Source organism: Microbacterium imperiale (assembly GCF_017876655.1).
GTDB classification, from domain to species: domain Bacteria; phylum Actinomycetota; class Actinomycetes; order Actinomycetales; family Microbacteriaceae; genus Microbacterium; species Microbacterium imperiale.
The window spans coordinates 2,435,146-2,550,488 of record NZ_JAGIOK010000001.1; the positions used below are offsets into that span (position 1 = coordinate 2,435,146).

Below are 115,343 nucleotides of genomic sequence, written 5' to 3' on the forward strand. Positions count from 1 at the left end.
CCCGGTCTCGCCCCGCTCCCAGGCGGTCAGGTGCTCGGGCCGAAGCGGCGGCCACGGGAAGGCGTCGAAGCCCTTCCGCCAGTTCTTCGTCGCCAGGTCGGGGAAGTGGAAGAGCGTGTGCCACGCGAATTCTCGCCAACCCAGCTCGGACAGGAACCGTGAGGCGGATGTCGCTCCGGCGCCGGCGCCGCCGCCGGTCTCGACCCCCGCGTGCCAGACCGTGTGCGGGCTGAGCTCGCCCCACCGCAGCCGCGGCGACAGCAGTGATGTCGCACCGGCGCTGGGCTCGTCGCGGGCGGCGTCGTACGACCCGAGGTCGTCGTCGAGGAACGTGCGCAGCCGGGCGCGTGCCGCGGCTTCGCCCGGCTCCCACCGCTCGCGCAGGCCGCCGGCCCAGTCGGGCTTCGTCGGCAGCAGCTCCCAGTCGGCGAGGTCGTCACCGGTGGGAGGCGACGGCATGCCGGGGATCTCCGCCGGCGCCGGAAGCGGCTCACGCGGGGCGGGCAGGTTGCGCGCTGCGCGCCAGAACGGCGTGAACACCGAGAACGGCGTGCCGCTGCCGGTCGTGACCGTCCACGGCTCGAACAGCAGCGAGGCGGCGAACGAGCGCACCTCGAGCCCGTCGGCGCGCAGGCCCTCCTTGAGCTCGGCGTCGATCGCACGCTCGGCCCCGCCGTAGCGGCGGTTCCAGAAGACCCCGCCGGCGCCGGCATCCGTCACGACGGAACGGACGACGGATGCCGCAGGCCCGCGCCGCAGCACCAGGTGCGACCCCCGCTCGCGCAGGTCGGCCGAGAGCGCCGTCAGCGAATGGTGCAGCCACCACCGTGCCGCACCCCCGAGCGGGCGGATGCCGTCGGACTCGTCGTCGAGGACGTAGAGCCCCACGACCGGTTCGCCGCGGTCGATCGCCGCGAGCAGTGCGGGGTGATCGGCCAGGCGCAGGTCGTCGCGGAACCAGACGATCGACGGGGAGCTCATCCCGTCATCCTGGCTCGCGCGCCGTTCCGGCCGGGACCGGTTGACACCCGTGGGCGGACGTGCCCCGCGGACGTGCCCCGCGGTCGCGTCGCGCCAACTCCTCAGAACCGGAGCCCCGCCCGCTGCCGCACGCCGCCGCTCCCCGCCGCCGCGGGTGAGGTGGTCGGCAGCGCTCGCGGATCTGAGGAGTTGTGGCAGCGCGGCGCCGGTCAGTCCTCCGGCAGGGTGTGTCCCTCGGGGACGGCGATGATCAGGCCGCCGGCCTCGACCCGGGTGCTGACGTGCGTCGCTTCGCCGAACTCGTCGCCGTCGAGCTGGACGGGGTGCGGGTCCTGCGGGGCGAGCTCGACGCCGGGTCCGCGGGAGTAGACGACGGCGTTGTCCTTGGTGCGCAGCGACAGCATGCGCCGGCCGGCGCGGAACTTCCGCAGGAAGCTGTTGTCCCAGGCCACGCGCCGCCACACCAGCAGCCAGCCGAAGAACCCCTTCGGCTGCATGATCACGACGTCGAGCTCGCCGTCGGTGATCGATGCCTCGGGGATCAGCTCGAGTCCCGCTTGCAGCGAGCCGCAGTTGGCGAACAGCACGCTCTGCACGCGGGCGGCGTGCATGCGGTGACCCTCGAGCTGGTAGACGACGCGGAACGGCTTGGCCTTGACGAGCGAGCGCGTGGCCCCGTCGACGTAGGCGACCCAGCCGACGGACTTCTTCAGCTGCGGGTTGGTGTTGGCGATCATCGCGGCGTCGAGGCCCATGCCGCCCATGACGACGAACGCGTGCTCCTCGATCTCGCCGTCGGTGCGGGTCAGGCGCGCGAAGCCGACGTCGATCGCCGTGCGGTCACCCGAGAAGGCGGCCTCGATCATCGCCTCGGGCTCGGTGAGCGGAAGGCCGAGGTTACGGGCGAGCAGGTTGCCGGTGCCGCTGGGGACGATCGCGAGGGGCACGCCGCTGCCGCTCATCTCTCCCGACACGGCGCGCACGGTGCCGTCGCCGCCGGCGACGAGAACGACGTTCGCGCCCGCCTCGAGGGCCTGTCGGGTGACGTCGTCGCCGAGGTCGTCGACCGTCGTCTCGTAGAAGAGGGGTTCCTCCCAGCCGGCGGCCTCGGCGGCGCGCAGCACCTGGTCGCGCAGCTCGTCGCCGTCGACCTTCACGGGGTTGTAGACGAGCGCGGCCTTCGGGCTGGGCTTCTCGTCGCCCCCGGCCATCGGCTCGGTCTCGCCCTCCGGGCCGACGCGGCGGGCCTCGCCGGTCTCGCCGTCGGTGGTGTCGGGGGCGACATCCTCGGGCTCGCGGATGACGTCGTCGGGTGCGGCCGCCGCTACGGGGTCGGGCTTGTCCGAGGGGCGCTGGTCGCGGGTGTCGCCCGCGGGATCGTCGGAGCGCTCTCGCGGGGAGGTGTCGTCGGATTCGGTCGCCATGGCTACACCCTAGGGCCGTCGTCGTCGGGCGGCGGTGCCCCTTGCGCATCGCCGCGCGGCGGGTCGCTTCCCGTCGGGCACCGGCGGTCTCGCCCCTCGCGACCCTAGACTTGACGGGTGATCGACCTCGCCCTTCTCCGTGAACAGCCCGACCTGGTCCGACGCTCACAGGTGAAGCGCGGCGAGTCGGCCGACACCGTCGACGCCGCCCTCGCTGCCGACCGCGACCGCCGCGAGGCGCTCACCGCCTTCGAGCGGCTGCGCGCCGAGCAGAACGCGCACGGCAAGAAGGTCGCGCAGGCGCCGAAGGACGAGAAGGCCGCGCTCGTGGCGGAGGCCAAGCAGCTCAGCGAGCAGGTCAAGCAGGCTCAGCATGCCGTGACCGCCGCCGAGGAGGCCGCCGAGGCCGCACTCGCGCGCATCGAGAACATCGTCATCGACGACGTGCCCGCCGGTGGCGAGGCGGACTTCGTCACCCTCCGCACCCACGGCGAACCGCCGACGTTCGACTTCGAGCCGCTCGACCACCTCGCCCTCGGCGAGAAGCTCGGCGCGATCGACATGGAGCGCGGCACTAAGGTGTCGGGCAGCCGGTTCTACTTCCTCAGCGGCATCGGCGCGCGCCTCGAGATCGCGCTCATGATGCTCGGCCTCGACCGGGCGCTCGCCGCCGGGTTCACGCCGCTGATCCCGCCGACGCTCGTGCGCCCCGAGGTCATGCGCGGCACGGGCTTCCTCGGGCAGCACGCCGCCGAGGTGTACCACCTCGAAGAGGACGACGCGTACCTCGTCGGCACCAGCGAGGTTCCCCTCGCCGGCTACCACATGGACGAGATCCTCGACCTCGAGCGCGGCGCGAAGCGCTACGCCGGATGGTCGACGTGCTACCGCCGCGAGGCCGGGTCGTACGGCAAAGACACCCGCGGCATCATCCGGGTGCACCAGTTCAACAAGCTCGAGATGTTCGTCTACACGACGCCCGGTGACGCCGAGGCCGAGCACCTGCGCCTCGTCGAGATGCAGGAGCGGATGCTGCAGGACCTCGGGCTGTCGTATCGCGTCATCGACGTCGCGGCCGGCGACCTCGGCTCGAGCGCGGCACGCAAGTACGACATCGAGGCCTGGGTGCCGACCCAGGGCGCCTACCGCGAGCTGACCTCCACCTCGAACTGCACGACGTACCAGGCCCGTCGCCTCGACATCCGTCACCGTCCGGACGGTGGCAAGACCGAGCCGGTCGCGACGCTGAACGGAACGCTCGCCACGACGCGCTGGATCGTCGCTCTGCTCGAGACGCATCAGCGCGCGGACGGCTCGGTCGTCATCCCCGAGGCGTTGCGGCCCTACCTCGGCGGCCTCGAGATCGCGGAGCCGGTCGCATGACCGCGGGTGCGGACGGCGGCGCGACAGGCGCATCGGATGCCGTGACGGAACAGGCCCCCGACGCCCTGCCCGATGCCGGGGGCATCGAGGTCGTCGAGCAGGCGGATGCCGCCGAGATCGTCGAGGACGTCGCCGAGGGCATGCCGGCCGACGCGGGCGCGACGCGTCTGCTGATCGTGCTCGACATCGACGGCACCGTGCTGCTCGAGGACGAGACCCTCAGCCCCGGTGTGGTCGAGGCGGTCGCCGATGCGCACGCCGCGGGCCACGAGGTCATGCTCGCGACGGGACGCTCCTGGGAGGGCACCCACGGCATCCTCGAGTCCCTGGCACTCGCGCCCGACTACGTCGTGTGCTCGAACGGCGCCGTCATCCTCAAGCGCACCGACGATGCGTTCGCCGACGCGCTCGCGTACGAGCGCTTCTACATCGAGACCTTCGATCCCACCGAGGTGCTGACGCTGCTGCGCGAGCACCTGCCCGACGCGCGATACATGGTCGAGCTGCCCGACGGCGGCCGGCTCTACACCGAAGAGCTGCACGACTGGAACCTTCACGACGCCGACAAGGTGCCCTTCGAGCAGCTGTCGGCGCAGGAGGTGTGCCGCGTCGTCGTCGTCTCGCCGGACGAGACCGACGCGGACTTCGTCGAGCTCGTCGAGCGGATCGGGCTCAACGAAGTGTCGTACGCGGTGGGCTGGTCGGCCTGGCTCGACATCGCGCCCCAGGGCGTCGACAAGTCGACCGCGCTCGAGCGGGTGCGCAGCTGGCTGGGCATCGCTCCGGCCGATGTGCTCGTGATGGGCGACGGGCGCAACGACGTCGGCATGTTCCGCTGGGCGCGCGAGCACGGCGGGCGTGCCATCGCGATGGCGCAGGGTCCGGCCGAGGTGCTCGCCGAGGCATCCGAGACCACCGTGTCGGTGCAGGAGGGCGGCGTCGCCGCCATCCTCCGCGCGCTCTGACGCGCCGCCCCGGCAGCTAGGATCGAAGCTCAGCGGTTCACGCCGCTGGGAGGGTTGTCCGAGCGGCCGAAGGATCCAGTCTTGAAAACTGGTGGGCAGCAATGTCCCGTGGGTTCGAATCCCACACCCTCCGCCAGATCCGTCACAGCAGTCCCCGTGCGGCGAGTTCGGCGCGCAGGGCGGGCGCGATGTGCTCGGCGTAGGCGACCGTGAGGTGCGTGCGGTCGTAGCGGGTCGGGATGTCGCCGGCGAAGGCCGGGCACACGAGCTCCCAGCAGGTGAAGGGCAGCGAGCTGACGGCGTGGTTGCCCGAGGCGGCGGCGATGCGCTCGGCGGCGGCCTCCATCTGCCCCCACGTGCTCGAGACGGTGGAGGCGCACCCGTACGGTGAGCCCGCCGGCGAGTAGCAGCGGCCCAGGTCGGCCCCCTCGGGTGGGGGAGCGAGGTGGACGATGCGTCCGGGCAGGCCGTAGGTGTCGGCCTCGGCCTCCTGTGCCGTCAGCAGGGCATCCGCCGACAGGTCGGTGCCGTCGGGGGTGTGGCCCAGCGTGTACGCGTTCGACATCACGACCAGGGTCGGTGCGTCGGCGAGGATCATCGCCCGGACGTCCGCCTTGCGCTGCGGACACGCCGCCATGATGCCGGCGCCGTCGTTCTGGACGGCGACGTCGGTGAAGCGGCATCCGTACAGTCCGACGGTGGTGACGCGGATGCCGCCGGCACTGGCATCGGCGAGGGCGCGGAACGCCGGGGCGTAGGCCATGGCCGTGGAGTCTCCGACGAGGTAGATGTGCACGGGGGCGTCGGCGCTGCCCGCGCTGCATCCCGCGGCGGTGGGCGTGGCTTCGGGGGAGAAGCAGTCGCGCACCGGGTTGCTCGCGGACGAGCGGGTCATGACCTCGTCGAGGGTGGGATGCAGGTCGGGCCACTGGGTTGCGCTCGCCGCGAGCGCAAGCTCGTTCTGCAGCGCGGCGATCGGGTCGTCGTCGGAGCCGTCCACGGCGGGCGCTGCGTCGGGCGGGTTGAGGGCGACCGGGGGAGCGGTGAGGCTGCCGAACGACGTCTGCACGACGAGCACCGTCACGAGCGCCGCCATGCCCAGGGCCGAGGCGGCCAGGAGGGCGGGCGGGCCGAACCGAGCCCGCCAGGCCGACCACGGTGACGCGGCGTCTGCGGGGGTGGGCTCGGTGTCCGGGGAGGGTTCGGGCGGCGCCGGCGGCGGGGGAGCGATGCGGGGGGGCGCGTCGAGGGCCGGCGCAGCGGCATCCGTCGTCGTGGCCGACGCCTGTTGCGGGCGCGGCATGCCGGGGTAGTACCGCGTTCCGGGCGTCCACCCGGCGGGGCGGCTGCTCAGCGCGGCGGATCGGGTCGGAGACGGTGTAGGTGTCGGTGCGGGCGCCGGCGCCGGTGACGCCGGAGCTGCGGGCGCCGGCGCAGCTGCGGGCGATGCCGCGGGTCGGCTCGTCCGTCCGAGTGGCAGGTGCCGGAACGGCTGCTCGACGAGGTGGTACGAGGCGACGGCGAGGATGCCGGTGATGCCGAGCACGAGCCAGGTCGCCACGTCGCCGGCGGGAAGCAGCACGGCCGCGAAGACGATCACCGGAAAGTGCCAGAGGTAGAGCGAGAACGACACATCGCCGACGGCGACGCTCACCGGGTTGGTCAACGGGAACAGGTGCCGGTGGCGCGGGTCGCCCGGAACACCGCCCGCGAGGACGAGGGCCGTCGCCGCGACGGGCCAGGCAGCCCACGGCGCCGGGAAGCCCGCGGCCTCGGGATCGATGACGGCCAGAGCGGAGATCAGGCCGGCGAGGCCGAGCCAGCTCATCGCCGCGCCGAGCCCGACCGGCAGACGGCGCAGCGCCGGCACCGCGACCGCGATGGCGGCGCCGGCGGCGAGCTCCCACGCTCGGGTGAACGTCGAGAAGTAGGCGGGCACCGGCGCGGCGTCGCTCTGCAGCATCGCCCAGCCGAACGAGCCCGCCAGCACGGTGATGGCCGCGGCCCCGACGACCACCGCCGTCCGTGCGGAACGCCGGGCAGTCGGGGGCATCACCGCGATGGCGATGAGCAGCAGCACCGGCCAAACCAGGTAGAACTGCTCCTCGACGGCCAGCGACCAGAAGTGCTGCAGCGGTGAGACCGCGTCGTCGGCGTGGAAGTAGTCGGTGCCGATCGCGGCGAAGTGCCAGTTCGCCGCGAATCCCGCAGACCACAGGGCGTCGACGAGGGTCTGCTCGGCCCGGGCACGGGGGAACACGGCGAAGGCTGTCGCTGCGGTGATCACGAGCACGACGAGGGCAGCGGGCAGGATGCGGCGCGCCCGCCGACCGAAGAAGGCGCCGAGACCGATGCCGCCGGTCGTGCGGATCTCGCGCAGCAGCGCGCCCGTGATCAGAAAGCCCGAGACGACGAAGAACACGTCGACGCCGACGAAACCACCGCGGGGCCACCCGATCGCGTGCGCGCCGACGACCGCGAGGACGGCGAGGGCGCGCAGTCCCTGGATGTCGTGTCGCGGCAGCGGATGAGGCGAGGTTGAGGTGTTCACATACCGATCCGGAAGGCCGTCCCCGAGTGTAGTGGGAGCGATCTCATCGCCGCGAGCCGCCCCGAGACCGTCGTCGCTGCGAACGCAACCCCCGTGCGCCCGCGCCGTCGACGCGTTTGGGTCGAGCCATGAAGTCCCTCCATCCCGCGCCCGTCGCCGCCGTCATCGGTTCGGGCCTGCGCGCGATCTTCGGCGCGATGCTGCTCGTGCGACGTCCGCGACCGATCCATCCCCGCGGACGGATGCTGGCGGGCACGGTGCGCTGGGTCGGCGAGCGGCGTCGCACCGGCATCGACTGGATCGATTCGCCGCCGCCCTCGGGCGAGATGCCCGTGACCGCTCGCGTTTCACGCTCGATCGGCCTGCCCGACGCCCTGCCCGACATCCTCGGTCTCGCTCTGCGCGTGCAGATCGACGGCGGCGCAGCAGGCGGTGCCGCGGACGGCACCGCCGACATCGAGTTCGCGTCGACGGGGCGGGCCTTCCCGCTGCGCTTCGCGCTGCTGCCGGTGCGGCGGGCCGAGCGCGCGCGGTACGGCATCCTGCTTCCGTATCGCGGCCGCCGCGGACCGGTGCTGCTGTCGGCGAAGACCCTCGACGGCAGCCCGACGGACGCCGCCTGGCGGCTGGTGCTCGCCGCGGCGACGCCGCTCGGCCGGTGGCAGCCCTTCGCGCTGGTCCGACTGCAGCCGCTGCCCGAGCAGACCCCGCAGCCGCGGTTCGACGCCGGAACCCGCGTGCTGCCGGGGGCCCGCATGTACCCGTGGGTGCGTGCTCTGCGCCAACCCTCGTACGACGTGGTGCAGCGCGAGTCGGCCGTCGCGTCGGCCACGACCCCGCCGCCTTCTCGGTGACTGCGCTCCGCGTCCCGGTGCTCCTGCTCCCTTCCACAACGGCGACGCCGTCGCAAGCGGCATGCGCCGAGCGGCGGGGCGAGGTGGACTGAGACCGTGCAGCCAGATGACATCGCCCGCGTCGCCCGTGACGCCTTCGGCATCGAGGAACTCCGCCCCCAGCAGCTCGACGCGATCGAGGCGGCGATCGCCGGCCGCGACGTGCTCGTGGTGTGGGCGACCGGCGCCGGCAAGTCGGCGGTGTACCAGGTGACCGCGGCGATGCGCCCGGGGCTGACCGCGATCGTCTCGCCGCTCATCGCCCTGCAGGAGGACCAGCTCGCCCGCATCGACGAGGCCCCCGACGCTCCCGAGGGTGTCGTGCTCAACTCGTCGCGCGGCGCGCGGGAGCAGCGCGAGGGCTGGGATGCGATCCGGTCGGGCGAGGCCTCGTACGTCCTGCTGGCGCCCGAGCAGCTGGCCAAGGATGACGTCGTCGAACAGCTCGTCGAGGTCGGCGTCTCGCTGCTGGTCATCGACGAAGCGCACTGCATCGCCGCGTGGGGTCACGACTTCCGACCCGACTACCTGCTGCTCGGCGAAGTGGCCGAACGGCTCGGGCGACCGCCCATCATGGCGCTGACGGCGACCGCCACGAGCCCCGTGCGCACCGAGATCATCGAGCGCCTCGGCATGAGCGACCCCGCGATCCTCGTCGGCGACGTCGACCGCCCGAACATCGAGCTGGGCGTCCGGCGCCACACGGACGAGGCCGAGAAGCGCGACGCCGTCATCGCGCAGGTCGCCGAGCTGCCGCATCCGGGGCTGCTCTACACCGCGACCCGACGAGCGACCGAGCAGTACGCCGAGGCGCTCGCCGATCGCGGGCTGCGCGCCGTGGCCTACCACGCCGGGCTGCCGAGCAAGGACCGGACGCGCGTGCACGAGGCGTTCCACGACGGTGACGTCGACGTCGTGGTCGCGACCTCCGCCTTCGGGATGGGCATCGACAAGGCCGACGTCCGGTTCGTCGTGCACGCCGACGTGCCCGACTCGATCGATGCGTACTACCAGGAGCTCGGGCGCGCCGGACGCGACGGCGAGCCCGCGACCGCGACGCTGCACTACCGGCCCGAAGATCTGTCGCTGCGCCGGTTCTTCGCGGCATCCGCCCCGAAACGAGGCGAGCTGAAGCGCCTCGTGTCGGCGGTGACCGGCGGCACCCGCCGCCGCGCCGACCTCGCCGAGGCCGCCGATCTGTCGCCGCGCCGGGTCACCGCCCTGCTCACGGTGCTCGTCGACGCGGGAGCGATCCGGACGGGCCGCACCGGGGTCGCGCTGCGGCGGGGGATGACCGTCGAGCGCGCCGTCGACGCGGCGCTGGAGCGAACGGAAGAGCGCGAGCGCATCGACCACTCGCGCATCGAGATGCTCCGCAACTACGCCGAGACCCGGCGGTGCCGCCGCGCGACGCTGCTCGGCTACTTCGGTCAGGACTACGTCGAGCCGTGCGGCAACTGCGACACGTGCGCCGCGAGGGCCGGCGACGCCGGCGACGCGGATGAATCGGATGCCGCCGCCGCCGACTCCCCGTTCACCGTCGACGAGGTCGTGCGGCACCAGGAGTGGGGAGAGGGCACCGTCATGGCGGTCGAGCCCGACCGCATCACCGTGTTCTTCGAGAGCCAGGGCTACAAGGTCCTGTCGACCGATCTCGTCGCCGAGCGGGGGCTGCTCGCCCCCGCCTGACCCGGACGCTGGCCGCGCTCACGGAGTTTCCAGCCATCCGTCCCTATGATGAGTCGGTCACTGGGGAGTGCGCTGTCGGCGGCCGGTGGTCGTGGCGACATCCGCGTGCACTTCCCGCCGGCCCGTCGAGAGGACACCCGTGAGCGCACGTTCCGATGCGAAGGCTCCGCGCCGTCGTCGTCCTGTCGCGCGGCACGGAGAACTGCGCTCGCCGAATCCGCTCGTGCAGCTGCTCGCCATCCTCGGCGTCGCCGTGGCCGTCGTGGCCATCAGCGGTGTCGCGGTCGGCGCCTTCGCGGTGTGGGATGCCGCGCGCTCGGTCTCAGACAACAGCGTCGCCCTCGAGGGCGATGACGCCGGGCAGCTCCCGCCCACCATCGGCGAGATCGAGGGCGGCGTGAACATGCTCGTCGTCGGCACCGACTCGTGCGAGGGTCAGGACCTCGAGCTCTTCCCCCGGTGCGGCATCGACGACGACGGGCTCGAGCGCAACGACGTGACGATGCTCGTGCACATCAGCGACGAGCCGCGGCGCGTCACCGTCGTGTCGTTCCCGCGCGACATGATCGTGCCGATCCCGTCCTGCCCGGACGGCGAGGGCGGACGTCACGCGGCGATGAGTGCGCAGATGATCAACGTCTCGTACGGCTACGGCGGCCTGCCGTGCAGCGTGCTCACGGTCGAAGAGCTCACGGGCATCGACATCCAGTTCGCCGCCGCCATCCGCTGGACGGGTGTGATCAACATGTCCGACGCCATCGGCGGAGTCGACGTCTGCATCTCGGAAGACATCAGCGACCGGCACACCGCGCTGAGCCTCACCGCCGGCAACCACACTCTCCAGGGTGCCGAGGCACTGCAGTTCCTGCGCATCCGCCACGGCATCGGCGACGGGTCCGACCTTGCGCGCATCTCGAACCAGCAGCAGTTCATGAGCTCGATGGTGCGCAAGCTGCAGTCGGATGCCGTCCTGGCCAACCCCCAGGCACTGTTCAGCATCGCCACCACCGCGGTGCAGCAGGTCAACAATCAGCAGCTGGTGCTCAGCGAGTCGCTGGCGAACCCGACGCGGATGGTGCAGATCGCGATGGCCGTCAAGGACGTGCCGTTCTCGGACATCAACTTCCTGCAGTACCCGACCTCCTACGCGTCGGACGGCCTGCGGGTGCTGCCCAACACGGCATCCGCCGACATGCTCTTCGAGGCGCTCGCCGAGAACCGGCCGATCCAGCTGACAGGAGACGCGAGCCAGGGCTACGGCGTCGAGGTCGTCGGCGAGGCCGAGCAGCCCGCCGCGCCCGCGCCGTCCGACACGGCCGCCCCCGCTCCCGAGGGCGAGGCGCCCGACCCCGCCGCGACGCAGCCGCCCGCGACGCCGTCGGAGGCCGTCGAGCTGCCGAGCGACATCGCCGGCTCGAGCGCCGCACAGGTCACCTGCACCGTCGCGGAGCGGTGAGCGCGCGCCTCTCGATTGGGAGCCGACGGGCCAGCGGGTTATGATTGCCGGGTGCATCCGCGCCGTCTCGCGTCGGATGCCGTGGAGACGTCGCATAGTCAGGCCTAGTGCACCACCCTGCTAAGGTGGAGTCCCCTTATGGGGACCGAGGGTTCAAATCCCTCCGTCTCCGCTCTCAGATCTAGGCTCTAAACCCGCGGAATTCCGCGGGTTTTCTGCTCTCCGGCCGAGGTGCCGAAACAGCTTCTGCCACGTTTCTGCCACGAAACGTGACCGATGTCCTGAGACGTGACATTGAGACGAGCCACATACGTCCGGCTTCAATCAGTTACCTACGGCGTGGAATCTGTGCTGGCCCGCGAACCATAGCCCCGTGCTGCGTGAACGACGATAGGTGCCAACAAAGCCGATCGGCTTCACGTACACGTCTATCCGCCAACTGCGTTCGCCGGGGATCTTCGGGAGCTGCTCTCCGGCCAGCACAAGATTCGCGTACCAACCATTGATGGTCTCGTTGACGTAAGTGCCGCTGCGGGACTTGAGGTCGAGATTGGACACTCCGGGGAGCTGAGTCCGTGCGCCTGGTCGGTCCGACAGTGACGGCGCGGCGATGTGATATCCGGTGCCGAGGTGGAACGGATCACTTCCCCCGGTCCAGGGCTCATGCTTCCCGGCGGCGTCCAGTCGACGGACCCACTCAGACTCAAGACGCAGTGGGGACCCGTCCAACCGCCGAGCCCAAGGCGCAAGCGTGTTCGAAGACAACAGGTCCGCCGGCATGCTTGATAGCCACGCGAGGAACCCGAGGAGAGTTCCGTCCCGCTCCCAGGTGTCGCGAATCAGCAGTAGTCGATCGTCCTCAACCGGTAGCCCGTGCGTATACCACCACAGCAGACCCTTGTCCGGTCTCGTCCACCCGAACGAATAGGTGAGGAACGAGAACAGCGAGGCGTAGTAACCAATCTGATGTTCAAACCGGCCCTCGTCGTCCGGCACTGTGTCCGGTGCCGCGGGCATTGGAGCCCCCGACCAACTCGCAGTCAGTGCCCGGTAAGGCAGTGGGACGGCCCAGACCCAGGCGTGCTGTCCCCCTTCGTGCTCCACCAGGTCGAGCGATGGGTTCGGAATGCGCACGCGGTGCACACGTCGGTGCGGGGTCTCCAAGTCATTCCTCGTTTCGGGGAGTCGCAGGGTACTTCAGTCTCCATGCCCGATCATCTATCGGTTGCCACTTTGGTGCGGACACTCGCGTCGTGAGGTCAATGGCTAGGCGGTCCATGATCCAGCCGAACTCGAGGCGGCTAATGAGCGAAGGAGGGAGCGACTCGTAGCCGTGGGTTGCTCCCGCGAAGGCAAGGGCGACCGACGCTACAGACCGCCCGTTCGCCGCGGGAGAGCAGAAGTCGAGTATGCCTTCCGCGCCATCATGGTCGTCGAACGATGTGGCGACATATATGCCGCCAACCAACGCGCCGAGGGCATCGCCGTCTCTCGCCAGGTGCGTGAGGTTGCTGCGGCTCCGCGGAGCCCTCGATCCGCGATCGATCGCGTCTCCGATTGCCGCACGTGGAAAGTTGCTCGTGCTGGTGAGGCCCCAAATCGAGTCGGCTTATCTCGCGGCGTGGTGAAGAGTTGAAGACAGTGGTGCATTGGATCGGAGCAAGTGGGCGATGAGGAACGTCGAAACGGTCGCGCTCCCCGTAACCCACGGGTGTGAATGCGTCTGCCCGGCGAACATCCCTGCGTACGCGGCTACCTTGTCCGGTCCGCTGCGTACGAAGCCGCTGGCTCCGGCTAGTGCTGCGTACGGCAGCCCCTTGATCAGTCCTCGCGAGCTGGGCTCCCGAGTCGAATTGCCCGTGGTCGACGCCATCATCATTGAGGGCGAAGATCCGTGAGCGGTACGGATCTCAGGCGTGTCCATGAGCCAGCCGCGAGCGGGGCGACCGTCGACGATCGGCAAGGGCTCCCACCCCGCCTCCCCGGAACGTGCACCCCTGAGCAGCGCCCATCGCTGGTATGCGCGCATCACCTCTTCGTTCTGAGATTGAATTGCCCAGTCGTAGGCAGTGAAGTTTCGTAGCAGGCCCTCGACGGTCCATGCGGCAAGCTCCGTTGCAGCCCCAGCGCGGAGTTGGCTGCCGTTGTCTCGAACTCCGCCGCCACTACTCATCGAGTCTCCCAGTGCGATGCCGAGCATCAGGCCTCGAACTTTGCTCACCCAGGTTGGTAGCGATACCTCGCCGTCGCCGGGAGGCGATACCTGGGGTACTCGGTTAGTTGCGGTCGCCGGTACTTCAACCGGTCTTTCTGCCGGAAGTCGCCGACGTTGTCCGGCAGGCTGCGGCGGCCTTGGTGCAACGGCGTTGCTGACCAGTTGTTCGACCGTCGCAGTCGTGTCCGGGAGGCTTAGTTGACCGCTGCTCGTGTGAAGAACTCCGGATTCATCGACGAGCACGAGTGGCTGTCCGTGCTTCAAGCCCACCCACATTGGTTCATGCCAGTACTCGGGCCGATTGGTCGCGACGCCTTCGTCGTACTGTGCCTCAAGGAGCGCCAGGTACTCGATCATCGACTGTTGCGCTGTGCCGAACCGACGCTCGATCGACGTCACTGAGAGTGGATCGTCGTCATCCCCGACGAATCGCGCCGGACGGACCAGCCAGTCCTTCCCGAGGCCTACCAGCACCGCGAGAGCATGATACGCCGCGCTCTTGGGGGTGAGTGCTTCTCTGCTGTCGACCGGGCCCCAGATCGTGGACCAATCCCCGTTGGGCGCGAAGGCTTCATCCCAGCTCACGGGAGTTATGCCCTTAGGGCTGACGAAGGTTGCCCCATCAGGGCTGTCGAAGTGGAGCGCGGGACCCGTCGGCCCGTCGTGCACAACGAGGTGGGGTGTTTGGTGGGGGTAAGTGACCCAACTGATGGTCAGCCATGGTCGGGAGCGGACGTGATGCGCGCCGCACACCCATGATCGTCGGTATGCATCATGTTCGTCGGGTTCATCGTTCAGCATGCGGTCCTCTGCGAGCGATAGGTGGGCAGGGGCTGGGGAAGGTGGGTGGCACTTCGGACAAGCGCCGACTCTGTACCACCACTTGCGCTCGGGGTGTTGCGTCCATTCCCAGCCACAGCGGTCGTGGGTGTCGTCGAGAAGTTCCCTGCGCACGCAACTGACAATGTGGGCGGTATACGGTGGGTCGGATTCGGCGAACGCATCCAGGTCCTTCGGCGCGACAGTGACGTAGTCGCCCGTGACTGCATCTTCGAGAACGAGGCTCCCGCTCTCAAGAATCGTGACGAACTCCTGAGCGATCACATCGATTTGGATCAGGTAGGTGCGGCCCCGCGGCGCGCTCATCGGGCGTTCGCCAGACTCTTGTGCTCGTGGAGAACATCATTGGGGTCGCGCCGGACGGCCGCGATCACTGCGTACCTCACGTGTCCCAGACCCATGGCCGTCCCATCTCTACGCGTAGAGCCTAGAAGGGGCCAACGACAGTTGCCTCTCGCCTCGCTCGAGCCGATGGACTCGGCAGTGATACGTCTGGCAGGACTCGCGAGTCCGGTCTAGCGGCGACGTCGGGCGATCTCGGTCCGTGACGGACTCGGATCAACTCATGAGCTCGCGAATGTTCTGCTCATATCGAGCCGCGTCTGCGAGGTGTTCGTCCGTGACGGAGATCATGACGGGAGTGTCGTCTCTTGACAGCGGCGCGACGGTGGGGCTGGACGATCCTCGGGTCGTCAGGGAGGCGAGCGTCGTCACTGTCACATAGTCGTCGTCGAGTTTGACGACAAGCGCATGTTTCATGCCCGGCGGCACGGCCGCAGGGAGCGTGCCCCGGACCCAGTGCGTCTGCTGCAGTTGTGCGGCCACGCGACCACTGTATGGCTACGCCAGGCCACGGTCAGACCCCATCGATCTGGTCGAGTAGCCGATCCAGCCCATCGTCAAAGAGGTCCGCGTACCGGTCGAGCGTCATCGCGGCGGACGCGTGGCCGAGCATCCGCTGCACGGACTTCACGTTGCCGCCGGCGTTCACCGCGATCGACGCAGCGGTGTGGCGCAGGTCGTGCAGCACCATCGTCTCGACACCCGCGGTCTTGAGTGCCGTCTTCCACCAGGACTTCGAGCCCGCCGACGAGCGCACGCGTCGCATGTACTCGCCAGTCGGCCCCGGGAACACGAGATCGCTCTTGCGGCGTCCCGTCATCTCCGCACGCAGCGCCTCGACCACGATCGCGGGCAGCGGGACGAGGCGGGTGCTGGCGTCCGTCTTCGGCGTGCTCAGGTGGATCTCGCCATGCACTTCGACGGCCGACCGGTGCACGGTGATCCGTCGCTTCTCGAGGTCAACGTCGGCGACCTTCAGCGCTACAGCCTCGCCCCAGCGCAGTCCGCAGTACCCCAGCGTCAGCACGAGCGGCCGATGCGAGCCACTGGCATCAGCCACACGCCGCAGCTCTTCCTGCGTCAAGTAGCGGCGGATGCGTCGGGTTCGGCGGCGTGGCAGCGAGTCGACGCCGGTGGCAGGGTTTCGGCCGAGTCGCCCGTCCTTGACTGCCTGCTTCAGGATGCCGTTGAGCACCCCGTACGCGCGGTGCACGATCGACGGAGAACGGTCGATCTCGCTCAACCACGCGGCGATATCACCGTTGACCACGCGGCGCAGCGGCACGCGCTCCCAGCGCGGAGCGACGTGGAGTCGCCAGCTCGTCTCGAGCGGCTTGTACGCCGACGGCTTGAGCGTGCGCTTCTTGATATCGAGCCACGCCGGCGCCAAGGAGCCGACGGTAACCGTCGACTTGCGGGGGTCGGTCCAGTCGCCGGTTATCAGCTTCGACTTCTCCGTCGTCAGCCACGCCTCGGCCTCTGCCTTCGTCAGGAAACCGCGCTTCTCGACGATGCGATTGCTGGGCGAGACGTACCGGGCACGCCAGAGCGTGCCGTGTTTGACCGAGTCGTAGGAGTAGACGTTTCGGGTCGTGCGCTTAGGCATCGTCCGTTCGACGCGGGCGGCCCTGCGTATAGTTCATGCCCTTGAGCCGGCCGGCGGCGCGCGCCTTCGCGATCCAGTCGGATGCCGTGCGGTGCGGCACATCGAGTTCCACCTGCACCGCCTTCGTCGGCGGCAGGTCCGCGAGCGCTGCGGCGCCGTAGAGGATCTCGATCACCTCCATGCGCTCGTCCTTCATCCCGCGCTTGACGACAGCGGATGCCATCCACTGCGGGATGATCCGGCCCTCGCCGGCGGTCAGGTCTGCGACCGTCGTCCACTCGCCGCCGTCCGAGCCATCCATGCGCACCGCGATGCAATGCGGGACGGCGGCTTGCACGATCGCCTGCGCGGCGATGTGACGCAGCGCGCGTCGATCGAAGTCCGGCCGTATCGCCCGGCTGACGAGCGTCATGACGACGTACTGACCTTCGTCGGGCGAGTAGTGCGCCTCGAGGGTCGTTTCGATCCCGGTTTCGTCGTTCGTCGTGGTTGCAACGAACGCGCGAGCAATGCGCAACGCCGACCCGACGGGTTCCGTCGCGGCATCCGCTGACATGGGTGTGCCATCGAGAGTGGTCACGTCGATTCTCACCTCCTCATTTTGCATTACCTCGAACGCACATCGCAGAACCTCTTGACAGAGCATACTCCTTAGTTGTGTACTCATGTCAAACACGGTTCCAACAACGCAGCGGAGGTGCGCCGTGGCAATGAAGATCGAAACGACTCCCGTCGACCTGAAACACAAGTACCTGAGCCCGCAGATGCTGGCCGACCAGCTGCCGGGCATCTCGACCGGCACGCTCGCGATGTGGCGACATGAGGGCAAGGGCCCGCGCTATCGCAAGCTCGGCCGCATTGTGCTCTACGCCGTCGACGAGGTCGACGAGTGGGTCGAAGCCGCCATGCGCGAAGGCACGATCGATGGCTACTGATCTGATGCCGGATGCCGCGCCGCGGGCCGTCACTGTGTACACGACCGGCCCCGCGTGCGTGCAGTGCATGCTCACGGAGAGCCTCTTGGCGGACCTCGACATCCCGTTCGTCGAATGCGACATCACCCGCAACGAGAACAGCGCCGCCCGCGACTATGTTGTCGGCGACCTCGGATACACCCGCGCGCCGGTCGTGGTCGTCGACGAGCACGACCACTGGTCAGGGTTCCAGCCGGACGAGTTGAAGAGGATCGCGGCCAGGTTCGCGAGCAGGTCATGAACGCGAGACCTGATCCGAGTGCAGGGGAGAGTCTCGGGGAAGCGGGGGAGCGCATTCGGTCCGCCGCTCCGATCCTTGGCGACCGCGCAACCGACGATGACTGCCGCATCCGACGAGCGATGATCGACGAGGCTCTGGCCGTCCGCGGCATCCATCCCGGTGCGCACGAGTGGCACACTGCCCTACTCGTCGACGGGCATGTGGCCGGCGTCTGGGTGAACTCGGTCGAGGAGGCTGAGCTCGAGCTCACGGTCTGGTGGGGCACGCGATGCCATTGGGTCACCGTCGATCCGCAGTGCCTGCTCTTCCACGAGTACTTCCCGAAGGGCAAGCGGTCCGCGGCCGAAGCCGAGCGGCGCTTCCCGCTCGCGCCGCCTCGCGCGTTGCGCGACCGCTTCGCTCCCGCTGATTCGCTGCTCGACGGCATTTGGCCCCCATCGGCATCCACGACGTCGGTCGCGAGGTGATCACCTTGATCGACGACGATGCTGAGCGGCTCCAGCGAGCGAACGAGGACCTTCGCCTTCAGATCGCGCATGCTCGCGCTGCGGTCTACGAGAGGGAGAAGCAACGTAAGGAAAGGCGTCGTGAGTACGCGCGCGAATACTACGCGGCACATCGCGACGAGTACCTCGACTATCAGCGGCAGTACCGCGCGGAGCAACGCGAGAAGGACCCTGAGGCGTATCGGGCGGGTAAGCGTGAGCGTAACCAGCGCTGGCGTGATTCGCACAAGGACCAGGTCAACGCGCGACTGCGCGACAAGTACCGCGACAACGCCGAGAAGCACCGGGAGCGGCGACGTGAGTACTACGCGGCGCATGCCGAGGAACAGCGTGCGCGCCGCCGCGAGTACTACGCCCGCAACAAGGAGAAGCAGAAGGCCTCCCACCGCGCGTGGCGCGACCGCGAAAAACGGCGCCGAGCAGTCGGCCTGCCGACGCAGCGTCTCCATCGCGTACCTCGCGACGAGCGCAAAGCGAACCGCGTCGCGGCCCACGCCTTCTTCTCACGAACCTGGACCGAGGAGGAACTCATGACCATGATGGAGATCTTCGCGACGCCGCCGGAACTGCTGGCGGCGTGGAAGAGAGACTGTCTCAAAGCGCGCGCGACCTACGCGCTGGCTGAGCAGCAAGAGGAGCTCGCGCGCCTGCAGAAGGAACTGAGCCGTGTGGCACCCGGCCCTAAGCCGAAGCCGCGCATGACGCCGCAGGAAATCGAAGAGGCGCGAATGGATGCCATCGCGAAGCAGATCAGCGAGCGCCTCCGCCACCACGAAGAACCGCGCCGAGTCCATCATCTGGACCCCGCAGCCCCGCATCCGATGCTGCGTCACCCCGACACGAGAGAACTGAACCGATGAGCGTCATCGACAGGAGCCGCGCCGAGAAGGTGCTCTACCGCACCGCCATCAGCGCGTTCATGTACTACCCCGACAAGGCTGACAACGAGCCCGGTTACGACGTCGAGGAGGACGTTGCGTGGTGCGCCGCGCCACTGGAGCGTCGGCTGCCGTCGCCGGATGTCGAGATGTTCCGTGGGATCATCCGGATGCTGATCACCGAGCCGCTCGCAGACCGCCGACCTCTGATTCAGAAGCTCGCCGAGCTATCGGGGGAGTAGGTGGCGGATCCGTCCTGGCGGCCGATCGTAGCGACCTCCGGCGCGCTCCGTTCCGGCCCTGCGGCATATCCTCCCTCGCTGCGCTCAGTCCGGTAATCCTCGGACTCGGCACTGCGCGCGCCTCCGGTCGCGTTGTGAGCCACTACCAGGACGGTCTGAGAAGAGCGGGCGATGCGCCCTGATGTGAGTCAGCGCGAGACGCCGCCGCGCTCGGGGCCGACAGGAACGACGACCGGTGCGGCGAGATCAACGACCTCCTCGAGCGGTTGCGAACGCTGCAGGTCGCCCAGTCTCGCTACCGTCTTCTGCTCGATCGCGCTGATGAACTTGCCGTCGCTGGGCGCGTACAGCTCGGGGATAACCTCGCGGAGAGCGACGTCGTGCAGCTCGACGAGGAGCTCAGTGACAGCGCGGGGGAGGTCTCGGCGCGTCATCGCGAAGTCGGTCGCGTGGTGAAGCTCGCTGAGCCACTGCGTTGCGTCGAACCGACTCAGACGGGCGGACTGCGCGCCTTCGAGGGCTGCCGCGGCACCGCGGAACACCTCGTCACCGTCAGCTCGGCGCGCGTCGAACACCACGTCGCCGTTGCGGCCGATCACCGTCAACTGGTCGACGGCCGACGAGCCTTCTGCCTCTACCGCGAGATCGCGGGTCGCCTCGAACGCGCGGTCATGAGCTTCTCGGCTGACGAGCCGCGCAAGGTTGCCGGCACGGACGTTGCTCAAGTAGAGGGATGCCACGGAGAGAAGGCTCTCGGCTCTCCGCGATGCGACGATCGCGACGCGCGTCTGAAACCCCGCGGCCGCGAACCGCGCAGCCGTTCCTACAGCGGCTGTTGGATTTTGAAACGCTCCCTCGAGCAGCAGTGAACGCTGATTCTCGCGGGCGTAACGGATGCAGTCGCGCATCCATGCCGCTGTTGCTCGGGTGACGGCGTCGAGTGACTCAGGTGCGCTGGCGACGGAAAGCGCAGCGAACCGCGGGTGAAATGCGCGCAGATCATCGGCGCCCACAACGGCTGGCGCTTGACCGTGTTCTACGATCAGCGTCCGGATCGCCCTCTGACGTGCGGTCCCAGGCTGGCCAGCCAGCAGGGTGAGAGATGGTGACTCTTCAGCGTGAGTCGAGCTCTGAAAAACCAGAGGAAGGACGTCGCGCGCCAGTATCGCGTCGCGCTCACTCGGTTCGAGCTCCCAGCTGGTCAAGGCGTCAGCTCCGTAATTCGAACGGCGATTCGGTCAGCGAGCGAATTCACGGCCGCGCGGTCGTGTCCATCCACGTCGAGGATGTCTCGCTGGAGCTGCTGAAGCTCGGACAACGCAGCTGCCGAGGGCCCAGAGCGTTCGATGGAGGACTGCAGAAGAAGGCTCGTCAGCAACGTCGCGGACTCGCGCATCGCTTCGTAAGCGACAGCGTCATTGACGCGCCATGCCGATATCCGAGCCACGCGGCCTCCCTCCCTCATCGTATCTGCGAGGGTGTCCGCGGCGGGGCACGTAACAGCTGGCGCCGACGGCATAGCCGCGTCGGGCTGCGCGGATATGGTGGAGTCACTGGGTTCTGGAGGGTACTGCGGAGATGCGGACTGATTCGCCACTGTGGCGTGTCATGGGCGACGCTGCCCAGGCGCAGGAAGCCGAGGCACTCGACAAGATCCGCCAGCTTCTGCCCGACGATGGAATCGCCCGCGGATGGGCGAACATCACCTTCACCGACAACCACGGGCGGCTCAACGAGGTCGATGCTCTCCTGCTGACTCGCAACGGTCTCTTCGTCGTTGAACTCAAGGGGTGGCACGGCGAGATCACCGGCGATCAGCGCATGTGGCGCCTCGGGAACCGCACCGAGAAAAACCCTCGGCTGCTGGCTAACGACAAGGCGAAGCGCCTCCGCTCTGTCCTATCCGACCTGGCTCGCACCGCAAACCTCCCCAGCAACGTAGTGCCGTACGTCGACGAGGCGGTCGTGATGCACGGGCGTCGATCAAAGATCCGGCTCGACCGGTTCGGCGCTGAATCGGTCTGGGCATTGGACGGATCCGAGGTCCAGGGACTTGCTCCCGACCGCGCATTCTCGTCGTTGCTCGCGCAACAGCCCACCCGCGAACCAATCGATCTCCCACGCGCCAGACAGATCGACGCGCTGATGGATGCCGCGGGGCTGATGCCGCGACCCCGCCAGCGCATGATCGGACATTACCCTCTCGACTCGAGCGAGCCGCTCGGTGAGGGGCCAGGCTGGCAGGACTTCCTCGTCAACCATCCCGACGGTGTCACGAAGCGGCGCATCCGCCTCTTCCCTTACCCGAAGGGCGCGGATCGCGAGACCCGCGCCGCGGTCGACCTGCGGGCACGCCGCGAGTTCCGCCTCACCGACGGCATCGTGCATTCCGGGATCATCGCCCCGCTCGACCTCCTTACGCCCGAGGAGGGCCCAGCGCTCCTCTTCCCCTACGATCCCGACGAACTGAGCCTCGAGGACTACCTCTCGCAGCACGTCGATGACCTCACCTTCGAGGCGCGCGAGCGCATCGTGCAAGACCTGACCGAACTCGTCCGTTTCGCGCACGGCCAGCGGCTCACTCATCGGGCCCTGTCGCCCGTGAGCGTGCGGGTTACCGACACGGGTGACGACTCGGTCACTGTGCGGATCCGGGATTGGGATCTCGCGCGGCGTCGAGACTCGGAGACCTCCACGGCGACTGTTGTGTCGAGGGGGATCACCGATCTCGTCGGCGTCGTGGATTCCGAGGCGCTCCTCTACCTCGCGCCTGAAACGCTTCGGAACGCGACCCCCGCGTCGGCGCAGACGCTCGACGTGTACGGCACCGGAGCTGTCGCCTTCACGGTGCTGACCGGAAAGCCGCCTGCGGCGAACCTGCCTGCGCTCGAATCACTCGTAGCTTCGGACGCGACAGGGCTCGATCCCCGGTCAGTGATGCCGGAGATCTCGGACCGTCTCGCTGGCGTCATTGCGCAAGCCACCGCGTTCGACGAGATGGAACGCACCCTGGACATCGCAGATTTCCAGGTGGCGTTCGAGGACGCGCGTCGCGAGACGCACGACGATGAGCCGATCGTCGCGCAGACGGATCCACTCGACGCATCGGTGGGGGAGATCATCGGTGGCCGCTTCGAAATCGCGCGCCGCCGCGGTTCGGGGTCAACGGGCGTGGCTCTCGAAGTGCTCGATTACGAGGCTGGTCGTGAGGGCGACATCCTCAAGCTCGCGAAAGACGACGCAGCCGCCGCACGCCTGCAAATCGAAGCATCGGTGCTGGATCGGCTGGACCACCCCCGCATCGTGAAGCGCTTGGACGGGCCTCTGCCCGTCGGCACGCGCCAGGGCCTCCTGATGACGGATGCCGGCACCGAGACGCTGTCGGACCGCATCCGTCTCGAGGGTCGCGCCACGATCGAGCAGCTCGAGCGTTACGGTGCAGACCTCTTCGAGGCGGTGGCGCATCTCGAGCAGCGAGGGGTGTTCCATCGCGATATCAAGCCGTCGAACCTCGCCGTCAAGCCCGACCCCGGCACCCGCAAGCCGCGCTTGACTCTGTTCGATTTTTCCCTCGCGGAAGAGCCGCTCGCGAACATCAAGTCGGGATCGCGGCCTTACCTCGATCCGTACCTCGGCGTGAGTGTGCGGCGGCAGTTCGACTCGGCCGCTGAACGCTTCGCGGTTGCGGTGACGCTCTTCGAACTCGCCACCGGAGACCCGGTTTGGTGGCCGTCCGGGGATGCGCCTGCGAACGCGACGGATGCGCCGGTCGTGCAGCCGAGCATGTTCGACACGGGTGTCACTGAAGGCCTCGTCGCGTTCTTCCGCACAGCGCTCGCGCCGGACGCTACCGAGCGGCATCCATCGCTCGACGCCATGCGCGCGGCGTGGGCAGCCGCTCTCGCCGGGGCGACCATTGACGACGCCATCGCAGAGGCGAACGATGCGAAGGCGGATGCCGCGTCCGTCGACACCCCGCTGACCGACGCCGGCCTCAGCGCACGTGCGCTCTCGGTTGTGGCTCGGGTCAACGCGACAACCGTCGGCGAGCTACTCGGCGTACCGCCGATGGTCATCAATCAGATCCGCGGCAGTGGCGAGCAGGTCCGTCGCGAGATCAGCGCGCGTATCCGACAGTGGCGTGAGCGTCTCGCGCACACGACCACGACGACCGAGGTTCCCGCGACAGGTGGACGCCGTGCCGTCGAGAACTTCCTCAGCGGCATCTCGCCCAAACCCGGGGAGTCGCCCGAGGAGCGCTTCAGACGGTTGCGCAAGGGTGGAACGCTCAAGACGGCGGCCGACGATGTGTCCCGGTGGCTGCGGGACTTCGAGAGCATCGCGACTGTCGAAGAGCTCTCGGCCAAGCTCCTACGCGAGTATGGGTCGTCCATTGACGATGAGCAGCAGCGGACGAAGGTTGCGACCGCCGTTGTGCAGGCGATCCTCGAACTCGATGCTCGGTACCGCGATCCGAAGTTCGTTTTCCAGCGGGCGGCTGACCGCACCCGAATCATCGTCGCCTACGCCCCTGAAGATGGCTCGGGCATGACGTTCGACGACGCAGAGGCGCACCTCGAGGCAATCCTTCACCGGGCATCGATCATCGATGAGCTCCTCGATGCGGATGACGTCGTACCTGCTGCACGCGTCCGTGAGGCGCTGCGGACCGACGAGGAGAAGCCGCTGAGGTTGAGCGATGCTCGCATCGCGCAGCTCGCGATCGGTCTCTCCGCACGAGGTCGGCAGTCGTCGATGGGTGAGGCGTATCGAGTGGACTTGTCGCCCGCGAGGGCGGTGGAGCATGCCCTCCGTTCAGCCGCGACGCGCGAGGTGGCAGAGGTCACCATCGAACAGCGTGTGCGCGCTCGGTTCCCCGCCGTTGACAGCATCCCATCGCGACCTGCGCTCGACGTCGCGGTGAGAGCCGCGATGCCGTATCTCGAATGGCGCAGCGATCTCCGCAAGTACGCGATGCGCGCTGCGGACACGAACTCGGCGACCGCGACCGCGTCCTCGACGACGTGGGGACGCGCCACCGGGGACGACGCTGTGGTGGCTCGACTGCAGGCGTCGCTGCGAGAACGAAGTGCACTGGCTCTTGTGTTGACTCGGCGGAGACCGACGTCGCTCGTGACGACGATGCTCGCCCACGCCTACGACACGCGTGTCATCGATCTTGCAGACCTTGCATTGGATGCACTGCGTGAGACCGCCGCCGACAAGAACATCCAGTGGAATGTCGTGCTTGATGCAGATCGGCCGGATGCCGGCGGCACCGCCCAGCGAAACCTGCAGCAGCTGGCTCGCCTCGCGATCGTTCCTCGATGGAATGAGCTGATGGAATCGCCACAGCCGCTTGTGCTCACCAACGCGGCGGTGTTCGGTCGGCTTGGCCTCGTCGATCTGATCGCGTCGGTGATGGACATGTCGACCTCGCGCGCCGCGGCCCGTTGGTTCGTCCTTCCGCGTCCACTCACGGGTAGCACCCCCGATCTGGACGGCGTGCCGATGCCGTTCGGTGCGGATGGTTGGCTGGAGCTTGCCGTCGATGCCCTGCAGTTGGGCGACAGCGAGTCGGCGGCTCCCCTCTCAGCTGCGACCACCGCTCTCACCAGAAAGGCCAGCGTCTCGTGATCGACTCCGCTGCTCTGCTCGCTGACCTCAAGCGCGAACTCAAGACGTTGGAGGCGGACCTGCGGGTGCGCGCAGAAGATCCTGAATCCCCTTGGGGTTCGCGGCTCAGGGATGAATACGGGCGTGCTCAGGCGCGGGAGCGAACGGGGCTCGCGTGGATCGATTGGCGCGACGGGCAAGTGGCGCAGGCGGGTGTCGCATGGATCATTGCGACGGTGTTCATCCGTTTCTGCGAAGACAACGGATTGCTTGCCGGGGCGACGCGTGACGGGCGCTCGGTGGCTCAGCCTTGGATCGCTGGGCCTGGCGATGGGCTGGAGCGCGCGGTGGAGAACGAGGCCGCCTTTTACGCGGCGGCGCCAACCATGACCTCGCGAGACTGGCTGCAGCAAGCGTTCGGCACACTCGCCGACCTGCCGGCTGGCGCCCCGCTCGTCGACCGGAAACACTCGGCCGTCTGGCACGCCGAGATCTCGGCGACCGCAGCAGATGGGCTGCGCGACTTCTTCCGCCGCACGACACCCGGTGGGGAGCTGGTGCACGACTTCAGCGACCCGCAGCTGGGCACGCGATTCCTCGGCGACCTATACCAGGACCTCTCCGATTACGCGAAGAAGACATTCGCCCTGCTGCAGACGCCAGACTTCGTCGAGGAGTTCATCCTCGATCTCACGCTCACACCTGCAATTCAGGAGTTCGGTCTCACCGGTCTCAAGGTGATTGACCCCGCGTGCGGCTCAGGACACTTCTTGCTCGGTGCGTTTGAACGGCTGATGGCGGACTGGAGCGCATCCGCGCCAGGCCTGGACCGGGGAGACCGCGCTCAGCGCGCGCTTGACTCGATCCACGGGGTCGACCTCAACCCGTTTGCCATCGCGATCGCGCGCTTCCGCCTCACGGTCGCGGCGATCAAGGCGGCGGGGATCACCACTCTGGTCGCCGCGCCCGCGTTCCGCTATCACCTCGCCATCGGTGACTCCCTGCTCGGTGGACAGAGCCCGGAAGCGAAGCTCGACATGGGCGACGGCGAGTACTTCGCCTATCAGGCCGAAGACCTCCAGGAGCACGCGAACATCCTCGCGCCGGGGCAGTACCACGTGGTCGTCGCGAACCCGCCGTATATCCAGCCGCCGGACGCGCGGCTGCGCGACACGTATCGTGCTCTCTACAGCACCTGCCACGGAAAGTACGCGCTCTCAGTTCCGTTCATGGAGCTGCTCTTCCGCCTCGCGAAGCAACCAGATGCGGCCAGCGGCGCCGGACATGTCGGGCAGATCACGTCGAACTCGTTCATGAAGCGAGAGTTCGGCAAGAAGCTCATCGAGCAGTTCCTGTCGGGCAAATACACCGGCACGACTCGCCCCTCCTATGTCGACCTCAGTCATATCATCGACACTTCAGGCGCCTACATTCCAGGTCACGGGACGCCGACTGTCATTCTCGTGGGCCGGCCGCGCAGGCCGCAAACCGACAAGGTTAGTGCAGTGCTCGGTGTGCGTGGAGAGCCGGGGCAGCCTGCGGTGCCGTCGCAGGGCTTGGTATGGACGGACATTGTCGCTCACGTGGATCAGCCGGGATACAACGGCCAATATGTCACCGTGTTGGACGCTCCGCGAGCGACGTATGCGAGCTTTCCTTGGTCGCTGTCCGGAGGTGGGGCCGGCGAACTTAGGGCACAGCTCGAGGCAGCGGGCGCGACGCGCCTTGGGACAATCCCATTCCGGATCGGTGTTTTCGGGGTGCTTGGTGCGGACGAGGCATTTATTACACGATCGGATGAGGTGCGTCGCGTTGGCGAGCCGAATTCGTTCCGCCCGCTGGTAGTGGGCGACGCGGTGCGAGACTGGTCAATTGGACAGACGGAGCCGACATTCTTTCCCTACAACGCGCAGCACATACTGCAGCCTCTGGAGGACTTTCCCAAACAGGCGAGGTCGATGTGGAGAGTGCGAACTGAGCTGGGCAACCGCGCTACATTCACGCGAGGAACATACTTCTCGGACGGTCGCCCGTGGTACGAGTGGCACCAGATTCCCCAGGACATAGGTGCATCTGGCTGGACCATCACTTTCGCGTTCGTCGCGACGCACAACCACTTCATCTTGGACCGAGGTGGCAAAGTCTTCAACCGTTCAGCGCCGGTGATCAAGCTTCCAGCGGACGCCACCGAGGACGATCACTTCGACCTGCTCGGCGTGCTGAACTCCTCTACCGCCTGCTTCTGGCTCAAGCAGGTCAGTTATCCCAAGGGCGGAGATCCGATGGGCACGGGCGGAGCGCGCGTCAGCCTTGAGCCCTGGAGTGATCGCTACGAGTTCACGGCCACCAAGCTTGAGGAGTTTCCGCTTCCGCCGGTCTCAACGCGGGAGATCGCTAAGCGATTGGACACACAGGCGAGCCAACAACGGGCTGACTCTCCGCGAGCGACTCTCGCGGGCAGCGCGCGGGACATTCGCCGGGCGCTTGATGAAGCACGGACTCGCTGGGGCGAGGCTCAGCGGGCGCTAGTGTCGCTTCAGGAGGAGCTTGATTGGCAAACCTATGTCGCCTACGGTCTCGCCGATCAGGCGCTGGCTCCGGCATTTGATCAACTGGTGCCGATTGATGCGAACGAGCGCGTGATGGAGGTTGGACTAGCACGAGAGGTTGTTCCAGGGTGGGAGAACACTAAGTGGTTCCAACGTCACGGTCGCGCCGCCAATCTTGCTGGGCCGAATTCGGAGTGGCCACCTGCTTATCGCGAACTATGGTTCAGTCGTTACTCGGCGATTCAGAGCAACCCCTCACTTCGAATGCTGGAGCGCCCTGAGTACAAACGGCGATGGGCCGGACCCTCGTGGGATGAACTTCAGGCGAGTGCGGTGAAGGACGCGCTACTGGATCGGTTGGAGTCGCCCGAGCTGTGGCGCGACGGCGCGGGCCGACCGCTGGCAAGGTCCGCAGCTCAAGTCGCCGACGACCTCCGCCGCGACGAGCGAGTACGCGAGCTGCTGACGATTCACACCGGCTCACCCGACTTCGATCTGACGGCCGAGATTGGCAAGCTCCTTTCGAACGAGGCAGTCCCGCCGTTCGCGCCCCTGCGCTACAAGCCCGCGGGGATTGAGAAGTTTCGAGCATGGGAACGCACGTGGGATCTGCAGCGCGCAGAAGACCGGGGCGAGCGGGTCGACGTTCCGGTGCCTCCCAAGTACGGCCAGGCTGACTTCCTGAAGTCGACATACTGGACGGCACGAGGAAAGCTCGACGTGCCGAAGGAGCGGTTCCTCTCGTTCCCTGGGGCTCGACTTCCAGATGACGCAACCGAGCTCTACGGGTGGGCAGGGTGGGACCACTCAGAGCGAGGGCAGGCCATTGCACGTCTCGCCAATGAGTTGTCGCGTGCGGGCGCGCCGGAAGACCAGGTGGTTCCGCTCCTCGGCGGGTTGATCGAACTGCAGCCGTGGCTCGACCAGTGGTACAGCGGCATCGACGAGCGGTCGGGCGTCAGCCCGGCATCCGCCGTGTCGGCTGCCACCACCGCCCTGCTTGGACGCCTCGGTATTGGGGTCGACACCGTTCTCGCCTGGCGCCCGGCGCCCGCGACTCGTGGAAGGAAGAAGGCATGACCTTCACCCTCAACTCGCCGCTCCGTGACCTCATCGACCTGCCAGAACGAGTCGAGGCGGCGGACTTCGTCATCAAGCTGGACGAAGGCGTTGCACGGCACGAGCAAACGATTCGTGACTACGTCGTGACCAACGCGATCGCTGACGCCGTCGGTGAAGGGCTCGACCTCGTCGCTGGCTCACTCAGCCGACAGTCGTCGCGGGGGGCGTTCCTCGATGGATCGTTCGGTGCGGGTAAGTCGCACTACATGGCGGTTCTGCATCTGCTGTTGTCGGGGCACATTCCGGCGCGGCAGATCCCGGGGCTAGAGGCTGTTGTTGCGGCGCGGCAGGACATCCTTGAGCGGCGCCTGCTCGTTGTGGATTACAACCTTCTCGGAGCAAAGTCCTTCGAAGACGCTCTGTTCGGTGGGTACCTTGCGGCGATCGCATCGAAGCACCCCGAAGCGGCCTCTCCGATCCTGCACGTGAGCGACGGACTGCTCGCCGATGCGCACACCCTGCGCGAACGCATGGGGGACGACGCGTTCTTCGGCGGACTCGGCGGCGGGGATGCGGCATGGGGTGACCTCGGTACCGCGTGGGATGCCGTGAGCTTCGAGGCCGCAGCTAACGCCGGACCCGGCAATGACGACCGCGACCGCCTCGTTGGAGATCTCGTCTCGGCCTACTTCTCGGCATCCGTCCGTTCCGGCGAGTGGCTTCCGATGTCGGACGGGCTACAGGCCCTGACCGCGCACGCCAAGAGCCTTGGATATCAGGGACTCGTCTTCCTCATCGACGAGATCGTGCTCTGGCTCGGTCAGCACCTCGCCGACCAAGCGTGGGTTCAGAACGAGATCGAAAAGGTCGTGCAGCTCGCCGAGAATGCTGCGGCTAACCTGCCGATTCCGATCACCTCCTTCCTCGCTCGGCAGCGCGACCTGCGTGACTTCCTCGGGACGCACGTCGCTGGGGCTCAGCGCGTCGCTCAAGGGCAACTCTTCGCTTACTGGGAAGACCGCTTCGACAAGATTCGATTGCAGGCGGCTGACCTCCCCAAGATTGTCAAGCAGCGTCTGCTGCGACCTGTCGATCGTGAGGCCGAGCTCACCCTCGGCACAGCTCTCGCCGAAGTTCGACGGGACTACGCGGCCTGGGGATACCTGCTCTCCGACGACGCGAACTCCGACGAGAAGGACTTCGCTGACGTCTATCCGTTCAGCCCCGCGCTGGTCGACACGATGGTTGCCCTGTCGACGCTGATGCAGCGCGAGCGCACCGCGCTGAAGCTGATGGCCGAGTTGCTCGCTGAAGGTCGCGACGACCTTCGGGTGCGTGATGTGATCCCGGTCGGTGACCTGTATGCACCCATCGTGTTGGGCGGGTCACAGCCTCTCAGCGAGGAGATGAAGCGCCACTTCGCCGTCTCCGCGAAGTTCTATCGAGAGAAGATGCGCCCGTACCTCTTGCGCAAGCATTCCCTCAGCGAAGCGCAGGCGGCAGATCTCGATCGCGACCACCCGTTCGCGACCGAGGACAGGCTGGCGAAGACGGTGCTCATCGCAGCTCTCGCACCGCAAGCGAAGTCTCTGTCGAACCTCACGGCCGCGAAGTTGGCGGCGCTCAACTGGGGCACGATCTCCGCCTTCATCCCCGGCGACGAGGCGGGCCAGGTGCTGGCGACCGTGCGACAGTGGGCGACCGAGTTCGGTGAGATCAGCATCGGCGACGGCCACGACCCCATCATCACCGCCACGCTGAGCGGCGTTGATTATGACTCGATCCTGGAACGCGTGAGCACGGAAGACAATCTCCAGACGAGGCGAGAGCTGGTGCGCCGTCTCATTACCGACGAGTTGGGGCTGCCCGCGGCATCCGTCAGCCTCGTCGGACTGCCCCTCAACCACGTCTGGCGTGGCCAGAAGCGCGCTGTGACGGTCAAGTTCGGCAACGTCCGCGACGAAGCCGAGGTGCTAGATAGTGATCTGATCCATAGCGACGAGCAGTGGCGAGTGGTCATCGACTTCCCCTACGACAGCGGAAACTACTCGCCTGCCTACGATGTCGTCCGACTGCAGAAACTGCGCGATCAGGGGCGGACCGCGAACACAATCGCATGGATCCCGAACTTCCTCTCCGAAGTACGCCAGGACGACCTGGGCAAGCTCGTGCTCCTTGACTACCTGCTCACCGGCACCAGGTTCGATGCCAACTCTGACCACCTCCCGCTCGCCGACCGCGGCCCGGCGAGACAGACGCTGGAGACAAGGCAGCGCACCCTTCGTGACGGGCTGACGACAGCTTTGCGTCAGGCATACGGGGTCAATACGCCCGACGAGGGCAATGTCGACGCCGAACTCGCCGGCAACCAGATCTTCTCGCCGCTTGTCGAGGGGCTCACCATCGCACCGCCGCCCACGGGCACGCTCCTCACCGGGCTGAAGCATGCGCTCGACACCGCCTGGAAGCATGAGTTCCCGAACCACCCCGACCTCGGCATCGAAGAGGTCACGCTTCGCCGCCTGAGTGACGCGATGGACCTCGTGACGGGAACGATCGAGGCCGGCGGTCGTCGTCAAGGACTCGGTGCCGCTGAACAGAAGCTCGCGCGAGACATCGTCGCGCCGCTACGCCTCGGCGCGTTGAACGAGAACGTCATGGTGGTCGATGCCGCGCACTTCGGGTGGAACTCGGACTTCGCCCGTTGGGAGGGCGAGCTGGGGACAGGGATCACCGTCGGATCGCTGCGTGCGAAGCTCAGCGACTGGGGAATGACCGCGGCGATGGAGAACGCCGTACTGCTCACCTGGGCTGCACTGGGGAACTGGGAGTTCGTCGGTGTAGGACAGCCGTCATTGCAGTCTCTGCCTGACGGTGCCGCAGTGCGTAAGGCGAATCTCCCCGACAGCGGTGACTGGGAACTCGCGAAGACTCGAGCCGGTCGAATCTTCGGCGTTGCTCCCGAGACAAATCTGACGCCGCGCGCGGTCGCTCGATTCGGCGGCGCCATCAAGGCCGCCCTCGAGACGAGTGCAGTCGCCGACCTCGTTGCCCAGCTCGACGAGCATGGCGACGTGCTGGGCATTGAAGCATCTGTAGAAGTCGGCCGTGCAGCGACCGCCCGACGTCTCAACGATCTGGTGGCAACCACGCGGCAAGCGGCGAACGACAAGTCACGCATCGAGGCGCTCGCTACATTCGACCTGCCAGACGAGCTCAGCGCTTTCGGGCGCACGTATGCAACGGCGGAACGGCTGGCGCGCGAGCTTCGCACACTCGACTGGCCGATCATCGCTGCGGCGCAGACGCGCGCCGACACCTCATTCGATGCTGCGCTCGCGGAGTTGCGTAGCGCAGCGGCCGTCGATGAGTCGGTCGTTCCGCTCGAGCCGCGCTTGAAGGACGTCGCGATGCGCGCGCGAGCCCTTGTGGTGCAGCCGATGCCCGGTCCCACTGCGCCCCCGGTGGTCACGCCGACGCCGGTTAAGCCGGTGCCCATCGACACGGACCCTGGTGTCTCCACTGCAAGCGAGACCTCGGGGACACGCCACGCGCCGCTGACAGACCTCGACAGGGTTCTGGCTGAGCTCCGAGCGGAAATCGGCGACAAGGCGGGGCCCGGTGCCGAAGTGACCATCACCTGGCGAATCGACTGATCCGTGGGCGCTCCGACCGTCTCAGAAGCAGCTCTGCGCCAGCACGTTGACGCCTGGCTGTCGTCCGCACGTCGCCAATCGCGGACGCTGGTTGTGCGTGCCCAACCGACCTGGTCGGGGCCGCCCACGATGACGGTGCGCGACACGTCGGTGAAAGTCGTTGAAGGGGTCTCGGGTCTTGCGGCTTTGGACTCGATGCGCGCCGCCGCCCCGGACGAGGTCGTCGTGATTCTGACGGCGCTCACCGAGCGCGAGCTCGGGTCTGCAGTGATGCTCGACGCGCATCGTCAACGGGTGAGTGAGCTCGACGAGTGGAGCATGGTTCCCGGGCTGTTCAGTGTGCGGGATCAGGTTGTGCCCCGCCATGTCAGCGACCTCGGATTATGGATGCCGAGCCTGCTGCTGTCTGTTCGTCCCGAACGCGGGTACCCTCCCGCTCCCGGCGCCACGCTGACGCCAGACCACGCGGTGAAGTCCCTCATTATGGCGATCCTCGGACTCGGGCGTCTCGACGACCTCGACCTCGTCACCTGTCTGGCTCCGCTCGACGATCTCGGCGTGCGTGCACGCCTCCGGGCCCTCGATCCGGAAGTGAGGGACTCGCTCGTACTCGCCGTGTTCACGCACATCGGCCCGGACTTCGCGCTGGCGCTTCGCGCGGCGCTCGCCGGGGGGCACGTGTCGGTCGCAGCTATCGGGCTGGTCTGCGGTGAGTTGTGGGCGTCTGGCACTAAGACGCGGGACCCATCGACGATTGCGGCGCGCGCGCGAATCGAGTCCTACATCGGAACCGGGGCCTCGCCTGACGCGGCGCAAAGGTTCGGCGACGCCTCACGCAGACTAATGCGCCGGCTCATCGACGATGTTCATGGGCGCGAGATCCTCGATCAGGCGGAAGCCCTGTGTGTCGAGATCGACTGGGCCGATGGAGCCGCGGCATCCGACTACCTTCTCTCGGGTCTGCGCGCTCGCGTCGTCGCCCTCGGTCAGGCGATCGAGATGGCCGTGGACGTTCAGGGGACCGGCGAAGCAGCGAGCGTCGAGCACGCATTCGCAGCAGTCAAGATGCACCACGCCGCTTCGACCATCTCCCGTCCGCTGCAGACGGCGGCGATGGCGGTGCGCCTCGTGAGGTGGCTGAGCACGCAGCGTTCGGCTCCCGCGAACTTCCTTGATGCCCTGATTCGCTACTCGTCAGATGGTGCATGGGTCGAGCGCGCGCTGGGCGACATCTGGGATGGTGACAACGATGCGAGGCTCGCGCACGCGTACGGGCGACTCGCGAATGCGGTGCAGAGTGCGCGACAAGCGCAGGACCAGGATGCAGCCCGGTTGCTTACGGGAGGCATCGCCGTAGATTCGTCCGTGCCCGGTGCGGAGTCGCTTCTCACGCATACGGTCGTGCCGCTGAGCGGACTGGCTCCGGTGCTCCTGATCGTGCTCGACGGGATGAGTTTCGCGACCGCGACCGAGCTGGCAGACGAGTTCGCCGATCGTGGCTGGACGGAACTCGTCCGACGCGACACTCTGCGACGCGGATCGGCGGTTGCGGTGTTGCCGACGATCACCGAGTACTCCCGCACGTCGTTGTTCGCGGGGGAGCTGCTCGCAGGAAACCAGCAGACCGAGAAGGCCCGATTCTCGGCTAAGGTCGGCGGAGTCGCGTTCCACAAGGACGACCTTCGGTCTGACGCAGGTCACGCGCTCCCATCCGCAGTCACGACCGCGATCGCGGATCTCGACCGCAGGATCGTCGGTGTCGTCCTCAACACCATCGACGACGCACTCGCGACCGCCGAGGTCGACGCACTCCGGTGGCACGTGAACCAGATATCGAACTTGCCGGCGCTGCTTGACGTGGCACGCGAGGCGGGCCGGGTCATCATCCTCACCTCCGACCATGGACACGTGGTCGAGCGGGGGAGCGCACTGCGCAGTGCGCCCGGTGCCGCAGCCCGCTTCCGCGATCCTTCGACGGGTCCGGCGCAGTCCGACGAGGTGTTCGTGAGCGGTCCTCGCGTACTTGCGCCCGGGGGTGCAATGGTCCTCGCGGTTTCCGATGGCGTGCGGTTCGCAGCGAAGCGCGCGGGGTATCACGGGGGCGCGGCACTCGCAGAGATCGCTATCCCGGTCATCGTCGCTCAGCCCAGGGGAGCTACAGCGCCGGATGGCTGGGTGGAGGCGCCTCCGCAGGAACCCGTGTGGTGGAACGAGCCCGTGCGTGCCGACCCCGACACGCCGGTTGTGGCCGCGGCGCCGGCGAAGCGGCGGGTTCGCGCAGTTGTAGCAGACACGCCAGCTTTGTTCGAGGACATCCCGGCCGAGACTCCGATTGCCGCGCCGGTCGTGCCAGTCGATGAGCAACTCGTGCGGAGCGAGACGTACCGCGAACGGCAGGCGCGGGCGAGTCGCCATCCGATCGACGACCAGACGGTTCGCGCGATCGTGGCATCCCTCGTCGCGGGCGCAGGGCGTGCGCACCGTGACACCGTTGCAGTCGCGGCCGGCGTTGCAGCGTCCTCGCTCCCCGGGGTGCTCGCCTCGTTGAGGCGATTGCTCAATGTTGATGGGTATGCGGTGGTCGATCTCGACCCGGACCAGGTCACGGTGACCCTCGACGAGACCTTGCTCCGCGAGCAGTTCGAGCTCGGAGGTCGGCCGTGAGTGGGGTGAGCGCGCGGCGGCGGCGCGAGATCATCGATGCGCTGCGGCGGGGGACGGTGCCTCAGCGAGGTCTGGACGTGATGGCAGTGGGGCTCTATCGCTTCGAATCCGCTCTTGTCGACGAGCTGGATGGGGTCGGCGAGGGCGGTGCCGTGTTCAAGGCAGTGCGCGGTGAATACGGCGCCGGAAAGACGTTCTTCGCCCGATGGTTGATCGAGACCGCCAAGCAGCGAGGGTTCGCCACGGCCGAAGTGCAGATCTCGGAGACCGAGACGCCCCTGCACAAGCTCGAGACCATCTTTCGGCGAGTCACGGAGAACCTCGCGACGGAGTCGACCGCGCCGAGCGCTTTCCGCGAGGTGATCGATGAGTGGTTGCGCGTTCTCGAAGAGGACGCCGTCGACGCCGGAGCGAACGCCGCCGATCGCGATGCGCTTGCCGAGCGGACGCAGCAATTGCTGGAACAGCGTCTGTCGGTCGTCTCGCGGACAGCGCCGGCCTTCGCTGCTGCTCTTCGCGCGTACCACGCGGCTACTGTTCGAGGAGATGTCGAGACGGCTGACGGACTGATCGCGTGGCTCGGTGGACAGCCCCACGTGTCGGCCGCCATCCGTCGCGGAGCCGGCATCCGCGGGGACCTCGACCACTTCGGTGCGTTCGGCTTCATGCAAGGCCTGCTGGCCGTGCTGCGTGACGCCGACTATCGAGGGCTCGTTCTCGTCCTCGACGAAGTCGAGACGCTGCAGCGCGTGCGCAGTGACATGCGAGAGAAGTCGCTCAATGCGCTGCGGCAACTCCTCGACGAGGTGGACGCCGGCCGATTCCCGGGTCTCTACGTTCTGATCACTGGAACGCCGGCGTTCTTCGACGGCACGCAGGGAGTGCAGCGGCTACCTCCTCTGGCGGCTCGGATCGGTGTCGACTTCAGCGGGGACCCTCGATGGGACAATCCCCGGGCGCCCCAGGTGCGGTTGCTCGGATTCCAGCGCGAGAGCCTCATGGAGCTCGGAGACCGGGTTCGGGATATCTATGCGAGTGGCAGTCCAGCCGTCGACCGGATCGATGACCTGGTGACCGACGAGTACCTGGCGGGGCTCGCGGACACCATCGCCGGGCGTCTCGGCGGCAAGGTCGGCGTCGCGCCTCGGCTCTACCTGCGAAAACTGGTGGACACCCTGGACAAGGTCGAGCAGTTCCCCGACTTTGTACCGCCCGCGGCGGCGGGGGTCGTCGTTGCCGACGGTGAGCTCAATGCGGATGAGCGGGCCGCGGTCGGTGGGATCGACAGCATCCACCTCGATGTCTGAGAACGCAGAACTCACGGGAGCGCTCGAGTACCACGTTGCGAACACACTCGGGTGGTATGACCTTCGACCTTTGCAGAAGGCATCGATCGAGCCTGTGCGATCGGGCGCGGACTGCCTGCTCATCGCGCCCACGGCAGGCGGGAAAACCGAAGCGGCGACCTTCCCCGTCCTGTCGAGGATGGTTGACGAGGAGTGGCAGGGGCTCAGTGTCATCTACTTCGCGCCGCTCAAGGCTCTGCTGAATAACCTGCTGCCTCGACTCGAGCAGTACACCGCTTGGCTCGGGCGACGAGTGGCGCTCTGGCACGGGGACGTGGGTGACGGCGAGCGTCGTCGGATTCTGAGCGATCCACCCGACATCCTGCTCACAACACCGGAGTCGCTCGAGGCGATGCTCGTCTCGCGGCGCGTGGAGCACCACCTATTCTTCCGCTCCGTGCGCGCGCTCATCGCCGATGAGGTGCATGCTTTCGCAGCATCCGACCGCGGATGGCACCTTGTCGCGGTGCTCGAGCGACTCCAACGCCTGTGCGGACAGCGCATTCAACGGATCGGGCTCTCGGCGACCCTAGGAAATCCGGACGACGTGCTTCGGTGGTTGCAGGGATCGAACGTGGATGCGGGAGCGCCGGCTCGCGTGGTGGTCGGTGAAGGCGGCCTGCCAGTCGAGCCCGACGTCACGCTCGACTTCGTGGGCTCGGTGGACAATGCGGCCACTGTGCTGTCGCAGATGTTCCTCGGGGAGAAGCGACTCGTGTTCTGTGAGTCACGCTCGCAGGCTGAGGAACTCGCGTTCGCGTTGCGGAGCAACAGTGTCGAGACCTACGTATCGCACTCGTCATTGTCAGTCGACGAACGCCGTCGCAGCGAGCGTGCGTTCGCGGAGGGCCGAGACTGTGTGATCGTTGCGACCTCGACCCTTGAACTCGGCATCGACATCGGCGACCTCGACCGGATGATCCAGCTGGACTCGCCAAGGTCGGTTTCGTCCTTCCTCCAGCGGCTCGGGCGAACCGGGCGGCGTGCCGGGTCGGTACGGAATGCGCTCTTCCTCGCGACCGACAACGACACGCTCCTCCGCGCGGCCGGGATGCTGCACCTGTGGGGGACTGGGTTCGTCGAGCCGGTCGTGCCTCCGCCGTCCCCTCGGCACATCGCCGCTCAGCAACTGTTGGCGCTCGCACTACAAGAGGGGCGGTTTGCGCGGGCGTCGTGGCACGAGTGGTGGGCGGGGTCGCACGTCATGGACGGTGCCGACGAAGTGCTCGACTACCTCGTCGAGCAAGAGTTTCTCGCGGCAGATGGACCGTGGCTGTTCATCGGTCCGCGTGCCGAGAAGGAGTTCGGGCGACGACACTTCCTCGAACTCCTGTCGACGTTCATCGCAGACCTTGAGATGAAAGTGATCGAAGGACGCCGCGAGATCGGATCGATCGCGCCGCTGTCTCTCACCACGCAGGTGATCGAAGGCAGGAAGCCGCTGCTGCTCGCTGGTCGAGCCTGGATCGTCGAATCCATCGACTGGGACCGTCACGTGATCGTTGTGCGGGAGGACCTCACGAAGGGCCGCGTGCGGTGGGGATCTGAGCCGATGCCCGAGTCGTTCGAGATGGTTCGTGCGCGTCGCGATGTGCTGCTGGGGGCGGATCCTTCAGTACGTCTGTCACAGCGCGCTGTGGCGCGGCTCGCAGAGATTCGGACGCTTCGGCGGGATCAGGTCGTCGACGACGGGCTGGTGCTGGAACGCGGTGACAAGTCAACGGTGCTCTGGGCGTTCGGTGGCTTGAAGGCACACGCGACGCTACTCGCCGCGCTTCCGGGGGAGGTGGCGGATTCGGCAACCGCGGACAACGAGACGATCAGGTTCAACTTCCCGTTGAAAGTCGATCTCCTCGATGGGCTGAGTATCGACGGCGTGCTGCCCGAAATCGCTCCGCGAGCCGTCGATGGGCTGAATTTCTCGGTCGCGCTGCCGGATGAGATTGCCATGTCAACTGTCGCATCAAGATATGTGGACGATACGGGAGCGCTAACGACCACTCAGTCGGTGATCGTCGAGCGCCGACGAGATTAGCGCGCTTCAACTGGGTCGTAGTCCGGCAGTGCTACGTTGAGACGCCAACGTGCCGCTCTGGGGAGATGGGGATGAAACTCAAGAAGCTGAATCGCAGCCTTGCGAAGGCGCTGGTTCGCGATGAGAGTGACTACTCAATCGCAAAGATGGTTGAGCCGCTGATAAGCAACAAGGCACTGCTCGCATTCTTCGTGCCTGTCGCGCTGATTACGGTCCTCCAGATCCTGCAGCCCTTCCTCGTCGACGAAAGCGCTAGGGAGATCGGATTCGCGATCATCGGCTGGGCGTTCGCGCTGTGGTACGTCCTTGCCTTTCTCGTTGTAACCGGACTCGTGGCTCGGTGGTTTTTTCTTCACCGGGCTGCGGCGAAAGAGATCGTCGTCCTCGCGGAAGTTTCGCGTCGTCTAGGGTCAGCGCTCGTTCGAAGCCACCGCAGTGACCCCTCGTACTTCGAGATCGTTAGCTGGGACGAAAACATCAAGGTCGACAAGCGCGGAAATGCTGTGATCGACAGGATTGTGTGTGTGAAGGCCGGCGCGCGTCCTGTGAGCATCCTGTGGTCTGCCTGCATCTCCTTTGGACCGCAAGTGCTCCCCGAGCAAGTCGGAATCCAGGCATTCCGCAAGACAAGTCGCGGTGAGAGTCCCTTGAGCTTCGACCCTACGTGGGATGACACGGGCGGGAAGCTGCGCAGCGACATCCACATTTACCCCACCGATGATCTGCAGTCGGGCGAAGAGCTCACGATTCGGCTCCAGTGGAAGTGGCCACTCTACGCGTCTCAAACGCTCGCGAAAGGCGAACTGGAGCCCTTCCGATATGACTTCAACCGTCCTTGCCACGCATTCAGAGTGCGGGTGGCGGTGCCGTCCGCCCGGCGACTTGAAGCGATATTCAAGGAAGGCGGAGGGCAATCAGTGGACGTGACATATGGCAAGTCCACCGTTGAGATAAGCGTCAGCGGATCGGGGCCGATCAAGAGCCTGAGTGGCCACGTGGCTCCAGTAAAGAAGTGAGGGGCGGGGTGCAGTGCACTCCGCCCCTCCTGAGTCGTAGGTCTTACATGTCGCCGCCGCCGAGAGTCATCTCGCTCCCCTCCCTCATGCGAAGCGTCTTGCGTCGAATCCCCGATCCTACCAGACTCGGTTGTCGGACAGTCTATGGTCGGCGGGCCCGACTCCGAGGATTGCGCGTCGTGTCTCATCCACTTGGGGAGCGTAGGAGAGTCTCGACAACCACACCGCTTCGGGCGACTTGAACTGGAAGCAGATGGGTGACCCGGTTGTCTCTCGCGCGAGTCCCTACATTTCGATGATGTCGCGACTGAACCTATGAAAAACCACAAGCTCAATACAAGCTCAATGCACGCAGGCACTTTCTGTGGAACTAGTACCGAGTTATACATATTGCGGCTAGACTCAGCCCATGCGCGGCGGCCTGGAGCGCTGGAAACGGGGTGTCGGATCGCAAGGGGTTCGACAGGCGCTGGCCTACGCGTTCCAAGGATCGTGTGACTCTCACCTTCGGTCTACCGTCGGCGCTGAGGCGCTCGCCGCCTATAGCGCGGCTGGCGCCGCGGGTGTTGTGCGCTTCACAGTCGAGGGCGGCAACATCACTGCCGACACGCTTGACGAACTGCGGCTCCGTCGTTGGGTCGATGGTCGCGACCCCGAGACGGACGAACGTCGCGGACGCGATCTGACATCCCCCGACGCAGACCTGATTCTCGACGGCACGATCAACGCCCCGAAGTCGTACAGCATCGCGGCCATGCTTAACGCAGACCTCGCAACCGAGTTTGAGGCGCTCCAAGATCGACTCCGCGACCGCATCATCACGACGTGGCAGCGCGAACTGAACGCGCGCCGGGGTGCGGGTGGGCGCATCCGAGAATCGCTCAGTCGCGTTGAGGTCGTCGAACTCCAACACCGCCGATCGCGTGCGCTCGATCCCCACATCCATCGTCACCTGTGGCTCAACGTGAAGGTCCTCGGCGAAGACAGCAAGTGGTCGAACGTTGACTCCCGAGTGGCCATGAAGATGCAGACCGTCATCAACGCCGAGGGGGAGCTCGCTGCGCGCACCGATCCCCAGTGGATCGACGCGCTGGCCCGGCACGGCTTCACCCTTGACGTCGGCGGGGAGATCGCGGAGCTCGCGCACGCCGTCCGCCCGCTCTCCCGTCGTTCGACGCAGATTGAGGCGAACCGTGCGGTGCTCCTTGCCTCCTGGCGCAGCGACCACCCCGGCATCGAGCCGAGCCCCGACGAGTTGCGTCGCATCGACCGCCTGGCGTGGGCAAGAGCACGGCCGAACAAGCCGGGCGACGTCGACGAAGCAGCCTGGGAGCAACTCATCGCCGACGAGCTTGCGGCGATCGACCCCGGCATGCTGCGCGACCGGGACGCCGTGTCGGCGGAGAGGATGCCGATCGACGAGCTCGACCGGGATCTGCTGGCCGCTCAAGCCGTCGTGGAAGCGGACGCCCGTTCAGCCTGCTGCGGCGGACGGTTCAGTCTGCTCGATGTCAGAGCCGGCGCGACGCGGGCTGTCGCGGCATCCGGCGTCGTCGCTCCGCGAGAGCAGCTGCAACCGGTCATCGACGACGTCATCGTTCGCGCGCTCGCGCAGACGGTTGACCTGCTCGAGGACGAGCTCGATCGACCTGCGCATATCAAGGGGTACATGGCCGCGAGCACCGCGGCGGCGAAGATCGAGCTCGCTGCTCGTTTCGATGAGCTCGCCATCGGTGGCGCTTCGGCGGGTCAGGCGGAGGTCTTGACCGCCGCCTATGCGGTCCTGCAGAACGGAATCCAGCTCGAGCGGCGCCAGGTCGAGGCTGCGGCAGCGATCGCCGGCACCGACCGGTTGGTCTCGATCACAGGGCCCGCGGGAGCGGGCAAGACGACGATGCTGCGGGTAGCGAAGGCGGCGCTCGCTCATCGCGGACGCCGTATGGTCGTCGTCGCTCCCACCAAGAAGGCGGCGTCCGTTGCCGGCCGCGAGATCGGCACATCGGCATCCAGCCTGCACGCGCTGCTCGGCGACCACGGGTTCAGGTGGGGGCGTGACCTCGCGGGTGCGGAGATCTGGACGCGGCTGACGATTGGAGAGATCGACTCCGCAACCGGCGTCGCCTACGCGGGGCCCTCGCGGTACCGGCTCGTTCCCGGCGATCGAGTGGTCGTCGACGAGGCCGGCATGGTCGACCTCCACGCAGCGAATGCTCTCGCGACAATCGCCGCAGAATCGGGCGCCGGCATCGCGATGGTCGGAGATCACATGCAAGCGCGTCCCGTCGGGCATTCGGGGGCGATGGCCACGATGACGCGGCGTGCGACGGCCGTGGTGGAGCTGACAGCAGTCCACCGCTTCACGGATCCCGATTACGCCGCGCTCACACTCCGGATGCGAGAGCCTGCGTCGAAGGATGCCGCGGTTGCCGTGGCGACCGAGCTCGCCGAACGAGGGCTCATTCACCGCGTAGTCGACCACGTCCAAGCGCGCGACGTGATGGTGGAGTCCTACTTCCGTTGGGCGTCCGGCCAGCGGCGCATGGCTCTCGTAACCAGCACGAACGAAGAGGCGGATGCCATCAACGAGGCCATCCAGCAACGGCGAGTTGATCGCGGCGACCTGACCCTTGATCGGATCGCGGTCGGCCAGGACGAGCAGCGGCTGCTCGAAGGTGACGTCGTCCAGACTCGTCGCAACGACCGTGCGACCGGTGTGGAGAACCGCGCGGTCTGGACTGTTCACCGCATCACCCCAGCGGGCCTTGAGCTACGCAGCGTCAACGATGCGATCGTTACCCACGTCGTGAGTCACGAGTACGCGGCCGAGCACGTGCATCTCGCGTATGCGTCGACCGTGCACGGCATCCAGGGTGAGACGACGGACGCCTCCATCGTCGGGCCGGGCGTCGACGCATCCGGGCTGTACGTCGGGATGACCCGCGGACACGCGCACAACGAGGCGATCGCCATCGCGCGAACGGATGCCGTGGCCAAGGAGCAGATCGCGGAGAGCCTGATGCGCGGCATCCCCGAGGTCAGCATCGACGACTCGGTCCGCGCGGCGCGGAGCGAGCTCGGCAGGGCGGCACGTCCGCCCGCAGACGTCGTCACTGAAGAGCTTGCCGAGCTTAACGATTGGATGCGGCGGACGAGAGGGAAGCTCCTCGAGCTAGACAGAGACATCAGCGCGGCGGATGCCGAAACGCACGGACGCCCGTCGCTGATGCGCGACGGCTCACTGCTCGTGGACAAGCGCGTGGCCCTCAACGCCGAGTATGGCCGCGCGTCCGATCGATACGAGAATCTCTCACGTCAGTATCGAGCGCCGGCGCCCCGGACTGGCCGCCGGAACGCGGCAGACGAAGCCGCACCGCTCGTGCACCCCGAGGCGACCGGCCATCTCCGGATGCGCTAGTACGGCAACGTCGGTGCCCACCGATATGGTCCAGTCATGGTGTCCTACGCAGACCTGACCGACCCGAGAGCTGTCGAAGCCGCGCTCGAAGAGTTCGATCGACTCGGGCGATGGACATTCCTGGAGAAGTACGGCTTCGGCGAAGCGAGAGACTACTTCCTCGTCACGGACACTGGCCGTTACGACTCCAAGGCGATCTTCGCCGCCGCGTACGAGGCGCAGCACGGTGTACCGGTGTCCAACAGCGATATCAGCGGCGGCAAGAACGGCGCGGCGAAGCGCCTTCAAGAGCTGGGGTTCGTCGTGGAGGGTCTTGACGACGAACGAGGCCGGCGGACCTTCACTACTTTCGACGCGGCTCTTCGTGAGTTTCGGATCCCGATGGAGAATCTCCCTCGCATCCGAGAGCACCTCGCACGGTTTGAGTTCCGTGAGGCCTATATCCCTCGAAGCGGCAGCTACATCGCGATGGTCCCTGCAGGTGGCGGCCTCGTTCACTACGTCAACCGTGGTTCGATCTACTTCCGGCATGAGGACGGGAGAGGGGAGCTGATCGAGTTGCCCATCAATCAGCTCGGCCGTAGCGGGTTTTCGCGCAACGCGGCAGCTCGCAAACCCGCTGAAGTCTGCACCGAATGCTGGCTGGAACTCCCGGCGAGCGGCGTCTGTCCCAACCACTGATCGCCGGCGGGCGCCCCTCCGAGGCGCCTCAGGGTGCTCCACGGATAGGATCGCGACAAGCTCAGATGATTGCGGAGAGTGCAAGTGATCAAGTCCCTCAGCAACGACGCTGTCCACGCGTTGCTCAGCCCCGAGAACAACGTCGTCTACACCGTTCCGAAGTATCAGAGGGAGTATTCCTGGGGCCGGGATCAGTGGGATGAGCTCGTCGACGACCTCCTCGATCATGCCGATGTCGATGGACACTTTCTCGGCACCATAATCTGCGTCAACAACACGGCGAACACAACCAGCGAGTCGGTCCTCGAGGTCATTGATGGGCAGCAGCGGCTCACAACGATCTCGCTGATGCTCGCTGCGGTTCACTCGCTGCTTCAGGAATACCGTGGCGACCTCAGCGACGACGACGCAGTCGATCTGGTCAATCTCCGCCGGATGCTGATCTTGCGTGAGCCGGTGCGTGCGCGACTGCGCCCGCAAACGCAGAACGACAATGCCGAGGATTTCCTTCACGTTCTCGCCGAAGCGGGCCTCGGGGTTGCGGACCCTAAGCCTCGATGGGCCGGCGTTCGGCGTGTCAAGAAGGCCTACGCACACTTCCGCTCACGGATCACTTCACGTGCGGCCGAGACACAGTCATCTATCGCTGCGACCGCGCTCGATCTGCTCGGACGGGTCAAGCGTGCGAACATCGTGAAGCTCGAGGTTGCTACCCACGCGGATGCCTTCACTCTCTTCGAGTCGCTGAACAACCGCGGCATGCCGCTGACTCCGATCGACCTCATCAAGAACACGCTGCTGGGTCGAGCGGATCACCGCAGCGACGTTTCGCTTGATGGCGCCTATGCGCGCTGGCGCGAGTGGCTCGCGATTCTCGGGGACGATTACGGGACTCAGGAGCGGTTCTTCCGCTACTTTTACAACGCAATGAAGGACGAGTTCGACATCGGGTTGCAGGGCGTCCCCGTGGCCACTCGCACGAACCTCATCAAGATTTACGAGACGCTTATCGACCGTGACGTCGTCAAGCTCCTCGACGACGTCACGGTGGGGGTCGAGGCCTTCGGGCAGCTGATCGGATCCGGGGCGCCGGACGGACGAACGAGACTGGCACGCGCCTTCCAACGACTGCGCCGAGCGCAGGGCGTGCCGGCGCACGTCTTGCTTCTCTACCTCGTCATTCAGAGGAAGGAGATCAACCTCGGAGAGGACGAACTCGTCGACATCGTTGATCTCCTCACGGCGTTCTTCGTCCGACGCAACCTGACGGGGACGCCGGCGACGTACGGTTTAGTCCGTCTGTTCATGGACCTGGTCGGACGGTTGCGCGCGAGCCCGACGCAAGACCGCAAGCAACTGATCTTGGACGCACTCACCGCGGTGTCGGAGAGCGACGAGGGGTTCCACCGAGTTCTCTCAGGACCCGTTTACGAGGTCAACGCCGACGTCGTGCGCTTTATCCTCGCCTCACTCGCAGAACGACGCATGACTGCCGAGACCGAACAAGATCTGTGGCATCGCATCGAGACTAAGGGCAAGCCCGTCTACCGGTGGTCAATCGAGCACATCCTGCCGCAGGGAGAAAACCTGCCGCCCGGTTGGGTCTCCATGCTGGGCGGGCCCGCGGCCGCCACCGAGGCGCGCGAACGGTTTGCACACCATCTCGGCAACTTGACCATTACCGGGTTCAATAGCTCCCTCGGTAACCGTAGCTTCATCGAGAAGCGTGATCGGGTGGACTCGAACGGCAACCCGATCGGATATCGGAACGGCTTGAGCCTCAATGCTGATCTCGCCGTTCGCGACTCCTGGGGAGTCGACGCGATCTCCGCGCGCACTGAGCAGCTCGCCGGTGAAGCGATGGCGGCATTCCCGCTTGCCTACCGGAGGTAATTGACTCGATCGGGGTGTCCAGCACGCGAGAGCGGCGCGGGAGTACGATGACTCTCACGCCGCTCTCCTGTTGCGATGGGTCAGCGAGCAACCCCGACGCCGGTGGTCGAGACCGGCTGGGCTACTGGCCCCGTGGCGGATCTGTCCGCGGCGGGGCCGTTAGCTTTTGGGGCGCGGTCGACGGAGACGGTCGCGAACTTGAGCGACGCTCCGATGTTGTCGGCGACGATGTCGCGCGTCTCTCGGGTGTTGCCCGTCTCCTTGTCGGTGTAGGTGCCGAACCGCAGGTCGCCGGCGACGATCACGCTGTCGCCCTTGCGCAGCGAGTTCGCGACGTTCCGCGACTGCTGGTTGAACACGACGACGCGGTGGAACACCGTGCCGGCGTCCTCCCATCGGTTCGTCGTCTCGTTGAGGCGGCGATCGTTGACGGCGATCGTGAAGCGGGCATACTCGTTGCCCGACTCGCTCGCGCCGTGCTCGGGGTCACCGGTGAGGTTGCCCTCGATGGTGACCGGGATTCTGGTGGTCATGCTTTCTCCTTCCGATCAGAGACGCCGAGGCGCCTCACTCGGCGTGGGCCCGGCTGGTCCACGCCTCCCATTCCTGCTCGTCGACGACGTCCGTCCACGAGCGAGGCTTGTAGCGGCTGTGTCCACGCGAGCACCCGCCGGCGTACGCCCGACGCAGGCGAGGCAACGCGAGGGTGAGACGCTCGTGCCAGCCGATCGGGCCGAATCCCGAATCGGACGGGTGGAACGCCACCGTGTGCGCGGTGTGGAGCGCGGAGAGCTCCTCGACGAGGTCGCCGTGCTTGAACCAGCACGCCGGCACCACCGACTCCGAGATCTGGTACCGCACCGTGAACCACTCGACCCAGTCGCGCAGCACGATCCATGCCGTCCGTGCGTCGGCATCCGTCAGCGAGCGCCACTTCACGATGTGTGCGCCGATGGGAGCGGACGACCCGGACCTGTCGGGCGGATTGAGTTCGGTCAGGTCGGCCGCGAGAGCATCGTCGAGATCCTCCGGCTCTTGTTCGTACGTCACGTCCCTGCTCCTTTCGCGTGAGTGAGTGTGCGACGCAGGGCGTCGAGGGCGAGCTCGGATGCCACGCGCCGGGTCCGATGCCGTGACAGCACGGCATCCCGGTCGATGAGTCGATGAAGTAGCTCATGGCAGTACGGATGCAGGGGGATGAGATCGCCGTCCAGCTCATGGGCGACCCAGCGGCCGTCTTCGAGCCGCTGGACGCCGGCGTAGTCGAGATGGTGCAGCTCGAGGTCTCGCTTGTTCGCTGGAATGCCACATGCCGCGCACGCGAGCGGGTGCGGTTTCATCGCCGCGTGGGTGAACCACGCGTCGCGTCGCGCGAACCATGCCCGCGAACGGAGAAAGGTCGACCGATAGGCGTTCGCGTGGAGCGGGGTGCGGCGATTGCTCACTCCTCGCTCACCGCCTCTGCGGACTTGACGGGTGCTGCGGCTGGCTCGGGTGCCGCCGGTGCTCGGTGCGCATCCTCGAAGGTGCTCCGCTGCTCCTGCTCCGTCTCGCGCTTGCCGAGTTGGATTGCGCGGGCGTCGCGACGTTCGTCCCATCCGGCGAGGTCGAGGAGCACGCTCCGGCGGTTGCGGTACGCGAGCAGGCCGGCGGTCGGTGGCAGTCGGCGGATCTCGTCGACCGACATGAGGGGTCGCCGCTCGTGCTGCTCGCTGGTCGAGTGGCCGGCGTCGCGCGTCGACCACGACCGTTGTTCGCGACGGGTGTCGCGGGTGCCGAGGAGCGACTCGATGTCGCGCAGGTGGTCGACGTGGCTCGCTCCGCCGAGCAGCACCTTGGCCGTCGCGGCGGCCCAGATCGTGTCGGCCTCCGCCCGCGACCATGATGTCTCGGCTTGCGAGAGAGCCTGCAGCACGATGAACGTGCAGATGCCGCGACCGCCGCCATCGGCCATGATCCGTGGCAGGCTGCCCCACCGGAACATGTTGGCGATCTCGTCGAGGATCAGTCCGAGCGGATGCGTGAGCCGTGCACCTGGCAGGGCGAGTGCGCGCTTGCGGGCGACCTCAACGATGTCGTCGAGGACGGCGCCGAGCCATCCACCCATCGCGGCCGCGCCGGACGACGAACCGATCAGGTAGAGCGTGTTCGCCGCGTCGAGGAAGCTCATCGGGTCGAGCGCCGGGTCCCCCGGGCGGGGAGAGAGCGCGTCGCGGATCTGGGGCACGGCGAGTGGAGCGACGGCACCGCTGACCCCGAACCAGATGGACGAGACGAGCTTCTCGTCGCCGGCGATGGTGGCATCGAGGCTGTCGCCCCAGCCCGGCGCGCCGTCGGCTTTGAGGATCTCGACCGCGTCCCGCGTCTGCGCCGGGCTCGTGCCCCAGTCGTAGAGCTCTGCGATGGACATGCCGCCGACGGCGGCCGCGTGGAGGAGTCGTCCGAGGACGACGCCGGACGCTTGTGCCCATTCGCCGTTCGTCGTCGAGGAGCCGAGCGCGGTGCCGGTGATGATCGCGCTGCCGCGCTGCATCGCGACCAGCGGGTCTTCGCATCCGGCGATCGGCGAGATGCGGAGCGGATGCCGGACGCCGGACAGTCCCTGCGGGTCGAACACATGGACGTCGCCGCGGGCCTGCCGCATCCGCATGGTCGCCGTGAGGTTGTCGTTCGTCGTCGAGGTCGTGATGAGAGGACCCGACCAGTCGAGGATCGCCGAGATCAGGATCCGGTAGCCCTTGCCCGAGCGGGGCGGGCCTTCGAGCGCGACGGAGTCTTCGATGGAGACGTACACGTCGCGTCCGCGTGCCGTGCCGACTCTCCACCCGACGTCTGTCGCCTGCGGGCGAGCGAGATCAGGGCGCAGCTGCGCCGCTCGACGCAGCACGGCCTTAGCGGAGAGATGGTCGCGGATCTCACTCGAGGTCGCGAATCCCGGCCTGGTGCGCAGGTCGGCAAGGAAGGCGCGGTCGGACTCCCGGTAGCGACGCACGGCGACCAGAATCCAGACGGCCGCGGCGACGATCAGGACGACGGCTGCGGCATCCACGATGCGGATCGCCGCGACCGGCATCGCGCATTGCGCTGGTGCCGCGTACGCAGAGGCATCGCCGGTGATCGCGAGGCCGAGCCCGGCGAACAGGTGCTCGGGAATCGGTCGCGCGCCGCAGGCGATCTGAGTGACGAGCTCGGCGAGGAAGCCGAACGCGAACGACAGGATCACCGCAGCCGCGATGAGGATCGCGATCGCCTTGCCGAGCATCCCCTGGTTCATGATCGGTACCTACAGCGCTTCGGCAACGGCTGCGGCGGTTGCGAGCCAGGCGTCGCGCGTACGTCTCCGCAACGCGTCGAATCGGAGCGGTCCGGCCTTGAGGGCGGGATCGAACGGAATCATCTGCACAGCGCGCACGTGATCCCGGAATCCGTCCGCGATGCGGAACGCGGCAGCGGCTGAGGGCTCCGACTGGGTCACGACGACGACCGCCCGGTCGGCGAGGAGGCTGGATCGCTCGTCGCGTCCGCGGAGTGCGTCGAGCAGTAAGGCGGCGGACTCTGCGGACTCGGGTGTCGCGAGCGTCGGAATGACGAGCTGGTACGAGTTGTCGACCATGCGCAGCCAGCGCTCGGCCGATTCGTCGTTCCCCGAATCGAAGAGGACGAGGCGGTAGAACCGTGCCGCGACCTGCATCAGCAGGTCGAACTCGGCCGATGCGATGCGCTGATCGGTCGCGAGCAGCTCCGGGTTCGAGCGAAGCACGTCGTAGCGGTCCGAGGCTTGGTGGTGCACGAAGCGAGTGATGTCGGAGATCCCGGCGCCGAGTGCGAGCAGGCGGGATGCCTCGGGCAGCAGGTCGCGCAACGTTGTGTCGTAGAGGCCTTGCTCGGTGCGCCACCCGAGCGTTCCACGGGTGTCGTTGTTGTCCCACGCGAGCACATTGCCGCCGCCCTCGCGGGCGTAGACCGCCGAGAGCATCGCGGTGGTCATGGTCTTGCCGACGCCGCCTTTGCCGTTTGCGATCGCAATCGTGCGGCATCCGGCCCACTGCCTCGACACGACGGACGTCCACTCTGTGCGCTGACGCTCGGCCGCCGAGGGCTTGATTGTGATCCCCAACCGCTGCGCGAATCGTCGCCAACCACCCGCGCCTGTGGTGAGACCGGATGCCGGTGCGAGGAAGGAGGGGCGAGCGGGCGGCTCCGCAGCCGCCGTGTCGGGGGTGTCCGGCGCGGTCGGCTGCGGAGCTTCTTCGCTCACCTCCTCTCCATACGTCGTTGTCGGGGTGGTCGCGGTGGCGACCGGTTCCGCGGGCTCGAGGGGTGTGAGGTGCCCGTCCGGCGCGACGAGTAGGCGGTGGTCGCCTCGATCGCCCGAGGTGATCAGTTCGACGGTCGCTCCCGTGCGCTTGGCTTCGTCAGTCGCGCGTCTGACGATCGCGTGCCGCACGTCTTCGTCGGGGGCTGCGGGGATCGACTCCGCATGACCGTCCAGCGTGACGAAAGTCACGTGTGCGCCGCTCACCGTCGCGTACGCGCGGGGGTAGGTGATGATCGTGCTCATGCTCACTGCTCCTCGGTGTTCTCGCGAGGTCCGGCAGTGAGCCAGCCCTCGATCCCGGTGTCGATCTCACGTGTTTCCGGCCACAGCGTGTCGAGCGTCGCCGCGTCGATCGCGCGGACGTCGGTCTCTTCGCGGTCCGCCGGGGCCAACGCATCGTCGGTTGCGAACAACTCGTACTCCCACTCGGTCGACGTCGCGAAGCAGTCGACGAGGTAGGAGTATTGACCGACGTACGCGAGGAATTCGCCCTTGCGCAGATGCCGAGCCATCTCGACGTGCGGCGCCGGCAGGTTGAGTCGCGCGCGAAGCGCCGCTTGCTCCTGGCTGTTCACACGGAAGATGAACTTGTTCTCGATGTCGCCGACGATCGAGTACGCGAGTGACCGCTCGAGCGATCCTTCGTCGCCGACGGCGTCGAGGTCGCCCATCTTGTGCAGGATGACGATGTTGCTGATGCCGTAGTGGCGCGAAAGCTTCAGCCACTGCTGGAACATCTGCAGCGACGAGAGCGACGTCATGTCGCGCCAGCCCTCCTCGCGGACGACGTAGCGCGTGCGATGCGCGGCGCGGTCGGAGATCACGGCCTGGATCCACGCCGTCGAGCACACCTGCGTGAGCTGCGCGGCAAGATCGCCGCGCGCGAAGAGCTCGGACGTGTCGGTGACGACGATCGGCGCTTCCTGGTCGAACTCCACGGTGGACTCGTCTTCGAAGAGGCCTGACAGGTCTCCCTCGACAAGCCGGCGCAGCACGAACCGCGGCTGAATCGCGCCCTCGGCGGCGTGGAACGCGGCATCCGTCTCACCCGCGATCTCGCCGAGCTCCTCGAACACTCCGCGCAACGTCGGGTGGTCGTCCGTGCGGAGAATGCAGCGGTCAAGCGCATCGAGTAGGGCTGCGTGCTCGACCGCCGACAGACGTGCGCCGAGAGTCATCTCGATGAGCGCGATCAGCGTGCCGATGCGCCGCTGCTTCACCATCTGCTCGTGCTGCTCGTCCGTCGCGCCCGTTCGTCGCGGACCGCGGTCGAGCGGGTTCAGCCGCGTGCCTGTGCCTCCGCCGAGTCGGATCACCCGACCGCCGGGAATCGCCTCGGCCACCGCCACCCACTCGCCCTTGGGATCGGAGGGGACAACCACCTGATGCCCGAACGCGATCGACCTCGTCACGAGCGTCTTCACGGTCGCGGACTTGCCACCGCGGTACGCACCCAACACGAGGATGTTCGTCGAGAAGGTGCCTCGCTCGGACGAGTCGACGTACGCCTCCCACGGCGAGAAGTGCCACAACGCGTCGGCGTTGAGGTCGACGCCGAGGATCGGCCCGCGATGACCGAGCCCAGAATCGGCGACGAACGGGTAGATGCCCGCGATGTGCTGCGACGTCGCCTGGTGCGGTGGGATCCACGCCTTCGCGAGGTTCCAGTAGCCGCCGCGCACCAGCCCCGGCCCAAACGGCCCCGGAACAGCGGCTTCAGGTAGCCCGCGATCGCGTCGGGACGTCCGCGTGGGCTTCTGGTCCTGTCGAGTGCGGTTGATCTCGCGCTGCAGATCGCGCTTCTCGCGCCGACTGAGCTCGACGGGAGTGAAGGATGCCGCGTGCCTGACCATCACTTCATTCCCATCCCGATCGGCAGCGCGTTGACCATGAGCGCCTCGGCCTGCTGGCAGTAGAGAACCTGCGCCTCCATGCCCGCGCGCGAGAGCGCGTTGCGCATCCCGGCGATGGCCTGGTCGAGGCGTTCCTCATCGGGCGCGGTGACGGTGAGGTAGGCGCCGTACTGGAACTCGCCGTGGCCGCGTGCGATCTCCTGCTCGCGCTGCTCGAGGGCGCGCCAGTCCGCGGCATCCGCGGCCGATCCGTCGGCGCCGCGCTTCGCCCGCAGCGACTCGTTGCCCCGCCACACCTTCTTCTCATCGCGGATGCGCTTGAGCGCCTTCCCTACGGGCACCGGGGTGAGGACGATCGAGAAGATGTGCGTGATCGCTTCGCCGGTGTGCGGATGCCGCGCGAACACGACAGGGGAGAGGAACCCGACGGGTGAGTCGGACCGTGGCCACTCGTGCACCCACATCGTCGTGTGCACGCCCGAATCGGTGACGACGATGCCGTTGCGCCCCTTCGGTTCCTCGAGGTACATCGGCCCGACGGCCACGGGATCGACGCCGGCGACGGCCTCCGGCCGGTTCTGGACAGTGGAAGCGAACTCCGGATCGAAGGCGAGCCGCCCGAGCGCGGCGACGTCTCGTGGGGAGAGCCAGCGACGGACCGTGATCTTCGCGGACGTCAGGGCGTCCGCGAGATTCCCCGCTTCGATCTGCGCGAGCGTGACGATCGCCTCCTTCCCGCCGCCGAGCGCTTTGAGCTGGCCGCCGAGAACGACGAGGTCGAGGGTGAGGACGATGTAGTTGCGGTGGGCGACTTCGAACCGTTCGGACAGGTCCATCACGTCCTGGTAATTGTGCGCGACGGGGGAGTCGGCGCTCAGGTTCTGGACTCGGTGTACGGTGTCGTAGTGCTCTCGGGCGGCGCGGATCGTCGTCGGCAGTGTGCGCTCTTGCAGCGTGACCCGCTTCACGCCCGGGCGTTGCGTAAACGGGCCGAGCACGCGGTCGAACTGCTCCGCGAGGTCGAACCGTTCCGGCAGGTCGTGCATGAGGAACCCCTGCACTTCGAGCTCCGCGATCACGGATACCGATCGGTCTTGCGGGTTGTAGGCTGCCGCGACGTTGTTGACGTCCCAGAGTTGGATCGAGGCGCGCGTGCCGGGCAGGTTGAGCGTGCCGGTCAGCCGTGGTCGCTCAGGGCGGAACTTCTCCGTCGTGGCGCCGGTCGCGTGGCGGACCTGCTTCATGAGCCACAGTCCCGCCATCCTCGGCGTCGACATCCCGCGGATCGTCGTCAGCGCGGTGATGCCGAACGCGAGGTAGATCGGAGCGCCGTAGAGGAGCCCCAGCGGGCCGAAGCGGTTCACGAAGATGAGCAGCGCGACTGCGGCGGTCGTGATGAACGTGAGCTGCCACGGATCCATGCCCATGACGACGCCCTGTCGCGAGCGGCGAGGCAGGCGGACGGGACGCGCGTACTCGGTGGACTCGGTCATGAAGAACTCCGATCAGGCTTGGCGACGGATGTGGATTGGGGAGAGCGGGGTGGGGATGCCGCGGGCTGTGGCGTCGGCGTCTGGGCGGTGCCGGGCGTCGTGGGCGGGTGGGGAGCGGTCGGTTGCGGGGAGCGCGTGGTGGCGGCTTGCGCTCGAGCCGGTGCCGAGCCACCTCGCGCTGCCACGCCTGTCGTTTCGGGGGCCGTGGCCGGCTTCGAGGTCGGTGACGTCGAGCCGGGACGAGAGTTCGAGGAGTGCATGCACGAGGGGAGCGATCCGAGCCGTGTCGGGATCCGCGCGGCCGAGCGCGCCGCGCCCGCGGCCATGCGTCCGCCGTGCGAGCCAAGTCGCGAACCGATGCCGTCTGCGGCGACGGCCCCCGCGAAGCTGAACAGCCCGAAGATCGCGAAGGGCGCAAACGCGACGAGCACGAGCCCGACGATGAGGGGCCACGACTGCGGGTTCCAGATCGTCTTCACGGATGCCAGGCCGTTGATGATCAGCGTGACGAAGCCGATCGTGAGCGGGCCGGTCAGCAGTAGCACGAAGATCGCGGACACGTAGCGGACCACCCACTGGGGTCCGATCCCGCGCACGGGGAACAGCATCCAGGCGACCGGACCCACCATGATGAGGGCGGCGAGCACGATGTTGCGGAAGGCGAAGACGAGCATCAGCAGCAGCATTCCGAGCATGAGCAGGAGGTGGATGAGGAAGGCGAAGAAGTAGTTCGCTTGGCCGCCGGCCCACATCACCGACTGCAACGTCGAGTACAGGCCGTCGCGGCCGTCCTGCGCCATGATGTACCAGGTCATGTCGTCGACGGCGTTGAGTAGGTGCCCGGTGAACCACAGCGAGATCGGCACCGCGGGGACCGCTATGAACGATCGCACGAGCGCACCGACGAGTTCTTCTCTGTCGCCGGACACGACGGCCGCGGCGATCGCCCACACCATCGCGCCGAAGGTGACCACGAGGATCGCCCACTGCCAGAAGGACCACTGGTCGACGGCGGCCGTCCACAGCAACGTGGACGTGTCGAAGCGCATGTTGTCGGCGACGAGGAACATCATGCCGGTGGCGGCGAGGGCCATGCCCCGCCCGGCATTCTCGAACGTGACGCACACGGCGTCGCCCAAGCTGCAGCCGTACTTGACGATGAGAGCGCGACCGCCGTCAGCCTGAATTGCCTGCACGTGGCCTTCGTAGGTCGTGCAGACGGTCGTCCGCGCTCCGTCGATCGAGACGCCCACAAAGCACTGCTGTGCGGTGACGTTGTTCGGGTCGTTCGGCGTGCAGGTGACCTGATCGCTTGCGCGTTGACAGTCGACGTCGAAGGCCGGCGCCGACCACGGCTCGCCGCTCACGGCATCCATCGGGACGATCCGCGCGGCGTCCGTTTCGACGGCGTGCGCGCCGGAGCCCGACCCGAGGATGAGCAGCAGCCCGACCACGAAGCCGATCCGGAGAGCGCGCGTGATGTTCATCAGAATCCGAAGTCGAAGTTCACGAACCACGCGAAGAGGCCGGATGCCGCACCGAGCACGGCCGCGGCGATGAAGATCCAGAGGATGTTCTCGCCGGCCCACGTGCGCACGCGATCGGACGCGAGGCCGCGGAACGCGAGCGCTGCGCCGGCGATGATGAGCATGATCAGCACGACGAGCATCGCCCCCGCGAGGATGTACGACGCGATGACTTGGAAGCCCTGGAAGAACGGGGCGGAGAAGTCCGGTTGGATGTCGGGAACATCGACATCCGTCGGCACGGTGTGAATGGACATGATCGTTCTCCTTCGTTGACTACTTCAGGGGGAGGCCGAGGTTGGCCATGAATGGTTCGGGGTCGATGCGCACGCCGGAGTCGCGGACCTCGAAGTGCAGGTGACAGCCGCTCGACCGGCCGGTCGAGCCTTCGGCGCCGAGTGGCGTGCCGGCGGACACCTCGTCGCCGACGCCTACGCGGAGCGACTCCCACTGCATGTGTCCGTAGATGGTGAGCAGGCCGCCGCGGTGGTCGATGACGACGGCGTTGCCGTAGTCGAAGTACGCGCCGGCGACCGTCACGCGGCCCGGTCCGGCTGCGAAGACGGTCGCACCGCAGGGCTGGTCCATGTCGTAACCGCGGTGGTCAGACTTGCAGTAGCTGCACCCCTCAACTGGGTGATAACCGAACCCGCGTCCCTTCGAATAGTCACCCGCGAGCGGGTAGCCCCACTCTCCGCTGACCGCAGGAAGCTCCGTATCCTTCACGGGTTCGTTCGCCGTCGCGCTGGCGCCGGAGATCGCGAACGGGATTGCGATGAGCGGCGTGAGGATGAACCCCGTGCCGAGCAGGAAGACGAGGAGCGCCCCTACCAGGATCTTCCGACCAGTCCTCGTGTTGAGGGCTGCGGCGGCGATCACCGGGGCTTCCATGTCAGGGCTCCAACGGCTCCGTGAAGTAGCGGACGACCTTGCAGTCTCCTGACCGCTGGTCGGTGTCGGGGGTGGGTACCGATGCCGCGCCGCACAGCACCTGCACGCTCACGCGCACGTGGTCGTCGTACGAGGTCTCGCCGCCGGATCCGTCGGACCGGGTGAAGCTCAGCGTGACATCGGCGGTGCCGATGGACATGTCGCCGGACTCGTCGTCTGTCACCGGGACGTCGGTGACGTCACTGGTGACGACGGCGACAACGCGGCCGTCTTCGCCCGCGAGCGAGTCCCATTCGTCTTGCGGGAAAACGACGCCTTGCCGCAGCTCGGTCTGCGAGTCGGTCATCGCGGCGATCTGGTCAGCCTCGTTGGTGAACCGGGTATCGGGCGTGAACCACGTGTCGAGGTAGTCGAGCCACTCCTCGCGCGTGCTCTTGGTCGTGTCGAAGGTGGATGCCGCCGCAAGCGCCGCGCGAATGTATGTGTCGGCATCAGTGGTGATCGGTTCGGGCGTCCATCCGCGGTCGGCGGCGGTCGGGTCGACGACCGTGCCAGTGGGTTCGGGATCCGGCGCGACAGGCGGCGTGGGGTCCGCGGAGGCAGTGCCTCCGATGGCCTCCGATGGTGTCGGCGTCGGCCGCGCGATCAGCGCGCTCACGATGATCGCGACGATTCCGGCGAGTAGCACGAGGCCGCCGATGATCGCCCACGCGACTCCGCGGCGTCCCGAACTCTGGCTCATCATCACCGGTCAGGCCTCCTGATCTTTCAGGACGGCCACCGGGCACGGGTGGAAGGGCTCGCGCGTCGGTCGCCGTGTCGGCATCCTAAGCACGTCGACGGGCGCGCGATAGCGCCTTTTGTCGAGGATGTGGATAACCGACGAGGAATCGATGCACGTGGAGGAGGGGATGGTTTGGGGTCGCACTGAGGTGCCGTTGACGCCGTTGATCCGGTCGCGACCCGCGCGCCGCGCGAACTGCGCCGTGCCGCGCATGGTGCGCTTCGTGGCTGCGGAAGTTCGCCGACTGGACATGCCCACACGGTATAGCAGTGTGCGCGAAAAGTAAACAACTAAATTGTGTGCTTTGCTGGACTTCGAGTTGAGCGTTGCGCGAGACTTAGAGCATGCCTCGTCTCGCGCAACCAGCGGGCTCGGAAGATGCCCAGGATCCGATCGGTCTTCTCGGCAACCTCGTCAAGGCGGCGATCCTCCGTTACCTGCGCTCGAACCCCGACGTCACGGTCGGTCCGATCTGCGATGCGCTGGATCTTGGCCCGACGACGGTGCAGCCGCGGCTGAACGAGCTCGAGGCTGCCGGCCTCGTCATCGCCGACCCGCCGATGGTGCCGGGGGAGTCGCGGAAGGGTGTTTGGGTCAAATACAGCGCGGACAACGAGGCGATCACTGACCTGTACCTGCGCCTGGGGCTGGCGATCGGGGAGTTCTGATCAGTCGCGTGTCTGACGCCCGGAGTATGCCTGAGGCATACGCAAGGGGGTGGTCGCAGTGGACGGTTGGATGTGGGCGGTGCTCGTCATCGCGACGGCATCGATGGTCGGCCTCGTGTGGTGGAAGCGGCGCGCTCGCCACGTGTATGTGATCGACCACGTGAAGCTCGAGATGCACCCGGCGTATGCCGTCGAGGACCGCGTGGTCGAGCAGGTCTGGCGTGCGGCGATCTCGATGACGAACACGTCGCGGCTGCCGCGGTCGCTGCCGGTGCTCGCGGAGCGGGCGACAGCGCGGGCGGGCAGATGCGTCTTCCTCGCCAACGTGTACCTCGATGCGGACGTCCGCGAACTGAATCCGCGAGCTGTTGCCCTCGCGTGGATTGAGTTCGTGCTCCCTGGGGGTGTGTCGCCGCGCGCTATCGATACCGAGATCCTTGCTGGCGACCGGCGTCCTCGCCCGCTCCGCTTGCTGGCACGCCTGACACGGCAGCGTGCGCAAATGGTCGGAACGTTGCGGTCTCCGCTTACGCTCCTCGAGCACCGATAACGAGGATGGGAGCGTGTCGCGAGGGGGCCAGCATGTCTGGACCCGCGGGTAGCTTGAGCGCGTGATTGAAGACCTCGCCTCGCCGCCCAACTTTGCGCGCCGCCCATCTGCGGGGGTGTCTCGGTGATGCCCCCGGACGCGCGAAATGGATGGATCCCGTTGCCGCCTGGTTGGGTCTACCGTGCCCCCAGGGTCGTCACGCGTGGCGCGCACGACGACGGTTTCGCTTGGTTCCCGGTTCCCGATCCGAATGGATACGACGGGATCGGGTTGGCTCTGATGGACAAGATCGAGGGTGCGCGCGAGTTCTGGATGTGGACAGATGACTCAGAGGAGAGGGCAGCGCGCGTCGTTCGACTCGGCTACCGGCGATATGTCGTAGAACTCCACGGCACGGATGGTTGCTTCGTCGTCGAGGAAGTGGCGCGCACGAAGGACGAGCAGGTGGTGACCGACGAAGAACGGGATGTGCTCGGTCAGACCGCGGTGTCCCCAGCGAGAACACTCACGTCATCAGTTGTGGCGGAGAGCTGCGCGCGCATGTGGATCAACCACGGCCTCGTGCACGACGGATACGTCCTTGGTCGATGGTCGGAAGAGTGCCCGCCTCAGGGCTGATAAAGCCGACACATCAGGAGAGCGATCTCTCGGCCGCTTGGCCGCGTGCACTGTGAAGGGCGGCGGCGTCAATGATTCAAGGCCAGATTTGGGCGGCTTCGCATCACGCTGTGGCGCCTGGCGATATCGTGATCTCACTCCCCAAAGTGGAGAGTGCCGCTCTGCGACGAGGAGAACACCCCATGGCCGCATCGCCTCCGGCAGGCTGGTACCCGCAGGTAGATGGGACGCAGCGGTACTGGGACGGCCTCGCATGGACGCACCACGTGAGCCCGTCCGCGGGTGGCGCGGAAACGCGTACCGACGCCGCACCCGCCAACCGGGAGCAGGCGAGCCGGCGGATGCCGACCATGAGTCGAGAGCAGATCGCGCACGACTTGGCAATCGCCTACCTGAATAATCGGTACGGCCCGGAGGTCACTGGGGAGTTCTCTGTCACTGCCGATCAGGATTGGTCTGGCGACTCTCCTCGCGTGACCGACGTGACGGGATCAGGTGAGGTACGGACCGAGAACCTTCCTCGGGTCGACAAGATCCGCATGGACCGCGTCGAGGTTAGGACCGGCGAGCGAGGGTTCTTCGGACTCGGCCCTGAGAAGGTGAGCACAGTCGAAGTCGATTCGGGTGAGTTCGAGGTCGACCCCGTCTTCAAGAACATGATCAGGGACTACTTCGAGGCCTACTTCCGGTTCGTGGAGCTCCTGGAGCGCTCGGCGTAGCCGCCCGACCGCGGCGGCAGTTCCAACGATCGTGGCGTGGCCCGCGAATAGGACGGGCTTGGACAGATCACGCGGCCGCCGCGGGGAACACCATGAGCGAACCATCGCGATGGCGTTCGATCTCGATAGCCACGTCGGCGGGAACTGTTGGCATGTCGACGTCGGCTCCAAGCGCCCGGAGGCGATATGCGGCACCGAGGAGTTTGTCGACCTCGCGCGGTGTGAAGGCAGGGATGCGGAAGCCCCCGTGGCGCTTCAGCTCGAGTGTCGCTAGGCGCACGAGGACCGACTTGATGTCGTATTCGAGTTCGTCCACTCGCCGCTCGTCCGCTTGAAGCGTCCCGAGGAAGCTTCGGAATGGATTCGTGGAGCCCTCAAGTTGGGCGTGTTCGACGGCCTGTAGAACGAGTACGCGGCGCTTCAGTGCAATCGCGAGTCGCGCGAGTCCGAGGTGCGCACGAAACAACCCACCGACGTCGGTGATGCCTGGGAAGACCTTCTCCAAGTCCGGGAGTTCGACCGGTCCATCGGGGAGCTTTTCCATCCCCTCCTGCCACTTGGCGAGTCGCCGCTTCGTGCGCTCGACGGCAGTGCTGATTGCATACGACGCCGAGTCGAGTCCCAGCGACAGGCCGATCTTGCCTTGATCGAGGAGGATCGACGTCGCCTTGTCGATCGCGTCGCGGCAACCGTCGAGGTCGCTGCGTTCCTTCTCCAATGCGTCCTCGTGCAGTTGTTCCAGCAACTCGGTGATGTTCTCGATTGCCTGCTGGCGTTGGTGATCGGCATATGCGCTTACGCCGACTGCAACTGCCATCAGGACGAGCGGCGCGGCAACGGTCAGCGCGCTTGCGCTGGCAACCGCAGCGCCGGCCGTCGCCGCCGATCCGGTGGTGGCGCCCGCTGTAGTCGCGGCCTTCCCTGCAACCGGAACGAAGGTCGCCTTGGCAACGATGCCGCTGGAGTCGCGCAACGCGCTGTAGATCCCGTCTGTAGCCGCCTTGGAGGCCATCGGCTTCACAAGGCCCTGCCCGAACTGGGCTGCGACCTTGGCTGGAACAACCATTCGGTACAGCACTTCCCCAGACGTACCCACGTCGACACTCTTCGGCAGCGACTTCGCGGTCTGGGCAACAAACTGCGAGAGCTGCTGAGCGAGAGGGCTGGCCGCGTGAAGCGAGATGCCTCCGGTCGGATCGCGTCGCACGGCGAGCGGGTGTGCTTCCAGCGTCGCGATCGGTGCATCCGCAAGCGCTGCTAGGGCTGTGCGAAGCTCCCCAAGCCTCGCCGGCGTCATGCCGTCAGGATCGAGAAGATCCGGTACTCGCACGTCCTCGGTTCCAATCGCCCAAATTGGCACGACCTGGTTGTCGTCAGCAGTCACGTTCGGATCCTCCCAATCCCCAACAGTATGCGCCGCTCGTGACATGGGAGATGTTTGCCTCCAATCCTCGTGGTCACTCGCGACTCCGTCGTGAGCGCTCAGTATGCTCGCCTCATGTCCAAAGCCTCTCCACTCCGAACCGACGTCCTCGCGACTAGCGAGGTGTTCAACCCGGGCCAGTTCCCTCGTCACACATATAGTCCGCGGGCGACCGAAGAGAGTGCAGTCAACAGCTGGTGGGTTGACCGTGGCAAGATCCTCGTCGTCAACGGCCCCTCGAAAACCGGCAAGACGGTGCTGGTGCAGAAGCTGCTTGGGCAACACAATCCGATATGGATTGATGGTCACGGGCTCACCTCCACCAGCGTGATGTGGGCGCGCATCGCTGACCAGCTGGGTCTCTTCACCGGTGTGGAGCGATCCACGGCCCAGGCCGAACAGATTGGCGCGACTGTCGCCTCGCAGGTGGGGCTGTCCGGGACGAATGTGTCTGCTGGCGCGACAGTCGAAGAGTCCTCGGCACACGACGTTAGGTTTACCGTCGAGCGGCCGATCGAACTCGTCGTGCGCGAAGCTCTACTGGGCACCGAACGACCCCTGGTTATCGATGACATCCACTTCGTCGCGCGCGATACGCAGGAGGAGATCATCAAGGCCCTGAAGCCGCTCGTGTTCGGTTCTCAAACGGCGGCGGGTCGTCGAGTCGTCTTCATCTCGATTGGGAACCGCGTCATCAACGTGCTCACCAGCCTGGATGACATGCGCGGCCGGATGCTTCCGCTAGCTGTTGACTACTGGAATACAGACGAGCTGACGCGCATTGCGCGTGACGGGTTCGTGAAGCTGCGCGTCGTTGATGCAGACAACACCCTCGCGACGAGGCTTGCAGAGCAGAGCTTCGGTAGTCCTCAATTAATGCAGCAACTGTGTAGAGAACTCGTCTCCGGGCCCCCGAACGATATCTCGAGTGAGCTCGCCGAAGTGAGAGAGCTCGACGCGCCCAGTGATTGGAAGGAGTTCTTCGAAGGGCAGTTGCTTGATGACATCAAAGGCTGGGTTACGAAGCTCGCCAAGGGTCCCGAGACGCGTGGAAGCGACCGAAAGCTCGTCCCGCTTAAGTCGGGACAATCTGTTGATGGGTACCAACTGATTCTTCGCGCCGTAGCTAGTACCGGGCCCAAGCTCGAGTTGACGAAGGACGAGCTTCGCTCCGCGATAGGTTCGATCGTCGCGATCGACCCACCTCCGAAGACCGTCCCAACCGCGACTATCAAGAACATGTCCCTCATCGCTGCTACCAAGCTATTGGAGAAGCTTCCGTCGCTCCAGGCACTGCAAGCGGAGATCGAAGCGGGAATGGACCCGTACGCTCGCGCAGATCTTCAACCTGTACTTGAGTACAGAGACTCGGGCGCTACCTCGGTGTTCACGATCACGGATCCGTTCTTTGCCTACTATCTGGCCTGGGGGATCGAGGGGTTGCTCGCCGAGATCAACGCGCCCACGCCGACGGCGACCACGAGAAGCGCTGAGGAGGCAAAGGTAGAAGCAGAAGAGTGGGGCGACCTTGGCTAGCGTCCGAGCCGCGAATCGGGGAGCGACGCAGGAGTACAGTGACTCCCACGCCGCTCCCCTGTTGCGATGGATTACCGAGTGATCCCGACGCCGGTGGACGCCGAGGCGAACAGTCTCACGCCTATGCAGGCCCGCGTGCTCGGGCTACTCAGCCACGGGCCGGTGCGCGTGGCCGACCTCGACATCGAGAAGATGGCCCTCACCGGTCTCGTCGACCGCGCCGAGGCCAAGGGCCCTCATGGCTCGCGAAGCCGTCCCCGGCAACCGGCGCTCCATCAATGTGATCGCGACCGAAGCTGGACAATTGGCATCCGCCGCGTTCTGCGCTCAGCCATATGCGGCGCTGGAGGCCGTGGTGGAGGCCGTGCCAGCCTCTGAGCCCGGCGCTGTCCGCGCTGGTTTAGTCGCGCGGGTTAGCGCCAGCGCGAGAGGGTCCGCCCTCAGCTGAGCCCTAGTGCAGTGCGAAATCGCTGCCACGTTTCTGCCACGAATCGAACCGAACCGACCTGATCGAAGCGGTAGTCTGCGACATCAGAACCCGCGGAATCACGCGGTTTCAGTTGACCTCGATTGTCATCGGCGCGATTTCAAATCCCTCCGTCTCCGCCACCGCGAAGCCCCCGGTCCGCCGGGGGCTTTCGTGCTTCTCGCCCGGCGTCACGGGCGGCCGCAGGCGCCGGGTGACTAGCGTGAGGGCATGGACACCCCCTACGTGCGGATCGACGCCGGCGTGCTCGCGCGCAACATCGACCGGATGGCCGCTGCCACCCGCGAGCGCGGTCTCGCGCTGCGTCCGCACGCGAAGACGCACAAGATTCCGCGCATCGCCCAGATGCAGCTCGACGCCGGCGCGGTCGGACTCACCGTCGCCACGATCGGCGAGGCCGAGGTGTTCGTCGCACACGGCGCGACCGACGTCTTCACCGCGTATCCGCTGTGGCTGACCCCGGATCGCGCCGCTCGGCTCGAGCGGCTCGCGCGGTCGGCGCGCGTGTCGTTCGGCGTCGACTCCGTCGAGGGCGCCGCCCACGCGGCCCGGACGCTCGGCGCGGCGGCGCCTCGGCTCGAGGTCCTCGTCGAGGTCGACAGCGGGCACCACCGCAGCGGAGCGGCGCCGGAGGATGCGGCATCCGTCGCCGAGGCGGCGCGGGCGGGCGGGCTGCGCGTGGCCGGGGTCTTCACGTTCCCGGGGCACAGTTACGCGCCGGGGGCTCCCGAGCAGGCGGCGATCCAGGAGCGCGAGGCGCTGCGCACCGCAGCGGCGGGGCTCGAGGCCGCCGGCTTCACGGTGGAGCGCCGCAGCGGAGGATCGACCCCGAGCGTGCTGGCGACCGCTGCGGATGGCGCGACCGAGGTGCGGCCGGGTGTCTACGTGTTCGGCGACGCCCAACAGCTCGCGCTGGGGCGGTGCGACCCGGACGACATCGCGCTCGCTCACCGTCGTCGCGACCGTCGTCAGCCGGCACGCCGGTCCGGATGGCGCGACGCACCTCGTCCTCGACGCGGGCAGCAAGGTGCTCGGCAGCGACCGGCCCGCCTGGGCCCCGGGCTACGGGCGCATCGCGGGGCAGCCCGAGGCGGTCATCGTGGCGCTGTCGGAGCACCACGCGACGGTGTCATGGCCCGCCGATGAGCCGGTGCCCGCGCTGGGGAGCCTGCTCGACGTCATCCCGAACCACGTGTGTCTCGTGCTCAACCTCGTCGACGAGGTCGTCGCGGTCACGGCATCCGGCAGCGAGCGGTGGCCCGTCGCCGCGCGCGGCAAGAACGGCTGACGCCGGGGCGGATGCCGGTCAGCGGCCGGCCGGCGCGGCGGTCGAGGACCGGACGATCAGCTGCGAGTTGAGCGTCACGGTCTCGGGAGCGGCCCCGCCCGTCAGGGCCTGCAGCAGCAGGTCGACCGCGAGCGCACCGCACCGGTCGATGGGCATGCGGACGGTCGTGAGGCCCGGCGTCACCGCCCCCGCGAGGTCGATGTCGTCGATCCCCACGATGCTGACGTCGTCGGGGCACGCGATCCCCATCTCGGACATGCCCGCCTCGACACCGAGGGCGACGAGGTCGTTGTACGCGATGACGGCTGTCGCGCCGCTCGCGGAGGCCGGCGCGGCTGCGGCCCGGCCGCCCTGAATGGACGCGGCATGGTGACTGAGGCGCGTGAGACGGATGCCGTGGCGTTCGCACGCCCGGGCGATGGCGTCGGCACGGCGGACGTCGGCCCACGACCCGCGGGGGCCGGAGGCGTACGCGATGTGGTCGTGGCCGAGGGCGGCGAGGTGCTCGACGGCCTGGGTGGGTCCGTGCTCGGTGTCCATGAGCACGCTCGGCAGCGGTTCGATGAGGCGGTTCACGACGACGCAGGGCGTGCTGCCGACCAGCTGGAGGACGTCGTCGTCGGGCAGACGCGGCGAGCACAGCAGCATGCCGTCGAGCTCGCGAGCCCGCTCGATCTGCTCGCGTTCGCGGCGCGGGTCCTCGTCGGCGTCGAACACGACGGTGCGGTGCCGGCCGTGCCACGCCTGGCCCTGGATCGCCTTGAGCGTCGTCGCATAGACCGGGTTGGCGACGTCGGGGAAGACGACGCCGATCGTGCGGCGCGCCGTGCCCGCCTGAGGGTTGGCGTACCCGAGTTCGCCGGCCGCGACGAGCACGCGCTCACGGGTCGCGGCGGCGAGACGATCGGGTTCGCCGAACGCGCGCGACGCCGTCGCCACGGACACTCCGGCCCGTCGTGCCACGTCGGTCAAAGTCGCTGCCACGCTCGCCCCGTCCTTCCTCGCCCTCCCATGATCCTGCATCTCGGCGATGTAAGAGGTTGACAACGTTGTACAAACCCCGCACCATTGTTTCCATGACGATCATCGCCGATCTCCCGCCGCAGTGCGCCGCCGCCGAGAGCACCCGCACATGACCGGCGGCACCGCCCGGCTCGGTCGCAGCCGGCACGGCGACATCGCCGTCCGTCCGGCGCCTCGTGCCGCCGGCATCCTGCACCTCGGGCTCGGCAGCTTCCACCGTGCGCACCAGGCCGCCTACACCGCTGCGGCGATGGACGCGCAGGGCGGCGACTGGGGGATCGTCGGGGTCGCCTCGCGCTCGCGCGGCATCGTCGAGGCGCTGCGCGCGCAGGACATGCTCTACGCGGTCGCCACGATCGCGCCGGGTTCGACGGCGCTGAGCATCCCGGGCGTCCACACCGACGCGTACGTCGCGGCGGACGACCCCGAGCGGGTCGTGGCCGACCTCGCCGACGCCCGCATCCGCATCGCGACGCTCACCGTCACCGAGCACGGCTACAGCTACTCGCCCGCCACGCAGCACCTCGACATCGACGATCCGGTCGTCCGAGCCGACCTCGGCGGGGGGACGCCGCGCTCGACGATCGGGCAGCTCGCTCGCGGGCTGCAGCGGCGCGCGAGCAGCGGGGGCGCGCCGATCGCGATCCTCAGCTGCGACAATCTCGCGTCGAACGGCACGCACACCGAGAAGCTCGTGCGCGAGTTCCTCGCGGCGCTGCCGGCATCCGAGGGCGCCGAGACGCTGGCCTACCTCGACGCGGCCGTGACGTTCCCCTCGAGCATGGTCGACCGCATCGTGCCGGCCACGACTCCGCGGCTGCGCGACGAGGTGAGTGCGCTGCTCGGTGTGCGCGACGACGTCCCGGTGCCCGCGGAACCGTTCACGATGTGGGCCATCGAAGACCGTTTCGCCGGAGGCCGCCCCGCGTGGGAGGCCGGCGGTGCCGTCTTCACCGACGAGGTCGGCCAGTACGAGCAGCTCAAGGTGCGGCTCCTCAACGGCACTCACTCGCTCATCGCCTATCTCGGCGCCCTGTCGGGGGCCGCGACGATCCCCGAGGCGATCGGATCGGCGGGGATCGAAGCCGCCGCGCGAGCGGTGCTGCGCGACGAGTACGAGCCCTCGGTCGACGTGCCCGCGGCGGTGGACGTCCGCGAGTACGAACGGCAGCTCTTCGAGCGCTGGGGCAACAGCGCGCTGGGCCACCGCACGACGCAGGTCGGGTCGGACGGCTCGGTCAAGCTCGGCCAGCGGATCCCCGAGCCGGCGCTGCAGGCGCTCGACGCCGGACGGATGCCGCACCTCATCGCCCTGACCGTCGCCGGTTACCTCTCCTGCATCGCGCCGCTGCCGGGAACCGACCCCGGTGAGCATGCGCGCGCCATGACCGATCCCGCCCGCGCCGGACTGGCCGATCTCGCCGCGTCCGCGCGCGATGGGCGCGACCTGGCTCAGCGCGTCGTCGGCGAGCGCCGCCTCTTCGGCGAGCGTCTGGCCGAGCGCGACGCGTTCATCGATCGCGTGGGACAGCTCGTCGACACGATCGCGCGCCACGGGGTGGCCGCTGCCATCGATGATTGCGTCGGCGCATCGTCCGCCGCATCCGACACCACGACGAAGGAGCACCGAGCATGAAGGCTCTCGCGATCCACGCCAGCGAGGACGTCCGCTGGGAGGAGCGCAGCGTGCCCGAGCCGGGCGCCGGCGAGGTGCGCCTGCGCGTCGGCTTCGTCGGCATCTGCGGTTCTGACCTGCACTACTACTTCCACGGGGCCAACGGCGAGTACACGATCCGTGAGCCCCTGACCCCGGGCCACGAGCTGTCGGGAGTCGTCGACGCCGACCCTTCGGGGCGACTGGCCCCGGGCACGCCCGTGACGGTGCACCCGGCGCGCTTCGGTCCGGCCACGCCCGGCCTCGAGGAACACCCGCACCTGCGCGCGGGCGGCGACTACCTCGGCAGCGCCGCGGCGGATCCCCACCGCCAGGGCGGGGCGGCGGAGTACCTGATCGTCGAGGAGCACATGGTGCGCGTGCTGCCCGAGGGTCTGCCCCTCGAGCGCGCCGCGCTCGCCGAGCCGCTCGCGGTCGCGCTGCACGCGGTCGGGCTCGCGGGAGAGCTCGTGGGCAAGCGCGTGCTCGTCATCGGCGCGGGCCCCATCGGGCTGCTCGTCGCGGCGGCGGCGCATCGCGCCGGCGCCGGCGTCGTGGCCGCGAGCGACGTGCGGAGCGAGCCCCTCGAGCGCGCCCGGTCGCTCGGCGCGAGCGAGCTCTTCCTCGTCGGCACCGACACGATCGCCGACGAGTCGTTCGACGTCGTCTTCGAGTGCTCCGGCGTCGCGCCGGCGCTCACCCAGGCGGTCCGCGCCGCCCGGCGAGCCGGCACCGTCGTCCAGGTCGGCATGCTCGCCAACGCCGAGATCGGCGTCAACCTGGCGCCGATGCTCGCGAAGGAGCTGACGCTGCGCGGCGCCTTCCGCTTCACCGACGAGATCGACACCGCGGTGGCGATGCTCGCGGAGTCCGACGCATTCGACGCGGTCGTCTCGCATGTCGTGCCCGCCGCCGAAGCGGTCCGCGCGTTCGAGCTCGCCCGCGATTCTTCCCTCTCGGCGAAGGTCCTCCTCGCCCTCTGACCCCGAAGTCTCGTCCGCCACCCACGGACACCAGACGCGCATCACTACGAAGGAGTATTCCGATGAGCAACTCACCGACCCCCGGCGCAGCCGCCACTGCGGCGCCCCCGACCGCCCAGCGCTCGATGGGCGACCTGGTCCGCGCCTCCGTCTCGGGATGGCTCGGCACCGCCCTGGAGTTCATGGACTACCAGCTGTACTCGCTGGCGGCCGCCCTCGTCTTCAGCCAGCTGTTCTTCGACGCCGACAACCCCGGCATGGCCGTCGTCCTCGCGATGGCGACCTACGGTGTGGGCTACGTCGCCCGCCCCGTCGGCGCGTTCTTCTTCGCCCGCATCGGCGACCGCGTGGGACGCCGCAAGGTGCTCTTCTACACGATCTTGCTCATGGGTGCCGCGACGACGCTGATCGGCTTCCTCCCCACGTATGAGCAGGTGGGCCTGCTGGCTCCGATCCTGCTCGTCGTGCTGCGACTCGCGCAAGGCTTCGGCGCGGGCGCCGAGATCTCGGGGGCGGGCGTGATGCTCTCGGAGTACGCGCCGAACAACCGGCGCGGCATCATCGCCTCGCTCGTCGCGCTCGGCACCAACTGCGGAACGCTGTTCGCCTCGGCCGTCTGGGCGATCCTGCTGGCCGTCATGCTCGAGGCCGACGTCATCGAGTGGGGCTGGCGCATCCCGTTCATCGGCAGCGCCGTCATCATGGTGTTCGCCCTGTGGGTGCGGTTCAACCTCAAGGAGAGCCCGGTCTTCGAAGAGCGCACCGATGTCGTCGACGGCAAGGCGCTGTCGCGTGACGAGATGGTGCAGCTGGCCACCGCGACCAACGACATCCGCACCCTGGAATCGCTCAAGCGCAAGCCCATCAAGGCCGTCGCCGTCGCCTTCCTGCTGCGCTTCGGTCAGGCCGGCAACTCGGGCCTGGTCCAGACCTACCTGATCTCGTTCATCACGATCACCCTGGCGGTGTCGAAGGAGGTCGGCCCCGAGGTCGTCATCGTGTCGTCGCTGCTCGGCTTCATCACGATTCCGCTCGTGGGCATCCTCGGCGACACGTTCGGCCGCCGTCGCATGTACATCATCATGTCGGCGCTGTCGCTCGTGCTGATCGTGCCGACGCTGCTGCTCATCAACACCGCCGAGACCCTGTGGATCTTCGTCGGCTACGCGATCGTCCACAACATCTCGGTGCTCGGCCTCGCGTCGATGGAGAACATCTCGATCCCCGAGATCTTCGGTGCGCGCAACCGCTACACCCTGACGGCCATGGTGCGCGAGATCGCCGCGATCATCGCCACCGGCATCGGCCCGGTCGTGGCTGCGGCCTGGGTGTCGGCGGCGACGGGCAGCATCGTCCCGATCATGGTGCTGATGGGCCTGTTCACGGCCGCGGCGCTGATCGGCGCGATCTGGGCGCCCGAGTGGACGGGGCGCGATCTGACCGATCCGCGCGCCGCGATGTAAGGAAGAGGCACCGCATGACCATCGACCTCGTCGACATCAGCGTCACCAGCCCGGGACGCAACTTCGTCACCCTCAAGATCACCACGAGCGACGGTGTCGTCGGCTGGGGCGACGCCACGCTCAACGGGCGCGAGCTGTCGGTCGCGTCCTACCTGCGCGATCATGTCGCCTCGACTCTCGTCGGCCGCGACGAGGACCGCATCGAGGACACGTGGCAGTACCTCTACCGCGCGCCGTACTGGCGGCGGGGTCCGGTGACGATGGCCGCCATCGCCGCCGTCGACATGGCGCTGTGGGATATCAAGGCCAAGAAGGCCGGGATGCCGCTGTACCAGCTGCTCGGCGGCGCGAGCCGCGACGCCCTACGGGTGTACGTGCACGCGTCGGGCGCCGACTACGCCTCGCTGCACGACGCGGTGTCGGCCTACGTCGACAGCGGTGTGACGGCGGTGCGCGTGCAGACGGGCATCCCGGGCCTCGGCCAGATCTACGGCGTGGCGACCAACAAGCCCGGCGCAAAGTACAACTACGAGCCCGCGAAGCGCGCTGCGGACGGATCGTCGGCGACCCGGCCCGTCGAGGAGAGCTGGGACACCCGAAAGTACCTCGCGCACATGCCCGGCGTCTTCGCCCGGCTGCGCGAGGACTTCGGCACCGACCTGCGCATCCTCCACGACGGCCACCATCGGATGTCGCCGATCGAGGCGGCCCGGTTCGCGAAGGACGTCGAGCCCTACGACCTCTTCTGGCTCGAGGACTGCACGCCCGGTGAGGACCAGAGCGCGCTGCGCCTCGTGCGCCAGCATTCGACGACGCCGCTGGCGATCGGCGAGGTGTTCAACACGGTGTACGACTATCAGACGCTCATCACCGAGCGGCTGATCGACTACGTCCGTTCAGCGGTGACCCACACCGGCGGCATCACCTCGATGAAGAAGCTGCTCGACTTCGCCGCCGTCTACGGCATCAAGTCGGGCATCCACGGCCCGACCGACATCTCACCGGTCGGTATGGCGGCGGCGCTTCATCTGGGCCTGGCCATCCACAACTTCGGGATCCAGGAGTACATGCCGCACAGCGACACCACCCTCGATGTCTTCCGCACCTCGTACACGTACGACCGCGGCTTCCTGCACCCCGGCGAGGCCCCCGGGCTGGGTGTCGAGCTCGACGAGGCCGCCGCCGGCGCCTTCGAGTACACCAAGGCCTATCTGCCGGTGAACCGGCTGACCGACGGGACGATGCATGACTGGTGACACCGCGGCATCCCGGCCCTCGCTGCCGCCGCTGACACGTGACGGACGCCTGGTCATCGTGGCCCGCGCGCAGCGGGCCGAGGACTACGACCGAGTGATCGACGTCCTGGTGGACGCCGGCGTGCGCAGCGTCGAGGTGACTCTCACGACGCCCGGCACGTTCGACCGCCTGCCGGAGCTCATCGAGCGCTACCGGGGCGCCGCCGACATCGGCGTGGGCACGGTGACGGACATCGATCAGCTGCAGCGGGCGATCGACGCCGGCGCCCCGTACGTCGTGACGCCCGTGACCTCGGCCGGGCTCGTGGATCACGCCGTCGCCGCGGGGCTGCCGATCGTCCCCGGCGGCCTGACGCCGACCGAGCTGTTCGCGTCGTGGTCGCGCGGCGCCGCGGCGGTGAAGGTCTTCCCCGCGGGTCAGGTGAGCCCCGGGTACGCGAAGGATTTGCGCGGTCCGTTCCCCGACATCCAGGTCGTGCCCTCCGGCGGCGTCGACCTCGAGGGCACCCGTGCGTGGCTCGCGGCGGGCGCCGTCGCGGTGAGCGTCGGCGGACCGCTGCTCGGCGACGCCTTCGTCGGGGGCGACCTGGGTGCCCTGCGCGAGCGCACCCGCCGCTTCGTCGCGGTCTGCGCCGGCGGGTCGGCGTGAACGTCCTCGCCGAACGGGGCGCGGTCGAACGCGCCGCCGCGGGGCGTCCCGTCGTCACCCTCGGCGAGACGATGGCCCTCGCGCGGGCGACCGAGACGGGCTCGCTGCGTCACGTCGGATCGCTCGCGCTGGGCGTCGGCGGGGCCGAGTCGAACGTCGCGATCGCACTGCAGCGGCTGGGCGTGCCCGCCGCGTGGGCCGGCCGGGTGGGCGATGACTCCCTCGGCCAGCGCGTCGTGCGCGAGCTGCGCGCCGAGGGGGTCGATGTGCGGGCCGCGGTCGATGCGGGTGCACCGACCGGTCTGATGATCAAGGAGCGGCCGACCGCCGCGACGACGGCCGTGCACTACTACCGCTCCGGGTCGGCCGGGTCGCGGCTGCACCCCGATGATCTGCCGCAGGGGTGGATCGAGGATGCCGCGCTGCTCCACGTCACCGGCATCACCGCACTGATCTCGCCGACGGCGCGCGACGCGCTGCACGCGGCGATCCGGCGTGCGCGAGCCGCCGGCGTGCCGGTCAGCTTCGACATCAACTACCGCTCGGCGCTGGCGGAGCCGTCCGTCGCGGCGCCCGTGCTGCGGGAGCTCGCCGAGGCCGCCGACGTCGTCTTCGGCGGCGAGGACGAGCTCGAGCTCGTCGGGGGAGCGGACGCGGACGCGGCGGCGACGGCGCTGCTGGCCGGCGACGTGGCCGAGGTGGTCGTCAAGCGCGGGGCGGCGGGAGCGACGACCCGGGTCGTCGCCGACACGATCGCAGCGCCGGGCTTCCGCATCGACCCGGTTGACACCGTCGGTGCCGGCGACGCCTTCGTCGCCGGATACCTCAGCGCCCGGCTCGCCGGCGGCGACCCGGCGACGGCGCTGCACCGCGGCAACACCTGCGGTGCCATCGCGTGCCTCACGCCCGGCGATTGGGAGGCGGCGCCGACCCTGCGCGACCTCGAGCGCTTCCACCGCAGCGGAGGCGATCCGGTCCTGCGGTGACCCGTCGCCGGCCTCGGGTGACCCGCCGCGGCCCCGGGTGACCCGGCGCCTGCGAGGATGACTGCATGACAGCGCGACGCATCCTCCTGGTGGGCTCCGGCAAGGTCGGGACGAGCCTCGGCGAGCGTCTCGTCGCCCGAGGGGACGAGGTCGTGGCGATCCGCCGCACCGCCGGCGGCATCCGGCCCGCGTTCACCCCGATCGTGGCCGACCTGGCGCGGCCCGTGGATGCCGCGCTGCCGAGCGTCGACGCGATGGTGATGACCCTGCCGCCCGGCGACGACCCGCGCTTCTACCGCACAGCGCTCGAACGTCTCGCCGAGGCGCTGCCGTCGGCGCCGGCGCGGACGGTCTTCGTGTCGTCGACGCGCGTGTTCGAGGGATGGGATGTCGACCGCCCGCTCGACGAGACGGACGAACCCCGGCCGACGAGCGAGCGGGGCGAGCAGCTGGTGGACGGTGAGCGGGCGGCCGTCGAGCTGTTCGATGCGCTGGTCGTCCGCCCCGCCGGCATCTACGGTCCCGGACGCGAGCGGCTGATCCGGCAGGTGCTCGCGGGCGAGCCGGTCGACCACGATCGCCGCACCAACCGCATCCACGAGGCCGACCTCGTGCGCGCCCTCGAGACGCTGCTGCGGGTCGACGACCCGCCCGCCCTGCTGCACGGCGTCGACCGGCGCCCCGCGACGCTCGGCGAGGTCGTGACGTTCATCGCGCAGCGGCTGGGCGTCGAGACGCCGCCCCGAGCCGAGACCGACGCGAACGCCCGGCGGGGCACGATCCTGGACGGGTCGCGCCTGGCCGCCCTGGTTCCCGAGCTGGAGTTCCCGACCTTCGTCGAGGGCTACGGCCGGGTCATCGCCGACCGCGGCTGACGGATCAGAGCTCCGGCGCCGGGTGCAGGAGCCCCTCGAGCAGCAGCCGCATCGCGGCGACGGGATCCGTGTCATCGGTGAGCCACCGGATCTGGATGCCCTCCCACCCGCTGATGACGAGCCCGGCGAGTGCCGCGGGGTCGGCGTCGGTGCGGATGCGGCCGCGGTCGCGGTCGTCGGCGATCGCGGCGGTGTAGGTCTCGGTCACGGCCCGGTATCGCTCGAGCAGCCAGGCGTGCGCCTCGTGCTCGGGGTGGGTGGCCTCGGCCGAGACGATCGAGAACATGCGCACGAGCTCGCGCCGCTCCAGGTTGCGCTCGACGATCGCCAGGACGCTCGGGATGAAGCCGTCGCGGGCGGACCGGGCCGAGAAGTCGGTGTCGGCGGCATCCTCCTGCTCGAGCACGGCCGCGAGCAGCGACACCTTCGTCGGGAAGTGGTGCATGACCGTCGTGAGTCCGAGGTCGAGCTGCTTGGCGATCTGCCGCAGCGAGCCGCCGCGGTAGCCGTGCGTGCCGAAGACGAGGGTCGCCGTCGCGATGATCTCGGCCCGACGGGCGGCGCTCTTGGCGTACGGGCCGCGGGGGAGCGGGGCGGCGTCGGAGGGCATGTCCCGAGCGTAGGGCACAAGAAACCGTGCACTTGCACGTTTTTGGTCTACGCTGTGGGCATGGCAACCGACGACAGAACGTACCGCTGGGTCAAAGACGGCTCCCTGGGAGCGGGGCGGATGCGCTACGGCGCCGACTACAACCCGGAGCAGTGGCCGCGCGAGGTCTGGGACGAGGACGTCCGGCTCATGCGCGAGGCGGGCGTGAACATCGTCTCGCTCGGGATCTTCTCGTGGGCGCTGCTCGAACCGCGCCCGGGTGAGTGGGACTTCGGCTGGCTCGACGAGGTGATGGACCTGCTGCACGCGAACGGCATCGACGTCGACCTCGCGACCGCGACCGCCTCGCCGCCGCCGTGGCTGGCGAAGCGGCATCCCGAGATCCTGCCGCAGACGATCGACGGCACGACCCTGTGGCCGGGCGCCCGGCAGCACTGGCGGCCGACGTCGCCGGTGTTCCGCGAGTACGCGCTGCGGCTGACGCGGGCGCTCGCCGAGCGATACGCCGATCACCCCGCGCTGGTCGCCTGGCACATCTCGAACGAGCTGGGATGCCACAACCTCTACGACTTCTCGGATGACGCCGCCCGCGCCTTCCGGCTGTGGCTGCGGGAGCGCTACGAGACCCTCGACGCGCTCAACGCCGCGTGGGGCACGGCCTTCTGGTCGCAGCACTACGAGGAGTGGGACGAGATCCTGCCCCCGCGCACCGCGCCGACGCAGCGCAACCCCGGGCAGCAGCTCGACTTCGAGCGCTTCTCGTCGGATGCCGTGCGCGACCACCTTCGGGCCGAGAACGCCGTGCTCGCGGAGGTCACGCCCGACGTCCCGCGGACGACGAACTTCATGGTCGCCCAGAACGTCCGCGACATCGACTACGCCACCTGGCTGGACGACGTCGACTTCGTCTCGAACGACCATTACCTGCGCCCCGGCGAGCTCGGGCGCGACGACCTGTCGTTCTGGGCGAACCTCACCGGCAACCTCGCGGGCGGCCGGCCCTGGTTCCTCATGGAGCACGCCACGAGCGCGGTGAACTGGCGCGCGGTCAACCCGCCCAAGCGCCCGGGCGAGCTGGCCCGCGACGCCCTGACCCACGTCGCGCACGGCGCCGACGCCGTCTGCTACTTCCAGTGGCGTCAGTCCCGCGCCGGCGGCGAGCGCTACCACTCGGGCATGGTTCCGCACGCCGGATCCGACAGCCGGGTGTTCCGCGACGTCGTCGACCTCGGCGCGCAGCTGCAGGCGCTGGCGCCGGTCACCGGCACGCGCCGCGAGAGAGCACGGGTCGGACTCGTCTTCGACTACGAGTCCTGGTGGGTCAGCGGGCGCGACTCGCACCCCTCCGAGTCGCCCTCCTACGACGCGGAGACCCTCGTCTGGTACCGCGCGCTGCTCGATCTGGGCGTCCGTGCCGATGTGGTTCCGGTCGCGGCACCGTTCGACGGATACGACGTGATCATCGCGCCGATGCTGCACGTCGTGCCGGATGCGCTGCGCGAGCGGCTGCGCGCCTTCGTCGACGGCGGCGGTCATCTGCTGACGACCTACTTCTCGGGTGTCGTCGACGAGCACGACCGCGTGTGGCTCGGCGGCTACCCGGGCGCGCTGCGGGATGTGCTCGGCATCACGATCGAGGAGTTCGTGCCGATGCTCGCGGGCGAGTCGGTCGCGCTGACCTCGGGCGCCGTGGTGCGGGACTGGTCCGAGCGCATCGCGCGGGTCGAGCCGGATGTCGAGATCCTCGACGAGTACGGTGACGGCGATCTGGCCGGAGCGCCCGCCGTCACCCGCCGTCGCAGCGGCAGTGGCAGTGGCAGCGCGACGTACGTCTCGGCGGCGGTGGGCCGCGACGGCGCGCGGGCGCTGCTGCGACGGCTGGCCGACGATGTCGAGGCGCTCTCGGGCGACGTCCGTGCGAGCGACGGCGCGGTCGAGGTCATCGTGCGCGCCGATAAACGCGGCCGCTACGTGTTCCTGGCCAACCGCACCGACCGTGCGGTGACCGTGTCGGTGCCGGGGCACCTGATCGCGGGCGCTGCGACCTCGGACGGTGCGGCGTCGGACGGCGCGCTGACGATCGAGCCGCGCGGGGTCGCGGTGGTCTCGGAGGCTGTCGCCGCGCGTTCCTGAGGATCACAATGGGGCGCATGACCGACATGCGCCCCATGCTTCGCTGGCTGCTCGATTCGGACCCGTCGCTGCGGTGGCAGGTCGAGCGAGACCTGGCCGATGCTCCGGCGGCCGTCTGGGAACGGACGCGCTCCCGGGTCGCGACCGAGGGACACGGCGCGCGATTGCTCGCGCAGCAGGACGCGGACGGGCAGTGGGAGGGCGGCGCGTACTTCCCCGCGGGGTTCTTCGACAGCCCCGAGGCACGCGAGCCGGGGCAGCCGTGGACCGCGACGACCTGGAGTCTGAAGGACCTCCGCGAGTGGGGGGTGGATGCCGCTGTGCTCGGCGACACCGCGGCACGCCTCGACGCTCACAGCAGGTGGGAGTACGACGACCTGCCCTACTGGGGCGGCGAGGTCGACGTCTGCATCAACTCCTTCACCCTGGCGACCGGCGCGTGGCTGGGGGCGGACGTCAGCCGGCTCGTGCGCTGGTTCCCCGAGCACCAGCTCGCCGACGGCGGGTGGAACTGCCTGGCCGAGGAGGGCGACTCGGTGCGGGGCTCGTTCCACTCCACCCTGAACGCGCTGCGCGGCATGCTCGCCTACGAGCAGATCAGCGGCGATCGCTCGCTGCGCGAGAGCCGGCACCGCGGCGAGGAGTACCTTCTGACGCGTCGACTCGCGTACCGCCTGTCGACGGGCGAGCTCGTCGGCGGCTTCGTCACCGAGTTCGTCTATCCGAACCGGCATCAGTACAGCGCCCTGGCTGCCCTCGATCACTTCCGCGCGGCGGCGGTGCTCGAGGGGGTCGCGCCCGACCCGCGGCTGGCCGATGCCGTCGCGATGGTCCGCGCCGCACGGCATCCCGACGGCACGTGGCATCAGGGAACGCCTCTGGCGGGCCGCGTGTGGTTCGACATCGACGTGACGCAGGGCGAGCCGTCGCGGTGGCTCACCTTTCTCGCGTTGCGCGTGCTCCGCTGGTGGGACGCCGTCGACGTCGCGGCCTGATCGCGCGCGAGCCCGAGGCGTGTCAAGTGCCTCGCGCGATCGCGGCCTGCCTCCCAGCATGAGGAGGGACGAAAGGACTGTGATGACTTCCGACATCCTCGCCGCCGACGCCCCGCTGCGCGTCGTCGCCCTCAACTGCTCGCTCAAGCCGGGATCGGCCGAGTCGAGCACCCAGCTGCTGCTCGATCAGGTGCTGAGCGCGCTCGCCGAGCACGGTGCCAGCGGGTCGCAAGTGCGCATCGCCGACGTGAACGTCGCCCCGGGCGTCGAGACCGACATGGGCGACGGTGACGAGTGGCCGGGCGTGCGCGAGCAGATCCTCGCCGCCGACATCCTCGTTCTCGGGACGCCGATCTGGGTGGGTCACGCCTCGAGCCTCGCCCAGCGGGTGATCGAGCGCCTCGACGCCGAGCTGTCCGAGACGGACGACGCGGGACGCCCGATCCTGTTCGACCGGGTCGCGGTCGTCGCCGTCGTCGGCAACGAGGACGGAGCGCACAAGGCGACGGCCGATCTGTTCCAGGGGCTCAACGACGTCGGGTTCACCATCCCCGCGCAGGGCGGCACCTACTGGAACGGCGAGGCCATGCAGGCTGTCGACTACAAGGACCTCGACGAGACGCCCGAGAGCGTCGCCTCGACGACGGCGACGCTGGCCCGCAACGCCGCGCACCTGGCCCGCGTGCTGCGCGCCGCGCGGTACCCGGCCGAGTAGGTCAGCCCCACCCGCCCAGGTAGGCGGCGACATCGGGCTCCTCCGCCAGCGGACGGATGCCGGGTGCCGCCGCCTCCGCGGTCGGGAACAGGTCGTCGCGGCCCCAGCGTTCCTCGCGTGCGCGGGCTCGCGTCGCCGTCAGCCGTACGAGCGGCTCGCCCTCCGGCGAGAGCAGGGTGAGCGAGCCGAGCTGTTCGGTGTCGAGCCGGTCGATCGCCGCGGCGAGGTCGCCGCCGTCGACGCGGAGCGGTCGCAGCAGCTCGACGAGCACGCGCACGCGGTCGAACGCGTCGTCGCTCCCGGCGCCGGCGGCTCCGCCACCGGTGGCGGTCTCCGCCGGCCGGGCCGCGGCGCGGGCGGCGGGAAGGGCGGCCAGCGCGCTGTCGAGGCTCACGAAGCGCTGCCCCGGGCTCGCGCCGCCCGGTGCGGCGACGGCGATGTCGACGCGGCCGGAGCGCAGCCCCCGCCCCGCCGACCCCGCGATGGGGATGAGGTCAGCCAGCCGGATCGCCTCGGCGTTGCGGTTCGCGAGCGCGCCGTCGTCGCGTCCGGCGGCATCCGGTCCGTCGTGCCAGGCGATCGCCGCCGGAACGTGGGCGAGTACCGCTCCCTGCAACCAGGCGCGGTAGGTCCACTCCCAGTCCTCGCCCCCGTAGGCGGTGAACGACTCGTCGAAGCCGCCCGACGCGTCGAACATCGTGCGCGAGCACGCGATGACGGCGCCGATGACGTGCCGGTAGCTGCGGTCGTCGGCCCGCAGCAGGTCGCCGCTGCGCCGGTACGCGTCGGTCAGCCACGCGGGCTCGGGCAGTGCGCGCTCGGCCGCGGACTCGGCGAGGCGGTCGACGTCGACGCCTCTCAGGTCGGCGTGCCGGCGCCGCCCCACCGTGACGCAGTCGGGCGCGAGGGCGGGCAGGCGCGTCAGCTCGCGCACGAAGGCCGGCTCGGGCGCCGTGTCGGCGTCGAGGAAGACCAGCACGTCGCCGCGGGCGCGGCGCGCGCCGAGGTTGCGGACGGCCGCCAGGCGGAAGCCCTCGTCGGCCTGCCGCACGAGCTCGACGCCCTCCGGCACCCGGGGCGGCTCGGGGGAGCCGTCGTCGGCGACGACGATCTGCAGCCGATCGGCCGGATGATCCTGGCGCCGCAGCGCCGCGAGCGTGCGGGCGAGCTCGTCGGGCTGCCGGTAGTGGGCGACGATGACGGAGACGAACGGGGGCTCGTCGGGCCACACGCCGTCGAGCCTGTCCCACCGGTTGCCCGGCAGCGGCACGCCGCTGGGCGCCGCGGATGCGCCCCGGCTCACCGAGCGACCTCGTCCCACCAGGCGCGGTACGAGGCGGCGACGTCGTCGAGCGTCGGGGCGAGCGACCGGCCGCTGGCCAGCCACGTCGACGCCGGGTGCTCCCAGGCGTCGGCGAGGCGGGCGGCGAGCTCGGCGGGGTGGAACAGCGTCCAGGTGCCCGGACGCAGCCGGTCCATCTCGTCGCTGTACCGCGAACGCACGACGAGCGGCCGGCGTCCCGCCTCGATCCAGTCGAGCATCGACCGCGACGCCGACACGTGCTCGTGCGCGGCGACGGGGATCCCGGGCGCGCGCAGGCTCGCCGCGAAGGTCGCATCGTCGAGGAAGCCCGAGATCTCGAAACTCGCCCCGAGCTCGGCCGCGCGGGCGCGCAGCGCGGCGACATCGCCGTCGTGACCCGGCGAAGCCGCCCCGAGGGCTCGCACGACGGCGCGGCCCACGGGGCGTCCCGCGGCGCGCAGCGCGGCCACGGCCTCAGCGGCGGCGCGCAGGGCGACATCGTGCCCCTTGCCGGGATAGACGAAGCCGGCGATGAGGACGATCAGGTCGGTCGGCGCTGCGGCCGCCGCGTCCGGGTGCGGCGCCGGGGCGCGCGTGCCGAGCGGGATGACCCGGGGCTCGGGCACGGCGCCGAGGTGCTCGCTCACCAGCATCCGCTCGTGCTCGCTGTTGACGGCGACCGCCTCGGCGGCCGCGAAGAACCGGCGGTACGCGGCGACGCGGCGGTCGTACCCGGTGCCGTCGGAGTCCTGCGGCAGGTCGTGCAGTGTCAGCGTCAGCCGGCACGCTGCCGCGAGCTGCTCGAGCGCGTCGGCGGCATCCTCGAGGGTCCTGCCGAGCAGACGATCGGTGGCATGCAGGTGCACGCGCTCGCCGGGGCGCACCGCGCCGAGCGCCGCCGACAGGTCGCCGACGGGGACGATGCGCGCCGCCGCGTCACCGCGCGCCACCGCCCTCGCGACATCGGCGCCGTAGTCGGTGACGCCGTGGCCGGGCGGACCCCAGACGAGACAGAGGGGCGGGGCTTCGGCGGGCATCGGGTCATCGTTACCGGTCGTGATCACTTCGGTCAAGTCAGCGCGGCCGGGTGCGGCGCTCCGCTAGCGTCCGAACCGTGCGCCCGCTTCGGCGCCACCGGATGACGAGGAGAACCGTGACGATCGAGACCGCCAGCGCGCTCGGGGCCGAGGAGCCCGGTGCGTCCGCCGTCCGGGTCGTCGGGGTTCCCGCCAGCCACCCCTACGTGCGGCGGGTGACGGATGCCGCGGGCGTCGAGCTGCTGCCCGACCCGCCGGTCCCCGGCGCCGCGGAGGGCGTGTGGTGGCCACCGGTCGCGCTGGATCCCGTGTGGATCCGCGACAACGCGGCGCGGGCCGACGTCCTGCACGTGCACTTCGGCACCGAGTCGTTCCCCGCCGGCCACCTCAGCGCCTGTGTCGACGCGGCCCGGGAGGCCGGCTGGCCGGTCGTCTTCACGGTTCACGACCTCACCCACCCGCAGCTGACCGACCAGCGGCCCTATCAGGCGCAGCTCGACGAGCTCGTCCCGCGAGCGGATGCGATCGTGACCTTGACAGCGGGAGCCGCGGCCGAGGTGCGCGAGCGGTGGGGACGCGAGGCGGTCGTGCTGCCGCATCCCGCCATCCTCCGCGACGGCGAGACGCCGCCGGTGGTCGCGCTCAGCGAGGATCTGCGCGTCGGCATGCACCTCAAGGATCTGCGTCCCGGCACCGACGGGCCCCGCAGCGCGCGAGCGCTCGTGGCTGCGGTGGAGCGGCTGCGCGAGTCCGGGCGGTCCGTCGTCGCCGAGATCCGGATGCACCGCACGGTGCGCGACGAGGCCGCGCGCGACGACGTGCGTGCCGCCGTCGCCGGGCACGCCTGCGCCGTGCTCGTCGAGCAGGGGCGACTGCCGGATGCCGCGCTGAACACCGCGCTCGCCGGCCTCGACGTCTGCGTGCTGCCGTACCGCTTCGGCAGTCACTCGGGCTGGCTCGAGCTCTGCTGGGACCTCGGCGTCCCCATCGCCGTGCCCGCCACGGGGCATTTCGCCGACCAGCACGACGACGACTCCACCGCGACGTTCGAACCGGGCGACGCCGACACCCTCGCGGACGCCCTGGCCACGCTGCTGTCACGGCACGAAGCGGTCTCCCGGCCCGGGTCGCTCGCCCGCGCCGAGCTCGTCGACGAGCGCCGACGCCTGCGCCGCGAGCAGGACGCCCGCACCGCGGCCGCCCACGCCGACCTGTACCGCCGGCTGCGCAGCGAGCGTGCCTCGTGAGCGGCCGGTCGCTGCGCATCGCGGTGATCGCTCCGCTGCGATTCCCCATCCGTCTGCCGCACGCCGGCGGGCTCGAGGCGGCGGTGTGGTCGGAGGTCGAGGCGCTGCGCGCTCGCGGGCACGAGGTGACGGTCGTCGCCGTCACGGGGTCGCAGCACGTCGAGCCCGGCAGCGTGTTCGAGATGCCCGAGCTCGGCTGGGACGCCGACGCCGTCCGCACCGACAAGACCTACCCGCCGGCGTACGAGTCGCTGAGCGTGCCGATGCTGCGCCGGGCTCTCGAGGCGATCAGCGCCCGCGCCGACGCGTTCGACGTCATCTCGAACCACTGCCTGCACGCGCTTCCACTGCAGCTCGCCCCGCGGCTCGGGGTGCCCATGCTCACCACGTTGCACACCCCTGTCGACGAGGAGTTCGTGCGCGCCCACCGGCAGGCAGCCGGTCGGGGCAGCGACTTCGTCTCGGTCAGCGAGCACACGCGGCGCGAGTGGCAGCACGCGGGTGTGCCGTCGGCGCTGCTGGCCAACGGCGTGGATCCGTCCGTGTGGGTTCCGGGTCCGGGCGGCGACGACCTCGTGTGGTTCGGCCGCATCGTTCCCGAGAAGGCCCCCCATCTGGCCGTCGCCGTCGCCCGGCTCCTGGGCCGGCGCCTGACCATCGCCGGGCGCGTGGGCGACCGCGCCTACGCCGACGAGGTGCTGCGGCCCCTGCTCGGCGATGACGTGACGTTCGTGGGCGAACTCGAGCCGGCTGCGCTCGCCGACCTCGTCGGGCGCTCCGCCGTCGCGCTCGCCACGCCCGCCTGGGCCGAGCCCTTCGGCCTGGTCGGACCGGAGGCGCTGATGTGCGGTACGCCCGTTGTCGGGTTCGCCGTCGGCGGAGTGCCCGAGATCGCCGCCGCGAGCGTGGGGATGCAGCTGGTTCCGGCGGGAGACATCGCCGCAATGGCGGACGCCGTCGAGGCGATGCTGCCCGCAGCCCGTGACGCCGCGTTCCGAGCGGCGGTGCGCGCCCGTGCGGTCGAGCGGTTCTCGCTGGATGCCCGCACCGCGGCCCTGGAGGAGATCTTCTCCTCGCTCAGCGACACCGCGGCGCCTGTCGAGCTGCCCGCATGACCCAGCGGATCGGCTGGTACGTCCACCACCACGGACGCGGACACCTCACGCGCATGCTCGTCATCGCCCGCCACCTCGGCCGAGAGATCGACTGCTTCAGCTCGCTGCCCCGGCCTGACGACCTGCCGCCGGGCATCTCGTGGACCGTCCTGCCGCGCGACGACCATCCGGCCCCGAGCCTGCCGCAGGACGATCCCACGGTCGGCGGCATCCTGCACTGGGCGCCCCTGCGTCACGAGGGGCACCGTTCCCGCTTCGCGGCGATGGCCGCCGCCGTGGCGACCGGACGCATCGGCGCCTTCGTCGTCGACGTCTCGGTCGAGGTGACGCTGTTCCTGCGTCTGCTCGGGATCCCCGTGATCGCGATCACCCAGCCGGGTGAACGCGTCGACGAGGCGCACCGGCTCGGCTACGCCATGGCGAGCCGTATCGTCGCGCCGTGGTCGCACGAGCTGTACGCGCCCGCGCACCTGACCGCCCTCGGCGACCGCGTCGCCTTCGTCGGGGGTATCAGCCGCTTCGCCGATCGGGTCCCGGATCCCCGGCGGCGGACGGACGCGATCGTGCTGCTCGGGGGCGGCGGCGGCACGGCCGTCTCGGCCGACGACGTGGCGGCCGCCGAACGGGCGACGGGCCGGCCCTGGACACTGCTCGGGGCGGGTGCGGGGCAATGGCGAGCCGACCCATTCGCGGCGATCTCGACCGCCGACGTCGTCGTGTCGTGGTGCGGGCAGAACGCCGTCGCCGACCTGGCGGCAGCGGATGCCCGCGCGATCGTCATCCCGCAGGATCGTCCCTTCGATGAGCAGGCGGCGACGGCCGCGGCGCTGGGCGGCAGCGGTCTCGCCGTCGCCCTGGAGCGGTGGCCGGACGCGAATCGGTGGCCCGAACTGCTCGATCGTGCCCGCGCGCTGCAGCCCGATTGGGATGCCTGGCGGGTGAGAGGCGCTGCCCAGCGCGCCGCCCGCGAGATCGAGGCGGTGATCGCGCCGTGAGCGGCGTCGTCGTCGTGACGCTGTGCTCCGCGCCACGGCTCGCGCATCTGCGCAATCAGCTGCGCGCGACGGCGGGGGTGCCGCGCGTCGTCGTGTGGATCGGCGACGACGAACCGCCGGAGCTCGACGCCGAAGCGGTGGTCCGCGTTCCGCCGGGCCCGCAGGGGCTGCGCCTCGCCGCCGCCCGGAATGCCGGCGCGCGGGAGGCCGCGGCACGAGGCGCCTCGCTGCTGGTGTTCCTCGACGCCGACTGCATCCCCGCTCCGGGACTCGTCGACGCCTATCGCGCGGCGGCCGAGCGCAGCCCCGGCGCGGTGCTGTGCGGCCCGGTGACGTACCTGCCGGCCGGTGCCTCCCTCGATGCCGAAGCGCTGCGCGCGGCGACGGCCCCGCATGCGGCTCGCCCCGCACCGCGGCCGGGAGAGGTGCGCCGGGCCACGCCGGCGGAATACCCGCTGTTCTGGTCGCTGTCGTTCGCCGTCGCGCCGGCGGTGTGGCAGCAGGTCGGTGGTTTCGACGAGGTGTTCGAGGGCTACGGCGGCGAGGACACCGACTTCGCGTTCTCGCTGCGCACCCGCGGCATCCCGCTCGTCTGGGTGGGCGGCGCCGACGCCTACCACCAGTACCACGAGACCTCGTCGCCCCCGTGGCAGCACCTCGACGACATCCTTCGCAACGGGGCGCTCTTCGCCGAGAAGTGGGGCGAGTGGCCGATGGGCGGCTGGCTCACGGCCTTCGCCGAGGCGGGCGCCATCGAGCGGGCGCCGGGCGGATGGCGGCGCGTCGCGGTGTGAACGGCGCCGGGTCGTCGACGCAGCCGATCAGGCCAGCGACCGCAGCGGCGCCGGGGCGAGCAGCTCGGCCGCGGCGGCGATGAGGTCTCGCGCGACCGGATCGGGCGCGTAGTCGGCCATCTGCGCGCGGGCGTGCTCGGCGAGCGTGTGCGCCCAGCTCGGGTGCCGCAGCGCCACCGTGATGGCGGCCGCGAGGCGCTCGGGATCAGCGGGCGGAACGCTCTGGCAGTCCTGCCCGTCCGTGCAGAAGTCGTCGAATCCGCTGCCGGAGGTCACCACCAGCGGCGTCCCGATCGCCTTGACCTCGAGCGCGACGTTGCCGAAGCCCTCCCACCGCGAGGGGCAGATCGCGACGTCGGCCCGCGCGATGGCGCCGTAGATCTCGTCGCCGCCGACATGACCGAGCCAGATGACGCGGTCGCGTGCCGTCGGCGGCAGCAGCTCGCGCAGGGCATCGCGAGTGGGTTCGAAGCGCGCATCGCCCCCGGCGCCGGCGAGGACGAGTCGCGCATCGGGAATCTCGGCGTGCACGCGGGCGAACGCCGCGACGGCATCCTCGACGCCCTTGCGCCGTTCGGAGCGCCCGAGGAACAGCACGACGGGCGCGCCGTCGTCGGGCCACGCCGGGGGCGGGGCGGCGACGAGCGCCGCGGCGGCGACGGCCTCGACGTCGATGCAGTTGCGCACGACGCGGGCGGTCGGCAGCGCCGGGTAGAGCGCGGCGGTGCGCTCGAGCATCGCCGCGGAGATCGCGATGACGCCCGCCGAGCGTTCGAGCTGACGGCGCTCGGCGTTCATCTGCACGATCCGCGAGACACGCGTGTCGACGGGCAGGTCGCGCAGCGACAGTCCTGACACCTCGTCGGCCAGACGCGCACCCGTGGCGAGGTTGGTCAGCAGGGGAGCGCCGGGCGGGAGGACCGAACCCAGACCCGCCCATTCGGGCGCGAACACGACGTCGTAGCGGCCCCGCCGGTACGTGCGGCGCAGGCGTCGAGCCCGCGCGCCGATCGCGTGGGGTCGATGATGCGTCGGGATGGTCGCACGATCGACCAGGCGCACCCCGCCGGGGGCCTCATCGGCGACGATGTCGCCCTCGGCGAGCACGGCGAGGTCGACCTCGACGCCCTGGCGCACGAGCGCCGGGAGGAGAGCCGCGTAGTGCCGTCCGATGCCGCCGGTGTAGGCGGTGACCCCGGCGTACTCGGTCGTGGCCACGAGCCAGCGCGGCGCGTCCGAACCGTCTCGTCGTGTCCCCATCGTGGCGTCGCCTCCTCCGCGTCCGCCACAGCGTGTCTCATCACCGTCCCGGCGCGGACGGGCCTTGACGCCGCGCCGGGCGGAGGGCTATCGCGCGCGGCGCGCGAGCTTTCGGGCTCGGCGCACGACCGCCCGGACCCGGCGGAGCACCGCCCGCGCCGCGCGTCGTGCTTCGCGCACCAGCGGCTGCGTCCGGCGATGCAGGCGTCGCCGTCGCTGCGCCGTCCGCAGCACCGACGCCCACCGTCGGCGGATGCGTTCGGCGCTGTACTCCGCCGCGGTGGCGCGAGCCTGTGCGCGCAGCGCGGCGCGGCGCTCCGGCGACAACCGCGCGGCGGCGCGGATGGCCTCGGCGAGGGCGTCGACGTCGCCGTCGGGGACGAGCCAGCCGTTCTCGCCGTCGCGGATGAGGTCGGCCGGACCGTAGGCGATGTCATACGCGATCGGCAGGCACCCGGCGGCCATCGCCTCGACGAGGACGAGCCCGAACGCCTCCGACCTGCTCGTCAGCAGCAGCACGCTCGCCGCTGCGAGGGCACTCGCCGGGTCGTCGGTGTGTCCGTGGAAGCGGATCGCGGGATCGCCCGCCGCCCGCTCGGCGAGCTCGTCGGCGCGCGAGCCGGTGCCGTACACGTCGAGGCGAATCGACGGGCCCGGGTCGTGGTGCACCTGCATGACCGCGTCGAGGGCGTCGTCGACGCGCTTGATGGGCTCGAGCCGGGCGATCACGGCAGCGGCGGTGCGATCCGCCTCCGCGGGCAACGCGCTCGCGGGCAGCGGTGACACCGGGTGGGCCACCGTGGTCAGGAACGGGCGCGGCCCGACGAGCGCGCGCACGTCGCGCCGCTGGGCCTCGGTCGCGAAGGCCACGGCGTCGAAGTCGTCGAGGCGTGAGAACACGGGCTGACGCGAGGCGCGCACCGATCCCGGCGTCGACCCGCGGTGCGAGCCGTGGATCACATGCACGACCGTCACGTGGGGGCGGCGGTAGTCCGCGGCGAACGGCGCGACGGTCTTGCTGTCGACGATGACGAAGGCCTCCGCGCCGCCGACGAGGCTGTCGAGCCAGTCGCTGTAGAGGTCGTACCGCCGGCGCCACGACCGCACCGGGCTGCCGGCCGCGTCGCACGCGACGAGCAGGCGCCCGCCGCCGGCCGGCCGCCGCTCCGAAAGGGCGATCGAGCCGTCGGCGCGCAGATGATCGATGTCACGGGGGCGGCCGTCGTCGCCGAGCCGGACGCGTCGCACGACGACCCCGTCGACCTCGTCCGTGATCGTGCCGTCCTCGCCTGCGCGCAGGGCCGGGGGAGCCGGTCGTGCGTTCGGCGACGGCGGGATATCGCCCGAGCGGGCCCAGTCGTAGAGGTTCCGCACCCGCACCCCGATCGTGGCGAGGTCGTCGAACTCGGGGCCGAGCGGAGCGGGCCGGGGATCGAGGGTCAGGACGTCGACCGGGGTGCCGGCTTCGGCGAACATCCGGCTGCGCTCAAGCAGCGCCGTCGTCATCCCGCCGTACGGCGTCGCGATGCCCCAGGTCAGGGCGAAGTGCCGTCCGGCCGGAAGGTCGTGGGCGGTCATCGCGTCACCGCGGTCCCGGACGCACCGACACGTCGGGCACGAGCGCGTCCCGCGGCAGGTCGAGCGCGGCGAGGACGGTCGTGGCCACCGACTCCGGGTCGATGAAGGCCGCGGGGTCGTACGCGCGCCCCTCCTGCCGGTGCACCTCCTCCTGCATCGGCGTCGCCGTGCGTCCCGGGTACACGGTCGTCACGCGGACGCCGTGGGACGCCTCTTCGCCGCGGAGTGCGTCCGCCAGAGCCTTCAGGCCGTGCTTCGAGGCGGCGTAGGCGCTCCAGTCCGGGTGAGCGGTCAGGCCGGCACCGGAGTTGACGAACAGCACCTGGCCGCGCGCCGCGCGCACGGCGGGCAGGGTGAGCCGCGTCAGCTCGGCGGCAGCGACGAGGTTGACGGTGAGCTGGTCGATCCACGCGCTCGGACGCAGCTGAGCGACGGGGCCGAGCTCGACGATGCCGGCCCCGTGGATCACGGTGTCGATCGTGTCGGGCAGGGCGGTCGCCGCCAACGCGTCGGCGAGGGAGTCGGGATGCCGCAGATCGGCGGCCACACCCTCAGCGCCCGGCAGCAGCGCCGCCAGCTCGTCGGCCCTCGTCCGGCTGCGCCCGACGAGGATCAGGCGATCGCCGCGATCGGCGAGGCGACGGGCGATCGCCAGGCCGATGCCCGACCCCGCTCCGGTGATGAGGTGCGTCTGCGTCATGCGTCCATCGTCCCATCCGGGCGGCGTCGCTCCGGTGCGCGTTTGCACCGTCGCTGGGATCGTGGGACGATCATGGCGGACATGTGACTGGTCATGCAGGCAGGATCCGAACGTACGTGCATCGCACGGCGCTCGGGTCCTTTTTTTTATTGCCTGCAGCCGGCGCCGGAGCGGAGCCGCTCCAGCGGCACGGTCCGGGATTCCACAGGAGGAAAACGAATGACCACCACGAAGGATGCCGCCGAGGCGATCCTCGAGCACGTCGGCGGACCCGACAACGTCGCGGCGCTGCAGCACTGCTCGACGCGACTGCGCTTCAACCTCGTCGACGATGCACGCGCCGACGAGACCGCGCTGCAGGCCGTGCCGGGTGTCATCGGCGTCGTGCGCGGCCCGCAGACCCAGATCATCGTCGGCGCGAGGGTCGGCGACTACTTCACCGAGATCGAGAAGCTGCGCGGCGGACGCCGTGCATCCCGTTCGGGCGGGGAACCGCGACCGAAGCTCACGTGGAAGCGCGCAGGCGCGGCGATCATGGACTTCGTCGTGGCGGTGTTCACCCCGATCATCCCGGCGATCGCCGGCGCCGGCATCTTCAAGTCGTTCCTCATCCTCGCCTCGGCGCTGGGATGGATGCAGGCGACAGACCCCAGCTATCAGGTGCTCTCGGCCATCCCCGACGCCGTCTTCTTCTTCCTGCCCCTGCTGGTGACCTACACGGCGGCGAAGAAGCTGGGCGTGAACATCCCGCTCGCGCTCGGCATCGTCGCTCTGCTCGTCTTCCCGACGTTCTCGGGGCTCCTGACGCAGGAGGGCGGAGTCGCGCTGTTCGGGCTCACGGTGCCCGCGATCGCGTACAACGCCCAGGTCTTCCCGCCGATCCTCGCCGTGCTGCTGCTGTGGCCGGTCGAGAAGCTGGCGACGAGGATCACCCCCGGTCCCATCCGCACCTTCTTCGTGCCGCTGCTGTGCTTCATCGTGGTGTCGCCCATCATGATCTTCCTGCTGGGTCCGCTGGGCTACGGACTGGGGTCGCTGCTGACCGGTGCCATGCTCTGGCTCTACGGCACCCTCGGCTGGGTCGCCATCGCCCTCATGGCGGTCGTGCTGCCGTTCATCATCTCCGTCGGCATGCACAAGGCATTCATCCCGCCGACCATCGCGACGGTGGCGCAGCAGGGGCGCGACCCCTTCTACCTCGTGGCGTCACTCGCCCACAACATCGCCGAGTCGGGGTCGAGCTTCGCCGTCGCCATCCGTACGCGGAACAAGACGCTGCGGGGCACGGCGATCTCGTCCGGTGTCTCAGCCTTCTTCGGCATCACCGAGCCGGCGCTGTACGGTGTCACGCTGCAGAACCGCCGCGCTCTTTTCGCCGTTCTCGCCGGGTCGCTCACCGGAGGCATCTATCTCGGCATCGCGGCCGTCGGCGCCTTCGCGCTCGTAAGCCCCGGTGCCGCGAGCATCTCGATGTTCATCGACGTGGCGAACCCCTGGAACCTCATCCACGCCGTCATCGGCGGACTCGTGGCGTTCGCGACGGCCTTCATCGTGGCGCTGGTGATCTGGAAGGACTCCGACTCGGGCACCATCCGAGCTCTCGAGGGTCAGGCCGGCAGCCCCGCGAGCGCCCCGACGGCCACCGACGGCGACGGCCGGGTCGTCGCGCCCATCGCGGGCGAGGTGGTCGCACTGGACCGCGTCGACGATCCGGTGTTCGGAGGCGGCATCCTCGGAGCCGGCGTCGCCATCCGGCCCAGCGCCGGCTCGGCGTACGCGCCGGTCTCGGGCGTCGTCTCGAGCCTGCTGCCCTCGAAGCACGCGTTCGGCATCACCGGTGACGACGGAGCTGAGGTGCTCGTCCACGTCGGGCTCGACACGGTCAAACTCGACGGCGCGCCCTTCGTCGCCCACGTCGCCCAGGGCGACCGGGTCGAGCGGGGCCAGCTCATGCTCGAGGCCGACCTCGAGGCGATCCGCCGCGCCGGCTTCGACACCATCACGCCGATCGTCGTGCTCAACGGCGACGCGTTCGAGGTGACCGAAGCGCTCACCGGCCCCGTCGAGCCTGGGACCGGCATCTTCACCGTTCGCACCAAGGAGGCCGCTCATGGCACTGTCTGATTCGTTCCTGTGGGGCGGCGCACTCGCCGCCAATCAAGCCGAGGGTGCCTGGCGCGCCGGCGGGCGCGGGCCGGCGGTGTCGGACATCGCGAAGTACCGGCCGAACGTCGATCCTCGCGAGTACGCGATCCACCACGCCCACACGGTGGAGAGCATCACGGCGGCGATGGCCGACGACGACGAGACCTACTACCCCAAGCGTCGTGGCATCGACTTCTATCACCGCTACCGCGAGGACCTGGCCCTGTTCGCCGAGATGGGCTTCACGGTGCTGCGAGTGTCGATCGCCTGGACGCGCCTGTACCCGACGGGAGAGGAGTCCGAGCCCAACGAAGAGGGCATCGCGTTCTACCTCGACCTGTTCACCGAGATGCGCCGGCTGGGCATCGAGCCCCTCGTCACCCTGTCGCACTACGACCCGCCGCTCGCGCTCGCGCTGAAGAACAACTGCTGGGTGGACCGCGGCACGATCGCCTTGTTCGAGCGCTTCGCCCGCACATGCTTCGAGCGGTTCGGTCACCTCGTGAAGCTGTGGCTGTCGTTCAACGAGATCGACGGCATCGTGCGGCATCCGCTCACCTCGGGCGGCATCATCGAGGAGACCATCGAGGGCAGCGTGCTGCAGGCGTGCTACACCGCGCTGCACCACCAGTTCGTGGCGTCGGCGTCGGTGACACGGATGCTGCACGAGCTGTGGCCCGAGTCGCAGATGGGCTGCATGCTGACGATGCTCAAGACGTACCCGCTGACGTGCCACCCCGACGACATCGCCGCGACGCAGGCGAAGGACCGGCTGCTGTACCTGTGCACCGACGTCCAGGCCGCCGGCGCCTACCCGCGCCTCGCTCTCAATGCCCTCGCGCGACAGGGCGTCGAGATCCCGTTCGCCGAGGGGGACGCCGAGCTGCTGCGCGAGCACCCCGTCGACTTCATCTCGCTGTCGTACTACATGACGCTCGCCGAGTCGGTCGACCCGGATGCCGAGCGGACGCCCGGAAACACCGTGCTGGGGGTCAAGAATCCCTACCTCCCCTCGAGCGAATGGGGCTGGCAGATCGACCCCGTCGGTCTGCGCATCTCGCTGATCGATCTGTACGACCGATACGGCAAGCCGCTGTTCATCGTCGAGAACGGGCTGGGGATGCGTGACGAGGTGACCGCGGACGGCCGCATCCACGATCCGTACCGCATCGACTACTTCCGCGCGCACTTCCGCGAGATGATCCGCGCGGTCGATGAGGGTGTGGAGCTGATGGGCTACACCAGCTGGGCGCCCATCGACATCATCAGCGCGTCGTCGTCGCAGATCTCGAAGAGGTACGGTTTCATTCACGTCGATCTCGACGACCTCGGACAGGGCAGCGGAGAGCGTCGGCGCAAGGATTCGTTCTGGTGGTACCAACGGGTGATCGCCACGAACGGCGCAGACCTCGGGTGACCCCACTGCTCCACGAGCGTGAGGCCGGGTCGATGAGGACAGGCATGCAGATCATCAAGAAGGTGCTCAATTCGAGCGTCGTGCTCGTCGAGGACGAGCGCGGCGTCGAACGGGTGCTGCTGGGCAAGGGAATCGGCTTCGGCGCCAAGCCCGGCGGAGTCGTCGACGAGGGCGCGACGGACCGGGTGTTCGTCGCGCTCGACGACGCGGACCAGCGCAACCTCGTCGAGTTGCTCGCGCAGATCCCGGGTGAGTTCGTCGAGCTCACCCGCGAGATCGTGCGCGACGCCGTCGCGGCGGGTCTCGATCTCGATCCGCACATCTATCTGACCCTCACCGACCACCTCCACTTCGCCGTCGAGCGTCACCGTCGTGGGCTGGTCGTGGTGAACCGGCTGGCGTGGGAGCTGCGCACCGTCTACCCGGACGAGTACGCGGTCGGCCAGCGGGGCGTCGAGCTGCTGCGGACGCGCATGCGCGTCGAGGTCCCCGACGAGGAGGCCGCGAACATCGCCTTCCACCTCGCGAATGCTGCCAACGGCCGAGCGGGTGCCGACACGATGCATGTCGTGCGGCTGATCTCGGCGGCGACGACCATCGTCACCAACACGACCGGCATCGTCTTCTCGGATGACCTGCACTCGTCGCGCTTCCTCGTGCACCTGCAGTACTTCGCCGAGCGGGTGTTCGCCGGGCGCATGCTCGAGAGCGACGACGGGTTCCTCTTCGAGAGCATGGGGCAGCGGCATCCGCGCGCCCTGTCGACCGCCGAGCGCGTGCGCGCCCTGGTGCGGGCTCAGCACGACATCGAGGTCTCCGACGACGAGGTCGCCTACCTCGCGCTGCACATCGCCCGCGCCGTTCCGGGGTGATCCCGCCTCAGTAGCCGGCGCGGGCGGTGCGGTCGGCCTCGGGCACCCACGCCGCCGCGAGCGCCTCGGAGCCGCGGGCGAGCAGCGCGACGTCGGCGCCGACGAGAAGGAAGTCGGCACCGGCCTCGGCGTAGTCGCGGGCGAGCGCGGGGTCGAAGGCGTTGACCCCGACGGGCGTGCCCGCCGACTGCGCGTCCGCGAGGACGCGTCGCACGGCGGCGACGACCTCGGGATGGGGCTGCTGGCCGAGCAGCCCCATGGACGCGGCGAGGTCGCTGGGTCCGACGAATACGCCGTCGACGCCGTCGACCGCCGCGATGCCCGCTGCCGCCTCCACCGCGGTGGCCGTCTCGATCTGCACGACGAGCGACACGTGCTCGTCGGCATCGGCCAGATAGTCGTCGACGCGGTTCCACCGCGCCGAGCGCGCCAGGGCCGACCCCACCCCGCGGACACCGCGCGGGGGATAGCGCACCGCGCGCACGGCCGCCTCGGCCTCGGCGACCGACGACACCATCGGCACGATCACGTTCTGGGCGCCCAGATCGAGCACCTGCTTGATCACGACCGGATCGGCTGTCGGAACGCGAACGAGCGTCGTGACGGGCGATGCCGCCGTGGCCTGCAGCTGCGCGAGCACCGATTCGAGGCCGTTGGGCGAGTGCTCCATGTCGATGAGGATCCAGTCGAGGCCGGCGCCGGCGCAGATCTCGGCGACCAGCGGCGACCCCGAGCACACCCACATGCCCGCCAGGGGGCGGTCCGCCTGCGCGAGCGCGTCGCGGAGGGTCGGGCTCAGACGAAACGGCATGCGATCACTCCCATCGGGCCATAGTCGCAGCGCACCTCGTCGCCGCGCGAGACCCACATCGGCCGGGTGAACGAGCCCGCGAGGATGATCTCGCCGGCCTCGAGCCGCGCCCCGTGCTGCGCGACCTTGTTCGCGAGCCAGGCCACGCCGGTCGCGGGGTGTCCGAGCACGCCGGCCGCGACACCCGTTTCCTCGATCTCGCCGTTGCGCGAGAGCAGCGCCGGCACCCACCGCAGGTCGATCTCGTCGGGGCGTCGCCGCTCGGTGCCGAGCACCATCGCGCCGTAGGCGGCGTTGTCGGCGATCGTGTCGACGATCGTGCGCCCCTCGAGCTCGATGTGCGAGTTGAGCACCTCGAGGGCCGGGACGGCGTAGTCGATCGCGTCGAGCGCGTCGTCGAGCGTGCAGTCCGGTCCGGCGAGGGGGCGGGCGAGCACGAAGGCGAGCTCGACCTCGATCCGGACGTTCGAGAACCGCCGGGTGGGGATCTCGGAACCCGAGTCGAAGACGGTGTCGTCGAACATGACGCCGTAGTCGGGCTCGGTGATGCCGGTCGCCTGCTGCATCGCTTTCGAGGTCAGCCCGATCTTGCGGCCGACCAGCCGGCGGCCCGAGGCGATCATCCGGTCGCGCCACACGCCCTGGATCGCGTACGAGTCCTCGACCGTGGCGTCGGGATAGCGGGCGGTGATGCGCGGGATGACGCCGTGCGTGCGATCGGCCTCGGCCAGCTCGTCGGCGATCGCGGCGATGTCGTCGGGGGAGAGCATGAGCGTCCTCTCAGAGCTGGTGCCCGAGCTTGTACTCACCCGGACGATCCGCGCGCTCATCCTCGTCGGGCCGGGTGTACGAGAACCCGTCGGCGCCGATCGTGACCGCCATCTCGGAGTCGTCCGTGCGGGCGCGCAGCGGCTGCGGGTTGCCGTCGAGGTCGAGGACGGGCGATGCCTCGGTGTACCAGGACGGCACGACGGCGTTCCCCCACCAGTCCCGGCGCTGGTTGTCGTGGACGTCCCACGTCACGACGGGGTTGTCGGGATCGCCTGTGTAGTAGTCCTGCGTGTAGATCTCGACGCGGTGGCCGTCGGGGTCGCGCAGGTAGAGGTAGAACGCGTTCGACACCCCGTGGCGCCCGGGCCCGCGTTCGATCGCGTCGGAGCGGCGGAGAGCGCCGAGCTTGTCGCAGATCGCGAGGATGTTGTGCTTCTCGTGCGTCGCGAAGGCCACGTGGTGCATGCGGGGTCCGTCGCCGCCGGTCATCGCCGTGTCGTGGACGGTGGGCTTGCGCCGCATCCAGGCCGCGTAGACGGTGCCGGCCTCGTCCTGGATGTCCTCGGTCACGCGGAATCCGAGTGCCTGCATGAAGCTCACGGCGCGCGGGACGTCGGGAGTGACCTGGTTGAAGTGATCGAGACGCACGAGCTCGCCGGGGGTGTGCAGGTCGTAGCGCCACGAGAGGCGCTCGACGTGGTCGGTCTGGAAGAAGAACTCGTAGGGGAAGCCGAGGGGGTCCTCGACGCGGACGGAGTCGCCGATGCCTCGCACGAAGCCGCCGGGACGCCGCTCGACGCGGCATCCGAGCTCGGTGTAGAACGCGACGGCGCGGTCGAGGTCGTCGGCCGAGCGCACGCGGTACGAGAACGCTGCGACGGCCGCGATCGGCCCCTGCCGCAGGACGAGGTTGTGGTGGATGAATTCCTCGGTCGAGCGGAGGTAGATCGCCTCGTCGTCCTCTTCGGTGACGTAGAGCCCGAGCACGTCGACGTAGAACTCGCGCGATGCGGCGAGGTCGGTGACGATCAGCTCCATGTAGGCGCACCGCAGGATGTCGGGGGCCGGTGCGGCCGGCGTCGGGATCGGGTCGTCGCAGGCGATCGGGGCCTCGGGGCTCACGAAGAAGCCCGACGAAGTCCGGGTCATCTGGTCGCGGTGGGTCATGACAGCGTCCTTGCTCTCGATGTCGGGTGGGTCCGGCGAATCCGGTCAGCGGGTCAGCTCTTGCCGAAGGTGGGGTTGTGTACCGCCCCGAGGGTGATGTGCACCGCCTGCTGGTGGGTGTAGAAGTCGATCGAGCGGTAGCCGCCCTCGTGTCCGAGTCCTGACGCCTTGACGCCGCCGAAGGGGGTGCGCAGGTCGCGGACGTTGTTGGAGTTGAGCCAGACCATGCCGGCCTCCACGGCCTGCGAGAAGTTGTGCGCCCGCTTCAGGTCGTTGGTCCACACGTAGGCGGCGAGGCCGTAGCGCGTGTCGTTGGCGAGGGTGAGAGCCTCGGCATCCGTGTCGAACGGGGTGATGCACACGACCGGGCCGAAGATCTCCTCCTGGAAGATCCGCGCGGTCGGGGCGACGTCGGCGAAGACGGTCGGGGCGACGAAGGTCCCGGTCTCGAAACCGGCCGGGCGACCGCCGCCGGCGACGAGGCGGCCCTCGTTCTTGCCGAGTTCGACGTACGACATCACCTTGTCGAAGTGCTCGGGGTGCACGAGCGCGCCGACCTCGGTGGCGGGGTCGTGCGGATAGCCGACTCGCACGCGCTGCGCCTGGGCGGCGTAGCGCTCGACGAACTCGTCGTACACCGACCGCTCGACCAGGATGCGGCTGCCGGCCGTGCAGCGCTCGCCGTTGAGCGAGAACACGCCGAAGATCGTGGCGTCGATCGCGGCGTCGAGGTCGGCGTCGGCGAAGACGATCGCGGGGCTCTTGCCGCCGAGCTCCATCGACAGCCCCTTCAGGTGCGGGGCCGCGTTGGCGAAGATCAGCTGTCCGGTCGAGCTCTCGCCCGTGAACGAGATGAGGGGCACGTCGGGGTGCTTCACGAGCGCGTCACCCGCGTCCTCGCCGAGGCCGTTGACGAGGTTGAACACCCCCGGCGGCATCCCCGCCTCTTCGAAGATGCCCGCCCACAGCGACGCCGACAGCGGCGTGAACTCGGCCGGCTTCAGCACGACCGTGTTGCCGGTCGCGAGCGCCGGGGCGAGCTTCCACGACTCGAGCATGAACGGCGTGTTCCAGGGCGTGATGAGCCCGGCGACGCCGATGGGCTTGCGGTTGACGTAGTTGATCTGCCGACCCGGAACCTTGTACGTGTCGTCCGCCTGCGCGACGATCAGGTCGGCGAAGAACCGGAAGTTCTCGGCCGCGCGCCGCGCCTGCCCGAGAGCCTGTGTGATCGGCAGCCCGGAGTCGAACGACTCCAGCTCGGCGAGGCGGGCGTCGCGCGACTCGACGAGGTCGGCGACGCGGTGCAGCACGCGCGAGCGCTCGCGCGGCAGCATCCGGGGCCACGGTCCCTCGGTGAAGGCGCGCCGGGCGGCCGCGACGGCGGCATCGATGTCGGCCTTCTTGCCGGCGGCCGCCTGCAGGTACACGCGCCCGGTGACGGGGTCGAGGACGTCGAACGTGGCGCCGTCGACCGAGTCGACGAGCGTGCCGTCGATGTAGTGACGGATGCCGTCGGGTAGATCGGTCGGCGTGTGGGGGGTGGTCAGCGTCGAATCGGTCATGTCGAGCGTCCTTGCAGCGGGGGCGGTCAGAAGTTGGGCAGGCCGAGCGCCTGGTCGGGGTGCTCGTGGGTCATGTAGGCGTCGAGGGTGGCCGAGCGGTGTCGCCGTGCGGCGTGCTCGATCTCGGTGAGCGGGGCGCCGCGTTCGATCAACGCGAGGACGTGCTCGTGTTCGCGCACCGACTCCTGGGCGCGGCCCGGCACGAAGCTGAAGGTCGAGTCGCGCAGGTGACCCAGGCGCGCCCACTCGGCCTGCACGAGTTCGAGCATGCGCGGGTTGGCGCAGCGCTCGAACAGCACCGCGTGGAACTCCTGGTTCAGCCGCGTGAACGAGCGCGGGTCGAAGTGGTCGAGCGACTCGGTCATCAGCTCGTTGATCTCACGCGCCCGTCGGATGTCGTCGACGTCGAGCGCGCGCGCCGCGAGGGCGGTGGCCGCGCCCTCGAGAATCGACAGGGCCTGCATGCTGTAGCGGTACTGCGAGTCGTCGACCATCGCCACGCGGGCGCCGATGTTGCGCTCGAACGTCACGAGCCCCTCGGCCTCGAGCTGCCGGATCGCCTCGCGCACCGGCACGACGCTCATGTCGAGTTCGCCGGCGATCGTGCCGAGCACGAGACGATAGCCGGGCGTGAACTCCTGCTCGGCGATGCGCTCGCGGATCCAGTCGTAGGCGCGCTGCGACTTGCTCCGAGTGTCGGCGGCGGGCGTGCTCATGCGTCGCGCTCGCCGTCGTAGCGGGCGCGCCAGCTCGCGTCCATCGGGAACAGTCCGTCGACGGACGCCCCCTCGGCGACGCGCCGGGCGATCCACGCGTCTTCGTCCTCCTGAGCCAGCGCCGCGGCGACGACCTCGTCGACCATCGTCGGCGGGATGACGATGACGCCGTCCGCGTCTCCCACGATCACATCGCCCGGCTGCACGGTCGCTCCGCCGCAGGCGATCGTGCCGCCCGCCTCCCACGGCACGTGCCGGCGACCGAGGACGGCCGGGTGCGCGCCGGCACTGTAGACGGGAAGGCCGACCGCGGCGACGGCCGCCGCGTCGCGCACGCCGCCGTCGGTCACGACGCCGGCCGCACCGCGGGCCTGAGCGCGGAGGGCGAGGATGTCGCCGAGCGTGCCCGACCCGGTCTCCCCCCGCGCCTCGATCACGATGACCTCGCCCGCCCCGACGGTGTCGAACGCCCGCTTCTGAGCGTTGAACCCGCCGCCGTGCTGCGCGAAGAGGTCTTCGCGCAGCGGGACGAACCGCAGCGTCGCGGCGGTTCCGACGAGCTTGCGGTCGGCGTGCATCGCTCGCACGCCGTCGATCGTGACGTTGTCGAGGCCGCGCCTGCGCAGCTGCTGCGACAGCGCGGCGACCGGCACCCGCTCGAGTTTCCCCCGCAGCTCGGCGGAGAGACCGGATGCCGCGGCGGCGGGCTCCGCGTCGGGCAGCCCCGCCGCGGTCCGCGAGCCCCACGCCTCCTCGCGCTGGGTGTCGTCGACGGCGGGCAGCGAACCGAGCGCGGGATCGAAGCCGTCACCGGGGCCGGACGTGACGGTCGTGACGAGACGCCCCGAGGTCGCTCCGGCGTCGGGCGCGTCGACCTCGACCTCGACGACGTCGCCGGGGACGATGACGGAGGAGCCGGCGGGTGTGCCCGTCAGGATGACGTCGCCGGTCTCGAGCGTGAGGTGCTGCGAGAGGTCGGCGACGATCTGCGCGAGCGGGAACAGCAGGTCGGCGGTGGTGTCGTCCTGCACGAGGTCGCCGTTGACCCACGTGCGCACGCGCAGCCGGCGCGGATCGACGGTGCGGGCATCGATGAGGTCGGGGCCGAGGGGAGTGAAGCCGTCGCGGCTCTTGGAGCGCAGGTTCGAGCCCTTGTCCGCGGCGCGCAGGTCGTAGAGGCCGAGGTCGTTCGCGGCGGTGATCGCCGCGACGTGATCCCAGGCCTCGGCGAGGCCGACGCGGTGCGCGTCTCGGCCGATGACGAGCGCGATCTCGCCCTCGAAGGCCAGCAGCTCGGTGCCCGCTGGGCGCTCGACGACCCCGCCCGAGGCGGCGACCGAGCTCGAGGCCTTGAGGAAGTACGAGGGCGCAGCCGGGGTGCGGCCGCGCTGCGCCGCCCGGGATGCGTAGCTCAGGTGGACCGCGATGATCTTGCCCGGTCGCTCGGAGCGTCCTCGCTCTTGTCTCATATTCGAAATCGTATATGATCGACGCCAGCAGAACAACGTCTGCAGACAATGTCGTCGACAGCTCGGGAGCACGAAGATGAGCACCCCCACACCCCGTCACGCCTCGCGCAGCGGATTCACCCCGACCGGCACGATCGCCACGACCGCCGACCGGCGTCGCGTCGTCTTCGCCACCGTCGTCGGAACCACCGTCGAGTGGTACGACTTCTTCATCTACGCCACGGCCGTCGGTCTGGTGTTCGGACAGCTCTTCTTCGCGCCCCTCGGCGCCAACAGCGCGCTGATCGGCTTCGCCACCGTCGGCGTGAGCTTCCTGTTCCGTCCGCTCGGCGCGTTTCTGGCCGGTCACCTCGGCGACCGGCTCGGCCGCAAGCTCGTGCTGATGTGGACGCTCATCCTGATGGGCGTCGCCACGGCGCTGATCGGGCTGCTGCCGACCTACGAGACGATCGGGCTCGCCGCGCCCGTCATCCTCGTGCTGCTGCGCATCGTCCAGGGCATCTCCGCCGGCGGCGAGTGGGGCGGCGCGGTGCTCATGGCCGTTGAGCACGCCCCGAAGACGCGACGCGGCGCCTTCGGCGCGTCGCCCCAGATCGGCGTGCCGCTCGGGCTGCTGCTGGCCTCGGGCGTCATGGCGCTCATGGCGATGATCGCCCCCGGCGACGCCTTCCTCGCCTGGGGATGGCGCGTGCCCTTCCTGCTGAGCGTCGTCCTCATCCTCGTCGGCTGGTACGTGCGCCGCCGCGTCGAAGAGAGCCCCGTCTTCACCGAACTCGCCGAGCGCCGCGAGAAGGCGCACATGCCGATCGTCCAGCTCTTCCGCAAGCACGCCGCGCTCGTCATCATCGCCGCGTTCGTCTTCGCCGGGAACAACGCAGTCGGCTACATGACGACCGGCGGATACATTCAGAACTACGCCACGAACCCCGACGGCCCCCTCGCGTTCGACCGCGAGCCGGTGCTCTGGGCGGTCGCGGGCTCGGCGGTCACGTGGCTGATCTCGACGCTCGTCGCCGGCTTCGTCTCCGACCGCATCGGCCGCCGCACGACATACATCGCCGGCTGGATCTTCCAGCTCGCGGGCGTCTTCGCCCTCTTCCCGCTCGTGAACTCCGGCAGCATCGGCCTGCTCTTCCTGGGGCTCGCGATCCTCACGATCGGCCTGGGTCTCACGTACGGCCCCCAGGCCGCTCTCTACGCCGAGCTCTTCCCCGCGTCGATCCGCTTCTCGGGGGTCTCGATCTCGTACGCGATCGGCGCGATCCTCGGCGGCGCGTTCGCCCCGACCATCGCCACCGCGCTCGTGCAGGCAACGGGCACGACCATGTCGGTCACCTGGTACCTGGCGGGGATGACGCTGCTGGGCCTCATCGCAACGCTGCTGCTGCGCGACCGCAGCGGCATCCCGCTCGACCCCGACCACGAGGCCGAGCAGTCGGTGAGCCCGATCGTCGGCGCGGCTCGTCGCTGATCGGGCGCGGGAAGGAGAGCGACGATGCAGTTCCATCACCACGGCTACGTCTCGGGCGACCCGCGCGTGCAGCCCGCCGCCGGCCGGGGCGTGGACCGTCCCACCGAGCTGCCCGACGAGACCGACGTCCTCGTCGTCGGGTCCGGACCGGCGGGGATGCTGCTCGCGGCTCAGCTGTCGCAGTTCCCCGACGTCGACGTGCGCCTCATCGAGCGGCGGGAGGGGCGTCTCGAGCTCGGTCAGGCCGACGGCATCCAGCCGCGCAGCGTCGAGACCTTCCAAGCGTTCGGCTTCGCCGAGCGGATCATGGCTGAGGCCTACAACATCGCGTACATGAACTTCTGGGGACCCGACCCGGACCAGCCCGACCGCATCGTCCGGACGGCGCGCACGGAGGACTATGCGCTGCGCATGAGCGAGTTCCCGCACCTGATCGTCAATCAGGCGCGGGTGCTCGACTACTTCGCCGAGGCGGCCGTCCGGGGGCCGGGTCGGGTCGTTCCGGACTACGGCGTCGAGTTCCTCGGTCTGTCGATCGACGACGCAGGCGCGTATCCCGTCGCGGTGCGGGTGCGGCACGTCACCGGCGCGCGGGCGGGCGAGGAGCGCACGATCCGGGCGAAGTACGTCGCCGGATGCGACGGTGCGCGCAGCCGCGTGCGGGACGCGATCGGCCGGGTCCACGTCGGGGCGGCGTCGGCCCATGCGTGGGGCGTCATGGACGTCCTCGTGAGCACCGACTTCCCCGACTGGCGGATCAAGTGCGCCATCACCTCGGCCGCCGGCAGCATCCTGCACATCCCGCGCGAGGGCGGCTACCTCAGTCGCATGTACATCGATCTCGGCGAGGTCGCCCCCGATGACGATCACCGCGTGCGGCAGACCCCGATCGAGGAGATCATCCGTCGCGCCAACGCGATCCTGCACCCCTACACGATCGACGTGAAAGAGGTCGCGTGGCACAGCGTCTACGAGGTCGGGCACCGCGTCACCGACGGATTCGACGACGTTCCCGCGGGAGTCGAGCGCGACCCGCGCGTTTTCCTCACCGGAGACGCCTGCCACACCCACAGCGCGAAGGCGGGGCAGGGGATGAACGTTTCGATGCAGGACGGCTTCAACCTCGGCTGGAAGCTCGGCCATGTGGTCACGGGCCTGGCGCCGGCCTCGCTGCTGGCGACGTACGGCGCCGAGCGGCGGCCGGTGGCGCAGCAGCTGATCGACTTCGACCGCGAGTGGTCCGCGCTCATGGCCCGCAAGCCTTCCGAGATCACCGACCCGCAGGACCTCGCGACGCACTACCTCGCGACGGCGGAGTTCCCCTCGGGGTTCCGCACACGGTATGCGGCGTCCACGATCGTCGGCGACGACCGTCACCAGGAACTCGCCATCGGATTCCCGCTCGGCATGCGCTTCGCCTCGGTCCCGGTGGCGCGCGTCGCGGACGGCAACGTCGTGCATCTCGGTCATCACGCGCGCGCCGACGGTCGGTGGCGCATCTACGCCTTCGCCGACGCGCCGCCCGCGGGGGAGTCGTCGGCCCTGGCGGAGTTCGCGGAGTGGCTCGCGTCCGACTCCTCGCCGGTGGCGCGGCACACCCCCGCGGGCGCGGACGTCGACGCGCTCTTCGACGTGAAGGTCGTCTACCAGCAGCGGTACGACGAGATCCAGCTGCCGCTCGTGCCCGACATCTTCCGGCCGCGCACGGGACCGCTCGGCCTGACGGACGACGAGAAGGTGTTCGCCGCGGCGCCCAGCGCATGGCATGACGCCGACATCTTCGACGAGCGGGCGCTGTCGCGCGACGGCGTGGTCGTCGTCGTCCGGCCGGACCAGTACGTCGCCGCCGTGCTGCCGCTGTCGGCGACCGACGAACTCTCGGCGTTCTTCGCGGGCGCCCTGATCTCGCGCTAGGAGTTCACGCGCAGGATCTCCTCCTGGTACGGCGCGCGGATCGCGCCCGAGACCCGCAGATCGAGCAGCAGGAAGGGACGGTCGTCGGCGGGGCGGCCCCGCCAGTCGGCGAGGGCCTCGAGGTCGTCGAGGGTGCGCACCACGACGCCCTCGCCTCCGACCGCCCTGGCCAGCGACGCGAAGTCGACCTCGGGGATGAGCATGGGGGCCGGCGCGAGGCCCTGCGCCCCGTAGAGGTGCACCTCGGCGCCGTAGGCCCGGTCGTTCCAGACGACCGCGAGTCCACGGCCACCGGCGACGCGGACGGCCGACTCGAGGTCGGCGACCGCCATGAGGCCGCCCCCGTCGCCGGTCGTCAGCACGATCGTCGCGTCGGGCCGGGCCGTCGCCGCGCCCGGCACCGAGGGGAACCCGAGTCCGATCGACTGGTAGGCGGTGCCGACCATCATCATCCGGTCGGGCGAGGCCACGGGCCAGTACATGTTCGCCCAGCCGATGAAGTGGCCGCCGTCCGAGACGACGACGCGATCCTCCGGCAGCAGCGCGGCGATACGGCGGGCGGCGGCGCGGGGGTCGAGCCGGCCGTCGGGGGCGAACTCGTCGCCGAGGTCGTAGGCGCGCAGGGCCGCCACGTCGACCGTCTCGCGCCACCGGCTCGAGCCGGCGCCCAGGGCGGCCAGCTCGTCGACGAGGGCTCGAGCGGCGATCGCGGCGTCGGCGCGCACGTAGTGGCCGACATGCGGATGCGTCGCGGTGGCGGCCACGTCGATCTGCGCCACGGTCGTCCCGGGGGCGAAGAGCGCACCGAAGCGCATCGTGAACTGGTTGAGCGAGGCCCCGAACACGACGACCACGTCCGCCTCGCGGATGGCCTCCATCGCCGCCTCCGCGCCGAACCCTCCCGTGACGCCGAGGTCGTACTCGGGTCGGGGGAACACGCCCCGCCCGAGCGCGGTGGTCGCGGTGAGGGCACCTGTCGCATCGGCGAGGGCTCCGAGCTCTGCGCCGGCGCCCGCCAGCCACGCGCCGCGACCCGCGAGCAGCAGCGGCCGCTCGGCGCCGGCGAGAGCTCGTGCGATGCAGTGGAGAGTGCCGGCCGCGAACGGCGACGCGGGGGCGACGGCATCAGCGCGGCGCGGTCGGGTGATCTCGGGCAGCGCGCCGGCATCCGCCTTGGTGACGTCGTAGGGGATGGCCAGGACGACGGGGGATGAGAACGCGAGGGCGTGTTCGATGGCGATGACCGTGGTGGCCACGGCATCCGTCCGTCCGACCGTGTAGGTGCGCACCCCGACGGCCGAGGCGAGGGTTATCTGGTCGACGTCCCACGGGCGCGGTCCCGACGTGGGGGCGTCGCCGACGACGAGCACGAGTGGCGTGCGGGCCTGCGCGGCCTCGGCGAGGGCGGTCAGGGTGTTGGTGAATCCGGCCCCGTACGTCGCTGTCGCCGCCGCCAATCCGCCGCCGGCGCGGTGATGGGCGTCAGCGGCGGCGACACCGCCGGCCTCGTGGCGCAGGGCAGTGAAGGTGACATCGGGGGATCGTTCGAGCGCGTCGAGCAGGTGGGCGTTGCCGTTGCCCATCACCCCGAAGACGTGCGAGACATGGCGGGAGAGAGCGGAGGCGACGTGCGCGGAGACGGACGGCATGGCGATGCCTTTCGAGACGGAACGGGGATCAGGCCGTATGTGTCTCACGCGCGGATGCCGCTTCGTGCCCATTTTTCGAGCACCGACGGCAACGCCGCCGCCGGACGTTCCGATTATAGGAACGTCACGACGGCGGCGTGAAGAGGATGCGGGTTACGCGGGCACCTTCAAACGGGGAACGCCGCCGGTGACCGGGCGCAGCTCGCGCTGCGGCGCCTCGGGGATATCCTCGTCCAGGGCGACGATGAGGCCGGCCGACGACGTCGCGGCGTTCGCCATGTCGCGGACCGCCTGCGGGTTCAGCACCTCCATGTCGGCGGTGTCGAACACGAAACGCAGCGGGATCGACGGCTGCAGCCAGATGGAGGAGCGACCCTCGTCGTTCGTCCAGGACATCATGAAGCTCTCGTTGCGTCGCAGCTTCGTCGCGATGACCACCTTCAGGTGAGCGAGCAGGCGGTCCGGGATCTCGATGCGGGTGTCGGAGTTTCCGTAGTGGAGCTGTCCCATGCTGTCCTCCTGAGATCGTCGTTCGGGGGGTGGGGAACGTGTTTGGTCCCTCGATAAGTATCTAGCCAGACAAGACACTTTCTGTCAATTCGTAGTTCTATGTATCTCAGCGCTTGTGAAAGAAAGAATCTGTCATGCATGACTAATGGCTATGATGGCGTTCGCAAGGAGGTGGCAAGCCGATGCCTCAGAACGTCGTTCGTCACGAAGGGCTTCATCTGTACGCGGACCAGCCGCGAGAAGAAGTCGGTCGCAAGCTCAGTGACGCCGTCCTGCGTCTGCGCCGAGCCGAGCAGGTGCAGGCGGGGCTCGCCGTGCGCGCCTCCGAGCTCTCGGCGATCGACCTGACGGCGCTGCGATATCTCGTGCAGGGTCACCGCGACGGCCGCGATCTCGGCCCGAAGGACCTCATCGTCATGCTCGCGACCTCGAGCGCGACGGTCACCAACGTCGTCGAACGCCTCGCGTCGAAGGGATACGTCGCGCGGGTGCAGCATCCCACCGACCGTCGCGCGCACTACCTCGTGCCGACCGAGGCCGCCGTCGCCCGCGTCGACGAGGCCTTCGCCGCCCATCACCGCGCCATCGTCACCGTCATCGATCAACTGGACGAGGAGCGGGCGGCCATCGCAGCTGACGTGATCGACCTCATCGCCGCCGCTCTCGACGACGTCGCGGCACGCGCAGGCTGACCGCGGGCCACGTGGCCCGTACGCATGAAACGGGGCCGGCTCCACACCCTCGGGTGGGAGCCGGCCCCGTTCTCGCCGTCAGCTGTCTTCGCCCTCGGCCTGCGACGGGTGGCCCGGCATCTCTTCGGGGGCTTCGCCCGTGTCGGGGTGTTCGGGATCGGCGCCCTCTGCCTGGCTGGGCTTCGCATCGTCTCGTGACATCGACGGTCTCCTTTCGCGATGAGCTCGTCATGCCTGGCTATCACGCTTGTGCGAGCCCCGCCATCCCCTGGCCGCGGGTCACCCGGCGTGCTTACGGTCGGGCCATGTCCGACTCATCTGATCTTTCGACCGACGAAGGCAAGCGACGCGAGGAACTGCTGCGCGCGGGCGGCTCGACCGAGGCCGACGCGGCGCCGCGCATTGAGACGAGCGAGCACGACGGCGTCACGCGCATCGACATCGCCGACACGGCGGCGGTGCGCCCCGGTCCCGGTCCGGGCACGCCCGAAGCCGACGGGATCGAGACGGAGGACGGGCGATGAAGGCGCTGACCTGGCAGGGGCGTCGCAACGTCTCGGTCGAGACGGTGCCCGACCCCGAGATCCTCGAGCCGACCGACGCCATCGTGAAGATCACGTCGACGGCGATCTGCGGCTCCGACCTGCATCTCTACGAGATCTTCGGCCCGTTCATCGACAGCGGCGACGTGCTCGGTCACGAGCCGATGGGAGTCGTCGTCGAGGTGGGCTCGGCGGTGACGAACCTCGCCGTCGGCGATCGCATCGTCGTGCCGTTCAACATCTCGTGCGGGCACTGCTTCATGTGCCGGCGCGGCCTGCAGTCGCAGTGCGAGACGACGCAGGTCACCGAGTACGGCAGCGGCGCCTCGCTGTTCGGCTACACGAAGCTCTACGGTCAGGTCCCCGGCGGACAGGCGGAGTACCTGCGGGTGCCCCTCGCCGATTACAACCACATCCGCGTCGGCTCCGATCTGCCCGATGACCGGTACCTCTTCCTCAGCGACATCCTCCCCACCGCCTGGCAAGGCGTCGAGTACGCCGACGTGCCCGAAGGGGGCACGCTCGCGGTGATGGGTCTGGGCCCGGTGGGCCAGTTCGTCGCCCGCGTCGGCGTCCACCGCGGCTACCGCGTACTCGCGGTCGACCCGGTGCCGGAGCGGCGCGCGATGGCCGAGCGGCACGGCGTCGACGTCTTCGACCTCACCGATTCCGTGGTCGACGAGCTGCGCGATCTGACCGAGGGCCGCGGCGCCGATGCCGTCGTGGATGCCGTCGGAATGGAGGCGCACGGCAATCCCGGTGTCTCGGCGGTGCACAAGGCCGTGGGGCTGCTGCCCGACGCGCTGGCGCAGAAGGTAATGGAGACGGGCGGGCTCGACCGGCTCGCGGCGCTCCACGCCTCGATCGACGTCGTGCGGCGCGGTGGCACCGTCTCGCTCAGCGGCGTCTACGCCGGCGAAGCCGACGTGATGCCGATGAAGACGATGTTCGACAAGCAGCTGAGCATGCGGATGGGGCAGTGCAACGTCAAGCGCTGGATCGACGATCTGCTGCCGCTCGTCGAGGACCCCGCCGACCCGCTCGGCGTGATGGACCTGACGACGCACCGCGCTCCACTGTCGGACGCGCCGGGACTGTACGAGACGTTCCAGAAGAAGCAGGACGGATGCATCAAGGTCGTGCTGCAGCCGTGACGATCGCCGAGCGAGGAGGCCGCCATGGCGCGTAGCGTCCGTGTCATGAATTGCGCGCCCGAAGATGTTTTCGCGGTGCTGAACGACGGATGGCTCTTTCCCGCCTGGGTCGTCGGCGCTTCGCGCATGCGCGACGTCGCCGACACCTGGCCGCGGAAGGGCTCTCGGCTGCACCACTCCTTCGGGGTCTGGCCGTTCCTCATCGACGACACCACGTCGGTGCTCGAGTTCGACCCGCCGCGGCGCATGGTGCTCCAGGCCCGCGGCTGGCCGATCGGCGAAGCGCGCGTCACACTCGACGTGAAACCCCGCGGCGACGGCTGCGTCGTGCGTCTGCAGGAGTTCGCAGCCGAAGGACCGGGGTCCTTCATCCCGCAACCGCTGCTCGATCCAGCGCTCATGGTGCGCAACGCCGAGACGCTGCGCCGGCTCGCGCACCTGGCGGAGGGCGGCGCGGGACGGTGAGGACCGAGTACGACGCCGTCATCGTCGGCTCCGGACCGAACGGGCTGGCGGCGGCTGTCACGCTCGCCCGATCGGGGCTGTCGGTCGCGGTGTTCGAGGCCGAGGACCACTTCGGCGGCGGGGCGGCGACGGGCGAGATCACGCTGCCGGGCTACCTCCACGATCTGTGCTCGGCGGTGCACCCGCTCGCGTTCGAGTCGGCCTTCTTCCGTGAGTTCGGTCTGCGCCGGCGGGTCGAGTTCGTCGTGCCCGAGGTGTCGTACGCGCATCCGCTCGACGATCGGGCGGTGCTGGCCCACCGCGACCTCGATCGCACCGCCGAGGGTCTCGGCGTCGACGGGCGCGCCTACGCCCGGCTCATGGCGCCGCTGGTCGACCGCGTCCGCGGCATCGCCGACTTCACGGGCGGATCGCTCCTGCGCGTACCCGGCGACCCGGTCGCGACGGCTTGGTTCGGGCTCCGCACCCTGGAGCAGGGGACGCCCGCCTGGCGGATGCGTTTCCGGGAGCAGGCCGCGCCGGCGCTCGTGACGGGCGTCGCAGCGCACACGATCCTCGGTCTGCCGAGCCTCGCCGCCGCCGGCGGCGGCCTCACCCTCGCCACGTACGGCCACGCGCAGGGCTGGCCGATCCCCGTCGGGGGCAGCGGTGCCATCGTCTCGGCTCTCGTCGACGACATCCGCGCCCACGGCGGTGAACTGTTCGCGGGCCGCCGCATCCGCTCGCTCGACGAACTCCCCGCCGCGCGCGCCGTCCTGCTCGACGTGACGCCGCGCGCCCTCATCGAGATGTCCGGAGAACGGATGCCGCAGCGCTACCGCCGCCGTCTCGAGCGCTTCCGCTACGGCGACGCCGTCGCCAAGGTCGACTTCGCGCTGTCGGCCCCCGTGCCGTGGCGCGACGCGGAGATCGCCCGCAGCGGCACCGTGCACGTCGGCGGCACCCGTGCCGAGATCGCGGCATCCGAGAACGCCGTCCGGGCCGGACAGCTGCCGGACGCGCCCTACGTGCTGGTCGCGCAGCCGTCGCTGTTCGACGGCAGCCGGGCGCCGGGCGACCATCACACGCTCTGGGCGTACACCCACGTGCCCGCGGGAAGCGACGTCGATCGCACCGAGACGATCGTCCGGCAGATCGAGCGATTCGCCCCGGGCTTCCGCGACACGATCCTGGCCACCCGGTCCGAGACCGCGCAGCAGGTCGCTGCCCGCAACCTCAACTACCCGGAGGGCGACATCTCTGCCGGGGTGCCTTCGCTCGATCAGCTCATCGCACGGCCGCTGCTCGCCCGCGACCCGTGGCGCACGCCCATGGACGGCGTATACCTGTGCTCGTCGTCGACGAGCCCCGGGCCGGGCGTGCACGGACTCGGCGGCTGGTGGGCGGCGCTGAGTGCCCTGCGCCACGAGTTCGGCGTCCGCGAGCGGCCGGACCTCTCAGCGCGGGTTTAGCGGGACTCGGCGGCCTCCGTCAAGCTGGCGGGGGAGGGTCGCGACGCCTTCTACAGTGGACGGGTCGTCGCTGCTCGCGGGAGGTCTCAGCGTGTCCGATCCGTCCCACTCCGAGTCCGTCGCGCGCGCCGTCGAGCGGCTGCGCCTCGCCGAGGCCAGCCTGTCGCGGCGCCGGCAGACCGATTGCGGTCCGAGCGAGACCGCTCGCGCGGCGATGCGGCTGGTCTACGACAGTGCGGACGCCGGCAGGCGCGTCACCCCGACCGACATCGCGGCGTCGCTCGGCATCTCGACGCCGACGGCCACGACCATCCTCAAGCGTCTGCACGACGGCGGGCTCGTATCGTTCGAGCGGAACCCGGACGACGGCCGCAGCAAGTACGTCGTCCCGACCGACCGGACCGCGGATGCCGAGGGGGTCGACCCGCTCGCCGAACGCGTGCGCACCCTCACTCGCGGTCTCGACGCCGAGACGGCGGCGACGGTGTCGGCGCTGCTCGACGCGATCACCGAAGCAGTCGACGCGGAGTGCCGCTGAGGCTCAGGCCTCGGGTGCCCCGGCGGGCTCGGGCACGACGCGCAGACCGTTCGCGCCGCCGGCCTCGATCATCAGCGTCTCGACCCAGTTGCGGTTGATCGTCGGGGGGCGGCTGCCGCTGAACTGGAACATCATCGGCACAGCCGGGTGAACCCACACCGAGAACATCCCACTATCGGACGAGCGGTGGAACATGAACGGCTCGTTTCGGCGCAGTTTGTTCATGAACACCACGCGCAGATGAGCCAGCAAGCGGTCTTCGATGTCGAACGTCCGCCCCTGGCTTCCGTAAACGAGTAAACCCACGGACGCGAGGGTACGCGGGGGGTCGAGGCTCATTAATTCCGGTTAGTTAGACGAACTAGTTAGCGGCGGCCGGTCGCGTAGAGGGGTGCGGCGCCCGTGTCAAGGAGGTATGCCGGCGAGGGGGGCTGCAGCACACTCGGATGTCTACGAGGGGAGACGCCATGGTTCTGGACATGTCGCCGATCGCGCGGAAGCCGAGTGCGGTCCGCCTGGCCACGTCCGACGCCCTGCGTCAGCTGCCCCCGCGCCGACCCGAGCCGGCCCGCGTGGAGGGCGACGTCCGGTGGGAGCTCGTGGACGTGGACCGCTACGAGGTGCGCGAGGGCGAGGTCGTCCTCGGGTACGTCGACGTCGTCGGTGCCGTCTTCGTCGCTCTGGGTGGCCCGTGGTATTCCGCCGCCGTCGAACTGCGCCAGACGCTGCGGTTCGATGAGGCGATCCAGACGCTGCGCTCGACGCGCCGGCACTGACGTCGCGGCAGCCGCGCTCCGCACGCCGGCCGCTGTCTCCGTAGGCTGGAGACCATGATCCGCATCGCGACCGTCGGCACCAGCGTCATCACCGAATCATTCATCGGGGCGGTCAGCCGCACGCCGGGCATCGAGGTGGCGGCCGTCACGTCACGCGACATCGACCGGGCGCGGGCGTACGCCGACCGGATGGGAGTAGCGGGCGCCTTCGGGGACCTCGCATCGATGCTCGCCGACCCCGCGGTCGACGCCGTCTACGTCGGCTCGCCGAACTCGGTCCACCGCGACCAGGTCGCCGCCGCGATCGACGCGGGCAAGCACGTGCTCGTCGAGAAGCCCGCCGTCGCGTCCGCTGCGGAATGGGACGACCTCGTCGCGCGCGCCCGCGCTGTCGGCGTCGTGCTGATCGAGGCGATGCGCACCGCCTACGATCCGGGACTCACCGCCGTGCGAGAGCTCGTCCCCTCCCTCGGCACCCTGCGTCGCGCGTCGTTCCACTACTCCAAGCGCTCGTCGCGCTACGACGCTGTGCTCGCCGGCGAGGTCCCGAACATCTTCGACCCCGCCATGGGCGGCGGTGCTCTCGCCGACCTCGGCGTCTACGGCCTCCACGCCGCCATCCTGCTCTTCGGCGAGCCGACGCGGGTCGCCGCCGCGGCCTCGCCGATCCGCACCGGCGTCGAGGGTGCCGGCATCGCTCTGCTGGACTACTCCGGGCTCGTGGTCGACGTCGCGTACTCGAAGATCACGACGTCCACGCGCCCGAGCGAGATCCAGGGTGAGAAGGCGACGCTCGTCATCGACCACCTCGCGAGCCCGCGTCACCTGACCCGCATCGACAACGGCGGCGAGGTGACCGAGCACGTGATCGACGGCCCCGTCGACGTCCTCGACGGCGAAGTCGCTCGGTTCGTCGAGCTCGTCGCGGGCGGGGAATCACCCGATGCCGACCAGGAGCGGACGGCGGCGACGCTGCGCACGATCGAGCGCGTCCGCGCGGCGTCGGTCGCCCCCTGAAGCCCGCACCGCGGCGAGGCGGCGCAGGCACTTCGGCGTCGGCCTGTCAAGGCCCTGGGGTTCCCGCGTACGCCGCCGCAAGCTCGGAGCATGCAACACGCAGGGCTGCGCTGGGACGAGATCGCCGAGGATGCGTGGCGGGTCTGCGACCCCGCCCGCTCGGCGTCCGACGCCGAGGCGGTCATCGCGTACGTCGAGCGGGGCGCGGACGGCACGATCGAGGTCGTGTGGCTGTGCGGCACCGCCGGCACCCAGATCTTCGTGTCCATCGGCGATGCGCGGCGGGCGGTCGCGGAGCGTTACGCCGCGTCGCGTCGCGAGGGGTCGCCCATGTCGACCAAGCCGGTTCCGATCGCGCACCGTCCGCCGCTGTCGACCGCCTGACCCGGGCAGACGCGACGGATCAGCCGCGCGGCATCCGGCTCAGGAGCAGGTCGACCGCCGCCGTGGCGCTCGCGTCGATGACCTCTTCGGGATGGCCGTCGTACTGCAGCAGCACGTGGCCCGTGCCGCGCTCGTCGCTCCAGCCGAGGTAGACGGTGCCAGGGGCGTGACCGTCCTGAGCGTCGGGGCCGCCGACGCCCGTGACCGAGACGGCGATGTCGGCGCCGATCAGCTCGCGCGTGGCCGACGCCATCTGCTCCGCGCATTCCGCCGAGCACGGGTCGACCCCCTCACGCAGGCCGAGCACGCGCTGCTTCGTGGGAACGCGATACGCCACGACTCCGCCGGCGAACCAGTCGCTGGCGCCTTCGGCGGCTCCGATCCTCGCGGACAGATTGCCCGAGGTGAGTGATTCGGCCACAGCCACCACGGTGTTCGTGGCCTGGGCCCGTTGGGCCAGGTCGTCGATGTCGGTCATTCGTCCTCCTGAGCGGCGACCCTAAGCGCGGCTCAGCGGCCACGCCACCGGTATTGCCCGCGACGGGGCGCGATGCTACGGGCGCTGGATACGGTGGAGGGATGGACGAGCACCGGGCCGGACCGCGACGCAGCGAGCACGCGCGCCTCGCCGTGCTCTCCGCGGCCGCGGAGCTTCTCGCCGAACGGGGCTACGAGCATCTGACGATCGAGGCGATCGCGCGCCGCGCCGGGGTCGGCAAGCAGACGATCTACCGCTGGTGGTCGTCGCGGGCCGGGATCCTCGCGGAGGCGCTGCTCGAGGGGCTGATCTTCCGCCACGAGCTGGCCGTGCGCGACACCGGCGATCTGCGACACGACCTCGCCGAGTGGATGACGCGCGTCGCCGAGGTCCTCGGCGCGCCCGACGGGCGGGTGCTGTTCCGCTCGCTGCTCGCCGCGGCGACGGAGGACGCCGCGGTGGGGGAGCTGATGCACCAGCAGCTCAGCGCCGACGGCGGCGTCCGCGCGCGGGTCGTGGCCCATGGCGACCCGCGGCTGCCCGCCGACGAGATCGGCGACGCGATCGCGGGCTGGCTCGTGCTGCGCGCATTGACCGGCACCGCGTCGACCCCGGAGGGCATCCGGGCGCTCGTCGGCACCCTCGTCCCGGGCTAGAGTTGACGAGACGCAGCGTCTCGTCAAGGCGCACCGCCCCCGAAGGAGAACTCCGATGGCCGAGCTGCTGTACCGCCTGAGCAAGGGAGCGGCGCGACGCGCGTGGCTCGTCATCGTCGCGTGGATCGCCGTGCTCGGGGTGGCCGGCGCAGCCTTCGCCCTCGGCTTCGGCGGGTTGTCGTCGAGCTTCGACATCCCGGGAACGGCCTCGTCGAAGGTCACCGACGAGCTCGCCGACGAACTGCCCGACTTCGCCGGCGCCTCGGGCACCGTCGTCTTCCACGCCGAGGACGGTGCGCTCACCGACGCCCAGCGCCGGGCGATCTCCGACCTCGTGGCTTCAGCCACCGACCTCCCGGATGTCGCCACGGTCAACGACCCGTTCGTCTCCGAGCAGCAGCGGCAGGGCCAGGCGCAGCAGGTCGCGGACGGTCGCGCGCAGATCGACGCCGCGCGCGGGCAGCTCGACGCCGGTCAGGCGCAGCTCGACGAGGGCCGGGCGCAGCTCGATGCCGGCCAGGCCCAGCTCGACGCCGCGCGCGCCCAGGCCGCAGGCGCTCCGCCCGCCGTGCAGGCCCAGCTCGACGCGCAGCAGGCGCAGCTCGATGCCGGGCGTGCCGAGCTCGAGTCGCAGCAGGAGCAGCTGGATGCCGGTCGGGTCGAGCTCGAGGCGCAGGCCGAGACCGCCCAGCTCGGCGCGCGCCTGCTGGAACTCGCCGACGGTATCGCGCTGGTGTCGGCGGACGGAGCGACCGCGACCGTCAACATCGCCTTCACGGAGCCCCGCCTCGAACTGGCCGAGGCGTCGAAGCAGGCGGTCGTCGAGCACTTCACCGCCGAGCCGATCGAGGGCGTCGAGGTCGGCTTCTCGACGGAGATCTCGCAGGGCGTGCCGAAGATCCTCGGCGTCGGCGAGGCCGTCGGTGTGGGCGTCGCCGCCATCGTCCTGCTCGTGATGCTCGGCAGCCTCATCGCGGCGGCGCTGCCGCTCGTGACGGCGCTGGTCGGCGTCGGCGTCGGCGTGCTCGGTGTGCTGTCGCTCTCGGGCGTCGTGCAGATGGCCTCGGTGACGCCCGTCCTCGGCGTCATGCTCGGACTCGCGGTCGGCATCGACTACGCGCTGTTCGTGCTGAACCGGCACCGCAAGCAGCTGCTGCGCGGCATCGAGCTGCACGAATCGATCGGCCTGGCCGGCGGCACGGCGGGCAACGCCGTCGTCTTCGCCGGCTCGACGGTCGTCGTGGCGCTCCTCGCGCTCAACATCACCGGCATCCCGTTCCTCGGTCTCATGGGAACCGCCGGCGCGGTGTGCGTCGCGATCGCGGTGCTCATCGCCATCACGCTGCTGCCGGCGCTCCTCGGCCTGCTCGGCACGCGGGTGCTGGGCCGCCGCGCTCGCGCCCGCATCGGACAGCCCGACGCCGTCGCGACGCCGACGCGCGCGATGCCGACGTGGCGAGCCGTCACGACGGCAGTCGTGTCGGTCGGGCTGCTCCTGGTCCTCGCGGTCCCCGCCCTGTCGATGCGGGTGGGGCTGCCCGACGGTGCCTCCGAGCCCGAAGGATCCTACGGCCAGCGCGCGTTCGAGCTCACCAAGGACGCCTTCGGCGCCGGGGCGAACTCACCGCTGCTGGTGACGGCGAGCCTGCCGGACGGCCTCGACGAGACCGAGCAGCTGCGCGCGCAGGTGGCGGTGGCCGAGGCGATCAGCGAGCGCGAACACGTCAGCGCCGTCGCGCCGATCGCGGTGTCGGACAGCGGCGCGATCGCCGCCTTCCAGGTCATCCCGACCGAGGGGCCGAGCAGCGTCGCCACCGAGGATCTCGTGCGCGACCTGCGCTCGCTGCCCCCGGTCGACGGCGAGTACGCCCTCGGGGTGGCCGGTCAGGCCGCCATCAACATCGACATCTCGGAGGGACTTGTCGGCATCCTGCCGATCTACCTCGCCGTCGTGGTCGGGCTGTCGCTGGTCATCATGATCGTCGTGTTCCGCTCGCTCGTCGTGCCGCTGATCGCGACCGGCGGCTTCATCCTGTCGCTGTTCGCCACCTACGGCGCCGTCGTCGCGGTGTTCCAGTGGGGCTGGGGCGCCGAGCTGATCGGGCTGCACACGACGGGGCCGATCCTGAACTTCCTGCCGGTGATCCTCGTCGGCATCCTGTTCGGGCTCGCGATGGACTACCAGCTGTTCCTCGCATCGGGCATGCGCGAAGCGTACGTCCACGGGTCGGATGCGCGCTTGGCGGTGATGCAGGGCTTCCGCGCCGGCCGGTCGGTCGTGATCGCGGCGGCGCTGATCATGGTGTCGGTGTTCGGCGGATTCATCTTCGCCGAGGCGACGATCATCCGCTCGATGGGATTCGGCCTGGCCTTCGGCATCCTCGTCGACGCCCTCGTCGTGCGGATGCTGCTGATGCCGGCGCTCATGCACCTGATCGGGCGCGGTGCGTGGTGGCTGCCGCGCTGGCTCGACCGCATCCTGCCGGATGTCGACGTCGAGGGCGCCAAGCTCGAGCGCACTCACCCGCACGTCTGAGTGCGGCGGCCGGGGCCGGTCAGAACGCGTCGAGGTCGGCGCGCAGGCCCCGGCCGGTGTACTCCGACCGCAGGATGCCGCGCCGGCGCAGCACCGGGACGAGCTCGTCGAGCGCGCGGTGCAGGGTCACGGGGTGCAGGTCGCCCGAGAAGATCAATCCGTCGTTGTCGGCGTCGTCGCCGAGCGCCTGGATGACGTCGGCGATCTCCTCGGCTGTGCCGACCGTTCCGCCGGCGCCGTCCGTCACGCGGCCCAGCCGCGCCTTGCCGGCGAGGATGTCGCGCAGCGGTGCCTCCGAGAAGTCAGAGAAGCGACCGAGCAGCCCCCGGATGGTGCCCTTCGAGACGTGATCGCCGAAGATCGCCGGATCGAGCGGACGGTCGAGGTGGAGCGACGTCAGATCGGTCTCGAGGTCGCTCGACCACGCCTCGGCGACCTCGCGCAGCGTGGCCTCGTCGGGATGACGCGAGGCCGCGACGAGGCGATCGGCCTCGTCCGTCGAGCTCGCGACGATCGGCTTGAAGACGAAGAAGGTCTTGATCGCGTCGGCGTCGCGTCCCGCCGCCAGCGCCGCCTCGCGCACGCGGGCGCGGTAGGCGCGGATGCTCGCGGGGTCGAGGTTCGACAGGGCGAGCTGGATCTCGGAGTTCGCGCCGGCGAACCCGATGCCACGGGGCGAGCCTCCCGGTGAGGCGACGACGGGGTCGCCGGCTGGCAGCGGCTCGGCGTTGAGCGGCCCATCGAACGAGAAGTACTCGCCGCGATGCTGCACGGCGCGGATCTTGGAGCCGTCCGCGTAGATCTCCGTCTCACGGTCGGCGATGAGGGCGCCCTCGTCCCAGCTGTGCCAGAGCAGTCGCAGCGCGTTGAGCCATTCCTGCGCGCGGTCGTAGGCGGCGTCGTGACCGAGGCGCTCGGTGCCGAAGTGGTGCGCCGAGCCGACGTCGGTGACGACGTTCAACCCGAGCCGGCTGCCGCTGAGGTGCTGCAGCGACGCGAACTGGCGCGCGGCGAGGTACGGCGGCCAGGCGGCCGGATTCACCGTGGGGATGACGCCGAGGTGCTGCGTCGCCGCGAACAGATACGGGGCGAGCGTCCACGGGTCGTGCTTGGGACCGCCGTACGCCTTGCGCACGCGCAGGTTCAGCGTCTCGGGCGTGATGCCGATCGAGAGGGCGTCCTCGATCAGCACGAAGTCGAACCCCGCGCGCTCGAGCTCGCGGGCCGACTGCTGGTACAGGTCGGGCCGCTGCCACGCCCAGTCCCACCGCTGGTAGGGGCGCGCCCAGCCGTGCGGGCCGAACCCGCGCGAAAGGAACCATCCGAAGTGCTGCGCCCGCGTCATGCCGGCACCGCCTCGAGCTGGCGAGTCGGCGCGGCCGGTGCGGCCGGCGCGGCCGTTGCGGCGGCGGCGAGGCCGCGCTGCAGGTCCGCGATGAGGTCCGCGGCGTCCTCCAGTCCGACCGACAGCCGCAGGAGCCCCGGGCCGATACCGATGCGCTCCAGCTCGTCGTCGGCGCGCTGGGCGTGGGT

General features: G+C 69.2%; 98 protein-coding genes, 2 tRNA genes and 1 pseudogene (2 of these 101 only partly in view). 59 read left to right on the forward strand and 42 right to left on the reverse strand.

Going from position 1 to position 115,343, the window contains the following annotated elements; genetic code table 11:
- Together JOF37_RS11850 and JOF37_RS11855 are read right to left on the reverse strand one after the other, a co-directional pair.
- Positions 1–981 carry the 5' portion of a cryptochrome/photolyase family protein gene (locus tag JOF37_RS11850; RefSeq protein ID WP_210007000.1) on the reverse strand. The gene continues 384 nt to the left of window position 1, outside the view, so the window shows 981 of its 1,365 coding nt (coding positions 1–981); its start codon is at positions 979–981; its stop codon lies beyond the left edge, outside the window.
- A 209-nt stretch (positions 982–1,190) separates the two neighbouring features.
- Complete coding sequence (locus JOF37_RS11855) at positions 1,191–2,192, reverse strand: diacylglycerol/lipid kinase family protein (protein ID WP_245338716.1); 1,002 nt, start codon at positions 2,190–2,192, stop codon at positions 1,191–1,193.
- 330 nt (positions 2,193–2,522) lie between these two features.
- Here JOF37_RS11855 and serS point away from each other — a divergent pair, with 330 nt between their 5' ends.
- The 3 genes from serS (at position 2,523) to JOF37_RS11870 (ending at position 4,889) form a co-directional block, all read left to right on the forward strand.
- A complete protein-coding gene (gene serS / locus JOF37_RS11860) occupies positions 2,523–3,788 on the forward strand; it encodes a serine--tRNA ligase (protein ID WP_210007002.1) in 1,266 nt (421 codons plus the stop codon).
- A complete protein-coding gene (locus JOF37_RS11865) occupies positions 3,785–4,753 on the forward strand; it encodes an HAD-IIB family hydrolase (RefSeq protein ID WP_210007003.1) in 969 nt (322 codons plus the stop codon). Before serS ends, JOF37_RS11865 begins: the two co-directional genes overlap by 4 nt.
- A gap of 48 nt (positions 4,754–4,801) precedes the next feature.
- Positions 4,802–4,889 (forward strand) — tRNA-Ser (locus JOF37_RS11870).
- A 6-nt stretch (positions 4,890–4,895) separates the two neighbouring features.
- On the opposite strand, the gene JOF37_RS11875 is transcribed toward JOF37_RS11870, so the two are convergent.
- Positions 4,896–7,304, reverse strand: coding sequence for an acyltransferase family protein (locus JOF37_RS11875; protein ID WP_271175070.1), 2,409 nt, complete (start codon positions 7,302–7,304; stop codon positions 4,896–4,898).
- 128 nt (positions 7,305–7,432) lie between these two features.
- On the opposite strand from JOF37_RS11875, the gene JOF37_RS11880 reads away from it, so the two are divergent.
- The 4 genes from JOF37_RS11880 (at position 7,433) to JOF37_RS11895 (ending at position 11,514) form a co-directional block, all read left to right on the forward strand.
- On the forward strand, positions 7,433–8,158 hold the full coding sequence (locus JOF37_RS11880) for a hypothetical protein (RefSeq protein WP_210007004.1): 726 nt from the start codon (positions 7,433–7,435) through the stop codon (positions 8,156–8,158).
- 96 nt (positions 8,159–8,254) lie between these two features.
- Positions 8,255–9,886, forward strand: a complete 1,632-nt coding sequence (locus JOF37_RS11885; protein ID WP_210007005.1) for a RecQ family ATP-dependent DNA helicase — start codon at positions 8,255–8,257, stop codon at positions 9,884–9,886.
- 139 nt (positions 9,887–10,025) lie between these two features.
- Positions 10,026–11,342 (forward strand): LCP family glycopolymer transferase, encoded by a 1,317-nt coding sequence (locus tag JOF37_RS11890; RefSeq protein WP_210007006.1) that lies wholly within the window; start codon positions 10,026–10,028, stop codon positions 11,340–11,342.
- 83 nt (positions 11,343–11,425) lie between these two features.
- Positions 11,426–11,514 (forward strand) — tRNA-Ser (locus tag JOF37_RS11895).
- A 152-nt stretch (positions 11,515–11,666) separates the two neighbouring features.
- Here JOF37_RS11895 and JOF37_RS11900 read toward each other — a convergent pair.
- From JOF37_RS11900 to JOF37_RS11920, 5 genes are all read right to left on the reverse strand, one after another.
- Positions 11,667–12,359 carry a hypothetical protein gene (locus tag JOF37_RS11900; protein ID WP_210007007.1) on the reverse strand — a complete coding sequence of 231 codons (693 nt, stop codon included), beginning with the start codon at positions 12,357–12,359 and terminating at the stop codon, positions 11,667–11,669.
- A gap of 592 nt (positions 12,360–12,951) precedes the next feature.
- On the reverse strand, positions 12,952–14,703 hold the full coding sequence (locus tag JOF37_RS11905) for a TY-Chap2 family putative peptide chaperone (protein ID WP_210007008.1): 1,752 nt from the start codon (positions 14,701–14,703) through the stop codon (positions 12,952–12,954).
- Between the two features lie 252 nt (positions 14,704–14,955).
- Positions 14,956–15,222: a hypothetical protein gene (locus JOF37_RS11910; RefSeq protein WP_210007009.1), complete on the reverse strand. Its 267-nt coding sequence runs from the start codon at positions 15,220–15,222 to the stop codon at positions 14,956–14,958.
- 31 nt (positions 15,223–15,253) lie between these two features.
- Positions 15,254–16,345, reverse strand: coding sequence for a tyrosine-type recombinase/integrase (locus tag JOF37_RS11915; protein ID WP_210007010.1), 1,092 nt, complete (start codon positions 16,343–16,345; stop codon positions 15,254–15,256).
- The gene (locus JOF37_RS11920; RefSeq protein WP_271175071.1) at positions 16,338–16,925 is read right to left on the reverse strand and encodes a hypothetical protein; all 588 of its coding nucleotides are present in this window, start codon (positions 16,923–16,925) and stop codon (positions 16,338–16,340) included. Before JOF37_RS11920 ends, JOF37_RS11915 begins: the two co-directional genes overlap by 8 nt.
- Before the next feature lie 124 nt (positions 16,926–17,049).
- On the opposite strand from JOF37_RS11920, the gene JOF37_RS11925 reads away from it, so the two are divergent.
- From JOF37_RS11925 to JOF37_RS11945, 5 genes are all read left to right on the forward strand, one after another.
- A complete protein-coding gene (locus tag JOF37_RS11925; protein WP_210007852.1) occupies positions 17,050–17,280 on the forward strand; it encodes a helix-turn-helix transcriptional regulator in 231 nt (76 codons plus the stop codon).
- Positions 17,270–17,560, forward strand: a complete 291-nt coding sequence (locus tag JOF37_RS11930) for a glutaredoxin domain-containing protein (protein WP_245338157.1) — start codon at positions 17,270–17,272, stop codon at positions 17,558–17,560. The genes JOF37_RS11925 and JOF37_RS11930 overlap by 11 nt, the downstream gene beginning before the upstream one ends.
- A 119-nt stretch (positions 17,561–17,679) precedes the next feature.
- A complete protein-coding gene (locus tag JOF37_RS11935; RefSeq protein ID WP_210007011.1) occupies positions 17,680–18,027 on the forward strand; it encodes a hypothetical protein in 348 nt (115 codons plus the stop codon).
- 5 nt (positions 18,028–18,032) lie between these two features.
- The gene (locus JOF37_RS11940; protein WP_210007012.1) at positions 18,033–18,926 is read left to right on the forward strand and encodes a hypothetical protein; all 894 of its coding nucleotides are present in this window, start codon (positions 18,033–18,035) and stop codon (positions 18,924–18,926) included.
- Entirely contained in the window at positions 18,923–19,186 is a 264-nt protein-coding gene (locus JOF37_RS11945; RefSeq protein WP_210007013.1) for a hypothetical protein, read from the forward strand. The genes JOF37_RS11940 and JOF37_RS11945 overlap by 4 nt, the downstream gene beginning before the upstream one ends.
- A 188-nt stretch (positions 19,187–19,374) precedes the next feature.
- On the opposite strand, the gene JOF37_RS11950 is transcribed toward JOF37_RS11945, so the two are convergent.
- Complete coding sequence (locus JOF37_RS11950) at positions 19,375–20,391, reverse strand: zeta toxin family protein (protein ID WP_210007014.1); 1,017 nt, start codon at positions 20,389–20,391, stop codon at positions 19,375–19,377.
- Between the two features lie 403 nt (positions 20,392–20,794).
- Here JOF37_RS11950 and JOF37_RS11955 point away from each other — a divergent pair, with 403 nt between their 5' ends.
- The 10 genes from JOF37_RS11955 (at position 20,795) to JOF37_RS12000 (ending at position 45,119) form a co-directional block, all read left to right on the forward strand.
- Positions 20,795–24,823, forward strand: coding sequence for a protein kinase domain-containing protein (locus tag JOF37_RS11955; protein WP_210007015.1), 4,029 nt, complete (start codon positions 20,795–20,797; stop codon positions 24,821–24,823).
- A complete protein-coding gene (gene pglX, locus JOF37_RS11960) occupies positions 24,820–28,431 on the forward strand; it encodes a BREX-2 system adenine-specific DNA-methyltransferase PglX (protein WP_210007016.1) in 3,612 nt (1,203 codons plus the stop codon). Before JOF37_RS11955 ends, pglX begins: the two co-directional genes overlap by 4 nt.
- The gene (locus tag JOF37_RS11965; protein ID WP_210007017.1) at positions 28,428–32,069 is read left to right on the forward strand and encodes a DUF6079 family protein; all 3,642 of its coding nucleotides are present in this window, start codon (positions 28,428–28,430) and stop codon (positions 32,067–32,069) included. The genes pglX and JOF37_RS11965 overlap by 4 nt, the downstream gene beginning before the upstream one ends.
- A gap of 3 nt (positions 32,070–32,072) precedes the next feature.
- On the forward strand, positions 32,073–34,733 hold the full coding sequence (gene pglZ, locus JOF37_RS11970; RefSeq protein WP_210007018.1) for a BREX-2 system phosphatase PglZ: 2,661 nt from the start codon (positions 32,073–32,075) through the stop codon (positions 34,731–34,733).
- A 5-nt stretch (positions 34,734–34,738) separates the two neighbouring features.
- Complete coding sequence (gene brxD / locus JOF37_RS11975; protein ID WP_210007019.1) at positions 34,739–36,040, forward strand: BREX system ATP-binding protein BrxD; 1,302 nt, start codon at positions 34,739–34,741, stop codon at positions 36,038–36,040.
- The gene (locus JOF37_RS11980) at positions 36,033–38,114 is read left to right on the forward strand and encodes a DEAD/DEAH box helicase (protein WP_210007020.1); all 2,082 of its coding nucleotides are present in this window, start codon (positions 36,033–36,035) and stop codon (positions 38,112–38,114) included. The genes brxD and JOF37_RS11980 overlap by 8 nt, the downstream gene beginning before the upstream one ends.
- 71 nt (positions 38,115–38,185) lie before the next feature.
- Entirely contained in the window at positions 38,186–39,130 is a 945-nt protein-coding gene (locus tag JOF37_RS11985) for a hypothetical protein (RefSeq protein WP_210007021.1), read from the forward strand.
- A gap of 409 nt (positions 39,131–39,539) precedes the next feature.
- Entirely contained in the window at positions 39,540–42,545 is a 3,006-nt protein-coding gene (locus tag JOF37_RS11990) for an AAA family ATPase (RefSeq protein WP_210007022.1), read from the forward strand.
- Positions 42,546–42,581: 36 nt separating this feature from the next.
- Positions 42,582–43,226 (forward strand): ScoMcrA-related endonuclease, encoded by a 645-nt coding sequence (locus tag JOF37_RS11995; protein ID WP_210007023.1) that lies wholly within the window; start codon positions 42,582–42,584, stop codon positions 43,224–43,226.
- An 84-nt stretch (positions 43,227–43,310) separates the two neighbouring features.
- Positions 43,311–45,119 (forward strand): DUF262 domain-containing protein, encoded by a 1,809-nt coding sequence (locus JOF37_RS12000; protein WP_210007024.1) that lies wholly within the window; start codon positions 43,311–43,313, stop codon positions 45,117–45,119.
- A gap of 80 nt (positions 45,120–45,199) precedes the next feature.
- Here the strand turns inward: JOF37_RS12000 and JOF37_RS12005 are convergent, their stop codons facing one another.
- From JOF37_RS12005 to JOF37_RS12060, 12 genes are all read right to left on the reverse strand, one after another.
- Positions 45,200–45,652, reverse strand: a complete 453-nt coding sequence (locus tag JOF37_RS12005) for a single-stranded DNA-binding protein (protein ID WP_210007025.1) — start codon at positions 45,650–45,652, stop codon at positions 45,200–45,202.
- 34 nt (positions 45,653–45,686) lie between these two features.
- A complete protein-coding gene (locus JOF37_RS12010) occupies positions 45,687–46,169 on the reverse strand; it encodes a hypothetical protein (RefSeq protein WP_204962922.1) in 483 nt (160 codons plus the stop codon).
- Positions 46,166–46,459 carry a hypothetical protein gene (locus tag JOF37_RS12015; RefSeq protein ID WP_210007026.1) on the reverse strand — a complete coding sequence of 98 codons (294 nt, stop codon included), beginning with the start codon at positions 46,457–46,459 and terminating at the stop codon, positions 46,166–46,168. The genes JOF37_RS12010 and JOF37_RS12015 overlap by 4 nt, the downstream gene beginning before the upstream one ends.
- Positions 46,460–46,560: 101 nt before the next feature.
- Positions 46,561–48,393 carry a type IV secretory system conjugative DNA transfer family protein gene (locus JOF37_RS12020; RefSeq protein WP_210007027.1) on the reverse strand — a complete coding sequence of 611 codons (1,833 nt, stop codon included), beginning with the start codon at positions 48,391–48,393 and terminating at the stop codon, positions 46,561–46,563.
- Positions 48,394–48,402: 9 nt separating this feature from the next.
- A complete protein-coding gene (locus JOF37_RS12025) occupies positions 48,403–49,680 on the reverse strand; it encodes a ParA family protein (protein ID WP_210007028.1) in 1,278 nt (425 codons plus the stop codon).
- 2 nt (positions 49,681–49,682) lie between these two features.
- Positions 49,683–51,290 (reverse strand): putative type IV secretion/conjugal transfer ATPase, encoded by a 1,608-nt coding sequence (locus tag JOF37_RS12030; protein ID WP_210007029.1) that lies wholly within the window; start codon positions 51,288–51,290, stop codon positions 49,683–49,685.
- Positions 51,290–52,783, reverse strand: coding sequence for an SCO6880 family protein (locus JOF37_RS12035; protein ID WP_210007030.1), 1,494 nt, complete (start codon positions 52,781–52,783; stop codon positions 51,290–51,292). Before JOF37_RS12035 ends, JOF37_RS12030 begins: the two co-directional genes overlap by 1 nt.
- Positions 52,780–54,270, reverse strand: a complete 1,491-nt coding sequence (locus JOF37_RS12040) for a hypothetical protein (RefSeq protein WP_210007031.1) — start codon at positions 54,268–54,270, stop codon at positions 52,780–52,782. The genes JOF37_RS12035 and JOF37_RS12040 overlap by 4 nt, the downstream gene beginning before the upstream one ends.
- The gene (locus tag JOF37_RS12045) at positions 54,270–54,566 is read right to left on the reverse strand and encodes a hypothetical protein (protein WP_204962929.1); all 297 of its coding nucleotides are present in this window, start codon (positions 54,564–54,566) and stop codon (positions 54,270–54,272) included. The genes JOF37_RS12040 and JOF37_RS12045 overlap by 1 nt, the downstream gene beginning before the upstream one ends.
- Positions 54,567–54,585: 19 nt before the next feature.
- Positions 54,586–55,200 (reverse strand): M23 family metallopeptidase, encoded by a 615-nt coding sequence (locus JOF37_RS12050; RefSeq protein WP_210007032.1) that lies wholly within the window; start codon positions 55,198–55,200, stop codon positions 54,586–54,588.
- 1 nt (position 55,201) lies between these two features.
- Complete coding sequence (locus JOF37_RS12055) at positions 55,202–55,942, reverse strand: hypothetical protein (RefSeq protein WP_210007033.1); 741 nt, start codon at positions 55,940–55,942, stop codon at positions 55,202–55,204.
- Between the two features lie 9 nt (positions 55,943–55,951).
- Positions 55,952–56,236 (reverse strand): hypothetical protein, encoded by a 285-nt coding sequence (locus JOF37_RS12060; RefSeq protein WP_210007034.1) that lies wholly within the window; start codon positions 56,234–56,236, stop codon positions 55,952–55,954.
- Between the two features lie 92 nt (positions 56,237–56,328).
- Between JOF37_RS12060 and JOF37_RS12065 the strand changes: the two genes are divergently transcribed.
- From JOF37_RS12065 to JOF37_RS12080, 4 genes are all read left to right on the forward strand, one after another.
- Entirely contained in the window at positions 56,329–56,652 is a 324-nt protein-coding gene (locus JOF37_RS12065; protein WP_204962933.1) for a winged helix-turn-helix domain-containing protein, read from the forward strand.
- 49 nt (positions 56,653–56,701) lie between these two features.
- Positions 56,702–57,202 (forward strand): hypothetical protein, encoded by a 501-nt coding sequence (locus JOF37_RS12070; RefSeq protein WP_210007035.1) that lies wholly within the window; start codon positions 56,702–56,704, stop codon positions 57,200–57,202.
- 279 nt (positions 57,203–57,481) lie between these two features.
- Positions 57,482–57,820, forward strand: coding sequence for a hypothetical protein (locus tag JOF37_RS12075; RefSeq protein WP_210007036.1), 339 nt, complete (start codon positions 57,482–57,484; stop codon positions 57,818–57,820).
- A 182-nt stretch (positions 57,821–58,002) separates the two neighbouring features.
- On the forward strand, positions 58,003–58,539 hold the full coding sequence (locus JOF37_RS12080; protein WP_210007037.1) for a DUF2510 domain-containing protein: 537 nt from the start codon (positions 58,003–58,005) through the stop codon (positions 58,537–58,539).
- Positions 58,540–58,606: 67 nt separating this feature from the next.
- Here JOF37_RS12080 and JOF37_RS12085 read toward each other — a convergent pair whose 3' ends face one another.
- The gene (locus JOF37_RS12085) at positions 58,607–59,923 is read right to left on the reverse strand and encodes a hypothetical protein (RefSeq protein ID WP_210007038.1); all 1,317 of its coding nucleotides are present in this window, start codon (positions 59,921–59,923) and stop codon (positions 58,607–58,609) included.
- 114 nt (positions 59,924–60,037) lie between these two features.
- On the opposite strand from JOF37_RS12085, the gene JOF37_RS12090 reads away from it, so the two are divergent.
- The 3 genes and pseudogenes from JOF37_RS12090 (at position 60,038) to JOF37_RS15580 (ending at position 63,273) form a co-directional block, all read left to right on the forward strand.
- Positions 60,038–61,498 carry a hypothetical protein gene (locus JOF37_RS12090; RefSeq protein ID WP_210007039.1) on the forward strand — a complete coding sequence of 487 codons (1,461 nt, stop codon included), beginning with the start codon at positions 60,038–60,040 and terminating at the stop codon, positions 61,496–61,498.
- Positions 61,499–62,252: 754 nt separating this feature from the next.
- A pseudogene (locus JOF37_RS15575) lies at positions 62,253–62,825 on the forward strand (alanine racemase); the annotation flags it as partial.
- Between the two features lie 13 nt (positions 62,826–62,838).
- Entirely contained in the window at positions 62,839–63,273 is a 435-nt protein-coding gene (locus JOF37_RS15580) for a type III PLP-dependent enzyme domain-containing protein (RefSeq protein ID WP_245338158.1), read from the forward strand.
- An 18-nt stretch (positions 63,274–63,291) separates the two neighbouring features.
- Here JOF37_RS15580 and JOF37_RS12100 read toward each other — a convergent pair whose 3' ends face one another.
- Positions 63,292–64,257, reverse strand: coding sequence for a LacI family DNA-binding transcriptional regulator (locus JOF37_RS12100; RefSeq protein ID WP_210007040.1), 966 nt, complete (start codon positions 64,255–64,257; stop codon positions 63,292–63,294).
- Between the two features lie 148 nt (positions 64,258–64,405).
- On the opposite strand from JOF37_RS12100, the gene JOF37_RS12105 reads away from it, so the two are divergent.
- The 7 genes from JOF37_RS12105 to JOF37_RS12135 all read left to right on the forward strand — a co-directional run bounded on the left by JOF37_RS12105 (position 64,406) and on the right by JOF37_RS12135 (position 72,162).
- Positions 64,406–65,932 (forward strand): mannitol dehydrogenase family protein, encoded by a 1,527-nt coding sequence (locus JOF37_RS12105; RefSeq protein ID WP_210007041.1) that lies wholly within the window; start codon positions 64,406–64,408, stop codon positions 65,930–65,932.
- Entirely contained in the window at positions 65,929–66,933 is a 1,005-nt protein-coding gene (locus JOF37_RS12110; RefSeq protein WP_210007042.1) for an L-idonate 5-dehydrogenase, read from the forward strand. The genes JOF37_RS12105 and JOF37_RS12110 overlap by 4 nt, the downstream gene beginning before the upstream one ends.
- Positions 66,934–66,995: 62 nt before the next feature.
- Complete coding sequence (locus JOF37_RS12115; protein ID WP_210007043.1) at positions 66,996–68,396, forward strand: MFS transporter; 1,401 nt, start codon at positions 66,996–66,998, stop codon at positions 68,394–68,396.
- A gap of 14 nt (positions 68,397–68,410) precedes the next feature.
- Positions 68,411–69,652 (forward strand): D-mannonate dehydratase ManD, encoded by a 1,242-nt coding sequence (manD, locus tag JOF37_RS12120; RefSeq protein ID WP_210007044.1) that lies wholly within the window; start codon positions 68,411–68,413, stop codon positions 69,650–69,652.
- A complete protein-coding gene (locus JOF37_RS12125) occupies positions 69,642–70,301 on the forward strand; it encodes a bifunctional 4-hydroxy-2-oxoglutarate aldolase/2-dehydro-3-deoxy-phosphogluconate aldolase (RefSeq protein ID WP_210007045.1) in 660 nt (219 codons plus the stop codon). Before manD ends, JOF37_RS12125 begins: the two co-directional genes overlap by 11 nt.
- Complete coding sequence (locus JOF37_RS12130) at positions 70,298–71,287, forward strand: sugar kinase (protein WP_271175075.1); 990 nt, start codon at positions 70,298–70,300, stop codon at positions 71,285–71,287. The genes JOF37_RS12125 and JOF37_RS12130 overlap by 4 nt, the downstream gene beginning before the upstream one ends.
- A gap of 65 nt (positions 71,288–71,352) precedes the next feature.
- The gene (locus JOF37_RS12135; RefSeq protein ID WP_210007046.1) at positions 71,353–72,162 is read left to right on the forward strand and encodes a sugar nucleotide-binding protein; all 810 of its coding nucleotides are present in this window, start codon (positions 71,353–71,355) and stop codon (positions 72,160–72,162) included.
- Between the two features lie 4 nt (positions 72,163–72,166).
- On the opposite strand, the gene JOF37_RS12140 is transcribed toward JOF37_RS12135, so the two are convergent.
- Positions 72,167–72,772 carry a TetR/AcrR family transcriptional regulator gene (locus tag JOF37_RS12140; protein ID WP_210007047.1) on the reverse strand — a complete coding sequence of 202 codons (606 nt, stop codon included), beginning with the start codon at positions 72,770–72,772 and terminating at the stop codon, positions 72,167–72,169.
- 60 nt (positions 72,773–72,832) lie between these two features.
- Here JOF37_RS12140 and JOF37_RS12145 point away from each other — a divergent pair, with 60 nt between their 5' ends.
- The 3 genes from JOF37_RS12145 (at position 72,833) to JOF37_RS12155 (ending at position 76,615) form a co-directional block, all read left to right on the forward strand.
- Complete coding sequence (locus JOF37_RS12145; RefSeq protein ID WP_210007048.1) at positions 72,833–74,905, forward strand: beta-galactosidase; 2,073 nt, start codon at positions 72,833–72,835, stop codon at positions 74,903–74,905.
- Positions 74,906–74,922: 17 nt separating this feature from the next.
- Complete coding sequence (locus tag JOF37_RS12150) at positions 74,923–75,900, forward strand: squalene cyclase (RefSeq protein ID WP_210007049.1); 978 nt, start codon at positions 74,923–74,925, stop codon at positions 75,898–75,900.
- A gap of 82 nt (positions 75,901–75,982) precedes the next feature.
- A complete protein-coding gene (locus JOF37_RS12155) occupies positions 75,983–76,615 on the forward strand; it encodes a flavodoxin family protein (RefSeq protein WP_210007050.1) in 633 nt (210 codons plus the stop codon).
- 1 nt (position 76,616) lies between these two features.
- Here the strand turns inward: JOF37_RS12155 and JOF37_RS12160 are convergent, their stop codons facing one another.
- Positions 76,617–77,918, reverse strand: a complete 1,302-nt coding sequence (locus JOF37_RS12160; protein WP_210007051.1) for a glycosyltransferase — start codon at positions 77,916–77,918, stop codon at positions 76,617–76,619.
- Positions 77,915–78,955: a hypothetical protein gene (locus JOF37_RS12165; RefSeq protein WP_210007052.1), complete on the reverse strand. Its 1,041-nt coding sequence runs from the start codon at positions 78,953–78,955 to the stop codon at positions 77,915–77,917. The genes JOF37_RS12160 and JOF37_RS12165 overlap by 4 nt, the downstream gene beginning before the upstream one ends.
- A 116-nt stretch (positions 78,956–79,071) precedes the next feature.
- Between JOF37_RS12165 and JOF37_RS12170 the strand changes: the two genes are divergently transcribed.
- From JOF37_RS12170 to JOF37_RS12185, 4 genes are read left to right on the forward strand one after another with little or no spacing between them, the layout of a single operon-like run.
- Positions 79,072–80,202: a glycosyltransferase gene (locus JOF37_RS12170; protein WP_271175076.1), complete on the forward strand. Its 1,131-nt coding sequence runs from the start codon at positions 79,072–79,074 to the stop codon at positions 80,200–80,202.
- Positions 80,199–81,317: a glycosyltransferase gene (locus JOF37_RS12175; protein ID WP_210007054.1), complete on the forward strand. Its 1,119-nt coding sequence runs from the start codon at positions 80,199–80,201 to the stop codon at positions 81,315–81,317. Before JOF37_RS12170 ends, JOF37_RS12175 begins: the two co-directional genes overlap by 4 nt.
- Positions 81,314–82,312, forward strand: coding sequence for a hypothetical protein (locus tag JOF37_RS12180; RefSeq protein WP_210007055.1), 999 nt, complete (start codon positions 81,314–81,316; stop codon positions 82,310–82,312). The genes JOF37_RS12175 and JOF37_RS12180 overlap by 4 nt, the downstream gene beginning before the upstream one ends.
- Positions 82,309–83,106 carry a glycosyltransferase family 2 protein gene (locus JOF37_RS12185; protein ID WP_210007056.1) on the forward strand — a complete coding sequence of 266 codons (798 nt, stop codon included), beginning with the start codon at positions 82,309–82,311 and terminating at the stop codon, positions 83,104–83,106. The genes JOF37_RS12180 and JOF37_RS12185 overlap by 4 nt, the downstream gene beginning before the upstream one ends.
- 27 nt (positions 83,107–83,133) lie before the next feature.
- Here JOF37_RS12185 and JOF37_RS12190 read toward each other — a convergent pair whose 3' ends face one another.
- From JOF37_RS12190 to JOF37_RS12200, 3 genes are all read right to left on the reverse strand, one after another.
- Positions 83,134–84,366, reverse strand: a complete 1,233-nt coding sequence (locus JOF37_RS12190; RefSeq protein WP_210007057.1) for a glycosyltransferase family 4 protein — start codon at positions 84,364–84,366, stop codon at positions 83,134–83,136.
- Between the two features lie 87 nt (positions 84,367–84,453).
- On the reverse strand, positions 84,454–85,944 hold the full coding sequence (locus JOF37_RS12195) for a glycosyltransferase (protein ID WP_210007058.1): 1,491 nt from the start codon (positions 85,942–85,944) through the stop codon (positions 84,454–84,456).
- 4 nt (positions 85,945–85,948) lie between these two features.
- Positions 85,949–86,644, reverse strand: a complete 696-nt coding sequence (locus JOF37_RS12200) for an SDR family oxidoreductase (protein ID WP_210007059.1) — start codon at positions 86,642–86,644, stop codon at positions 85,949–85,951.
- Positions 86,645–86,863: 219 nt separating this feature from the next.
- On the opposite strand from JOF37_RS12200, the gene JOF37_RS12205 reads away from it, so the two are divergent.
- Genes JOF37_RS12205 through JOF37_RS12215 form a run of 3 tightly spaced genes read left to right on the forward strand, consistent with a single transcriptional unit; the run spans position 86,864 to position 91,078 of the window.
- The gene (locus JOF37_RS12205) at positions 86,864–88,768 is read left to right on the forward strand and encodes a glucose PTS transporter subunit IIA (RefSeq protein ID WP_210007060.1); all 1,905 of its coding nucleotides are present in this window, start codon (positions 86,864–86,866) and stop codon (positions 88,766–88,768) included.
- On the forward strand, positions 88,755–90,206 hold the full coding sequence (locus tag JOF37_RS12210; RefSeq protein WP_210007061.1) for a family 1 glycosylhydrolase: 1,452 nt from the start codon (positions 88,755–88,757) through the stop codon (positions 90,204–90,206). The genes JOF37_RS12205 and JOF37_RS12210 overlap by 14 nt, the downstream gene beginning before the upstream one ends.
- 44 nt (positions 90,207–90,250) lie before the next feature.
- The gene (locus JOF37_RS12215) at positions 90,251–91,078 is read left to right on the forward strand and encodes a PRD domain-containing protein (protein WP_210007062.1); all 828 of its coding nucleotides are present in this window, start codon (positions 90,251–90,253) and stop codon (positions 91,076–91,078) included.
- Positions 91,079–91,085: 7 nt separating this feature from the next.
- Here JOF37_RS12215 and JOF37_RS12220 read toward each other — a convergent pair whose 3' ends face one another.
- From JOF37_RS12220 to JOF37_RS12245, 6 genes are read right to left on the reverse strand one after another with little or no spacing between them, the layout of a single operon-like run.
- Complete coding sequence (locus tag JOF37_RS12220) at positions 91,086–91,889, reverse strand: HpcH/HpaI aldolase family protein (protein ID WP_210007063.1); 804 nt, start codon at positions 91,887–91,889, stop codon at positions 91,086–91,088.
- Entirely contained in the window at positions 91,874–92,659 is a 786-nt protein-coding gene (locus JOF37_RS12225) for a 2-keto-4-pentenoate hydratase (RefSeq protein WP_210007064.1), read from the reverse strand. The genes JOF37_RS12220 and JOF37_RS12225 overlap by 16 nt, the downstream gene beginning before the upstream one ends.
- 10 nt (positions 92,660–92,669) lie before the next feature.
- The gene (gene hpaD / locus JOF37_RS12230) at positions 92,670–93,827 is read right to left on the reverse strand and encodes a 3,4-dihydroxyphenylacetate 2,3-dioxygenase (RefSeq protein ID WP_210007065.1); all 1,158 of its coding nucleotides are present in this window, start codon (positions 93,825–93,827) and stop codon (positions 92,670–92,672) included.
- A gap of 53 nt (positions 93,828–93,880) precedes the next feature.
- The gene (gene hpaE, locus JOF37_RS12235; protein ID WP_210007066.1) at positions 93,881–95,392 is read right to left on the reverse strand and encodes a 5-carboxymethyl-2-hydroxymuconate semialdehyde dehydrogenase; all 1,512 of its coding nucleotides are present in this window, start codon (positions 95,390–95,392) and stop codon (positions 93,881–93,883) included.
- Between the two features lie 26 nt (positions 95,393–95,418).
- A complete protein-coding gene (locus JOF37_RS12240; RefSeq protein WP_210007067.1) occupies positions 95,419–96,108 on the reverse strand; it encodes a GntR family transcriptional regulator in 690 nt (229 codons plus the stop codon).
- Positions 96,105–97,577: a fumarylacetoacetate hydrolase family protein gene (locus tag JOF37_RS12245; RefSeq protein ID WP_210007068.1), complete on the reverse strand. Its 1,473-nt coding sequence runs from the start codon at positions 97,575–97,577 to the stop codon at positions 96,105–96,107. The genes JOF37_RS12240 and JOF37_RS12245 overlap by 4 nt, the downstream gene beginning before the upstream one ends.
- 76 nt (positions 97,578–97,653) lie before the next feature.
- On the opposite strand from JOF37_RS12245, the gene JOF37_RS12250 reads away from it, so the two are divergent.
- Entirely contained in the window at positions 97,654–99,048 is a 1,395-nt protein-coding gene (locus JOF37_RS12250; protein WP_210007069.1) for an MFS transporter, read from the forward strand.
- Positions 99,049–99,072: 24 nt separating this feature from the next.
- Complete coding sequence (locus tag JOF37_RS12255) at positions 99,073–100,962, forward strand: FAD-dependent monooxygenase (protein WP_210007070.1); 1,890 nt, start codon at positions 99,073–99,075, stop codon at positions 100,960–100,962.
- Here JOF37_RS12255 and JOF37_RS12260 read toward each other — a convergent pair.
- Both JOF37_RS12260 and JOF37_RS12265 read right to left on the reverse strand, forming a co-directional pair.
- Positions 100,959–102,611 (reverse strand): thiamine pyrophosphate-binding protein, encoded by a 1,653-nt coding sequence (locus tag JOF37_RS12260; protein ID WP_210007071.1) that lies wholly within the window; start codon positions 102,609–102,611, stop codon positions 100,959–100,961. The two genes, JOF37_RS12255 and JOF37_RS12260, sit on opposite strands and share 4 nt — an antisense overlap.
- Positions 102,612–102,764: 153 nt before the next feature.
- On the reverse strand, positions 102,765–103,121 hold the full coding sequence (locus JOF37_RS12265) for a DUF7882 family protein (protein WP_210007072.1): 357 nt from the start codon (positions 103,119–103,121) through the stop codon (positions 102,765–102,767).
- A 182-nt stretch (positions 103,122–103,303) separates the two neighbouring features.
- On the opposite strand from JOF37_RS12265, the gene JOF37_RS12270 reads away from it, so the two are divergent.
- Positions 103,304–103,813 carry a MarR family winged helix-turn-helix transcriptional regulator gene (locus JOF37_RS12270; RefSeq protein WP_210007073.1) on the forward strand — a complete coding sequence of 170 codons (510 nt, stop codon included), beginning with the start codon at positions 103,304–103,306 and terminating at the stop codon, positions 103,811–103,813.
- A gap of 78 nt (positions 103,814–103,891) precedes the next feature.
- Here JOF37_RS12270 and JOF37_RS15705 read toward each other — a convergent pair whose 3' ends face one another.
- Positions 103,892–104,014 carry a hypothetical protein gene (locus JOF37_RS15705; RefSeq protein WP_271175077.1) on the reverse strand — a complete coding sequence of 41 codons (123 nt, stop codon included), beginning with the start codon at positions 104,012–104,014 and terminating at the stop codon, positions 103,892–103,894.
- Between the two features lie 104 nt (positions 104,015–104,118).
- Between JOF37_RS15705 and JOF37_RS12275 the strand changes: the two genes are divergently transcribed.
- The 5 genes from JOF37_RS12275 to JOF37_RS12290 all read left to right on the forward strand — a co-directional run bounded on the left by JOF37_RS12275 (position 104,119) and on the right by JOF37_RS12290 (position 107,963).
- Positions 104,119–104,337 (forward strand): multidrug transporter, encoded by a 219-nt coding sequence (locus JOF37_RS12275; protein WP_210007074.1) that lies wholly within the window; start codon positions 104,119–104,121, stop codon positions 104,335–104,337.
- A complete protein-coding gene (locus tag JOF37_RS12280; RefSeq protein ID WP_210007075.1) occupies positions 104,334–105,509 on the forward strand; it encodes a zinc-dependent alcohol dehydrogenase in 1,176 nt (391 codons plus the stop codon). The genes JOF37_RS12275 and JOF37_RS12280 overlap by 4 nt, the downstream gene beginning before the upstream one ends.
- A 24-nt stretch (positions 105,510–105,533) precedes the next feature.
- Positions 105,534–105,974 (forward strand): SRPBCC family protein, encoded by a 441-nt coding sequence (locus tag JOF37_RS15585; RefSeq protein ID WP_245338159.1) that lies wholly within the window; start codon positions 105,534–105,536, stop codon positions 105,972–105,974.
- Positions 105,971–107,425 (forward strand): phytoene desaturase family protein, encoded by a 1,455-nt coding sequence (locus JOF37_RS12285; protein WP_271175078.1) that lies wholly within the window; start codon positions 105,971–105,973, stop codon positions 107,423–107,425. Before JOF37_RS15585 ends, JOF37_RS12285 begins: the two co-directional genes overlap by 4 nt.
- Positions 107,426–107,516: 91 nt before the next feature.
- A complete protein-coding gene (locus JOF37_RS12290) occupies positions 107,517–107,963 on the forward strand; it encodes a MarR family winged helix-turn-helix transcriptional regulator (protein WP_210007077.1) in 447 nt (148 codons plus the stop codon).
- 3 nt (positions 107,964–107,966) lie between these two features.
- Here the strand turns inward: JOF37_RS12290 and JOF37_RS12295 are convergent, their stop codons facing one another.
- Positions 107,967–108,269, reverse strand: a complete 303-nt coding sequence (locus tag JOF37_RS12295; protein ID WP_210007078.1) for a DUF7882 family protein — start codon at positions 108,267–108,269, stop codon at positions 107,967–107,969.
- 161 nt (positions 108,270–108,430) lie between these two features.
- Here JOF37_RS12295 and JOF37_RS12300 point away from each other — a divergent pair, with 161 nt between their 5' ends.
- From JOF37_RS12300 to JOF37_RS12310, 3 genes are all read left to right on the forward strand, one after another.
- Positions 108,431–108,739 carry a hypothetical protein gene (locus JOF37_RS12300; protein ID WP_210007079.1) on the forward strand — a complete coding sequence of 103 codons (309 nt, stop codon included), beginning with the start codon at positions 108,431–108,433 and terminating at the stop codon, positions 108,737–108,739.
- 54 nt (positions 108,740–108,793) lie between these two features.
- Positions 108,794–109,756 (forward strand): Gfo/Idh/MocA family protein, encoded by a 963-nt coding sequence (locus JOF37_RS12305; RefSeq protein ID WP_210007080.1) that lies wholly within the window; start codon positions 108,794–108,796, stop codon positions 109,754–109,756.
- Positions 109,757–109,846: 90 nt separating this feature from the next.
- Positions 109,847–110,140, forward strand: a complete 294-nt coding sequence (locus JOF37_RS12310; RefSeq protein WP_210007081.1) for a hypothetical protein — start codon at positions 109,847–109,849, stop codon at positions 110,138–110,140.
- A gap of 19 nt (positions 110,141–110,159) precedes the next feature.
- On the opposite strand, the gene JOF37_RS12315 is transcribed toward JOF37_RS12310, so the two are convergent.
- On the reverse strand, positions 110,160–110,618 hold the full coding sequence (locus JOF37_RS12315; RefSeq protein WP_210007082.1) for a CinA family protein: 459 nt from the start codon (positions 110,616–110,618) through the stop codon (positions 110,160–110,162).
- A gap of 101 nt (positions 110,619–110,719) precedes the next feature.
- On the opposite strand from JOF37_RS12315, the gene JOF37_RS12320 reads away from it, so the two are divergent.
- Entirely contained in the window at positions 110,720–111,274 is a 555-nt protein-coding gene (locus JOF37_RS12320) for a TetR/AcrR family transcriptional regulator (protein ID WP_210007083.1), read from the forward strand.
- Positions 111,275–111,329: 55 nt separating this feature from the next.
- Complete coding sequence (locus JOF37_RS12325) at positions 111,330–113,810, forward strand: MMPL family transporter (protein WP_210007084.1); 2,481 nt, start codon at positions 111,330–111,332, stop codon at positions 113,808–113,810.
- A 19-nt stretch (positions 113,811–113,829) separates the two neighbouring features.
- Here the strand turns inward: JOF37_RS12325 and JOF37_RS12330 are convergent, their stop codons facing one another.
- Together JOF37_RS12330 and JOF37_RS12335 are read right to left on the reverse strand one after the other, a co-directional pair.
- Entirely contained in the window at positions 113,830–115,155 is a 1,326-nt protein-coding gene (locus tag JOF37_RS12330; RefSeq protein WP_210007085.1) for an NtaA/DmoA family FMN-dependent monooxygenase, read from the reverse strand.
- Positions 115,152–115,343, reverse strand: partial view of an O-acetylhomoserine aminocarboxypropyltransferase/cysteine synthase family protein gene (locus JOF37_RS12335; protein ID WP_210007086.1) — the final stretch only. It continues 1,167 nt past the right edge of the window; the window shows 192 of its 1,359 coding nt (coding positions 1,168–1,359); its start codon lies off the right edge, out of view; it ends in the stop codon at positions 115,152–115,154. Before JOF37_RS12335 ends, JOF37_RS12330 begins: the two co-directional genes overlap by 4 nt.

Excerpts from the sequence above, each read along its gene's own strand:
- JOF37_RS15585 (WP_245338159.1), top strand. The coding sequence starts at position 105,534 with ATGGCGCGTAGCGTCCGTGTCATGAATTGCGCGCCCGAAGATGTTTTC.
- hpaE (WP_210007066.1), bottom strand. The coding sequence starts at position 95,392 with ATGACCGATTCGACGCTGACCACCCCCCACACGCCGACCGATCTACCC.
- JOF37_RS12330 (WP_210007085.1), bottom strand. The coding sequence starts at position 115,155 with ATGACGCGGGCGCAGCACTTCGGATGGTTCCTTTCGCGCGGGTTCGGC.
- JOF37_RS12140 (WP_210007047.1), bottom strand. The coding sequence starts at position 72,772 with ATGCCCTCCGACGCCGCCCCGCTCCCCCGCGGCCCGTACGCCAAGAGC.
- JOF37_RS12200 (WP_210007059.1), bottom strand. The coding sequence starts at position 86,644 with ATGACGCAGACGCACCTCATCACCGGAGCGGGGTCGGGCATCGGCCTG.
- JOF37_RS12090 (WP_210007039.1), top strand. The coding sequence starts at position 60,038 with ATGTCCAAAGCCTCTCCACTCCGAACCGACGTCCTCGCGACTAGCGAG.
- JOF37_RS15705 (WP_271175077.1), bottom strand. The coding sequence starts at position 104,014 with ATGTCACGAGACGATGCGAAGCCCAGCCAGGCAGAGGGCGCCGATCCC.
- JOF37_RS12270 (WP_210007073.1), top strand. The coding sequence starts at position 103,304 with ATGCCTCAGAACGTCGTTCGTCACGAAGGGCTTCATCTGTACGCGGAC.
- JOF37_RS12040 (WP_210007031.1), bottom strand. The coding sequence starts at position 54,270 with ATGAACATCACGCGCGCTCTCCGGATCGGCTTCGTGGTCGGGCTGCTG.
- JOF37_RS11935 (WP_210007011.1), top strand. The coding sequence starts at position 17,680 with ATGATCGACGAGGCTCTGGCCGTCCGCGGCATCCATCCCGGTGCGCAC.
- JOF37_RS12005 (WP_210007025.1), bottom strand. The coding sequence starts at position 45,652 with ATGACCACCAGAATCCCGGTCACCATCGAGGGCAACCTCACCGGTGAC.
- JOF37_RS11900 (WP_210007007.1), bottom strand. The coding sequence starts at position 12,359 with ATGCCCGCGGCACCGGACACAGTGCCGGACGACGAGGGCCGGTTTGAA.
- JOF37_RS12310 (WP_210007081.1), top strand. The coding sequence starts at position 109,847 with ATGCAACACGCAGGGCTGCGCTGGGACGAGATCGCCGAGGATGCGTGG.
- JOF37_RS11930 (WP_245338157.1), top strand. The coding sequence starts at position 17,270 with ATGGCTACTGATCTGATGCCGGATGCCGCGCCGCGGGCCGTCACTGTG.
- JOF37_RS11985 (WP_210007021.1), top strand. The coding sequence starts at position 38,186 with ATGAAACTCAAGAAGCTGAATCGCAGCCTTGCGAAGGCGCTGGTTCGC.
- JOF37_RS12155 (WP_210007050.1), top strand. The coding sequence starts at position 75,983 with ATGACTTCCGACATCCTCGCCGCCGACGCCCCGCTGCGCGTCGTCGCC.
- JOF37_RS12315 (WP_210007082.1), bottom strand. The coding sequence starts at position 110,618 with ATGACCGACATCGACGACCTGGCCCAACGGGCCCAGGCCACGAACACC.
- JOF37_RS11965 (WP_210007017.1), top strand. The coding sequence starts at position 28,428 with ATGACCTTCACCCTCAACTCGCCGCTCCGTGACCTCATCGACCTGCCA.
- JOF37_RS11995 (WP_210007023.1), top strand. The coding sequence starts at position 42,582 with ATGGTGTCCTACGCAGACCTGACCGACCCGAGAGCTGTCGAAGCCGCG.
- JOF37_RS12075 (WP_210007036.1), top strand. The coding sequence starts at position 57,482 with ATGGACAAGATCGAGGGTGCGCGCGAGTTCTGGATGTGGACAGATGAC.
- JOF37_RS12215 (WP_210007062.1), top strand. The coding sequence starts at position 90,251 with ATGCAGATCATCAAGAAGGTGCTCAATTCGAGCGTCGTGCTCGTCGAG.
- JOF37_RS11915 (WP_210007010.1), bottom strand. The coding sequence starts at position 16,345 with ATGCCTAAGCGCACGACCCGAAACGTCTACTCCTACGACTCGGTCAAA.
- JOF37_RS12195 (WP_210007058.1), bottom strand. The coding sequence starts at position 85,944 with ATGACCGCCCACGACCTTCCGGCCGGACGGCACTTCGCCCTGACCTGG.
- JOF37_RS15580 (WP_245338158.1), top strand. The coding sequence starts at position 62,839 with ATGGCGCGACCGAGGTGCGGCCGGGTGTCTACGTGTTCGGCGACGCCC.
- JOF37_RS12145 (WP_210007048.1), top strand. The coding sequence starts at position 72,833 with ATGGCAACCGACGACAGAACGTACCGCTGGGTCAAAGACGGCTCCCTG.
- JOF37_RS12250 (WP_210007069.1), top strand. The coding sequence starts at position 97,654 with ATGAGCACCCCCACACCCCGTCACGCCTCGCGCAGCGGATTCACCCCG.
- JOF37_RS12240 (WP_210007067.1), bottom strand. The coding sequence starts at position 96,108 with ATGAGCACGCCCGCCGCCGACACTCGGAGCAAGTCGCAGCGCGCCTAC.
- JOF37_RS12280 (WP_210007075.1), top strand. The coding sequence starts at position 104,334 with ATGAAGGCGCTGACCTGGCAGGGGCGTCGCAACGTCTCGGTCGAGACG.
- JOF37_RS12025 (WP_210007028.1), bottom strand. The coding sequence starts at position 49,680 with ATGAGCACGATCATCACCTACCCCCGCGCGTACGCGACGGTGAGCGGC.
- JOF37_RS11990 (WP_210007022.1), top strand. The coding sequence starts at position 39,540 with ATGCGCGGCGGCCTGGAGCGCTGGAAACGGGGTGTCGGATCGCAAGGG.
- JOF37_RS12190 (WP_210007057.1), bottom strand. The coding sequence starts at position 84,366 with ATGGGGACACGACGAGACGGTTCGGACGCGCCGCGCTGGCTCGTGGCC.
- JOF37_RS12030 (WP_210007029.1), bottom strand. The coding sequence starts at position 51,290 with ATGGTCAGGCACGCGGCATCCTTCACTCCCGTCGAGCTCAGTCGGCGC.
- JOF37_RS12125 (WP_210007045.1), top strand. The coding sequence starts at position 69,642 with ATGACTGGTGACACCGCGGCATCCCGGCCCTCGCTGCCGCCGCTGACA.
- JOF37_RS12115 (WP_210007043.1), top strand. The coding sequence starts at position 66,996 with ATGAGCAACTCACCGACCCCCGGCGCAGCCGCCACTGCGGCGCCCCCG.
- JOF37_RS12020 (WP_210007027.1), bottom strand. The coding sequence starts at position 48,393 with ATGAACCAGGGGATGCTCGGCAAGGCGATCGCGATCCTCATCGCGGCT.
- JOF37_RS11905 (WP_210007008.1), bottom strand. The coding sequence starts at position 14,703 with ATGAGCGCGCCGCGGGGCCGCACCTACCTGATCCAAATCGATGTGATC.
- JOF37_RS11855 (WP_245338716.1), bottom strand. The coding sequence starts at position 2,192 with ATGGCCGGGGGCGACGAGAAGCCCAGCCCGAAGGCCGCGCTCGTCTAC.
- JOF37_RS12165 (WP_210007052.1), bottom strand. The coding sequence starts at position 78,955 with ATGCCCGCCGAAGCCCCGCCCCTCTGTCTCGTCTGGGGTCCGCCCGGC.
- JOF37_RS11980 (WP_210007020.1), top strand. The coding sequence starts at position 36,033 with ATGTCTGAGAACGCAGAACTCACGGGAGCGCTCGAGTACCACGTTGCG.
- JOF37_RS12110 (WP_210007042.1), top strand. The coding sequence starts at position 65,929 with ATGAAGGCTCTCGCGATCCACGCCAGCGAGGACGTCCGCTGGGAGGAG.
- JOF37_RS12135 (WP_210007046.1), top strand. The coding sequence starts at position 71,353 with ATGACAGCGCGACGCATCCTCCTGGTGGGCTCCGGCAAGGTCGGGACG.
- JOF37_RS12300 (WP_210007079.1), top strand. The coding sequence starts at position 108,431 with ATGGTTCTGGACATGTCGCCGATCGCGCGGAAGCCGAGTGCGGTCCGC.
- JOF37_RS12205 (WP_210007060.1), top strand. The coding sequence starts at position 86,864 with ATGACCACCACGAAGGATGCCGCCGAGGCGATCCTCGAGCACGTCGGC.
- JOF37_RS12055 (WP_210007033.1), bottom strand. The coding sequence starts at position 55,942 with ATGAGCCAGAGTTCGGGACGCCGCGGAGTCGCGTGGGCGATCATCGGC.
- JOF37_RS12080 (WP_210007037.1), top strand. The coding sequence starts at position 58,003 with ATGGCCGCATCGCCTCCGGCAGGCTGGTACCCGCAGGTAGATGGGACG.
- manD (WP_210007044.1), top strand. The coding sequence starts at position 68,411 with ATGACCATCGACCTCGTCGACATCAGCGTCACCAGCCCGGGACGCAAC.
- JOF37_RS12255 (WP_210007070.1), top strand. The coding sequence starts at position 99,073 with ATGCAGTTCCATCACCACGGCTACGTCTCGGGCGACCCGCGCGTGCAG.
- JOF37_RS12045 (WP_204962929.1), bottom strand. The coding sequence starts at position 54,566 with ATGTCCATTCACACCGTGCCGACGGATGTCGATGTTCCCGACATCCAA.
- JOF37_RS12220 (WP_210007063.1), bottom strand. The coding sequence starts at position 91,889 with ATGCCGTTTCGTCTGAGCCCGACCCTCCGCGACGCGCTCGCGCAGGCG.
- JOF37_RS12275 (WP_210007074.1), top strand. The coding sequence starts at position 104,119 with ATGTCCGACTCATCTGATCTTTCGACCGACGAAGGCAAGCGACGCGAG.
- JOF37_RS12050 (WP_210007032.1), bottom strand. The coding sequence starts at position 55,200 with ATGGAAGCCCCGGTGATCGCCGCCGCAGCCCTCAACACGAGGACTGGT.
- JOF37_RS12260 (WP_210007071.1), bottom strand. The coding sequence starts at position 102,611 with ATGCCGTCCGTCTCCGCGCACGTCGCCTCCGCTCTCTCCCGCCATGTC.
- JOF37_RS12105 (WP_210007041.1), top strand. The coding sequence starts at position 64,406 with ATGACCGGCGGCACCGCCCGGCTCGGTCGCAGCCGGCACGGCGACATC.
- JOF37_RS12265 (WP_210007072.1), bottom strand. The coding sequence starts at position 103,121 with ATGGGACAGCTCCACTACGGAAACTCCGACACCCGCATCGAGATCCCG.
- JOF37_RS12245 (WP_210007068.1), bottom strand. The coding sequence starts at position 97,577 with ATGAGACAAGAGCGAGGACGCTCCGAGCGACCGGGCAAGATCATCGCG.
- JOF37_RS12015 (WP_210007026.1), bottom strand. The coding sequence starts at position 46,459 with ATGAAACCGCACCCGCTCGCGTGCGCGGCATGTGGCATTCCAGCGAAC.
- hpaD (WP_210007065.1), bottom strand. The coding sequence starts at position 93,827 with ATGACCCACCGCGACCAGATGACCCGGACTTCGTCGGGCTTCTTCGTG.
- JOF37_RS12305 (WP_210007080.1), top strand. The coding sequence starts at position 108,794 with ATGATCCGCATCGCGACCGTCGGCACCAGCGTCATCACCGAATCATTC.
- JOF37_RS12060 (WP_210007034.1), bottom strand. The coding sequence starts at position 56,236 with ATGTCCAGTCGGCGAACTTCCGCAGCCACGAAGCGCACCATGCGCGGC.
- JOF37_RS12320 (WP_210007083.1), top strand. The coding sequence starts at position 110,720 with ATGGACGAGCACCGGGCCGGACCGCGACGCAGCGAGCACGCGCGCCTC.
- JOF37_RS11880 (WP_210007004.1), top strand. The coding sequence starts at position 7,433 with ATGAAGTCCCTCCATCCCGCGCCCGTCGCCGCCGTCATCGGTTCGGGC.
- JOF37_RS12035 (WP_210007030.1), bottom strand. The coding sequence starts at position 52,783 with ATGACCGAGTCCACCGAGTACGCGCGTCCCGTCCGCCTGCCTCGCCGC.
- JOF37_RS12065 (WP_204962933.1), top strand. The coding sequence starts at position 56,329 with ATGCCTCGTCTCGCGCAACCAGCGGGCTCGGAAGATGCCCAGGATCCG.
- JOF37_RS12325 (WP_210007084.1), top strand. The coding sequence starts at position 111,330 with ATGGCCGAGCTGCTGTACCGCCTGAGCAAGGGAGCGGCGCGACGCGCG.
- JOF37_RS12180 (WP_210007055.1), top strand. The coding sequence starts at position 81,314 with ATGACCCAGCGGATCGGCTGGTACGTCCACCACCACGGACGCGGACAC.
- JOF37_RS11865 (WP_210007003.1), top strand. The coding sequence starts at position 3,785 with ATGACCGCGGGTGCGGACGGCGGCGCGACAGGCGCATCGGATGCCGTG.
- JOF37_RS11955 (WP_210007015.1), top strand. The coding sequence starts at position 20,795 with ATGGGCGACGCTGCCCAGGCGCAGGAAGCCGAGGCACTCGACAAGATC.
- JOF37_RS11945 (WP_210007013.1), top strand. The coding sequence starts at position 18,923 with ATGAGCGTCATCGACAGGAGCCGCGCCGAGAAGGTGCTCTACCGCACC.
- JOF37_RS12225 (WP_210007064.1), bottom strand. The coding sequence starts at position 92,659 with ATGCTCTCCCCCGACGACATCGCCGCGATCGCCGACGAGCTGGCCGAG.
- JOF37_RS12150 (WP_210007049.1), top strand. The coding sequence starts at position 74,923 with ATGACCGACATGCGCCCCATGCTTCGCTGGCTGCTCGATTCGGACCCG.
- JOF37_RS12210 (WP_210007061.1), top strand. The coding sequence starts at position 88,755 with ATGGCACTGTCTGATTCGTTCCTGTGGGGCGGCGCACTCGCCGCCAAT.